89 protein-coding genes and 1 riboswitch are annotated in these 106,849 nt (G+C 70.8%); of the genes, 58 read left to right on the top strand and 31 right to left on the bottom strand.

All coding sequences use genetic code 11. The annotated features are described in order from the left end of the window. Nucleotides 1-1,035: 1,035 nt before the first annotated feature. The 5 genes from ACFO3Q_RS05560 to ACFO3Q_RS05580 all read left to right on the top strand — a co-directional run bounded on the left by ACFO3Q_RS05560 (nucleotide 1,036) and on the right by ACFO3Q_RS05580 (nucleotide 5,175). Complete coding sequence (locus ACFO3Q_RS05560; protein WP_377003643.1) at nucleotides 1,036-1,482, top strand: ATP-dependent zinc protease family protein; 447 nt, start codon at nucleotides 1,036-1,038, stop codon at nucleotides 1,480-1,482. Continuing rightward, on the top strand, nucleotides 1,479-2,390 hold the full coding sequence (gene rimK, locus ACFO3Q_RS05565) for a 30S ribosomal protein S6--L-glutamate ligase (protein WP_377003644.1): 912 nt from the start codon (nucleotides 1,479-1,481) through the stop codon (nucleotides 2,388-2,390). The genes ACFO3Q_RS05560 and rimK overlap by 4 nt, the downstream gene beginning before the upstream one ends. Nucleotides 2,391-2,629: 239 nt before the next feature. Next, on the top strand, nucleotides 2,630-3,115 hold the full coding sequence (locus ACFO3Q_RS05570) for a hypothetical protein (RefSeq protein ID WP_377003645.1): 486 nt from the start codon (nucleotides 2,630-2,632) through the stop codon (nucleotides 3,113-3,115). Between the two features lie 88 nt (nucleotides 3,116-3,203). Next, a complete protein-coding gene (locus ACFO3Q_RS05575; protein WP_377003646.1) occupies nucleotides 3,204-3,884 on the top strand; it encodes a response regulator transcription factor in 681 nt (226 codons plus the stop codon). After that, nucleotides 3,874-5,175 carry a sensor histidine kinase gene (locus tag ACFO3Q_RS05580; protein WP_377003647.1) on the top strand — a complete coding sequence of 434 codons (1,302 nt, stop codon included), beginning with the start codon at nucleotides 3,874-3,876 and terminating at the stop codon, nucleotides 5,173-5,175. The genes ACFO3Q_RS05575 and ACFO3Q_RS05580 overlap by 11 nt, the downstream gene beginning before the upstream one ends. A gap of 73 nt (nucleotides 5,176-5,248) precedes the next feature. Here ACFO3Q_RS05580 and ACFO3Q_RS05585 read toward each other — a convergent pair whose 3' ends face one another. From ACFO3Q_RS05585 to metF, 3 genes are all read right to left on the bottom strand, one after another. Further along, a complete protein-coding gene (locus ACFO3Q_RS05585) occupies nucleotides 5,249-6,172 on the bottom strand; it encodes a branched-chain amino acid transaminase (RefSeq protein WP_377003648.1) in 924 nt (307 codons plus the stop codon). 75 nt (nucleotides 6,173-6,247) lie between these two features. Continuing rightward, nucleotides 6,248-6,802, bottom strand: a complete 555-nt coding sequence (locus tag ACFO3Q_RS05590) for a hypothetical protein (protein ID WP_377003649.1) — start codon at nucleotides 6,800-6,802, stop codon at nucleotides 6,248-6,250. Between the two features lie 42 nt (nucleotides 6,803-6,844). Next, a complete protein-coding gene (gene metF / locus ACFO3Q_RS05595; protein WP_377003650.1) occupies nucleotides 6,845-7,669 on the bottom strand; it encodes a methylenetetrahydrofolate reductase [NAD(P)H] in 825 nt (274 codons plus the stop codon). Nucleotides 7,670-7,811: 142 nt separating this feature from the next. On the opposite strand from metF, the gene ACFO3Q_RS05600 reads away from it, so the two are divergent. Continuing rightward, nucleotides 7,812-9,224, top strand: coding sequence for an amidohydrolase family protein (locus ACFO3Q_RS05600; protein ID WP_377003651.1), 1,413 nt, complete (start codon nucleotides 7,812-7,814; stop codon nucleotides 9,222-9,224). Between the two features lie 54 nt (nucleotides 9,225-9,278). Here ACFO3Q_RS05600 and ACFO3Q_RS05605 read toward each other — a convergent pair whose 3' ends face one another. After that, complete coding sequence (locus ACFO3Q_RS05605) at nucleotides 9,279-9,866, bottom strand: NADPH-dependent FMN reductase (protein ID WP_377003652.1); 588 nt, start codon at nucleotides 9,864-9,866, stop codon at nucleotides 9,279-9,281. 193 nt (nucleotides 9,867-10,059) lie between these two features. Between ACFO3Q_RS05605 and ACFO3Q_RS05610 the strand changes: the two genes are divergently transcribed. The 13 genes from ACFO3Q_RS05610 to ACFO3Q_RS05670 all read left to right on the top strand — a co-directional run bounded on the left by ACFO3Q_RS05610 (nucleotide 10,060) and on the right by ACFO3Q_RS05670 (nucleotide 28,074). Continuing rightward, nucleotides 10,060-12,690, top strand: coding sequence for a TonB-dependent receptor (locus tag ACFO3Q_RS05610; RefSeq protein ID WP_377003653.1), 2,631 nt, complete (start codon nucleotides 10,060-10,062; stop codon nucleotides 12,688-12,690). 58 nt (nucleotides 12,691-12,748) lie between these two features. After that, the gene (locus ACFO3Q_RS05615) at nucleotides 12,749-14,356 is read left to right on the top strand and encodes an alkaline phosphatase D family protein (protein WP_377003654.1); all 1,608 of its coding nucleotides are present in this window, start codon (nucleotides 12,749-12,751) and stop codon (nucleotides 14,354-14,356) included. Between the two features lie 102 nt (nucleotides 14,357-14,458). After that, nucleotides 14,459-15,379 carry a M14 family metallopeptidase gene (locus ACFO3Q_RS05620; RefSeq protein ID WP_377003655.1) on the top strand — a complete coding sequence of 307 codons (921 nt, stop codon included), beginning with the start codon at nucleotides 14,459-14,461 and terminating at the stop codon, nucleotides 15,377-15,379. A gap of 14 nt (nucleotides 15,380-15,393) precedes the next feature. Further along, nucleotides 15,394-15,951, top strand: coding sequence for a DUF3228 family protein (locus ACFO3Q_RS05625; protein ID WP_377003656.1), 558 nt, complete (start codon nucleotides 15,394-15,396; stop codon nucleotides 15,949-15,951). Nucleotides 15,952-16,212: 261 nt separating this feature from the next. Continuing rightward, complete coding sequence (locus tag ACFO3Q_RS05630) at nucleotides 16,213-17,064, top strand: alpha/beta fold hydrolase (RefSeq protein WP_377003657.1); 852 nt, start codon at nucleotides 16,213-16,215, stop codon at nucleotides 17,062-17,064. Between the two features lie 135 nt (nucleotides 17,065-17,199). Continuing rightward, complete coding sequence (locus tag ACFO3Q_RS05635) at nucleotides 17,200-18,360, top strand: acyl-CoA dehydrogenase family protein (protein WP_377003658.1); 1,161 nt, start codon at nucleotides 17,200-17,202, stop codon at nucleotides 18,358-18,360. 12 nt (nucleotides 18,361-18,372) lie between these two features. Further along, a complete protein-coding gene (locus ACFO3Q_RS05640) occupies nucleotides 18,373-20,472 on the top strand; it encodes a hybrid sensor histidine kinase/response regulator (protein ID WP_377003659.1) in 2,100 nt (699 codons plus the stop codon). 279 nt (nucleotides 20,473-20,751) lie between these two features. Beyond that, a complete protein-coding gene (locus tag ACFO3Q_RS05645) occupies nucleotides 20,752-22,428 on the top strand; it encodes a long-chain fatty acid--CoA ligase (RefSeq protein WP_377003660.1) in 1,677 nt (558 codons plus the stop codon). Between the two features lie 194 nt (nucleotides 22,429-22,622). Beyond that, a complete protein-coding gene (locus ACFO3Q_RS05650; protein WP_377003661.1) occupies nucleotides 22,623-23,543 on the top strand; it encodes a diiron oxygenase in 921 nt (306 codons plus the stop codon). Then, nucleotides 23,540-23,785 (top strand): hypothetical protein, encoded by a 246-nt coding sequence (locus tag ACFO3Q_RS05655; protein ID WP_377003662.1) that lies wholly within the window; start codon nucleotides 23,540-23,542, stop codon nucleotides 23,783-23,785. The genes ACFO3Q_RS05650 and ACFO3Q_RS05655 overlap by 4 nt, the downstream gene beginning before the upstream one ends. A 73-nt stretch (nucleotides 23,786-23,858) precedes the next feature. Further along, on the top strand, nucleotides 23,859-25,907 hold the full coding sequence (locus tag ACFO3Q_RS05660; protein ID WP_377003663.1) for an alpha/beta fold hydrolase: 2,049 nt from the start codon (nucleotides 23,859-23,861) through the stop codon (nucleotides 25,905-25,907). 14 nt (nucleotides 25,908-25,921) lie between these two features. Beyond that, a complete protein-coding gene (locus ACFO3Q_RS05665; RefSeq protein WP_377003664.1) occupies nucleotides 25,922-27,565 on the top strand; it encodes an amino acid adenylation domain-containing protein in 1,644 nt (547 codons plus the stop codon). Further along, nucleotides 27,562-28,074, top strand: a complete 513-nt coding sequence (locus tag ACFO3Q_RS05670; protein ID WP_377003665.1) for an HIT family protein — start codon at nucleotides 27,562-27,564, stop codon at nucleotides 28,072-28,074. Before ACFO3Q_RS05665 ends, ACFO3Q_RS05670 begins: the two co-directional genes overlap by 4 nt. Before the next feature lie 18 nt (nucleotides 28,075-28,092). Here the strand turns inward: ACFO3Q_RS05670 and ACFO3Q_RS05675 are convergent, their stop codons facing one another. The 6 genes from ACFO3Q_RS05675 to ahcY form a co-directional block, all read right to left on the bottom strand. Next, nucleotides 28,093-28,905 carry a hypothetical protein gene (locus ACFO3Q_RS05675; RefSeq protein WP_377003666.1) on the bottom strand — a complete coding sequence of 271 codons (813 nt, stop codon included), beginning with the start codon at nucleotides 28,903-28,905 and terminating at the stop codon, nucleotides 28,093-28,095. A 400-nt stretch (nucleotides 28,906-29,305) separates the two neighbouring features. After that, nucleotides 29,306-30,022: a DUF2894 domain-containing protein gene (locus ACFO3Q_RS05680; RefSeq protein ID WP_377003667.1), complete on the bottom strand. Its 717-nt coding sequence runs from the start codon at nucleotides 30,020-30,022 to the stop codon at nucleotides 29,306-29,308. After that, entirely contained in the window at nucleotides 30,019-30,660 is a 642-nt protein-coding gene (locus ACFO3Q_RS05685; RefSeq protein WP_377003668.1) for an OmpA family protein, read from the bottom strand. Before ACFO3Q_RS05685 ends, ACFO3Q_RS05680 begins: the two co-directional genes overlap by 4 nt. Next, nucleotides 30,657-32,879, bottom strand: coding sequence for a DUF802 domain-containing protein (locus tag ACFO3Q_RS05690; protein ID WP_377003669.1), 2,223 nt, complete (start codon nucleotides 32,877-32,879; stop codon nucleotides 30,657-30,659). The genes ACFO3Q_RS05685 and ACFO3Q_RS05690 overlap by 4 nt, the downstream gene beginning before the upstream one ends. Then, nucleotides 32,876-33,583, bottom strand: a complete 708-nt coding sequence (locus ACFO3Q_RS05695) for a DUF3348 domain-containing protein (protein WP_377003670.1) — start codon at nucleotides 33,581-33,583, stop codon at nucleotides 32,876-32,878. Before ACFO3Q_RS05695 ends, ACFO3Q_RS05690 begins: the two co-directional genes overlap by 4 nt. Nucleotides 33,584-33,693: 110 nt before the next feature. Beyond that, nucleotides 33,694-35,136, bottom strand: a complete 1,443-nt coding sequence (ahcY, locus tag ACFO3Q_RS05700) for an adenosylhomocysteinase (RefSeq protein ID WP_377003671.1) — start codon at nucleotides 35,134-35,136, stop codon at nucleotides 33,694-33,696. Nucleotides 35,137-35,169: 33 nt separating this feature from the next. Next, a riboswitch (S-adenosyl-L-homocysteine riboswitch) is annotated at nucleotides 35,170-35,256 on the bottom strand. Between the two features lie 114 nt (nucleotides 35,257-35,370). Between ahcY and ACFO3Q_RS05705 the strand changes: the two genes are divergently transcribed. The 6 genes from ACFO3Q_RS05705 to ACFO3Q_RS05730 all read left to right on the top strand — a co-directional run bounded on the left by ACFO3Q_RS05705 (nucleotide 35,371) and on the right by ACFO3Q_RS05730 (nucleotide 46,508). Continuing rightward, the gene (locus ACFO3Q_RS05705; RefSeq protein ID WP_377003672.1) at nucleotides 35,371-36,888 is read left to right on the top strand and encodes an acetyl-CoA hydrolase/transferase family protein; all 1,518 of its coding nucleotides are present in this window, start codon (nucleotides 35,371-35,373) and stop codon (nucleotides 36,886-36,888) included. 464 nt (nucleotides 36,889-37,352) lie between these two features. After that, complete coding sequence (locus ACFO3Q_RS05710) at nucleotides 37,353-37,853, top strand: Hsp20/alpha crystallin family protein (RefSeq protein ID WP_377003673.1); 501 nt, start codon at nucleotides 37,353-37,355, stop codon at nucleotides 37,851-37,853. Nucleotides 37,854-37,959: 106 nt separating this feature from the next. Continuing rightward, nucleotides 37,960-39,024, top strand: coding sequence for a glycosyltransferase family 4 protein (locus ACFO3Q_RS05715; protein WP_377003674.1), 1,065 nt, complete (start codon nucleotides 37,960-37,962; stop codon nucleotides 39,022-39,024). Between the two features lie 7 nt (nucleotides 39,025-39,031). After that, the gene (locus ACFO3Q_RS05720) at nucleotides 39,032-41,143 is read left to right on the top strand and encodes an amylo-alpha-1,6-glucosidase (protein WP_377003675.1); all 2,112 of its coding nucleotides are present in this window, start codon (nucleotides 39,032-39,034) and stop codon (nucleotides 41,141-41,143) included. Between the two features lie 256 nt (nucleotides 41,144-41,399). Then, complete coding sequence (locus ACFO3Q_RS05725; protein WP_377003676.1) at nucleotides 41,400-44,402, top strand: TonB-dependent receptor plug domain-containing protein; 3,003 nt, start codon at nucleotides 41,400-41,402, stop codon at nucleotides 44,400-44,402. Nucleotides 44,403-44,462: 60 nt separating this feature from the next. Next, nucleotides 44,463-46,508, top strand: a complete 2,046-nt coding sequence (locus ACFO3Q_RS05730) for an alpha/beta hydrolase family protein (RefSeq protein ID WP_377003677.1) — start codon at nucleotides 44,463-44,465, stop codon at nucleotides 46,506-46,508. Nucleotides 46,509-46,718: 210 nt separating this feature from the next. Here the strand turns inward: ACFO3Q_RS05730 and metK are convergent, their stop codons facing one another. Further along, nucleotides 46,719-47,933: a methionine adenosyltransferase gene (metK, locus tag ACFO3Q_RS05735; protein ID WP_377003678.1), complete on the bottom strand. Its 1,215-nt coding sequence runs from the start codon at nucleotides 47,931-47,933 to the stop codon at nucleotides 46,719-46,721. Between the two features lie 175 nt (nucleotides 47,934-48,108). On the opposite strand from metK, the gene ACFO3Q_RS05740 reads away from it, so the two are divergent. From ACFO3Q_RS05740 to ACFO3Q_RS05755, 4 genes are all read left to right on the top strand, one after another. Beyond that, a complete protein-coding gene (locus tag ACFO3Q_RS05740) occupies nucleotides 48,109-49,041 on the top strand; it encodes an SMP-30/gluconolactonase/LRE family protein (RefSeq protein WP_377003679.1) in 933 nt (310 codons plus the stop codon). A gap of 90 nt (nucleotides 49,042-49,131) precedes the next feature. Next, complete coding sequence (gene olsF, locus ACFO3Q_RS05745; RefSeq protein ID WP_377003680.1) at nucleotides 49,132-51,012, top strand: bifunctional ornithine lipid synthase OlsF; 1,881 nt, start codon at nucleotides 49,132-49,134, stop codon at nucleotides 51,010-51,012. After that, complete coding sequence (locus ACFO3Q_RS05750) at nucleotides 51,009-51,827, top strand: UDP-2,3-diacylglucosamine diphosphatase (RefSeq protein WP_377003681.1); 819 nt, start codon at nucleotides 51,009-51,011, stop codon at nucleotides 51,825-51,827. The genes olsF and ACFO3Q_RS05750 overlap by 4 nt, the downstream gene beginning before the upstream one ends. 214 nt (nucleotides 51,828-52,041) lie before the next feature. After that, complete coding sequence (locus ACFO3Q_RS05755) at nucleotides 52,042-53,067, top strand: metal-dependent hydrolase (protein ID WP_377003682.1); 1,026 nt, start codon at nucleotides 52,042-52,044, stop codon at nucleotides 53,065-53,067. Between the two features lie 21 nt (nucleotides 53,068-53,088). Here ACFO3Q_RS05755 and ACFO3Q_RS05760 read toward each other — a convergent pair whose 3' ends face one another. From ACFO3Q_RS05760 to ACFO3Q_RS05780, 5 genes are all read right to left on the bottom strand, one after another. Further along, complete coding sequence (locus ACFO3Q_RS05760; RefSeq protein WP_377003730.1) at nucleotides 53,089-53,748, bottom strand: ion channel; 660 nt, start codon at nucleotides 53,746-53,748, stop codon at nucleotides 53,089-53,091. Nucleotides 53,749-53,757: 9 nt separating this feature from the next. Continuing rightward, nucleotides 53,758-54,177, bottom strand: a complete 420-nt coding sequence (locus ACFO3Q_RS05765) for a transporter substrate-binding domain-containing protein (protein WP_377003683.1) — start codon at nucleotides 54,175-54,177, stop codon at nucleotides 53,758-53,760. 46 nt (nucleotides 54,178-54,223) lie between these two features. Continuing rightward, nucleotides 54,224-55,222 (bottom strand): tRNA dihydrouridine synthase DusB, encoded by a 999-nt coding sequence (gene dusB, locus ACFO3Q_RS05770; protein ID WP_377003684.1) that lies wholly within the window; start codon nucleotides 55,220-55,222, stop codon nucleotides 54,224-54,226. A 156-nt stretch (nucleotides 55,223-55,378) separates the two neighbouring features. Next, nucleotides 55,379-56,398, bottom strand: coding sequence for a ribokinase (locus ACFO3Q_RS05775; protein WP_377003685.1), 1,020 nt, complete (start codon nucleotides 56,396-56,398; stop codon nucleotides 55,379-55,381). Between the two features lie 5 nt (nucleotides 56,399-56,403). Next, nucleotides 56,404-57,735, bottom strand: coding sequence for a NupC/NupG family nucleoside CNT transporter (locus ACFO3Q_RS05780; protein WP_377003686.1), 1,332 nt, complete (start codon nucleotides 57,733-57,735; stop codon nucleotides 56,404-56,406). 271 nt (nucleotides 57,736-58,006) lie between these two features. Between ACFO3Q_RS05780 and hemP the strand changes: the two genes are divergently transcribed. From hemP to ACFO3Q_RS05795, 3 genes are all read left to right on the top strand, one after another. After that, nucleotides 58,007-58,201, top strand: a complete 195-nt coding sequence (gene hemP / locus ACFO3Q_RS05785) for a hemin uptake protein HemP (RefSeq protein ID WP_377003687.1) — start codon at nucleotides 58,007-58,009, stop codon at nucleotides 58,199-58,201. A 119-nt stretch (nucleotides 58,202-58,320) separates the two neighbouring features. Then, nucleotides 58,321-60,567, top strand: coding sequence for a TonB-dependent hemoglobin/transferrin/lactoferrin family receptor (locus tag ACFO3Q_RS05790; protein ID WP_377003688.1), 2,247 nt, complete (start codon nucleotides 58,321-58,323; stop codon nucleotides 60,565-60,567). A 29-nt stretch (nucleotides 60,568-60,596) separates the two neighbouring features. Next, nucleotides 60,597-61,586 carry a DUF6607 family protein gene (locus ACFO3Q_RS05795; protein ID WP_377003689.1) on the top strand — a complete coding sequence of 330 codons (990 nt, stop codon included), beginning with the start codon at nucleotides 60,597-60,599 and terminating at the stop codon, nucleotides 61,584-61,586. A 909-nt stretch (nucleotides 61,587-62,495) separates the two neighbouring features. Here the strand turns inward: ACFO3Q_RS05795 and ACFO3Q_RS05800 are convergent. Genes ACFO3Q_RS05800 through ACFO3Q_RS05810 form a run of 3 tightly spaced genes read right to left on the bottom strand, consistent with a single transcriptional unit; the run spans nucleotide 62,496 to nucleotide 64,617 of the window. After that, nucleotides 62,496-63,482 (bottom strand): PDZ domain-containing protein, encoded by a 987-nt coding sequence (locus ACFO3Q_RS05800; protein ID WP_377003690.1) that lies wholly within the window; start codon nucleotides 63,480-63,482, stop codon nucleotides 62,496-62,498. Nucleotides 63,483-63,512: 30 nt separating this feature from the next. Further along, the gene (locus tag ACFO3Q_RS05805; RefSeq protein ID WP_377003691.1) at nucleotides 63,513-64,064 is read right to left on the bottom strand and encodes a hypothetical protein; all 552 of its coding nucleotides are present in this window, start codon (nucleotides 64,062-64,064) and stop codon (nucleotides 63,513-63,515) included. After that, nucleotides 64,057-64,617, bottom strand: coding sequence for an RNA polymerase sigma factor (locus ACFO3Q_RS05810; RefSeq protein WP_377003692.1), 561 nt, complete (start codon nucleotides 64,615-64,617; stop codon nucleotides 64,057-64,059). Before ACFO3Q_RS05810 ends, ACFO3Q_RS05805 begins: the two co-directional genes overlap by 8 nt. Nucleotides 64,618-64,709: 92 nt before the next feature. Here ACFO3Q_RS05810 and ACFO3Q_RS05815 point away from each other — a divergent pair, with 92 nt between their 5' ends. The 7 genes from ACFO3Q_RS05815 to ACFO3Q_RS05845 all read left to right on the top strand — a co-directional run bounded on the left by ACFO3Q_RS05815 (nucleotide 64,710) and on the right by ACFO3Q_RS05845 (nucleotide 71,125). Continuing rightward, nucleotides 64,710-65,684 (top strand): SPFH domain-containing protein, encoded by a 975-nt coding sequence (locus ACFO3Q_RS05815; protein ID WP_377003693.1) that lies wholly within the window; start codon nucleotides 64,710-64,712, stop codon nucleotides 65,682-65,684. A 6-nt stretch (nucleotides 65,685-65,690) separates the two neighbouring features. After that, nucleotides 65,691-66,128: an NfeD family protein gene (locus ACFO3Q_RS05820; protein ID WP_377003694.1), complete on the top strand. Its 438-nt coding sequence runs from the start codon at nucleotides 65,691-65,693 to the stop codon at nucleotides 66,126-66,128. A 119-nt stretch (nucleotides 66,129-66,247) separates the two neighbouring features. Then, nucleotides 66,248-67,351 carry a glycine cleavage system aminomethyltransferase GcvT gene (gene gcvT / locus ACFO3Q_RS05825; protein WP_377003695.1) on the top strand — a complete coding sequence of 368 codons (1,104 nt, stop codon included), beginning with the start codon at nucleotides 66,248-66,250 and terminating at the stop codon, nucleotides 67,349-67,351. After that, entirely contained in the window at nucleotides 67,348-67,974 is a 627-nt protein-coding gene (locus tag ACFO3Q_RS05830) for a 2-hydroxychromene-2-carboxylate isomerase (protein ID WP_377003696.1), read from the top strand. Before gcvT ends, ACFO3Q_RS05830 begins: the two co-directional genes overlap by 4 nt. Nucleotides 67,975-68,047: 73 nt before the next feature. Continuing rightward, on the top strand, nucleotides 68,048-68,443 hold the full coding sequence (gene gcvH, locus ACFO3Q_RS05835) for a glycine cleavage system protein GcvH (RefSeq protein ID WP_377003697.1): 396 nt from the start codon (nucleotides 68,048-68,050) through the stop codon (nucleotides 68,441-68,443). Nucleotides 68,444-68,534: 91 nt separating this feature from the next. Beyond that, nucleotides 68,535-69,887 (top strand): aminomethyl-transferring glycine dehydrogenase subunit GcvPA, encoded by a 1,353-nt coding sequence (gene gcvPA, locus ACFO3Q_RS05840; RefSeq protein WP_377003698.1) that lies wholly within the window; start codon nucleotides 68,535-68,537, stop codon nucleotides 69,885-69,887. 764 nt (nucleotides 69,888-70,651) lie between these two features. Continuing rightward, on the top strand, nucleotides 70,652-71,125 hold the full coding sequence (locus ACFO3Q_RS05845; protein ID WP_377003699.1) for a hypothetical protein: 474 nt from the start codon (nucleotides 70,652-70,654) through the stop codon (nucleotides 71,123-71,125). Nucleotides 71,126-71,274: 149 nt separating this feature from the next. On the opposite strand, the gene ACFO3Q_RS05850 is transcribed toward ACFO3Q_RS05845, so the two are convergent. After that, a complete protein-coding gene (locus ACFO3Q_RS05850) occupies nucleotides 71,275-72,516 on the bottom strand; it encodes a serine hydrolase domain-containing protein (protein ID WP_377003700.1) in 1,242 nt (413 codons plus the stop codon). A gap of 72 nt (nucleotides 72,517-72,588) precedes the next feature. On the opposite strand from ACFO3Q_RS05850, the gene ACFO3Q_RS05855 reads away from it, so the two are divergent. From ACFO3Q_RS05855 to ACFO3Q_RS05865, 3 genes are all read left to right on the top strand, one after another. Continuing rightward, on the top strand, nucleotides 72,589-73,194 hold the full coding sequence (locus ACFO3Q_RS05855) for a LemA family protein (protein WP_377003701.1): 606 nt from the start codon (nucleotides 72,589-72,591) through the stop codon (nucleotides 73,192-73,194). 186 nt (nucleotides 73,195-73,380) lie between these two features. Next, the gene (locus ACFO3Q_RS05860) at nucleotides 73,381-75,288 is read left to right on the top strand and encodes a M48 family metallopeptidase (protein WP_377003702.1); all 1,908 of its coding nucleotides are present in this window, start codon (nucleotides 73,381-73,383) and stop codon (nucleotides 75,286-75,288) included. Between the two features lie 90 nt (nucleotides 75,289-75,378). Next, complete coding sequence (locus ACFO3Q_RS05865; RefSeq protein ID WP_377003703.1) at nucleotides 75,379-76,695, top strand: NTP/NDP exchange transporter; 1,317 nt, start codon at nucleotides 75,379-75,381, stop codon at nucleotides 76,693-76,695. Nucleotides 76,696-76,707: 12 nt separating this feature from the next. On the opposite strand, the gene ACFO3Q_RS05870 is transcribed toward ACFO3Q_RS05865, so the two are convergent. The 3 genes from ACFO3Q_RS05870 to ACFO3Q_RS05880 are packed head-to-tail and all read right to left on the bottom strand — an operon-like array spanning nucleotide 76,708 to nucleotide 80,499. Further along, the gene (locus ACFO3Q_RS05870) at nucleotides 76,708-77,088 is read right to left on the bottom strand and encodes a hypothetical protein (RefSeq protein WP_377003704.1); all 381 of its coding nucleotides are present in this window, start codon (nucleotides 77,086-77,088) and stop codon (nucleotides 76,708-76,710) included. 46 nt (nucleotides 77,089-77,134) lie between these two features. Further along, complete coding sequence (locus tag ACFO3Q_RS05875) at nucleotides 77,135-79,612, bottom strand: acyl-CoA dehydrogenase (protein ID WP_377003705.1); 2,478 nt, start codon at nucleotides 79,610-79,612, stop codon at nucleotides 77,135-77,137. Continuing rightward, on the bottom strand, nucleotides 79,609-80,499 hold the full coding sequence (locus tag ACFO3Q_RS05880) for an alpha/beta fold hydrolase (RefSeq protein ID WP_377003706.1): 891 nt from the start codon (nucleotides 80,497-80,499) through the stop codon (nucleotides 79,609-79,611). Before ACFO3Q_RS05880 ends, ACFO3Q_RS05875 begins: the two co-directional genes overlap by 4 nt. 205 nt (nucleotides 80,500-80,704) lie before the next feature. Here ACFO3Q_RS05880 and ACFO3Q_RS05885 point away from each other — a divergent pair, with 205 nt between their 5' ends. Together ACFO3Q_RS05885 and ACFO3Q_RS05890 are read left to right on the top strand one after the other, a co-directional pair. After that, nucleotides 80,705-83,611 (top strand): TonB-dependent receptor plug domain-containing protein, encoded by a 2,907-nt coding sequence (locus ACFO3Q_RS05885; protein ID WP_377003707.1) that lies wholly within the window; start codon nucleotides 80,705-80,707, stop codon nucleotides 83,609-83,611. A 109-nt stretch (nucleotides 83,612-83,720) separates the two neighbouring features. Beyond that, complete coding sequence (locus tag ACFO3Q_RS05890) at nucleotides 83,721-84,332, top strand: TetR/AcrR family transcriptional regulator (RefSeq protein ID WP_377003708.1); 612 nt, start codon at nucleotides 83,721-83,723, stop codon at nucleotides 84,330-84,332. 329 nt (nucleotides 84,333-84,661) lie between these two features. Here ACFO3Q_RS05890 and ACFO3Q_RS05895 read toward each other — a convergent pair whose 3' ends face one another. From ACFO3Q_RS05895 to hslO, 3 genes are all read right to left on the bottom strand, one after another. Further along, a complete protein-coding gene (locus tag ACFO3Q_RS05895; RefSeq protein ID WP_377003709.1) occupies nucleotides 84,662-87,505 on the bottom strand; it encodes a TonB-dependent receptor plug domain-containing protein in 2,844 nt (947 codons plus the stop codon). Nucleotides 87,506-87,724: 219 nt separating this feature from the next. Then, nucleotides 87,725-88,708 (bottom strand): XOO1806 family protein, encoded by a 984-nt coding sequence (locus ACFO3Q_RS05900; protein ID WP_377003710.1) that lies wholly within the window; start codon nucleotides 88,706-88,708, stop codon nucleotides 87,725-87,727. A gap of 88 nt (nucleotides 88,709-88,796) precedes the next feature. Beyond that, complete coding sequence (hslO, locus tag ACFO3Q_RS05905) at nucleotides 88,797-89,702, bottom strand: Hsp33 family molecular chaperone HslO (RefSeq protein WP_377003711.1); 906 nt, start codon at nucleotides 89,700-89,702, stop codon at nucleotides 88,797-88,799. 46 nt (nucleotides 89,703-89,748) lie between these two features. Here hslO and mtgA point away from each other — a divergent pair, with 46 nt between their 5' ends. The 3 genes from mtgA to ACFO3Q_RS05920 are packed head-to-tail and all read left to right on the top strand — an operon-like array spanning nucleotide 89,749 to nucleotide 91,965. Beyond that, nucleotides 89,749-90,483 (top strand): monofunctional biosynthetic peptidoglycan transglycosylase, encoded by a 735-nt coding sequence (gene mtgA / locus ACFO3Q_RS05910; RefSeq protein WP_377003712.1) that lies wholly within the window; start codon nucleotides 89,749-89,751, stop codon nucleotides 90,481-90,483. 38 nt (nucleotides 90,484-90,521) lie between these two features. After that, nucleotides 90,522-91,487 carry a glycosyltransferase family 2 protein gene (locus tag ACFO3Q_RS05915; RefSeq protein WP_377003713.1) on the top strand — a complete coding sequence of 322 codons (966 nt, stop codon included), beginning with the start codon at nucleotides 90,522-90,524 and terminating at the stop codon, nucleotides 91,485-91,487. A gap of 49 nt (nucleotides 91,488-91,536) precedes the next feature. Next, the gene (locus ACFO3Q_RS05920; protein WP_377003714.1) at nucleotides 91,537-91,965 is read left to right on the top strand and encodes a CBS domain-containing protein; all 429 of its coding nucleotides are present in this window, start codon (nucleotides 91,537-91,539) and stop codon (nucleotides 91,963-91,965) included. A gap of 9 nt (nucleotides 91,966-91,974) precedes the next feature. Here ACFO3Q_RS05920 and proC read toward each other — a convergent pair whose 3' ends face one another. Then, a complete protein-coding gene (proC, locus tag ACFO3Q_RS05925; RefSeq protein ID WP_377003715.1) occupies nucleotides 91,975-92,811 on the bottom strand; it encodes a pyrroline-5-carboxylate reductase in 837 nt (278 codons plus the stop codon). After that, a complete protein-coding gene (locus ACFO3Q_RS05930) occupies nucleotides 92,808-93,512 on the bottom strand; it encodes a YggS family pyridoxal phosphate-dependent enzyme (RefSeq protein ID WP_377003716.1) in 705 nt (234 codons plus the stop codon). The genes proC and ACFO3Q_RS05930 overlap by 4 nt, the downstream gene beginning before the upstream one ends. Before the next feature lie 112 nt (nucleotides 93,513-93,624). Between ACFO3Q_RS05930 and ACFO3Q_RS05935 the strand changes: the two genes are divergently transcribed. The 3 genes from ACFO3Q_RS05935 to ACFO3Q_RS05945 all read left to right on the top strand — a co-directional run bounded on the left by ACFO3Q_RS05935 (nucleotide 93,625) and on the right by ACFO3Q_RS05945 (nucleotide 96,568). Beyond that, nucleotides 93,625-94,662, top strand: a complete 1,038-nt coding sequence (locus tag ACFO3Q_RS05935) for a type IV pilus twitching motility protein PilT (protein ID WP_377003717.1) — start codon at nucleotides 93,625-93,627, stop codon at nucleotides 94,660-94,662. A 106-nt stretch (nucleotides 94,663-94,768) separates the two neighbouring features. After that, the gene (locus ACFO3Q_RS05940; protein WP_377003718.1) at nucleotides 94,769-95,899 is read left to right on the top strand and encodes a PilT/PilU family type 4a pilus ATPase; all 1,131 of its coding nucleotides are present in this window, start codon (nucleotides 94,769-94,771) and stop codon (nucleotides 95,897-95,899) included. Nucleotides 95,900-96,088: 189 nt separating this feature from the next. Then, the gene (locus tag ACFO3Q_RS05945; RefSeq protein ID WP_377003719.1) at nucleotides 96,089-96,568 is read left to right on the top strand and encodes an FKBP-type peptidyl-prolyl cis-trans isomerase; all 480 of its coding nucleotides are present in this window, start codon (nucleotides 96,089-96,091) and stop codon (nucleotides 96,566-96,568) included. A 52-nt stretch (nucleotides 96,569-96,620) separates the two neighbouring features. Here the strand turns inward: ACFO3Q_RS05945 and ACFO3Q_RS05950 are convergent, their stop codons facing one another. Then, nucleotides 96,621-97,184 (bottom strand): DNA-3-methyladenine glycosylase I, encoded by a 564-nt coding sequence (locus tag ACFO3Q_RS05950; RefSeq protein WP_377003720.1) that lies wholly within the window; start codon nucleotides 97,182-97,184, stop codon nucleotides 96,621-96,623. A 164-nt stretch (nucleotides 97,185-97,348) separates the two neighbouring features. On the opposite strand from ACFO3Q_RS05950, the gene ACFO3Q_RS05955 reads away from it, so the two are divergent. The 3 genes from ACFO3Q_RS05955 (at nucleotide 97,349) to ACFO3Q_RS05965 (ending at nucleotide 99,442) form a co-directional block, all read left to right on the top strand. Beyond that, nucleotides 97,349-97,912 carry a YqgE/AlgH family protein gene (locus tag ACFO3Q_RS05955; RefSeq protein ID WP_377003721.1) on the top strand — a complete coding sequence of 188 codons (564 nt, stop codon included), beginning with the start codon at nucleotides 97,349-97,351 and terminating at the stop codon, nucleotides 97,910-97,912. A 1-nt stretch (nucleotide 97,913) separates the two neighbouring features. Continuing rightward, nucleotides 97,914-98,378 carry a Holliday junction resolvase RuvX gene (gene ruvX, locus ACFO3Q_RS05960; RefSeq protein WP_377003722.1) on the top strand — a complete coding sequence of 155 codons (465 nt, stop codon included), beginning with the start codon at nucleotides 97,914-97,916 and terminating at the stop codon, nucleotides 98,376-98,378. A gap of 74 nt (nucleotides 98,379-98,452) precedes the next feature. Beyond that, the gene (locus tag ACFO3Q_RS05965) at nucleotides 98,453-99,442 is read left to right on the top strand and encodes an aspartate carbamoyltransferase catalytic subunit (RefSeq protein ID WP_377003731.1); all 990 of its coding nucleotides are present in this window, start codon (nucleotides 98,453-98,455) and stop codon (nucleotides 99,440-99,442) included. A gap of 25 nt (nucleotides 99,443-99,467) precedes the next feature. Here the strand turns inward: ACFO3Q_RS05965 and ACFO3Q_RS05970 are convergent, their stop codons facing one another. Together ACFO3Q_RS05970 and gshB are read right to left on the bottom strand one after the other, a co-directional pair. Beyond that, a complete protein-coding gene (locus tag ACFO3Q_RS05970; protein ID WP_377003723.1) occupies nucleotides 99,468-100,334 on the bottom strand; it encodes an energy transducer TonB in 867 nt (288 codons plus the stop codon). Further along, a complete protein-coding gene (gene gshB / locus ACFO3Q_RS05975; RefSeq protein ID WP_377003724.1) occupies nucleotides 100,331-101,281 on the bottom strand; it encodes a glutathione synthase in 951 nt (316 codons plus the stop codon). Before gshB ends, ACFO3Q_RS05970 begins: the two co-directional genes overlap by 4 nt. Nucleotides 101,282-101,471: 190 nt before the next feature. On the opposite strand from gshB, the gene ACFO3Q_RS05980 reads away from it, so the two are divergent. The 5 genes from ACFO3Q_RS05980 to ACFO3Q_RS06000 form a co-directional block, all read left to right on the top strand. Next, complete coding sequence (locus ACFO3Q_RS05980; RefSeq protein WP_377003725.1) at nucleotides 101,472-101,885, top strand: response regulator; 414 nt, start codon at nucleotides 101,472-101,474, stop codon at nucleotides 101,883-101,885. A 34-nt stretch (nucleotides 101,886-101,919) separates the two neighbouring features. Next, entirely contained in the window at nucleotides 101,920-102,288 is a 369-nt protein-coding gene (locus ACFO3Q_RS05985; RefSeq protein ID WP_377003726.1) for a response regulator transcription factor, read from the top strand. Then, complete coding sequence (locus ACFO3Q_RS05990) at nucleotides 102,289-102,822, top strand: chemotaxis protein CheW (protein WP_377003727.1); 534 nt, start codon at nucleotides 102,289-102,291, stop codon at nucleotides 102,820-102,822. 102 nt (nucleotides 102,823-102,924) lie between these two features. Then, nucleotides 102,925-104,940: a methyl-accepting chemotaxis protein gene (locus tag ACFO3Q_RS05995; protein WP_377003728.1), complete on the top strand. Its 2,016-nt coding sequence runs from the start codon at nucleotides 102,925-102,927 to the stop codon at nucleotides 104,938-104,940. 86 nt (nucleotides 104,941-105,026) lie between these two features. Then, on the top strand, nucleotides 105,027-106,849 hold a 1,823-nt coding region (locus ACFO3Q_RS06000; protein ID WP_377003729.1), incomplete at its 3' end, for an Hpt domain-containing protein.

Consider the following 106,849-nt stretch of genomic DNA (forward strand, 5'->3'; position numbering starts at 1 on the left):
ACACTCCTCATGGCCTTGATCGGCCTTCTCGTAAGTGTCCGTGAAAACGGGGGTGAACCCTTGCAACGAGGGCAATCCAGAGTCGCTGGCAACCTCCGTGATCGTACGGTTGCCAGGATCTCGTCCCTAAACCGGAACAGCCCGGCCCATCGGATAGCAGCGTCGATGGGCCGGTAGTACACGGCCGACAATGAAGTCCTTTGCATGTCGCTGTCTCCCAGCCGCCGCTACCTCATCGAAGACTCCTCAGTGCCCAGCCATCGGGCGGTGCGTAGAAGATCGCAACTCGACGTGGTTCGATGTCGAGCCACGCTGCCGGACGGATCGCGATCAACCGCGCCGAAGGGGTTGCACTCAACCCCGCTGGCAGTAGGATGTGAATTGCCTACGACCGAGCCATTGCCAGGGCTGGCGGGGGCTGGCCGCTATGGTGGATGCTGGCGCTGAGCCCCAGGAGCGACAGGCGGCCAGTCACACCACTGTCATGTACGCGAGGGTCATGTCGGCGGCGAGCCGTGACAAGACCCGTTACGCATGCGTTGTTCTCTTGCCGGTCTATCAGGTCAGTTACACAGTCCCGTTCGTCTTGAGCGGAGGCTCGGAACTGGGCCAAATTCGGATGAGCAGACTTGCCCAGTCTGCTGATAGACCAAATGGGAATTGTGTTGAGGGCAGACGTGGAACAAGTAACGCTTTACTCTGCAGCCAGTAGCAGAGCTTCTAAGAGGGGCTTCGGCATGAAGCCAGCGACGCTCGGCAGGTGTCGTCGAGCCTGTGTCGAACATAGCTGTCTGTAGCCGTGGCTAGTTCTCGCCGGACGAGTGCGTTGCCCGGTTTTTGGCAGGTGGTTTAAACTAGTCCAGTCGATAGTCCATATCGAGCGCGGGTACTCAAGAGAATCGTTTTAACTCAACCACTTAGGGGTCAAATTCGATTCCCTTCACCCGCTCCAGAATCCGGATCACGGCGGCCTCACGGCCGCCGTTTTCATCTGCGCAGTCCTTCATCTTCCCCGCCAGCTTCCGGACACGACCCATGGGTGAGCGCAGAGTGCTCGGCTGGCGCGAATGGGTGGGGCTTCCCGACTTCGGCATCCCGGCGGTGCGCGCCAAGATCGACACCGGTGCGCGCTCTTCCGCCCTGCACGTGGACGGCCTGGAGACCTTCCACGTCGACGGTCGCGAGCGCGTCCGGTTCCGGCTGCGGACCGGCGAGGAGGACGCGCGGCTGGTGGTCGCGGAGGCCGACGTCCTGGACCGCCGCACCGTGACCGACTCCGGCGGTCACCGCACCCTGCGCATCTTCGTGCGCACCACCGTCATGCTCGGCGGGCAGGCTTTCCCCGCCGAGATCAACCTGAGCAATCGCCACAACATGAGCTTTCCCATGCTGGTCGGGCGGACCGCGCTGTCCGGGCTGTTCCTCGTCGATCCCGCACGTTCGTGGACCGTGGCAGGCCCTGCGGAGGAGCGGCCGGCATGAAGCTCGCCATCCTCTCGCGCAACAGCAAGCTCTACTCGACCCAGAGCCTCGTCGCCGCGGCGCGCCGGCGCGGGCACACCGTGCGCATCCTCGACCCCCTGCGCTGCTACATGCGCATCGAGCCGGGGAGTTTCAGCATCCACTACAAGGGCGTGCCCCTGGCGGACGTCGACGCGGTGCTGCCGCGCATCGGCGCCTCGATCACACGCTACGGGACGGCCGTGCTGCGCCAGTTCGAGCTGATGGGCGTCTACACGCCGAACCCGTCCGACGCGGTGCTGCGTGCCCGCGACAAGCTGCGCTGCCACCAGTTGCTGGCGGCGCAGGGGATCGACCTGCCGCTGACGGTCTTTGGCGACAACCCCGACGACACCGCCGACCTGCTGCGCCTGCTGGGCGAGCCGCCGCACGTGATCAAGCTCAACGAGGGCACGCAGGGCGCCGGCGTGATCCTCGCCGAGCGCACCTCCTCGTCCAAGTCCGTGGTGGAGGCGCTGCGCGGCCTGTACGCGAACTTCATCGTCCAGGAGTTCATCGCCGAGGCGGAGGGCTCGGACCTCCGCTGCTTCGTCGTCGGAGAGCGGGTGGTCGCGGCCATGCGGCGCAGCGCGCCGATCGGCGAGTTCCGCTCCAACCTGCACCGCGGCGGGACCGCCGAACAGGTGGCGCTGACGCCGGAGGAGGAGGCCACCGCGGTCCGCGCGGCGGCCATCCTGGGCCTCAGCGTGGCGGGCGTGGACATGCTGCGCTCACGACGCGGCCCCCTGGTGCTGGAGGTGAACGCTTCGCCGGGGCTGGAGGGTATCGAGAGCGCCACCGCGGTGGACGTGGCCGGCGCCATCATCGAGCACATCGTCGCCGCCTGCCCGCCGAGACCGAGACGGAGCAAGCGGAAAACGAATTCTTAACGGCCTTCACAGCCCGATTTAACTTCGATTTAATCGACGCGGGCCTAGGCTTCCGTGGACCGCATCCCTGCAACTCCACGTCGGAATCGCAGATTACGGTAATCGGGGCAGTACTTCGGCCCGGGGCTTGCCGGCTCCGGGCCTTTTTGTGGTCGCCCCGGCCGGGCATGCTTCGCACCGGGCGTGCGGGAGCGGCGGCCCTGGGCTCTGAGAGGGGCCACGACATGAGGAGCGGTGCCATGGTGCGATTCTCCGCGTTTCTCCTGGCGATCCTGCTGGCGCCCGCGCACGCCGAGCCGATGCGCGCACGCACCGCGGAGGACTTGGTCGCCACCCGGCAGCAGATCGAGCGTGACCTCGCGAGCGACGCGCGCTATGCCGGACTGGCGCCGGACCAGCGCCGCCTGGTCGAGCGCGCGCTGGACGAGATGCAGGCGCTGCTCGAGGCGCGCGGCTCCATTGATGCCCTTCAGGACGCCGAGAAGGTCGCCTTCTTCAATGCCCAGGAACGTGCGAACACCACGCTGGCGAACGCCGCTGCGGACAGCCGCATGGTCTGCCGCCGGGAGCGCCGGCTCGGCTCGTGGCTGCCGACGAACGAGTGCCACACGCTCGCGGAGCGCCGGCGGGCCGCGGAGCAGGCGAGGGACGACCACGGGCGGCTCGTCCGGCACGGGCACGATGTGGAGAGCATCGGCGCGGCGGGCGGTCCGGGAGGCCGTTGAGCATGTACGGCCGCCACCCTCGGCTCGCTAACCCGCTGCTCATCCTCGGCGGGCCATAGTTCCTCGATCCTCGGCAGAACACGACCTGATGCGCATCCTCGTCATCGAAGACAACTCCGACATCGCCGCGAACCTGGGCGACTACCTGGAAGACCGCGGGCATACGGTGGACTTCGCCGCCGACGGCGTGACCGGCCTGCACCTGGCCGTGGTCAACGACTTCGACGCGATCGTGCTCGACCTCAACCTGCCGGGCATGGACGGCATCGAGGTCTGCCGCAAGCTCCGGCTGGAGGCGCGGAAGCAGACTCCGGTGCTGATGCTCACCGCGCGCGACACGCTCGACAACAAGCTGCACGGCTTCGATGCCGGGGCCGACGACTACCTGGTGAAGCCGTTCGCGCTGCAGGAGGTCGAGGTCCGGCTCAACGTGCTGGCCCGTCGCGGCAAGGCGGCGCAGCCGCGCGTGCTGAACGTCGACGACCTCGAGTACAACCTCGACACGCTCGAGGTGCGTCGCCAGGGGAAGCTGCTCCAGCTCAACCCGACGGCGCTCAAGATCCTGCAGGCGCTGATGGAGGCCTCGCCTTCGGTGGTGACGCGCCAGGAGCTCGAGACCCGGGTCTGGGGCGAGGAGCTTCCCGATTCCGACTCCCTGCGCGTCCACATCCACGGCCTGCGCGCCGCCGTGGACAAGCCTTTCGGCAAGCCGTTGATCCAGACGCGCCACGGCATCGGCTATCGCATCGCGGACCCGGATGGCGCGTAGCACCAGCGTGGCCCCGCGCCGCTACCGGCGGCGCCTGCGCAGCCGAATCATCCTGTCCTTCCTGCTGCTCGGCTTCGGGCTGACGGCGATCTTCGCCGTCTCGACGATGGTGCTGCGCGCTCGGATCGAGACGCAGCTGGTGGAGGAGTGGCTCGAAGACGAAACCCGGAACTTCCTCGACTTCAAGCGCGAGCATCCCGAGCCGGAGGCGCTGTATTCGCCGGAGCTGATCGAGCTCTACATCTTCCGGAGAGACTCCCCGAACATCAATCCGGCGTGGCGGGGGCTGCAGGACGGCGTCTACGACACCGCGGACTCGCCCGACGAGGGGCGTGAAGGGCGCTACAAGCTGAGCGTGCTCCACGATGGGGAGTGGGTCGCGTTCATCAAGTACAACTACGCGCGCCAGGCCCTCGATCAGCAACAGCTCCTCGTCATGCTGGGGGCGTCGGTCGTCCTGCTGACCCTCCTGGCCTGGCTGATCGGCCTGTGGTCGGCCGGGCGCGTCATGAGCCCGGTGGCGGATCTCGCGCGGCGGGTGCTGGCCTTCGGCGGTCGCGAGCAGCCCGAGAAGCTGAGTCCGCACTTCGCCGAGGACGAGGTCGGCCAGCTGGCCGCCGCGCTCGACGACTACGCCGAGCGCCTGACCGAGCGCGTGACACGCGACCGCGAGTTCAACGCCGACGTCAGCCACGAGCTGCGCACGCCGCTGGCGGTGATCCGCGGCGCGATCGAACTGCTGCTCGCCAGCCCCGACCTGCCGGACAAGATGCGCCAGCGCCTGGAGCGCATCGAGCGCGCCGAGCAGCAGTGCACCCACCTGATCGCGGCCCTGCTGATGCTGTCGCGCGGCGAGCGCGGCACCGGGGCGACCGACGCGCGCGCGGTGGCCGAGCAGCTCGCGGAGAGCAACCGCGCGCAGCTCGGGCGCAAGCCGGTGAGCATCACCGTGGAGGGCCAGACCGAGCACGCCGTGGACGCGCCGGAGGCGGTGGTGCAGGTCGCGCTTGGCAATCTCATCGGCAACGCCTGCAAGTACACCGCCGAGGGCAGCGTCGTGGTGCGCCTGGAGGGCGACTGCGTGCACGTGGAGGACACCGGGCCGGGCCTGTCCGAGGAGGACGCCGCGCATCTCTTCGATCGCGGGTATCGCGGCAGCGCATCCGGCGGCACCAAGGGCGGCGGCATCGGCCTGTCGATCGTCACCCGCCTGTGCGAGCTCTACGGCTGGACCGTGTCGATCGCCCCGCGCCCCGAGCGCGGCGCGGTCGCGACCCTGTGCTTCCGCTAGTTCCGGGGAGCGGGCCGGCAAGAGCGAGACGCGGCGGGCACCTCGCCACGCCTCGTTTCTTGCGCCCGCTCCCTCATTCCTGCTCCAGCGGTTCCAGCCAGCCCCACTTGTCCTTGGTCTCGCCGCGGAACAGCCCGAAGAACAGCTCCTGGATGCGGCGCGTCACCGGCCCGCGTTCGCCGTTGCCGATGGGCTTGCCGTCGACGGAGCGGATCGGCGTGATCTCGGCCGCCGTGCCGCACATGAAGAGCTCGTCGCAGAGGTAAAGGTACTCGCGCGGGAGGTCGCGCTCGACCACGGTCAGCCCGGCCTCCTGCGCCAGCACGCGCACCGTGTGCCGGGTGATGCCGTTGAGCAGGGCGGCGCTGGCCGGGGGCGTGTGCAGTTCGTCGCCGAAGACCAGGAACAGGTTCTCGCCCGCGCCCTCGCTGAGCAGGCCGGTGGACGCCAGCGCGATGCCCTCGCCGAAGCCGAGCCGGCGGGCCTCGCGCGCGACCAGTTGGCCCGACAGGTAGTTGCCGCCCGCCTTCGCGCCGGCGGGCACGGTGTTCGGCGCGAAGCGCTGCCAGCTCGAAACGCAGGCATCGATCCCCGATTCCAGCGCCGCCGCACCGAGGTAGGGGCCCCAGTGCCAGGCCGCCACGGCCACCTCGACCGGCGTGTCCGCGGACAGGCCGAAGCCGCCCAGGCCGCGGTAGGCCACCGGCCGGATGTAGGCCGAGCGCAGGCCGTTCGCGCGCAGCACCTCGCGGGTCGCCGCCCCGAGCTCCTCGGCGGTGTAGGGCACGGGCATGTCGTGGATGTGCGCCGACTGCAGCAGGCGCCGGTTGTGGTCGGCCATGCGGAAGACGACCGGCCCGCGGGGCGTGTCGTAGCAGCGCACGCCCTCGAACACCGACGAGCCGTAGTGCAGCCCGTGCGCCATGACGTGCACGGTCGCCTCCGCCCAGGGCTTGATGCGGCCGTTGTGCCAGATGTGGTCGGGATAGGTCTGCATGGCGCGTCGAAGCTGCGGGAGGGAGCGCGCGAGTCTAGCCGCTGGGCGGCGGCCGACGCAGCCGGCGTGCCGGCGCTAGAAGCGGACCCACCAGCAGCCGGCGCGCTGCACCAGCCGGAAGCGCTGAACCGGGTCGCGGAACAGCGGCGTGGGGACCCGGTCGATGCGGATGCCGGCGGGCGGCGTCGCGGCATCGCCCTGACGGGGGTCGAGCGGCAGGCCGGCGGCGTCCTCGAGGCCGACGCTGCCGATCGTGTCGCGCGCCAGGATCGACAGGCGGTGCATCAGGCGCTCGGCGTCGCGCTGGCCGGTGCCGGTCCAGTCGTAGAGGCCGGCGACCCGATTGACGTCGCCGGAGTCCAGCGCGGCGCGCAACTGGGCGGCGAGCTGGTTGGGCCGTCGCGCGCATCCGGGCGGAGCAGATCTCCCGTCCGGACGCGTGCGCGCCGTGCCTGCATCGGCCGCGGTCGCGGGTGCGCGCAGTTCCACCGCGCCGAGCGCGCTGCAGCTGCGGTCGCTGTAGATGGTCACGCCGTCCGGTCCGGCGCAGCGGTGGATGGCCTGCGCATCCGCGTCGCCGCAGAGGAGGGCGGCGAACCCCAGCAGCACGGGCGGAGCGGGAAGGCGCATGGCGGCGGTCGGGTCCTGGCGGCGGCCCGGCCCGCACGCCGGCTAGAGGAGCCGGGCGAGGACCGCGCCGGTGGGGCGGGCGAGGTTGAGCGTATAGAAGTGGAGACCGGGCGCGCCGCCCTCGATCAGGCGGCGGCACAGTGTAGCCACCAGGTCGGCGGCGAACTCGCGCACCGCGCCGGCATCGTCGCCCAGCGCCTGCATGCGCTTGAGCACCCAGCGCGGGATCTCCGCGCCGCACATCTCGGAGAAGCCGCGGAGCTGCGCGAAGTTGGCGATGGGCATCACGCCGGGAACGATGGGGACCTCCACGCCCAGCCGTCGCGCGTCCTCCACGAAGCGGAAGTAGGCGTCCGCGTTGTAGAAGTACTGGGTGATGGCGCCGTCGGCCCCCGCCTCCACCTTGGCCTTGAAGTGGCGCAGGTCCGCCAGTGCGTCGCTGGCCTGCGGATGCGTCTCCGGGTAGCCCGCGACCTCGATGTGGAAATCGCCGTCGAACTCGCTGCGGATGAAGGCCACCAGGTCCGCGGCGTAGCGGAAGTCGCCGGTGCGCGCCATGCCCGACGGCAGGTCGCCGCGCAGGGCGACGACGCGACGGCAGCCCATGTCGCGGTACTGCTCGAGCAGTGCGCGGATCTCGCTCCGGGTGCCGCCGACGCAGGAGAGGTGCGGCACCGCGTCGAAGCCATGCCGCTCGCGCAGTACCCGCACGGTCTCCGGCGTGTAGCTCAGCGTCGAGCCGCCGGCGCCGAAGGTCACGCTGGCGTACTCCGGGCCGTGCGCGGCGAGCCTGCCGGCCGCGCGGTCCAGCTGGGCGCGCTGCTCGTCGGTCTTGGGCGGATAGAACTCGAAGCTGATCGGGGTCATCGCGGCACCACGGGCGAGGGTGTCGGAATGGTATCTCTTTATCGCGATGAAAGGTCGTGATTGCGGCCCGCCCTGGCCGCAGCCGTCTCCTTGAAGCCGAGTGTGGTACATGCACGCCATCGACATCGGGAGGGCAACCGACATGACCTGGGGATCCACGCATCGCATCCGTGGCCTGCGCCGCGCCGTCGCGGCCTTGGTTCTCTGCGCAGGCGCTACGGCCACCGCGCAGCCCGCGTCCGAGGGCGACGTCGTCGCCTTCGTCGGGGCACGCGTGCTGCCGATGGACCGCGAGGGCGAGCTGGCCGACCACACGGTGGTGGTGCGTGGCGGCCGCATCGCCGCGGTCGGACCGGACGGCGAGGTCGAGGTGCCGGCCGATGCGCACCGTATCGACGCCGCGGGCCGCTGGCTGATGCCGGGACTGGCGGAGATGCACGGCCATGTTCCGGGGCCGGACGATGCGCAGTACCTGGAGGACGTCCTGTTCCTGTACGTCTCCAACGGCGTGACGACGGTGCGCAACATGGCCGGTCATGCCTCGCATCCGGACCTCCGCGACCGCATCGCCGCCGGCCAGGTGCTCGGTCCCCAGCTGACGGTCGCCACCCCCTGGGTGACGCCCGAGCGGGTGCCGGATGCCGCGGCCGCCGAGGGTGCGGTCGCGGCCGCGCGCAGCGCCGGTTTCGACCTGATCAAGCTGGGCACGGTCGCGCCGGAGGTCTATCCCGCCCTGGCGCAGGCGGCGCACGCGGCGGACATGCCGTTCGGCGGGCACGTCCCGGATGGCGTGGGTCTGGTCGCGGCGCTGGACGCGCGGCAGTCCTCGATCGACCACTTCGACCGCTACCTGGAGTTCCTGGTCCCGCCGGACGCGGACACGGGGGAGCGCGACCCCGGCTTCTTCGGAAGCGCCTGGGTGCATCTGGCCGATCCCGGACGCCTGCCCGAGGCGCTCGCACGCACCCTCGCCGCCGGCACCTGGAACGTGCCGACGCTGAGCCTGGTCGAGCACCTGGCCTCGCCGGAGTCCACCGAGGCGCTGATCGGGCGTCCGGAAATGCGCTACATGCCCAGGCGGGTCCGCGACGGCTGGGTCCGTTCGCGCACCGAGTTCGCGGCGCGCGAGGACTTCCAGCCGGAGGCCGCGCAGCGGCTCGTCGCCCTGCGCAGGCAGATGCTGAAGGTCCTGCACGACGGCGGCGCACCGATCGCGCTGGGCTCGGATGCGCCACAGTTCTTCAACGTGCCGGGCTTCTCCATCCACCACGAGCTGGCGATGATGGTGGCTGCCGGCCTGACGCCCTACGAGGCGCTCGTCACCGGGACGCGCAACCCGGCCCGCATGCTGGGCCGGCCCGACGACTTCGGCACCATCGCGCCCGGACGGCGTGCGGACCTGATCCTGCTGGAGGCCGATCCCCGCGCCGACATCGCGCATCTGCAGCGCCGCGCGGGCGTCATGGTCGCCGGACGCTGGCTGCCGGAGGCCGACATCCAGCGCAGGCTGGCGGCAATCGCCGCCCGGGTCGAACGGGAAGACCTGTCGGAGTAGCAGGCGTGCCACGGCGCCTGCACGGCTGACCTGCGCGCCGTCGGATCCCGCTCATCAGGGTGGCGCGGTGCGCTGCCGCTGCGCGCGCGCGGCCTCCGCCCACCACGCCAGTTCGTCCGCGAAACGGCCGAAGGCGCGCTCCAGCGAGCGGCCCGCATCGCCCAGGGGCTGGCCCTCGGCGTCCAGCGTCTGGGTGATCGGCCCGACCGCCACCGTCGAGGGCACCACGGCCATGCCCATCTCGGACAGGGTGCCGTGCCAGAGCAGGTTGGCCCGTGCGCCGGACAGGCGCCCGGCGGAGTAGCTGACGATCCCGGCCGGACGCCGGAGCCACTCCTCGAGGAAGTGATCGGTCAGGTTCTTCAGGCCCGGCTGCACGCCCCAGTTGTACTCGCCGACGACGAAGACGAAGGCGTCGGCCTCCGCGATCTTCCGTGCGAGCGACGCCATCGCCGGGGGTGCCTTGCCCGGCGGGTACTCCTTGTACATGCGGTCGAGCATCGGCAGCCCGACCTCCCTGGCATCGATCAGCTCCGCATCGGCACCGCGGGCCTGCAGCGCGCGTACCGCGTAGCTGGCGAGACGGATGCCCGTGCGCTCGGAGCGGTAGGAGCCGTAGAGGACGAGGATGCGGTCGGACATGGCGTTCTCCGGTGATGGAGGGACGGGCGTGGCGCCCATGGCAGCAGGTCCGGCATGCGCGCCGCGTGTCGGAATCGTGGCCCTCCTCCGCCGCGCACGGCCACCGCGTCACCACGTTGAAAGCCTGCTGAAGCATTCGCTCCATACGATGCAGCGCGCCACCGTCCGGTGGCGTTTTTTTTTGTTGGGGCCGATGAACGTGAAAAGTTGCAACAAGCTCTCCTGGGCCATCGCCGGCGCACTGGCGTCGACGGCCTTCACCAACGCTGCCTTGGCGGACGACGGCAGCGCATCGGCAGGGAACGCCACGCGACTCGATGCGGTACAGGTTGTGGCCACCTACGGCTATCAGCCGGTCGACGTGAAGCGCGATAGCGCGACCATCGTCGACTCCGTGACCTACGACGACATCGAGGCGCCGACGGGCGACAACTCCATTGCCTCGATGCTGGTGCAGGTGCCCGGCGTCAGCTTCGAGGGCGACGGTGACGAGCCGCGCTACATCACCATCCGCGGCATCTCGTCCGACCTCAACGTGACCACGCTCGACGGGCTCGCGCTCGCGACCCTCGGCGAGAACGGCGGCGGAAGCCGTCGCGTCAACCTGCAGCTCGTGCCCAGCGACATCGCCGAGCGGGTCGACGTATTCAAGGCCTTCACCGCGGAACAGGATGCGGGCGCCATCGGCGGCGCGATCGACATCGTCTCGCGCTCCGCGTTCGCCACGCCGGGACCGTACTTCATGGTCGACGGCTACGGCATCTACTCCTCCTTCGAGGGGCCGACCGGCGAGAACGCCGGCGGGGCGGGCAAGTCGCACTGGGGCAAGGGCCTGAAGACGGCCTTCGCCGACCGCTTCGGCGCGGACGGCCAGTTCGGCCTGGTCTTCACCGCGCGCTACCAGGACCGCGTGCGCAACTCCAACAAGAACTGGACCGATGCGCGCACCTACTTCGACGCCGAGGGAAGGCCGATCTCTGCGCCCGATCCGGAGCTGGGCTGGGACGGCCGCAACTCGACGGGCAAGTTCGCCTACGGCGACTACAGCAACGTCATCACCAACAAGGGCGGTGCGCTGAAGCTGGAGTGGCAGCCGCGGGACGACATCGAGTCGTTCCTGATGGGCTACATGTACAACCGGCGCGAGTCGTCGACGATGAACTCCACCAACATCATCGGCCTGAACAACGGGTTCACCGATCGCACGCAGGACACCGGCACGGTGGAGGTGGACTACATCCAGTCGGTGGTCCGCTACAACCAGTGGGACCGCACCGCCAGCGGGGTGACCTCCGGCATGGACTGGCACCTCGGGCTGGATTCCACGCTCTCCTTCCGCGCCGGCTACACGATGGAGGACTACAAGGACACGCAGCCCTACCTGGCTGCGCGTGCTCGGCCGGACGGGCAGTACTTCACCTACCGCATGAGCGAGCTGCCGCAGCTCACCTCCTACATCGGCGACCCGCTCGCGAACAGCTACGTGCTGCAGGCCGCTGAGATGACCCACACGCGTGCGCACCAGAACGTCCTCGACCTGCGCGCCGACTACGCGTTCAACGTCTCGCCCGGCGCCACCGGCCTCGGTTTCAAGACCGGCGTGCGCTGGAGCCGGATGCGCATGGACAAGGACGTGGACAGCCTCCGCGCCGTCACCGGCAGCGACTTCACCGCCGGCATGTACGACCCCGGCTACTCGCACTACGGCAGCAACGGACTGGTCGTGCCGTGGCCGAACTACGACCGCTTCTGGGGCGGCGGCGGCCTCGACAACCTGCCGATCCACGAGGGCAACACCCGGCACCACAGCACGATCTCCGACTACGCCTACGAGGAGGAGATCGGCAATGCCTACCTGTCGCTGCACTACGCCACCGACGCCACCCGCTACATCCTCGGCCTGCGCTACGACGACACCTCGTTCGAGGGCCGTACGCCGCTGACCCTCGACGGCGTGCTGACCGACCAGGTCGCTCATCCGCGCGGCGAGTACGACAGCTGGTTGCCGTCGTTCAACGTCGTGCACGACCTCGGCGAGGCGTGGAAGCTGCGCGGCTCGGTCAGCCGCACCATCGGCAGGCCGTCGCCGGGCAACATCGCGCAGGCCGAGAGCCGCACCTGCGGCGAGGAGACCACGGGCTGCAGCATCTCCCGCGGCAACCCCGACCTCGACCCGCGCCGCGCCGACAACTACGACCTCGCGCTGGAGCACTACTTCCCCGGCGGCAACGCGCTGATCGCGCTGACGGCCTTCCGCAAGGACATCGCCGACGACATCTTCACCCTGACCACCGAGGAGGAGGCCGACGGCCTGCTCAACCGCATCCGGCAGCCGATGAACGCCGAGGCGTCGCGGATCCAGGGCCTGGAACTCGCGCTGGTCAACCGCGCCTTCGCCTTCCACGAGAACCTCGGCGCCTCGTTCAACGTCAGTCGCCTCGACGGACGGATGAACTACGTCGCCGACGGCGGCGCGCGCAGCATCGACCGGATGCTCTATCAGCCCGACTGGATGGCCAACCTCACGCTGACCTACCGCATCCCGGCGATCCGGGGCACCGCGCGGCTGTCGGCGAACTACCAGGACGACTACCTCACCTCCATCGGCTCGACGCCGTGGAACGACAAGTTCGTCCGCGCGACGACCACGGTGGACCTGTCGTTCTGGCACGAGGTGGCGGACCGCTGGACCTTCAAGTACGAGGTCGACAACCTGCTCGGCGCGCATCCGGAGTGGTTCCACGCCCGCGACGTCGGCGGAACGCTCTCCCAGCGCGACCACTACGGTCGCGGCCTCTACTTCCACGCCATCTACACCCTCTGACGCACCCGCGCCGCCGCTCCGCGCGGGCGGCGGCGCGCGCTTTTCCGGGAGAATCCCAATGTCCGACACGCTCAGCCGCCGGCGCCTGCTGCAGGCGCTCGGCGCCGGCACCGCCAGCGCACTGCTTGCTCCCTTCCATGCCGCGTTCGCCGGGACGGCGCCGCGCAACCTCCTGGTCGCCCCCCGCTTCGACCGCGACCCCTTCCAGCTCGGCGTGGCCTCCGGCGAGCCCCTGCCCGACGGCTTCGTCCTGTGGACCCGGCTCGCCCCCGAGCCGCTCGAACAGGGCGGCGGGATGATCATGCGGCCGATGCCGGTGCGATGGGAGGTGGCCGAGGACGAGGCCTTCCGCCGCGTGGTCCGCAGCGGCGACGCCCTCGCGCGCCCGGAGCTGGCGCATGCGGTGCACGTCGAGGTCGAGCACCTCGATCCCGCCCGTCCCTACTGGTACCGCTTCACCGTCGGCGACGCGGTCAGCCCGGTCGGGCGCAGCGCGACCCTGCCCGCGCCGGGCGCGCGCGTGGACCGGGTGCGCTTCGCCGTCGCCGGCTGCCAGCACTACGAGGAGGGCCATTACACCGCCTGGCGCAGGATCGCGGAGGAGCCGCTGGATTTCGTCTTCCACTACGGCGACTACATCTACGAGGGCGCCGACCGCGGTCCCGGCGAGCGCCTGATGAACGGGCGGCCGTTCTCGCCCCTGCGGCGCCACGTGGGCGGCGAGACCTACTCGCTGGACGACTACCGGCGCCGGTACGCGCTCTATCGCGGCGACCGCGACCTGCAGGCGGCGCATGCCGCGGCCCCCTGGTTCGTCAGCTTCGACGACCACGAGGTGGACAACAACTGGGCGGCCGACCGCGACCAGGACGGGACGCCGCCGGAGCTCTTCCTGCTGCGGCGCGCGGCGGCCTTCCAGGCCTACTACGAGCACATGCCGCTGCGCCGGTCGTCGATGCCGTCCAACGGGCACATGCAGATGTTCCGCCGCGCGAGCTGGGGCGACCTGCTGACCGCGCACTTCCTCGACACGCGGCAGTACCGCAGCGACCAGATCAACGACGATCGCGATGGCGTGCTGGGCGAGGCGACGCTGGCGCCGGACCGCACCATGCTCGGCGCCCGGCAGGAGCGCTGGCTGTACGACGGCCTGCGCCCGGACAGCCGGCGCTGGCACGTCGTCGCCCAGCAGGTCGGGCTGGCGAACCTCGCCATGCGCCGCGCCGGCAGCAGCGAGATCATCCACTCGACCGACCAGTGGTCGGGCTACCTGGCCAGCCGCCGGCAACTGCTCGGCCACATCCAGGACGCGGGCATGCGGAACGTCGTCACCGTGTCCGGCGACGCGCACCGGCATTTCGCCAGCGACCTGCTGCACGACACCGGCGAGGGCGAGCCGATCTCCTGCGAGTTCCTGGCAACCTCGATCACCTCCGGCTCCGACGGCATCGGCGAGGACGACGACTTCCATCGCAACGTGCGCGCCCTCAACCCGCACCTCAAGGCCGTCACCGACCGCCGCGGCTACGTGGTCTGCGACGTGAGCCGCGGCGAGTGGCGCGGCGACCTCAAGGTGCTGGACCGGGTGATGGTGCCCGACGCGCCCGTGCGGACGCATGCCAGCTTCGTCGTGGAGCACGGCCGGCCGGGCCTGCAGGAGGCCTGAGCCGGAACCGGCCGCACCGGCGCCGTACGCGCCGGTGCGGCAACGGCCCTCGCCACGGGTGCTAGAGTCGCCGGTTTTTCGACTGCCAGTACGAGGCCCGCGATGCGCAACGACGCCTTCTATCCCATCGGTACGCCCGGACAGCCCTGGACCGCCGCCGAGCGCGAGGCGTGGCTGGCGCGGCAGGTGCGCAGGCGCAGCTATGCGACGGACGTGGTGGAGGCCGTGGAGCGGCTGCGCGCGCACCTGGAGGTGGTGGAGTACGGCCGCATCGAGTACGGCAGCGAGGGCTATCCGCTGTTCGCCGTCCGCAGCCGGGGCTGGGACGAGACCCTGCCGGTCGCGCTGGTGACCGGCGGCGTGCACGGCTACGAGACCAGCGGCGTGCAGGGCGCGTTGCGCTTCGCGGCGGGCCACGCGGCGGACTATGCCGGACGCGCCAACATCCTCGTGGCTCCCTGCGTGAGCCCCTGGGGCTACGAGCGCATCCAGCGCTGGAATGCGCAGGCGGTCGATCCCAACCGCTCGTTCCGTGCCGACAGCCCGGCGCAGGAATCGGCGGCGCTGATGCGTCTGGTCGCGCCGCTGCGCGACCGGGTCCTGGTCCACATCGACCTGCACGAAACCACCGACACCGACGAGACCGAATTCCGCCCTGCGCTCGCCGCGCGCGACGGCAGGCCCTTCGAACCCGGGAGCATCCCCGACGGCTTCTATCTGGTCGGCGACAGCGAGAACCCGCAGCCCGCCTTCCAGCAGGCCATCGTCGCCGCGGTCGAGGCGGTCACCCACATCGCGCCGGCGGACGCGAAGGGCGAGATCATCGGTGCGCCGGTGGCGGCGCACGGGGTCATCAACTACCCGGTGAAGCGGCTCGGGCTGTGCGCCGGCGTCACCGACGCCCGCTACGTGACCACCACCGAGGTCTATCCGGACAGCCCGCGCACGACGCCCGAGGAATGCGACGCCGCACAGGTGGCCGCGGTGCGCGCCGCCATCGATTTCGCGCTGGCGCAGGGTTGAGCGGAGGAGACGGCATGTCCATCGTCCTCACCCCGTTCGCGCGCACCCGGCTCTTTCCGCGCGAGCCGCGCGGCAACGCCATCCAGGACTGCACGCCCGAGGACTTCGAGCGCCGCCTCAACGCCGAGGCGCCCGAGCGCGTGCTGCCCGGCTACGCGCCGTTCTGCCGGTTGCACGTGCACCGCAACTGGACCTCGACGCGCTGCCTCACCGTGCCCATCACCGACGACAACCGCCACCTGCTGCGTTCCGCCTACGAGGCGCGCTCGCGCGAGGAGCTGCCGGTGCTGGTGCGCTGGTTCGAGGGCGTCGAGCCGCCGGTGGCGCGCTGGCTCGTCGCGATCCTCTACAGCCGCGAGCAGCTCGCGAAGGAAGGCGCGCCCATCGAGGCCGACTGGGGCATCGTCGGCTGCCTCTACACCCTCGAGCCGGAGGAGATCCCGATGGCGCCGATCACCATGATGCGCAACGCCCTCGGCGTGGAGGAGGGCGGCTCCGGCGTGCCCCTGGACCGCGATGCCTATCTGAGAAGCGTCGCCTTCTGGGAACGGAACGCGAACTGGAGGCCCTGAGGTGACTGCGCCCGCCGCAGGAGGCGCGGGTGTCTGCCGACGCGCGGTCACTGCCTCTGCGCGCGTGGGCGAAGGCGTGCGCATGAGGGCGACCGCGCCCGGCCGCGCGCGCTGCTGCGGCGGGCCGTGATCCGGCATGCAACGCCATCCCGGGCAGGGCGCATCCGTCGGAGCGTACTTCGGCATCGGCATGACGCGCCCTGGACGATCCGGCCTGCACCGTATCGCCGACCACCAGCCGGGATGTCGTCGGGCAGGCCCATGAGCGATGCATTGCTGAACCACCACACGATCGTCCACGGGCATCGCATCGCGACAGGCGTGCACGGCAGCGGCGTGCCGCTCGTCCTGGTCCACGGAACGCCTGCGCATTCGATCATCTGGCGGCGTCTGGTTCCCCGCTTCGTCGACGCGGGACTGCGGGTGCACCTGTTCGACCTGCTCGGCTTCGGCGCGTCCGAACGTCCGCTGGACGCGGACACCTCCATCGCCGCGCAGCTGCCCGTTCTGCGCGCGCTCCTCGACCACTGGCAGCTCGACAGCACGCACGTGTTCGGCCACGACATCGGCGGCGCGCTGTCCCTGCGCCTGGCGATCGAGGACGGCCGGCGCCTGCGCTCGCTCACCATCGCGGACAGCGTCAGCTACGACTCCTGGCCGTCGCCCACGTGGCGTGCGATCCGGGAGAACTGCATCGAGCATGCGCTGGGGGATCCCGACGCGCACCGGGAGACCATGACCCGGCAGTTCAAGAGCGCCGTCGCCGACCCCGCGCGCATGAGCGGCGAGCTGCTGGAGCGGTACCTCGCGCCCATCAGCGGGCCCGTCGGGCAGCCCGCGTTCTTCCGCCACCAGGTGGCGCACTACGACGCGCGCCATACCGCCGACTTCGCGACCGCGCTCCCGGCACTGCGGGTGCCGGTGCACATCCTGTGGGGCGGGGAGGACGCCTGGCAGCCCGTCCGTTACGCGCACCGGCTCCACGCCGACATTCCTGGCTCGACCCTGCGGATCGTGGACGGGGCCGGCCATTTCCTGATGGAGGACGCGCCCGACGTGGTGGCCGGGGAGGTGGTCGCCTACGTCCGCAGGAGCGAAGCGGAGCGCGCCTAGCGTTCGACACCCGGTCCCCGCGGTTGCGGGGCGTCGCCACCGCCGCAGCGGTCGCGCCGGCGCCCCGGCCGCATCCTCCTCCGGTTGCCCGCGAGGTGAAGGAGTCAGTCATCGCCACCGGGTAGGATCGCGGGCATGCACACTCTGTCCCCACCGCTGGCCCGCCTGCGCGAGCGCGCCGCGGAGATCGCCAACACCGTCCTCGCCGCCGATGCCGACGAGGTCGACCGCGAGGGGCGCTGGCCGGCCCGCGGCATGCGGGCGCTGGCGGAGGCCGGACTCATGGGGCTGCACATCCCGGAGCATCTCGGCGGCGACGGGCAGGGGCTGCTCGCGCTGGCGGTCGTCACCGAGGAACTCGGTCGATGCTGCAGCTCGACCGGCATGTGCTTCGGCATGCACAGCGTCGCGGCGAAGGTGATCGCGGCCAAGGCCACCCCGTACCACGAGGAGCGCTTCCTGCGCCCCATCGCCGCCGGCCGCCACATCACCTCGCTCTCGCTCAGCGAGCCGGGCACCGGCGTGCACTTCTTCCTGCCCCGCGCCAAGTTCACCCGCGATGGCGAGGAGGTGGTCCTGGAGGGCCAGAAGAGCTTCGTCACCAGCGGCGGGCATGCGGATTCCTACGTGATCTCGGCGGTTCCGCCAGGCTCGGAGCTCGATCCGGGCACGTTCACGTGCTTCGCGGTGGAGGCGGGCGCGCCCGGGCTCGAATGGCTCCAGGACTGGCACGGCTTCGGCATGCGGGGCAACAGCTCCCGCGGGCTCCGCCTCGACCGGGCGCGCATACCCCACGCCAATCTTCTCGGCTCCGAAGGCGACCAGATCTGGTACGTGTTCGAGGTCGTCGCCCCCTACTTCATCATCGCGATGTCGGCGGTCTATCTCGGCATCGCGCAGGCCGCGCTCGACCTCACGGTCGCGCACCTCAAGGAGCGCTCCCACGCGCACACGGGGGAGACCCTGAGCGGGGTTCCGGTGCTGTCGCACCAGGTCGCGGAGATGTGGACCGCGATCCAGCGCACGCGTCAGCTCGTCCACCATGCCGCGCGGCTGTGCGATGCCGGTGCGCCCGACGCGTCGCTTTCCCTGTTCGCGGCCAAGGCCGACGTGGCCGACATGGTCGGTACGGTGACCCAGCAGGCCATGATGCTGAGCGGCGGACGCGGATACGGACAGAACAGCGCGGTCGCCAGGCTGCTGCGCGACGGGCAGGCCGCGCACGTCATGGCGCCGAGCACCCAGCTTTTGAAGACGTGGCTCGGCCGGTCCGTCCTGGACCTCCCGCTGCTCTAGCGCGTCCACGGCATGCACGCTCAGGCTCCCTATCGGTTGCTGTTCGTGGGCAACGGGTCGAACCTCGACCGGTTCAGCGCCGCCCTGGCGGAGGCCGCCGGCGAGTTCGAGATCACCGCCCTGGACGAGCGCAGCGCGGTGGACGAGTCCGTCGCCGGGTGCATCGGCGTGCCGGGCCCGGATGCGATCGTCGTCGATGGCACCGTCGCGAATCCGCTGAGTGCGGCGGGGCGGCTTCGCCGGATGAGCCCGCGTTCGCAGGTGGTCTTCCTCCTGCCGCCGGAGCGGATCGAGCGCTTCCGCGCGGGTCTGCCCTTCGTGCCGCACCTGGGGTCGGCGTGGACGCTGGACGCGGAGAAGGCCGACGGCCTGCCACGGGTCCTGCGCGAAGCCGGCCGCACCGCGCGCGAGCGCGCCGCGGCGGCCACGGTGCTCAGCCGCATCAACTGGCAGCTCTCCGCCGCGCGGGCGCCCGAAGCCGAGGTCCGGCGTTCCCAGCTCGCGCTTTCGGAGCGCTACCTCGCCACCCTGCTGAGCCAGTCTCCCGACGCGTTCCTCGCGGTCGACGACCAGGGCGCCCTCATCGCGTGGAACGAGGCCGCGAAGCGCCTTTTCGGGATGGACCTCGACGAAGCGCTGCACACGCCGGTCGTGCGGCTGTTCCCGCAGGCGCACCAGGCCTGGCTGGAGCGCCTGATCGAGGACACCCGCCGCGACGGGAAGGTTCTCCACGGCGAGGTGCCGCTGGGCGTGGACGGCGACGGCGCCCCCGTGCACGGCGAGATCAGCGTCGCGCCGGTCCACGACGAGGCCGGTCGGGTCGCGAGCGTCTCGATCACGGCGCGGGACGTGACCGCCCGCAGGCGCGCCGACGACGAGCTTCGCGAGCTGAACCGCACGCTGGAGGCGCGCATCGCCGCCGCCATCGCGGAACGCGAGCAGGTGGAGGAGGCACTCCGCCAGGCGCAGAAGATGGAGGCGGTCGGTCAGCTCACCGGGGGCATCGCGCACGACTTCAACAACATGCTCGCGGTCGTGATCGGCTCGCTGGATCTCCTGGCCAGGCGCATCGGTAGCGAGGATGCGCGCACCCGGCGCTACGTCGACGCGGCGACCGAAGGCGCGCGACGGGCGGCACTGCTGACCCAGCGCCTGCTCGCGTTCTCCCGCCAGCAGCCGCTGCGGCCGCAGCCGATCAATGCCAACAAGCTCGTCGCCAACATGGCCGAGCTGGTCCGGCGTTCGCTGGGGGGCGACATCCGCCTCGAGACCGTGCTCGCCGGCGGCCTGTGGCGCGCACATGCCGATCCGAACCAGCTCGAGAGCGCGATCCTCAACCTGGCGGTGAACGCGCGCGACGCCATGCCCGGGGGCGGGCGGCTCACCATCGAGACCCAGAACGCACACCTCGATTCCCGCTACACGGCGACGCATCCCGGCATCAATCCCGGGCAGTACGTCCTGATCGCCGTGACGGACACCGGCGAGGGCATGTCGCCGGAGGTGATCGCGCGCGCGTTCGATCCCTTCTTCACCACGAAGGACGTGGGCAAGGGGACGGGGCTGGGCCTCAGTCAGGTCTACGGCTTCGTCAGGCAGTCGGGCGGGCACGTGAAGATCTACTCCGAACCCGGCTACGGCACGACGGTCAAGATCTACCTGCCCCGGTCCGTCGCCGAGGGCGAGCCTGCTGCGGACGACGCATCGGCCGACGCGCCGCTGGGGGAACAGCAGGAGCTCGTGCTCGTGGTGGAGGACGAGCCGGCCGTGCGCCAGTTCAGCGTGGACGCGCTCTGCGAGCTTGGTTACCGCGTGCTCGAGGCCGATGGCGCGACCTCCGCGCTGCGGCAACTGGAGGCGCACCCGGACATCGCGCTGCTGTTCACCGACGTCGTCATGCCGGAGGTCAACGGCCCCAGGCTCGCGGACGAAGCGCGCCGGCGACGGCCCGGCCTCAAGGTGCTCTTCACGACCGGCTATCCCCGCGACGCGGTCGTCCACAACGGCGTCCTCGGCAACGCGGTCGATCTGCTCGGCAAGCCCTTCACCGTCGAGGAGCTGGCGGCGAAGGTGCGCGAGGTCCTCGACACGCCATCCGCCGACGAAAGTTAGAGGCCCCCGTCGCCCGCGGCCTCGGCGTATCCGCGCCGCGCATCGGACGCGCGAGTCGCGCGTACGAGGGGCGGGCGCGTCCTTCCTCAGGTACGGCGGCCGCGGCATCGCCTGCGCACGCCGCGGGTCGCGCGCGCGGCGTGTGCGAACGCACATCGCGGGCCCGTCCGACGGGCCGCCGCGATGCGCCTTGCGGTGGCCGGGTGCCTATGCTGGAATCCGGGCACAACTGCAGAGTTGCACTTCAGCAGCCGCAAAAAACCAGGTGGAGGGAACAGGATGGTCCTCGAGCGTCCATGGTTGGCGAGTTACCCGGCGGGCGTGCCCCAGCAGATCGACCCCGGGGAATATCCCTCGATCATCTCGGTGCTGCAGTCGTCGCTGGAGAAGTACCGCGACCGTCCGGCCTTCTCCCACATGGGGCGGTCGATCACCTACGCCCAGGTCGATGCCTACAGCCGGCAGTTCGCGGCATACCTGCTCGGCGAGCTGAAGCTCCGGAAGGGCGATCGCGTCGCGATCATGATGCCCAACTGCCTGCAGTACCCGATCGCGACCTTCGGCGTGCTGCGCGCGGGCCTGACGGTGGTGAACACCAACCCGATGTACACCGCGCGCGAGCTCAAGCACCAGCTCGTCGATTCCGGCGCCAGTGCGATCCTGGTCCTCGACAACTTCGGCAGGACGGTTCAGGAGGTGCTCGCCGACACCCAGGTCACCCAGGTCATCACCACCGGCCTCGGCGATCTGCTGCCCTTCCCCAAGGGCGCCATCGTGAACTTCGTGCTCAAGCACGTGAAGAAGATGGTGCCGGACTACGACATCCGCGGCGCCATCCGTTTCCGCGATGCGCTCGCCGCCGGCGAGCGGCATGCGCTGCCGAGCGTCGACATCGCGCCGGACGACATCGCCTTCCTGCAGTACACCGGCGGCACGACCGGCGTGTCCAAGGGCGCGATGCTCACGCACCGCAACCTCGTGGCGAACATGCAGCAGGCCTCGACCTGGATCGGGACCAACGCCCGCATGGGCGAGGAAGTCATCATCACCGCGTTGCCGCTGTACCACATCTTCGCGCTGACGGCGAACTGCCTGGTCTTCATGAAGTTCGGCGGCCACAACCACCTGATCACCAACCCGCGCGACATGCCGGGTTTCGTGAAGGAGCTCTCCAAGGTCCCCTTCACCGCCATCACCGGCGTCAACACGCTGTTCAACGGCCTGCTGAACACGCCGGGCTTCGACAAGCTCGACTTCTCCCACCTCAGCCTCTCGCTCGGCGGCGGCACGGCCGTGCAGCGCTCCGTCGCGGAGCGCTGGAAGCAGGTCACCGGCTGCACCCTGGTGGAGGCCTACGGCCTCACCGAGACCTCGCCCGCTGCCTGCATCAATCCGATGGACCTGGAGGAGTACAACGGCTCGATCGGCCTGCCGGTTCCGTCCACCGACGCCTGCATCCTCGGCGAGGACGGCCGGCCGCTGCCGGCGGGCGAGATCGGCGAGCTGTGCATCCGCGGCCCGCAGGTGATGAAGGGCTACTGGCAGCATCCCGAGGAGACCGCGCGGATCATCGACGCCGACGGCTGGCTGCACACCGGCGACATGGCGCGGATGGACGAGAAGGGCTTCTTCTACGTGGTCGACCGCAAGAAGGACATGATCCTGGTGTCGGGGTTCAACGTGTACCCGAACGAGGTCGAGGACGTGGTCGCCATGATGCCCGGCGTGCTCGAGGTCGCCGCGGTGGGCGTGCCGGACGAGAAGTCGGGCGAGGCGGTGAAGGTCGTGATCGTGAAGAAGGATCCCGCGCTCACGGAGGAACAGGTCCGCGCGCACGCGCGCGAGAACCTGACCGGCTACAAGCAGCCGAAGTACGTCGAGTTCCGCAGCGAGCTGCCGAAGAGCAACGTGGGCAAGATCCTGCGCCGGGAGCTTCGCGAGGAGGCCGTCGCCTAGCGACGGCCAACGGGAAGGCCCGCCTTCGGCCGCTCCCACCGCGCCATCCGCCGTTGCCGGTTGTCTCGAAGTCGTAACGGAACCGTGTCAGAGCTGTGCCGGAACGCCCGCGGCAGTGCCGGCGGTCCGCGTTCCGCATCAGGAAGAGCCACGACGGGCCTGCTCTCGGCCCGTCCTGCAGACAAGGAGCCAGGATGTCTCCGAACGTCGCCCCCGCCGCCGCTGCGTCGGCACTCGCGCAGATCGACGAAGACCCGGTGTTCGCGTCCCGGGTCGAGCAGTTGATCCGTCTTTCCCGGGACCGCCACGTCAACAGCTTCGCGAAGATCGAGTGGCCCGACGCCATTCCCGACGAGGCGTGGTGGCTGTCGCCGGAGCTTCTGAGCGTGCACGGCACCGAGTACGCCGAGGCGCTGACGGAGCGGCAGCTCATGCTGCTGTCGAAGTGGGAGTGCATCAACGCCTTCAGCCTCAACGTCGAGGGCGAGCGCGAGCTGATCAACCTGCTGTCGGCCCGGCTCTACGCGCCGGGGCTGCCCGACATCGAGGCCTACATCCACCACTTCATCGACGAGGAGAACAAGCACCTCTGGTTCTTCGGCGAGTTCTGTCGCCGCTACGGCGGCAAGATCTACTCGAGCAAGAAGGTCGGCATCGCGGACGAGCGCTTCGGCCACGAGATGGCCTTCTTCCTGCTGTTCGCGCGGATCTTCATCTTCGAGGAGATCGGCGGCTACTACAACGTCGTCGCCGGCGGCGACGAGCGGGTCTCGCCCTTCGTCCGCGCGATCCACCAGATCCACCACGCGGACGAGGCGCGGCACATCACCTTCGGCCGCGCGGTCCTGGCGCAGAGCAAGGAGATCGCGTTCGCCGCCAGCGACCCGGCGGAGCGCGAGGCCGCGGTCGCGCACCTGCAGCGCTTCGTCCAGGTCTCGATCGAGGCCCTCTACCAGCCCGCGATGTACCGCGACAGCGGCATCGGGGGCGGCGTCGCGCTGCGCCGCCGGCTGCTTGAGCATCCGGCGCGCCGCGAGCACCACGCTGCCGCGCTGCTGAGGCGGCCGCTGAAGTTCATGGAGGAACTGGGCATCCGGCTGGAGGCGAACCCGTGAGCCTCCAGGCCTCCGGCATCGAGACGCTGCGCGAGTGGCTGCTCGAGCGCCATCCCGACGTCGCACGCATCGACGACGACACCGACCTCTTCGAGCGGAAGCTGATCGATTCGATCAACTTCGTCGAGTACATCCTCATCATCGAGGAACTGATCGACCGCGAGATCCCCGTCACGCCGGACCTGATCCCGAAGACGGCCACCCTGGGCCGCGTCCGCGACAACTTCTTCGCCGGGGCCTAGCGCTTCGGCCGCGGCTGCCCGCGGCAGCCGCGGCGCCCCGCGACGCCATGCCGACCGACAAGGAGAGTTCACCGTGCAGCGTCCCGATACCCGCGATCCCAGCGCCCTCGTGCCCGAGCGCGCGGTCCCGCCGATCCTGCTCACCGGAGCCACCGGCTTCCTCGGCGGCCACTTCCTGCTGCACCGGATCGAATGGCCGGGCGCCGTCTACGCGATCGTGCGCGGCGAGACGGAGCGGCAGGCCCGCGCGCGGCTGTACGCGCATCTCGGCGAGTGCGCGGCCTCGTACCAGCGCCCCCTGCCCAGGGCACAGCTCGACGAGCGGCTGCACGTGCTCGTCGGCGACATCACCAGGCCGGACTGCGGCCTCGACACCGACGCGCTGGCCCGGCTGCACGCGGCCGCGCCGCGGGAGTTCTGGCACTGCGCGGCCAGCCTGAAGTTCGAGGACCGGCATCGCCGCGAGATCTTCGAGCACAACGTCGAGGGCACGCGGAACATGCTCGACCTGTTCCGCCGGCTGTGCGGGGCCGACGCCGGCGGCGCCCCGGCCGAGTTCCTCCACGTCTCCACCGCCTACACCGCGGGCAGGGCGCAGGGCGAGATCGAGGAGGCGCGGCATTCCGGCGACCGCGGCTACAACAACGCCTACGAGGAGAGCAAGCATGCCGCGGAGATCCTGGTCGCGGACCTGTGCGAGGCGCACGGGCTGAGCTACCGCATCCTGCGGCCGACCATCGTCATGGGCCCGCGCGCCACCCACCGCAGCGGCACCACCCGCTTCGGCGTGTACGGCTTCGCGAAGGAGGTCCACCGGCTGCGCGAGACCCTGGCCAAGCTGAAGCACCCGCTGGAACTGGTCGGCGCCGAGCGTGCGACCGCCAACCTGACGCCCGTGGACGAATGCGTCTACGACATGCTGCGGCTGTCTTCGGAGGGTTTCGGGGCGCAGCGGTACTTCCACCTCAGCAATCCCGAAGGCGTGAACATGGGGCGGCTGATCGCGACCATCGACCGCAAGACCGGCGCCAACCGGCTGGCCTTTGTCGCGGAGCGCAGCGGCGAGGCGGGTCCGCTGCAGGAACTGTTCGACGAGCGCACCCGCTTCTACGCCGGTTACTACGCCGCCGAGAAGCGCTTCCTGCGCAGCGCCCCGCCGCAGCCGCAGGTGGACTGGGACGACGTCGACCGCTACCTGGCCTCGTTCATGCAGGAACTCGAGGAGGAGGAAGCCGGCGGCTCCGGCTTCCGCCGCCAGGTCGTGTTCGCCCGCGACGGCGCTGCGCTGAAGGTCTACACCTGCGGCAGCGCCAGGCTTCCGCCGCTGTTCCTGGCGAACGCCTACGGCATGCCCGCGGAGTTCATGTGGCCGCTGGCACAGCGCCTGCAGCGCGACTTCCACGTCGTCACCTGGGAGTGCCGCTGGGTGCCGGGCGCGGAGGATGCCTTCGATCCCGACGACTGCGGCTCGCTCGCCCACGCGCAGGACCTGGTCGACATCCAGACGTCGCTGGGGTTGCCGCCGGCGGGCGTGGTCGGCTGGAGCAGTGGAGCGCAGGTCTCGCTGCGCGCCATGGCCGCGTTCCCGGAGCGCATCCGCGGCGCCGTCCTCCTCAACCCCGGCGTGTCCATTCCCCCGTCCGACACCGTGCGGGCGACCCGCTTCGAGACCGGCATCCGCACGCTGTTCGACAGGATCGCGGGCAGCCACCGCATGGCCGAGAAGTACTGCGAGCTGATCTACGGCGCCGCCGCCACCGATGCCGGCGACAGCCGCATGCTCAGCAACATCCTGACCAGCACCGACCCCTACCTGCTGTACATGACCAGCCTGCCGTTCCGCACGCCGCAGTCGCTGTTCCGCTACGCCAACATGATGCGCACCCTGTTCGCGGAGCGGCCGGACGCATGGACGGCCGACGTGGCGCAGCCGGTGCTGGTGTACGTCGGCGAGCGCGACGTGGTCACCCATCCCGACCTCGGGCAGGCGCTGTGCGACGGCCTGCGGCGGGGCGAGCTGTACAGCGATCCCGACGGCGACCACTTCGCCCACTACTACGACCAGCGTGTGGCGGACCTGGCGCGCCGGCACCTCGTGCCCGAGCGGCAGAACGCGGCATGAGAGCGGAGGAGGACATGATCCGGCCCCGCGTCATCGACCGCGTCCTCGCCTCGGCGGAGCGCGTCCCGGAACGGCCCGCACTCTGGGTCGACGGCCGCACGTACTCCTACCGCCTGCTCCTGCACCACGCGCAGCGGCTGGCCGAGCGGCTGCGCGCCGTCGAGGGGCCGGTGTGCGCCACCGTCGGCGAGCGCAGCCTGACCGCCTACTGTGCGCCGCTGGCGTGCATGCTCGCCGGCAAGGTCCACGTCCCGCTCGGCGCCAGCCTGCCCGAGACGCGCATGGCCGACATCCTGCAACGGACGCGGCCGGCCGCCCTGATCTGCGACGGGCCGGGCGCCGCCCGGCTGCCCGGCCTGCTGGCGCTGCTCGACGGCCCGCTGCCGGTGCTGTCCGCGGAGCCGGACTGGGCGGGGCCGGGCACCGCCGGGCCGGCCGGGCCTGCCGACGCGCCGGCGGCTCCGCTGGATCGCGACGATGCCGATGGCGCCTCGGGCCTGGGCGTGCGCGACGGCGACATCGCCTACGTGCTGTTCACCTCGGGCAGTACCGGTCGGCCCAAGGGCGTCGCGGTGGGCCACGACGCGCTGTGCGCCTACGTGGACGCGATGCGCGCGCGCTATCCGGAACTCGACGAGCAGCAGCGCTGCACGCAGTTCTTCGAGCCCACCTTCGACCTGTCGATGCACGACATGTTCGTGACCTGGGCCGCGGGCGCCTGCCTGTACTGCGTCCCGCGGTCGGCGCTGCTGATGCCGACGGAGTTCGTCGCGGCGCACGGGTTGACCGTCTGGTTCTCCGTGCCCTCGCTGGCGGCCACCCTGCAGCGCTACGGCCTGCTGACGCCGGGCGCGCTGGCCGGCCTCCGGCTTGCGCTGTTCTGCGGCGAAGCCCTCCCGGGGCCGCTGGCCCGCGCCTGGGCGGCCGCCGCTCCGCAGGCGCGCTGCGAGAACCTCTACGGCCCCACCGAAGCCACGATCGCCTGCACCGCGCATCGCCTGCGCGCATCCGACGCCGAGGGCGGCGTGGTCCCGATCGGCAGGCCGCTGCCCGACATGGAACTCGTCGTGGTGCGCGACGACGGCGCGCGCTGCGTCCCCGGCGAGGTCGGCGAGCTCTGGCTCGGCGGGGCGCAACTGGCCTTCGGCTACTGGCGCGATGCCGCCCAGACCGCGACGCGTTTCGTGGAGGCGCGCTTCGACGGTCTCGCCGCCACGCGCTGGTACCGCACCGGCGATCTCGCGGCGATAGACCGCCAGGGCGTCGCCCACTTCCGGGGGCGGGCGGACCGGCAGGTCAAGCTGCGTGGCTACCGCGTCGAGCTGCAGGAGGTCGAGGCGCATCTGCGCGCGGCCTGCTCGGACGCGGGCGCCGCCGCCGAGGTCGCGGTCGTCGCTGTCGCCGCGCCGGGCGACGAGGCACCGAGCGGCCTGGCCGCCTTCGTGGTCCGCACGGACTTCGACCCCCGCGCGGCGCTGGCGGCAATGAAGGCGCGGCTGCCGTCGTACATGGTGCCGACGGAGTTCCATCGGCTCGACGCCCTGCCGCTCAACGCCAACGGCAAGGTGGACTACGCGGCGCTGACCGCGCTGCGGGCGGCAGAGGCGCCGCGCCGACGGCGCGTGGAAACCGCAGGTCTTGAGGGAGGAACCGAATGAGCGGCGGACCGACGCACACCGACTGCATCTTCTGCGGCATCGCCGAGGGGCGCCTACCGGCCAGCATCGTCCACCGCGACGCGCACTGGCTCGCGGTGATGGACATCCACCCGATCCGGGCCGGGCACGTGCTGATCCTCCCCAAGCGGCACGTCGGGCGCATCGCGGAACTCGAACCCGCCGCGCAACGGAGGCTGTTCGCGCTCGCCGATGCCGTCCTGCGCGCGCAGGAGGCCGAGGGCCTGGCCGCCGGGGGCGGCAACCTCCTGCTCAACGACGGGGTCGCCGCCAACCAGCACATCCCGCACCTGCACCTGCACTGCATCCCCCGCCGGCGCGGCGACACCGCCGCCTTCGGCCTGCGCCTGCTGGCGCGCACCGTCGGCCTCTTCGGTCCCCGGGCGGAGCGGGCGAGGCTGGACGCACTCGCCGGCGCCCTCGCCGCGCGCGTCCGCAAGGACGCGGCCGTGCGGACCGAGCCCGAGCCGGGGGACGCCTCGGCGCGTTGAAGGTGTCCGCGCGCGTCCCTATCGCGGGACTTCGGTGCCCTGGACCCAGACGGTGCCGTCGTCGCCGCCGTTCGTCGTGAAGTACAGCGCCTCGTTGCTTCCGAGCCGTGGCGGATGTACCGCCGGGATGGCCGTCAGCGCGACGAGCCGATCTGCGGCCTTCGCGCTCTCGCGCTCCACGAAGGCCTCGACCGCATCGTGCCGATCGGCGTATTCGCGCGAGTGGTGCAGCAGGACGAGCGGGCCCTCCTCGCGGGCGAGCATGCGGATCACCATGTACTCGACGAAGCCCCCGCCGAGAACCGGATATGCGATGGCCGCTTCGCTGTCGTCGTCCGCGCGGTGGAGGATCTGGAAGTGCGGGTTGTTCGTCGCCCGGGCGGCAGCCTCCGCCGCCTCCAGGTGGCGTGCCACGGGCGCAGCGTCGCGGTGGGAGTGGACCGAGACCATCTGCCGCCATTGCCGCGGCGTCTGGCCCGCCGGGATGTACTCCAGGGAATCGGTCTTGCGGGACGCGCTGCTCGATGCGAAGACGAGGTGGAACACCTCGTCCGAAACTGCGATGTGCGGTGGCACGATGCCCTCGTGCTTCGCCAGCTCGCCGTAGGCGGCCCGCGCGACCTCCCCGTCGGGGAATGACGATATCGTCGCGCCGTCGCATCTGCCCCCGACCGCCACGACCCGCGTGTCGGAGCGGCTGGACGCCACTTCGAATTCGACCTGCAGCCTGTCCTGGCCATCCGGCGACTGCCAACCGTAGGTCAGGCCGCCGTGTCCGAACCGCGACGACCAGGGCCTCCCCAACGCACGCACCACCTGCCGCTCGGTCATCCCCACCTGCAGGCTGTTGGCTGCCGCGCAATCGATCGGGCGCGGGCGCGTCGCCTGGGCATGAGGAGACGCCAGCAAGAGCGCACAGAGAGCCGTCAGAGTCCCGCGAGTCCTTGTCATTTTCCTTGATCTCCATTCGCGCCCTCCGGCCAGCCGGAATGGGCGCGTGCTTCGGATGCGTTAGAGGCGGGCGAAGACGCCGGCGGCGCACTGCGCGTCGACAGGCCGTGGCACGAGGTGCCGGCGTGCGGCTCCCGGCACGGGTATCGAAGTCATGCCCTCCCTGACGATCCAGCTCCCCAGCCGGCTCCTGCATGGCCGCCGCGGAGCAGCAGGCTCTCCCCCATGTGCGCGCCATGCGCACGCATTCTAGCCCTGCGAAGCGGAGCGCGGTGCGCGCTCACCGCGGGCGGCGGCGGGTCTTTCCGCGGGCCGGTTTCACCGGCGCCGCATCGCCCGCGCCCTTCGGCTCCACGAACGCACGTGTGCCGAACATCTGTTCCAGCCCCGACAGGGCATCGACGTAGGTCAGGAAGTGCTGGAGGTAGCCCGGCGCGGTGTCGCGCATCAGGCCGAGGGCGCGGTGGACGAGGACGGTGGAGTGCATGGGGCCGGCGTCTTCGGGGACGTCGGCCAGGGTGCGCTGCAGTTGGGCCTCGGTGCGGATGCGGGTCCAGGTCCGGCGGAACTGGTCGAGGGCGGGCAGGGCAGGGAAGGCGGCAGGCGCGGGTGGCGTTGCGGGGTGTGGGAGCGCGTCCTTCTGCCCGGCGACGGTGCCGTCGCCGTCGTCGCGGGCAGAGAGCGCGGCGACCACCGCGCCGAGCGAGTCCGGCGCGTGTCCGGGGGCGTTCTCCTGCGCGAGCGGCTCCGGACGCGACCGGCGTGCACGCGGCGGCGCCTCGTCCTGCGTGGCGACGGCGGCCTCCGGCGGGGGCATGTCCGCCTCGACCAGCGCCGCGAGCTTCGCGTCGAGCACGTCCCGGGCCGCGCCCTCGACCCGCTCGGCGCGGGCGGCCAGGGCTTCGATGCGGTGCGCGCGCACGGTGCCGGGCCGGCCGGCGCGGGCGGCGCGCCAGGTCCGCAGCAGGCAGGCGATGTCGGTCCCGCTGGGCGTCATCGTGCGGTGGCCGTGGCACGCGGCCTCGGCATCGGGGCGATCTCCACGCGCCGGTTGCGGGCGCGGCCGTCCTCGGTGTCGTTGGTGGCGACGGGCTGCTGCGCACCGAACGCGGCGGCGAACACCGCGTCCGCCGGCAGGCCCTCGTCGATCAGGGCGCGGGTCACCGTGAGGGCGCGCTTGGCGGAGAGCTCCCAGTTGTCCGCAAAGCGGCGGTTGCCGTCGAGCACGGGGCGGTCGTCGGTGAAGCCGCTGACCATCAGGATCTCCTCGCGCGCCGCGAGGTACTGGGCGAGCGGCCCGGCCAGGCTCTGCAGCACTTCCCGCCCCTCCGGCTGCAGGGCGTCGGAGTTGAGGGCGAACAGCACGTTGCCGCGGATGCCGATGCGGCCGTCCACCAGGGTCACCCGGCCCGCGGCCAGCGGCACCGCCAGCGCGCGCTCCAGCGTCTGGCGCTGCTCGGCCTCGCGCTCGCGCTGGCGCGTCGCCTCGTCCAGCCGGTCCGCGAGCTGCATCTGCATGGCGACGACGCCCAGCAGGATCAGCACGAACACGCCCAGCATCACCGACATCAGGTCGCCGAAGGCGGCCCAGATGGAGGCGGTGCCGCCGGTGTCGAGCTCCAGCTCCTCGTTCATGCGGTGGCGGTCCCGTGGGCCGTGTGTCCGGCGACCCGTTGCAGTTCCTCGATGATCTGCTTCTGGGACAGCACGCTGAGATCCACCACCTCGCGCGCCTGGGCGACGTAGTAGGCGAGCTGCTCGTCGCTGCGGGCCAGCGAGGCGTCCAGCGCGCCCGCGATGTGCTGCAGGCGCTCGATCAGCGCCTCGTTGGCGGCGCCGAAGGCCTCCACCGCGGCACCGAAGGCGTCGCCCAGGCTCGCCACCTCGACCGCGCTGCCCGTGAGCTGGGCGGCGGCGGCGTCGAGTCGGCCGGCCTCGGCCTCGATGCGGTCAATGAAGCGGGTGCCGACGCGTTCCAGCAGGTCGGCCGAGGTCGTGACCAGGGCATCGACCGCCGTGCGCTGCTCGGTGGAGGCATGGTTCACCGCGTCGAGCAGGGTCTCCAGCGTCGCGAGCAGGCGGGTGCGCTCTTCCAGCATGGCGGTGTCGCGCACCATGCTCTCGGAGAGCGACTGGCGCAGCTCCGCGACCACCTCGGCCGCGGCCCTGGGCGCCTCCGACGCGGTCTGCACCAGGCGCGAGACTTCGGCGATGGTCTCGCCGGCGTGCGCCCGGGCCTGGGCGGCGATCTCGCCCGCGGTCCGCTCCAGTGCGTCGCAGATGGCCTGCTGGCGTTCGGCGACCTGTTCTCCGGTGCGCTGCCAGCGGCTGGCGAGTTCGGCGGCCATGGTCCCGAAGGAGGCGGTCCAGGCGGCGAGGCGCTCCTGGTCGCGCGCTTCCAGCGCCGCCTGCAGCGTCGCGTGGGACTGCCCGAGCGTGTCGACGAGGGCGGCCGCATGCCGCTCGAAGGTGCCTGCGGCGGCGGTCAGCGCTGCCGCGTGGCGTTCGGCCGCCGTCGCGCTCGCGGCGTCCTGGCGCGCGAGCGCGTCGGTCCACGCGGAGGCGGCTGCGTCGGCGCTGGCGGCCAGACGGACGGCGACGGCGTCGAAGGCGCTCTCGTTGCGGGCGGCCATCGCGGCGTTGGCCGCCTCCTGGCGCGCCAGCGCATCGGCCCAGGCCTCGGCGGCGCGCTCGGCGGTGGCGGCCAGGCGTGCGGAGACACCGTCGAGCAGCTCGGCCGCACGGCGGTCGTGGGCCTCGGTGGAGCGTTCGAGCGCGCCGCGCAGGGCGTCGGCGAGCTGGGCGTTGGCACGCTGCTGTTCGGCCAGCGCCTCGGCCCAGGTCCCGGCCGCACGCGCGGTGGCGGCGTCGAAGCCGGCGGTCAGGCCGTCGAGCTGGCGCTGCACGGCATCGGCGACGCTCTCGCGGAGCACGGAGGTCTCGCGCGCCATGCCGGCCAGCGTGCTCTCGATCACGGGCTGCAGTGCGCCCGCGACGGCGCGGCTGCTCTCCGCCACGCTCGACTGCAGCGACTGCCCGACCGACGTCGCGAGCTGGGTGTAGGCCCGCTCGGCCTTGGCGTGGAAGTCGTCCTGGCGCGCCTGGAGCTGTGCGTTGGCCGCCGCGCTCTGCGTCTCGATGGCCGCGGTCATGGCCTGGAGACGGTCGACCAGGGCCGGCATCAGCTCGGCCTGGCGCTGCAGGAGGCGGAAGGCCTCCTCGCGCTGGTGGGCCCGGGAATGGACCCGCAGGACGGTCGCGATGGCGGCGTCGAGCCGCTGCACGGCATGCAGGCGTTCGCGGCGGGCGAGGGTGGAGAGCAGGCCGAGTGCGGCGGAGGCGGCCACGCCGGCGATCGAGGTGCCGAAGGCCAGGGCCAGCCCGCGCACCGGCGCGGCCAGCGAGCCGCGGATGGCATCCAGGTCCACCGCGCTCTCCAGCGCCATGCCGGTGCCGCGCAGCGTCGCCATCATGCCGAGGAGAGTGCCGAGCATGCCCAGCAGCACCAGCAGGCCGACGAGGTAGGGCGTCAGCGCCGGCAGCGGCAGCGTCGCGCGTTCGCCCTCGATGCGCAGGCGGACCGGGTTGCGCAGGGCCGGCGCGAGGCGACCGAGCCAGCCGGGCAGGTCGTCGCGCCCCGCGTCCACCTCGTCCAGCGCCCGCGTCAGCGAACGCGTCTCCTGGCGATGGCGGAACAGTTCGAGCGCGCCGGCGAGGTAGCAGCCGGCGATCAGCAGGGCGACGGCCGTGCCGAGCGGGTTCGCGCCGAGGTAGCCGGCGCCGATCCAGGCGACGACGGCGAGGCCGGCCAGGAACACGAACAGCGCGAGGGGATCGGAAAGACGTCGGATCATGGCGTGCGGTCAGCAGTGCGGAGCGCGGCGAGCAGCGCTTCGATGGGCGAGAAGCGGACATCCAGCTCGGCGAGCAGGACGCCGCGCATGTCCAGGCGGAAGGTGTCGAGCCAGGCGGTGGGCGCGGTGCCGGAGGCGGCCTCGCCGTTGCCGGCGGCGGTGCGCAGGCGCTCGAAGTGTGCGCCGAGCAGGGCAGGGACGCTCGCGAGCAGGGCCTGTTCCCGCGGGCTCAGGGTCTGCTCCATGACCGCATCGACCTCGGCGAGCCGTGCCAGCGCGGGCGATCGGCGGCCCAGCATGTCGCGCAGGCGCCCCCGCAGGCGCCCGGTCGCGGCCTGCATGGCGCGCTGGTGGGCGAGGTAGCGCGCCCGGAAGGGCGCGAAGTCGGTACCTGCCTCCGGCATCGCGCCCGGTGGCGGCACGGCGAATCCGGGGTCGGTGGCGATGGCGTCGGCGAGGGTGGCGCGGGTGCGGATGCAGGCCGCGTCCTCGTCCTCGTCGAAGGGCGGCACCTGCGTCGCCGCCGGTGGCAGCCGCCCGTCCAGCGCGGTGGAGAGGGCCACGGCGCGCGACCAGTCGATCCACTGGCCCAGCCGCTCGGCGAGCACCGGACCCGTGGCGGAGGGGCGGGGCTCGGCGAGGCGGGAGAGCAGGCGGATGAAGACCGGTCCCGCGACGGTCGTCCGTTCAGCAGCGTTCGCCATGCGTGGGGTGTCGGGCCGGGGGGCGGTGCGGGGAGGCCGGTGGCGGCGCCAAACGAGACCGGGCGCCCTGCGGCGCCCGGTCCGGTGTCGCGATGCCGCTCGGCGGACGATCAGTAGCGGTAGTGTTCCGGCTTGAACGGACCATCCACCGGCACGCCGATGTAGTCGGCCTGTTCCTGGGTGAGCGTGGTCAGCTTCACGCCGATCTTCTCGAGGTGCAGGCGGGCCACTTCCTCGTCCAGCTTCTTGGGCAGCAGGTAGACCTTCTTCTCGTAGCCGTCCTTGTTCGCCCACAGGTCGATCTGCGCGAGCGTCTGGTTGGCGAAGGAGTTGGACATCACGAAGCTCGGGTGGCCGGTGGCGCAGCCGAGGTTCACCAGGCGGCCGTCGGCCAGCAGGAAGATCGCGCGGCCGTCGGGGAAGACGTACTTGTCGACCTGCGGCTTGATGTTGATCTTCTCGACGCCCGGCATCGCCTTCAGCGCGTCGACCTGGATCTCGTTGTCGAAGTGGCCGATGTTGCAGACGATGGCCTGGTCCTTCATCGCCTGCATGTGCTCGAGGCGGATGATGTCCTTGTTGCCGGTGGTGGTGACGTAGATGTCGCCGCGGCCGAGGGTGCTCTCGACGGTGTTGACCTCGAAGCCCTCCATCGCGGCCTGCAGCGCGCAGATCGGGTCGATCTCGGTCACGACCACGCGGGCGCCGTAGGCGCGCAGGCTGTGGGCGCAGCCCTTGCCGACGTCGCCGTAGCCGCAGACCACGGCCACCTTGCCGGCCAGCATCACGTCCATCGCGCGCTTCAGGCCGTCGGCCAGCGACTCGCGGCAGCCGTAGAGGTTGTCGAACTTCGACTTGGTGACCGAGTCGTTGACGTTGATCGCCGGCACCAGCAGCGTGCCGGACTGGGCGAGCTGGTAGAGGCGGTGCACGCCGGTGGTGGTCTCCTCGGAGACGCCCTTCCAGTCGCGGACCACCGTGGTCCAGAAGCCGGGGCGCTCCTTCGCGACGCGCTTGAGCAGGTTCTTGATGATCTGCTCCTCCTGCGAGGACGAGGCGCTCTCGACCCAGTCGGAACCGTTCTCGAGCTCGTAGCCCTTGTGGATCAGCAGGGTGACGTCGCCGCCGTCGTCGACCACGAGCTGCGGGCCGAGGAAGCCGCCCTTGCCGTCCGGGAAGGAGAGCGCGTCCAGCGTGCAGTCCCAGTACTCCTCCAGCGTCTCGCCCTTCCAGGCGAATACCGGGGTGCCGGTGGCGGCGATGGCCGCGGCGGCGTGGTCCTGGGTCGAGAAGATGTTGCAGGACGCCCAGCGCACGTCGGCGCCGATGTCCTTCAGCGTCTCGATCAGCACCGCGGTCTGGATGGTCATGTGCAGCGAACCGGTGACGCGCACGCCCTCGAGCGGCGCCTCGGCCGCGTACTTGCGGCGGATGGACATCAGGCCGGGCATCTCGTGCTCGGCGATGTCGATCTCCTTGCGGCCCCAGTCGGCCAGGGAGATGTCGGCGATCTTGTAGTCGTGGTTCGCGGTGTCCTTGGGGACGGCGTTCATGCGGATCTCCGTAAGCGTGTGCACCCGCGGGTGCGATTACGGGCGCCGTTGCGAGGAACATCCCCCGCCGAGCCTGAGTCCGCGGGCGACGGCCCGGGACATGCAGCGCCCCTCGGCGAAGGACGGCCGGCGATTATACCGGCGCCGGCCCGCGCTGCCGGTGGCGCCGCGGAAGGGGTTCAGTCGGGCGCCGGGGAGGCGCACACTGGGGAATCCCCCCGGCGAGTGGAGACGATGTTGGAAGAGCGGATCAGGAACCCCGACCTGGCGGCGCGCGTGATGGGCGCGGACGAGGCGGCGGCGCGGATCGGGCCCGGCATGGGCGTGGCCATGAGCGGTTTCACCGGCGCGGGCTATCCCAAGGCGGTGCCGCAGGCGCTGGCCCGCCGGATGGCCGCCGTCCAGGCCGAGGGCGGCACCTTCCAGGTCAGGGTGATGACCGGCGCGTCCACCGCGCCCGAACTCGACGGCGCCCTCGCCCAGGTGAAGGGCGTGCAGCTGCGCCTGCCGTACCAGTCCGATCCGATCCTGCGCGAGCGCATCAACGCCGGCGAGGTCGACTACGTCGACATGCACCTGAGCCACGTCGCGCAGTCGTTCACCTACGGCTTCTACGGCGACATCGACGTGGCCGTGGTCGAGGTGGCCGGCATCCTCCCCGATGGCCGGCTGATCCCCTCCACCTCCATCGGCAACAACAAGACCTGGCTGGACCGCGCCGACCGCGTGATCCTCGAGGTCAACCGCGCGCTGCCGCTCGAACTCGACGGCATGCACGACGTCTACTACGGCACGCAGCCGCCGCCGGGGCGCACGCCGCTGCCGCTGGTGGAGGCGGGCGACCGCATCGGCGAGCCCTGGCTGCGCTGCGATCCGGCGAAGGTCGTGGCCGTGGTCGAGACCGACGCGCCGGACCGCAACTCGCCGTTCGCGCCGCCCGACGCCACCTCGCAGGCCATCGCCGGCCATCTGGTCGAGTTCCTGCGCCACGAGGTCGCCAAGGGCAGGCTCCCGAAGACCCTGCTGCCGCTGCAGTCCGGCGTGGGCAACACGGCCAACGCGGTCATGTACGGCCTCGCCGACGCCGGCTTCAGCGGGCTGTCCGCCTTCACCGAGGTGCTGCAGGACGGCATGCTCGACCTGGTGCAGGGCGGCGTGATCGACGTGGCCTCGGCCACCGCGCTGTCGTTCAGCCCGGATGCGCTGGCGCGCTTCCGCGACAACATCGACTTCTTCCGCAGCCGCATCGTGCTGCGCTCGCAGGGCATCTCCAACCATCCGGAGCTGATCCGCCGTCTCGGCTGCCTGGCGATGAACGCGATGATCGAGGCGGACATCTACGGCAACGTCAACTCGACCCACATCATGGGCTCGAAGATGCAGAACGGCATCGGCGGCTCCGGCGACTTCGCGCGCAACGGCTATCTGTCCTTCTTCCTGTCGCCGAGCACCGCCAAGCGCGGCGCGATCTCGGCCATCGTGCCGATGGTCAGCCACGTGGACCATACCGAGCACGACGTGGCGGTCATCGTCACCGAGCAGGGGCTGGCCGACCTGCGCGGCCTCGCGCCCAGGCAGCGGGCGAAGGCCATCATCGCCAACTGCGCGCATCCGGACTTCCGCGACGCCCTGACCGACTACACCGAGCGCGCCTGGCGCGCCAGCTTCGGCCGCCACACGCCCCACCTGCTCGACGAGGCGCTCTCCTGGCACCAGCGCTTCGTGGAGACCGGGAACATGCGGCCGGGGTGACCGACTGACGACAGGAGCGAATGAAGAGGAGCGAGGAACGAGGCCGGCGCCTTCTCTGCGTTTCTCGCTCCTCATGTCTCAACTCTTCGCCGGAGGGTCGCTCCTTCCCCCGCCTGCGGGGGCGGGGGGACGGGTGAGCGCGCGAAGCGGCTGCTTCGAGGCAGCGAAGGGCGAGTCCTTCGTTCCTTACCCCTCATGTCCTACTCCGGAGCTCCACGCCATCTCCACATCCCCAACCGCTGCCTGAAAGCGTCCATGGCGATGCGCTTGAAGCCGGCGCGCCGACGCCTACATGGCGCCTCGCCAGCGCCGCCGCAGCCGCGGCGCGGCGCCTTCCGTGTCGCTGGGTCAGGGCGCGGATCCGCAGGGGGATGCCGGCGGACCGACCACCACCACCGCACATGCGAACGCGCCGCGGCGCGCGCGCTGGACGCAAGCGCAGATGCCACTGGAGGTGATTGGTCATGAGCGTGAGTCAACTGATCCCCTGGAGCCGCAACAGGAACGCCGCGGTCGCGCCGGCGCCCACCCGCGACCCGATCCTGTCGCTGCACAACGAGATGAACCGGCTGTTCGACGAGCTGTGGAGCCAGCTCGACATGCCGCGCCCGGGCCTGGGCCTGCTGCGCGGCGCGCAGTGGCCGCAGATCGAGATGACCGAGGACGACGGGAACATCGTCGTCTCCGCCGAGCTGCCGGGCATGGGCGACAAGGACGTCGAGGTCCTGGTCGAGGACCAGACGCTGATCCTGCGCGGCGAACGCCGCATCGAACAGCAGGACAACCCGCGCCGCGTCAGCGAGCGCTACTACGGTCGGTTCGAGCGGCGCGTCCCGCTCGACGCCGAGGTCGTGCCGGACCAGGCGAAGGCGGCGTTCAGCGACGGCGTGCTCACCGTCACGCTGCCGAAGAACCCGCAGTCGCGTGGCAACGCCATCCGCGTGCCCGTCGCGCAGGCGGCCTGATCCGCGACCTCTTCGCCGGCGGCAGCCGCCGCCGGCGCCTTTTTTCCCTTCCCACATCCGCGGCCGCTCGCTGCGGCGAGGCGTCCGCCCACCCCGGAGCCCGTCCATGCGCATCGCCCAGATCGCCCCTCTCTACGAAGCCGTCCCCCCGCGCCTCTACGGCGGCACCGAACGGATCGTCGCCTACCTGTCCAACGCCCTGGTCGAGCTCGGCCACGACGTGACCCTCTTCGCCAGCGCCGACGCGCAGACCCGCGCGCGGCTGGTGCCCGTCCGCGACCAGGCCATCCGCCTGGATCCGGCGCCGCTGAAGTCCGACGTCGCCGCGCACCTGGTCATGCTGCAGGAGGTGAAGCGCCGCGCGCGGGAGTTCGACGTGCTGCACTTCCATGTCGACCTGCTGCACTTCCCGTTCTTCGAGGACATCGCCGGGCGCACGCTCACGACCCTGCACGGGCGGCTGGAACTCAAGGACCTCGCCGAGGCCTATCGCGCCTGGCCGCACTACCCGCTGGTGTCGATCTCCGAACAGCAGCGGCGCCCGCTGCGCTTCGCCAACTGGGCGGCGACGGTGCCGCACGGCCTGCCCGGGACGCTGTACGTGCCGCCGGCGCGTCCGCGGGGCGACTACCTCGCCTTCCTCGGACGCATGTCGCCGGAGAAGCGGCCGGACCGCGCCATCGAGATCGCGCGCCGCGCCGGCTGGCCGCTGCGGATCGCGGCCAAGGTGGACAGCGCCGACGAGGCCTACTTCCGCGAGCGCATCGTGCCGCTGCTGGACGATCCGGGCATCGAGTTCGTGGGCGAGATCGGCGACGCGCAGAAGGCGGACTTCCTTGGCAACGCCGCGGCGCTGCTGTTCCCGATCGACTGGCCGGAGCCCTTCGGCCTGGTGATGATCGAGGCCATGGCCTGCGGCACGCCGGTGATCGCCTGGGGCTGCGGCTCGGTGGCCGAGGTGATCGACGACGGCGTCAGCGGCTTCATCGTGCACGACATGGACACGGCGGTCGCGGCGGTCGGGCGCCTGCCGCAGCTCGACCGCACGGCGGTGCGTGCGGTGTTCGAGCGCCGCTTCTCCGCGCACGTCATGGCCCGGCAGTACGAGGAGATCTACCGCAGGCTCGCCGGCGAACCCGCGGGCGCCGTCGAACTGGCCTGCACGGCGTGAGGCGCGGATGAGCCACGCCACACTGCCCGCGAACGGGTTCCATGCGCTGAAGGAGGGCGACAGCTTCCTCGTCTGCGACGCACGCGGCGACATCGGCGGCGGCAGCGACGGGCTGTTCCGGGACGACACGCGCGTGCTCTCGCGCCTGCACCTGCGCCTCGGCGGGACCGAGCCCTCGCTGCTCAGCGCGGCGGTCGGCCAGGACAACGTGACCTTCACCGCGCACCTCACCAACCGGCCGCTCACCCCGCTCGGCGAGAGCAGCATGGCGCAGGGCGTGCTCCACATCGAACGCAGCCGTTTCCTGTGGCAGGCGCGGCTGTACGAGCGCATCGCCTGCGTCAACTACGGCGAGGAGGAGGTGCGGACGCTCCTGCAGCTCGGCTTCGCGGCGGACTTCCGCGACATGTTCGAGGTCCGCGGGTCGCAGCGCGCCGCGCGCGGCGAGCAGCACGAGGCGGAGCTGGGCGAGCGCCACGTCGCCCTGCGCTACCGGGGCCTCGACGGCCACCTGCGCAGCAGCGTGCTCGCCTTCTCCGAGCGGCCCGCGCGGTTGGCGGCCGACGCCGCCGAGTTCGCGCTGACGGTGCCGCGCGGCGGGCGCGTCGAGTTCTACATCGAGGTGGGCGAGACGCCGGAGCGGCCGGGCCGGTCCCGCCATCGCCACGCCGCGGCCCGTGCGCGCTGGGCGATGCGCGCGCGGCAGCGCTCCGGCGCGCGCGTGCGGACCAGCGCACGCCTGTTCAACGCCTGGCTGGAGCGTTCGCGCGCCGACATCGCGCTGCTGGTCACCGAACTGCCGAGCGGGCCGTATCCCTACGCGGGCATCCCGTGGTTCTCGACCGCCTTCGGGCGCGACGCCATCGTCACCGCGATGCAGACCCTGTGGCTGGACCCGCGCATCGCGCGCGGCGTCCTGGGATTCCTCGCCGAGAACCAGGCGCGCGAGACCTCCACCTTCCGCGATGCCGCGCCCGGCAAGATCATGCACGAGACCCGCAAGGGCGAGATGGCCGCACTGAGCGAGCTGCCCTTCGCGCGCTACTACGGCGGCGTGGACACCACGCCCCTGTTCCTCATGCTCGCGGGCGCCTACGCCGAGCGCACCGGCGACATGGCGCTGATCGACCGCCTGTGGCCGGCGCTGCTGGCGGCGATGCAGTGGATCGAGCGCAGCTGCGACGCCGACCCCGACGGCTGCCTGAGCTACGCGCGCGGGGAGGCGAGCGGCCTGGCGAACCAGGGCTGGAAGGACAGCGAGGACTCGGTCTTCCACGCCGACGGCAGCGACGCGGAGGGCCCCATCGCCCTGGTCGAGGTGCAGGGCTACGTGTTCGCCGCGCTGCACGCGATGGCGGCGCTGGCCGAACGCCGCGGCGAGGGCGACGCGGCCACGCGCTGGCGCGCGCGCGCCAGCGCCCTGCGCGCGGTGGTCGAGCACCGCTTCTGGGACGAGGCGCTGGGCTTCTACGCCATCGCGCGCGACGGCCGCGGGCGGATGTGCCGCATCCGCGCGTCCAACGTGGGGCATCTGCTCGCCAGCGGCCTGCCCGATCCCGAGCGCGGCGCGCGCGTGGTGGCGCATCTGCGTTCGGTGGCCTTCGACGGCGGCTGGGGCGTACGTACGGTGGCCGCGGACCAGGCGCGCTTCAATCCGATGTCCTACCACAACGGCTCGGTATGGCCGCACGACGTCGCCTTCTGCGCCGCGGGGCTGGCGCGCTACGGCGCGCGCGACGCCGCCCTGCGCCTGCTCGAGGAGACGTTCGAGGCGGCGGTGCACTTCGGCATGCGGCTGCCCGAGCTGTTCTGCGGCTTTCCCCGCGCGCCGGGCGAGCCCCCCATCGCCTATCCCGTCGCCTGCCTCCCGCAGGCCTGGGCCGCGGGCTCGGTCTTCCTGCTGCTGCAGGCGGCCCTGGGCGTGCACGTCGATGCCGCCGCGGGCGAGGTGGTGGTCGACCGCCCGCTGCTGCCGGCCGGCGTCGACCGCCTGCTGCTGCAAGGCCTGGACATCGGCGGCACGCGGCTGGACATCGAGTTCCAGCGCATGGGCGACCGCGTCGTCGCCGCCCGCTGCGGCGACGGCCACGGTGCGGTGAAGGTGGTGGCGCGGCTGTAGCGGGACGGATGGTGTCCTCGCTGCATGCCGCTCTACATCCGTGGCGGCGCGTGTGCGTCCTGTTCTGCTCGTCGGCATTAGGTGGGGCAATCACTTCTGGATGACGACTTCCTTACGCTTGACAAGGGTTGTTAAGGCCCCGTTTACTTCAGTGGCTGTTCAGGCTTCATGCGGCCGTCCCAGGCCGATGCTCCACAGGGGAACGACCTGCTGCGCAGGTCGTGCTTCCGACAACCACCCAGGGGATTTCAAGCGAATGAATGATCACAAGGCGCTCCGGCGCAATCCGCTCAGCGCGGCCCTCGTATCGGCGCTCCTGCTCACTGCGACGGCGTCCGCGGTGGCGCAGGATGCGGCTTCCGACGAGGAGCAGTCCGCTCAGCAGTCCGCCCAGCAAACTCCGGCCCAGCAGGCCGCCGGCAGCCCGGCGCAGCTCGGTGCCATCACCGTCACCGGTTCCCGCATCGGCCGTGACGTCTTCAACTCCGTCTCGCCGGTGCAGGTTGTGACGCGCGAGGAAACCACGCTCGCGGGCTTCGACTCGACCACGGCAGCACTCCAGAGCACCGCCGTCACCGCGGGCTCGTCCCAGATCAACAACGCCTATGGCGGCTACGTCACCAACGGTGGTCCGGGAGCGAACACGCTGTCCCTGCGCGGCCTCGGCCCGGAGCGGACGTTGATCCTGCTGAACGGGCGGCGCATCGCGCCTGCCGGTACCCGTGGCGCGGTCGGCTCGGCCGACCTCAACGTCCTGCCCAGTGCCATGATCGACCGGGTCGAGATCCTCAAGGACGGTGCTTCCTCGATCTATGGTTCGGATGCCGTGGCCGGCGTCGTCAACCTGATCACCAGGAGGAACGTGGACGGCGTCGAGTTCGAGGCGCAGCACAATGCGACCGATGGTGGGGGCGGGGACTCCCGCCGTTATTCGATCGCATTCGGCTCCACCGGCGATCGATCGCACTTCTCCGGCTCCTACGAGTACTACACGCGCAACGACCTGGCCTATGGCGACCGGGCCTGGGCCAGCGCATGCCCCACCGACATGTACCGCGACATCGATGCGGGCAACTACTGGGGTAGTGGCGACTACATCGACCCCCTGACCGGCAAGCCGAAGTGCTGGGGGCTGGATGCGGGCGGTGTGACCATCAACACCCTCGGCACCGCGACCATGCCGGGCGTTCCCGGCCCCGGCACCCCCGGAACCACCTTCAATCGCTGGCGGCCCAACTCCGCGATCACCGAAGGGCTGGTCGGCTTCGAGGGCGTCAGCCTCGAGAGCCGCGACACCTTCGATCCCGCGATGCTCAACCAGTCGCTGATCTCGCCGGTGACCACCCATACGGTGTTCTTCCAGGGTGGCGTCGACCTGGGCGCGATGGGCGATGCCGAGTTCTACTACGAAATCCTCGGCAACCGTCGCGAGTCGTCGCAGACCGGGTACAGGCAGCTGTCGCTCGACTACGCGGTCGACAGCCCGCTGCTCGGCGGCTTGAGCGATCTTCCTGCGTTCATGAACCCGACCGAGACGTCCAATGGTCAGCTCGTCGCCGCACGCGCGTTCATCGGCTTCGGGAACGACAGGAGCGAGCAGACCGTCGATTTCTGGCGTGCCACCGCAGGCGTTCGTGGCGCTCTCAGCGCCAACTGGAACTACGACTTCATGCTGAGCAAGTCGCGTTCGGACGCGGATTACACCTTCCAGTCCTTCCTCACCGACCGCATCGCGCAGAGCATGGACGTCGTCTCGGACGGCGCGGGCGGATTCCGTTGCGTCGACACGTCGAACGGGTGCGTGGCCGCGCCGGTGCTGAGCAGCCAGACGATCGGCGGCATCCTGCCGCAGCAATGGAAGGACTTCGTCTTCATCCCGGTCACGGGCAACACGCTGTACGAAGAGGATACCTTCAACTTCAACGTCGACGGTTCGCTGTTCGAGCTTCCCCATGGCACGGCGGCCGGTGCGTTCGGCATCGAATATCGCCGCGCGAAGATCGACGACAGCCCCAACATCCACTCGCTCAACGGAAACCTCTACAACCTGACCAGTTCCGCAGCGACGCGGGGCAAGGACTCGGTCTGGGAGGCCTACGGCGAGGTCGAGCTGCCACTGCTGTCGGGTGTGACGGCTGCCGAGGAACTCACCCTCAACGCGTCGGCACGCTACACCGACTACCAGTCGTACGGCTCGGACACCACGTGGAAGATCGGAGGTCTTTGGACGCCGATCCGCTCGGTGTCGCTGCGGGCGTCCTACGGCACTTCGTATCGTGCGCCCGCTCTGTTCGAGCAGTTCCTTGGTGGCACCAGCGGCTTCCTCGCATCGTCGAACGATCCCTGCAACGACTACGGCCAGCGTGATCCGAACTCGCCGCGCTACATCAACTGTGCGTCCGAGGGACTGCCGGGCGACCATCAGGCCAACACGTCCGTGCGGGTGATCACCCAGGGTGGTGCGGAGACCGGACTCGAGGCGGAGACGTCGGACGCCCTCACCGTCGGCCTGATCCTTCAGCCGGAGTTCCCGGCGGCCTTCGGCGATCTCTCGTTCGCCGTCGACTACTACGACATCGAGGTCGAGAACGGCGTGGCGCGGGCTGGCGCAAGCTACATTCTCAGCCAGTGCTACAACGGCCCCGACTTCGCCAACGATACCGGCTTCTGCCGCATGGTCTCCCGCGACCCCGCGAACAATTCGCTCACGGTGCTGGACGGCTACGTGAACCTGTCGACGGACAAGGTGCGGGGCCTCGACTTCACTACGCGGTACGTGCGGGACATCGGTCGTGGCCAGTTTCGCGCCACGGCGCAGGTGACGAAGTTCCTCGAGCAGGCCTCCAAGACTTTTCCGGATGATCCGCTCGTCGACTACAACGGCATGTTGCGCTATCCGAAGATGTCGGGGCAGCTGGACCTGATGTACCGCATCGACAGCTGGCGCTTCAGGTATGGCCTGGAGTGGGTCGACGGCATGGACAGCTACAGCTACTACCAGGAGAACTACCCGACCCTGGACTTCGATCCCGCGACTTCGATGTACAAGATCTACACGCCGAACTACTTCCTCTCGAGCGCGTCGGTGCAGTACACGGGCGACAAGTGGTCGGTGACGGCGGGCGTCCGCAATCTGTTCGACAAGGAGCCGCCGACGATCTCGCAGGGCGTCTACAACACGGTCGGAAACGCCTTGCTGTACAGCGGCTACGACTTCTTCGGGCGCAGCTACTTCGTCAACCTGAACAAGTCGTTCTGATCCACTGCCTCAAGCCGCCGCCCTTCGGGGCGGCGGCTTTTCTTTATGGGAAGGGGACCCATGAAATACCTTCGAATACTCGTGGCGGCGCTCGCGGCGCTGGCGTCTCCGCTCTTTGCGCAGAGCGTCGAAATGCCGAGCGAGCCCGCGGTCGGCGCTTTCGCCGCTTTTCCTGCATTGAGCAGTCTCTCGGTATCTCCCGCGGGCACCCATATCGCCGGGCTCCGTGCCATCGGCGAAGAGCGACAGATTGTGGTGTGGCGGACAGACGCACTGCACGAGGCGCCGATCGTGATCGGCAGCGACCGGATGAAGTTCGAGTCCGTTGCCTTCATCAAGGAGGGCCTGCTGGCGGTGTCCCTCTGGCAACCCTACGATCTCAGGGCCGATCGCGTCACGAAGACCTTCATCAGCAAGTTCTTCATCACCGACATCGAAGGACGGCAATGGAAGGAGCCGTTGATCCAGCAGCGTGCGATGAGCCGCAGCCAGGAGCTGGAGCAGGCGCTCTCGAACGCATCGGTGCTGGACGTCCTGCCGAACGATCCCGACCACGTCCTGGTCGTGAGCGGCTCCGGCAGCAATTCCGGCGACGTCTATCGCGTCAACATCCGCAACTACACCGCCAGGCGTATCCAGAGGACGGACCAGCGGGTCGCCGGCTACATCACCGATCTGGAGGGAGAGCTGCGTGCGCGGCTTCGCACCGATCTCGACGGTACGGGCGCCTTCGTGGCGACCGAGTTCCGCAACGTCGCCACCGATCGCTGGGAGGAGCACTTCCGCTCGTACGTGAAAGACCGGGATATCAACGAGGTGCTCGGCTTCTCGGCGGATCCCAACATCGCCTTCGTCCGGAGCAATGTCGGCCGCGACAAGAGCGCGATCTACGAGTACGACGTTGCGGCAAGGCGTCGTGGAGAGCTGCTCTTCGAAAGCAGCGCGTTCGACGCTGGGAATGTCCTCGTCAACCGGATCCGCGACCGGCGCCAGATCGCCTTCGGCGAGGTCATGGGCCTGTCCTACGCCGGACCGCGCGGCGAAGACGTCGTTTGGACGGCGCCGTTCATGCGTGCCCTCGATGCCGGCGTTCGCGATGCCCTCGGAATCCAGCAGGATCCGGTGCGGATCGTGGATCCGTCGACGGGGCAGGAGACCGAAGTTCCCTACGACACCGCGGTGAGCTACAGGATCACGGGGGCCAGTAACGACATGCGCGTCGTCCTGCTCAGCGTGTCCGGACCGAGTCAGCCACCGCGGCATTACATGCTGCGGGACGGGCAGCTTTCCCTGCTGGCCGACACGTTCCCTCAGCTCGACCCCGCAGTGCTGGGGCATACACGACTGGTCTACTACAAGGCGCGCGACGGCCTGGACATCCCGGCCTTCCTCACGACGCCGAGTCGGGAGGACTGCGGCGCCGGTCCGTGGCCTGGGGTTGTCCATCCGCACGGCGGGCCGTGGTCCCGGGACAACATGGACTTCGACGGCTCGATGTGGGTGCCCCTCATGGTCTCCCGCTGTATCGCTGTCCTGCGCCCGCAGTTCCGGGGATCCGCGGGCTGGGGGCGGGCGCTCTGGTTGGCCGGTGACGCCGAGTGGGGAAAGAAGATGCAGGACGACAAGGACGACGGAGCGCAGTGGATGATCGACCAAGGCATCGCCACCCCCGGTCGTATCGCGATGTTCGGCTATTCGTACGGCGGCTACGCATCCTTCGTCGCGTCGATACGTCCGGCCGGCATCTACAAGTGCGCCATCGCAGGAGCAGGCGTTTCGGACATCAGGAGGATCTGGGCGCGCTTCTATACCAATCCGTTCTTCCGGCAGGCGCAGGCGCATACCGTGGATGGGCTCAACCCCGTCGATCACGCTGCAGAGATACGGATTCCGCTGATGGTGTATCACGGCGACCGCGATGTCGTCGTTCCCCCGGAACAGTCTGACTGGTTCGTCAGCAGGGCACGGAATGCCGAGCATGCCGTGGACCATCATCTGATTGCGGACTACGCCCATGGTCCGGCGTGGACGCGGGCGACGATGGCGGAGCAGCTGGGGCTGATCGACACCTACCTGCGCAATGGGTGCGGCGGAAGCGGTCTCTGACCGTGAAGCGGCTTCGGGGCGCCCGCGCCAGCCTGAGCCAGGCGGGCCAACCCCGTGCTCGCTGATGTGCGCCTGCGGACCGGCCAGCCTTCGTGGCATCGCTGGCGCAGCCGACGTCCGCGCATCCGCGGCACGACCCCGATCTTCGGCAGCCGCAACGACGAGGGCCGCTTTCGCGGCCCTCGTGGCGTTCCGGCGGTGGCCGGGAACTTACTTCTTCAGGCCGGCGGCCTGGCGCAGCTCGGCGGCCTTGTCGGCCTTCTCCCACGAGAACGCCGTGGCGGTGCGGCTGTTGCCGGCGGCGTCGGTGTAGGCGACCTCCTGCGGCTTGCGGCCGAAGTGGCCGTAGGCGGCGGTGCGCTGGTAGATGGGATGCACCAGGTCGAGCATCTGGATGATGCCGTAGGGGCGCAGGTCGAAGTGGCGGCGGATCAGCTTCTCGATCTTGCCGTCCTCGATCTTGCCGGTGCCGAAGGTGGTCACCGAGATCGAGGTCGGCTCGGCCACGCCGATGGCGTAGGACACCTGCACCTCGCAGCGGTCGGCGAGGCCGGCGGCCACGACGTTCTTGGCGACGTAGCGCGCGGCATAGGCGGCGGAGCGGTCGACCTTGGACGGGTCCTTGCCCGAGAACGCGCCGCCGCCGTGGCGGGCCCAGCCGCCGTAGGTGTCGACGATGATCTTGCGCCCGGTCAGGCCGCAGTCGCCCACCGGCCCGCCGATGATGAACTTGCCGGTCGGGTTGATGTGGAACTTGGTGCCCTTGTGCAGCCACTTCGCCGGCAGCACCGGCTTGATGATCTCCTCGCGGACGGCCTCGATGAGGTCCTTCTGCTTGATGCCCGGGTCGTGCTGGGTCGAGAGCACGATGGCGTCGATGCCGCTCACCTTGCCGTCCTCGTAGCGCAGGGTGACCTGCGACTTCGCGTCCGGGCGCAGCCAGGGGAGGGGGGAGTTCTTCTTCTTGCGGACCTTGGCCTGCTGCTCGACCAGACGGTGCGAGTAGTGGATGGCCGCCGGCATGAAGTCGGCCGTCTCGTTGGTGGCGTAGCCGAACATCAGGCCCTGGTCGCCGGCGCCCTGCTCCTCGGGCTTCTTGCGGTCCACGCCCTGGTTGATGTCGGGGGACTGCTTGCCGATGAGGTTGAGCACGCCGCAGGTCTCGCCGTCGAAGCCGACGGTCGAGGAGTCGTAGCCGATGTCGAGGATGACCTTGCGGGTCAGCGCTTCCAGGTCCACCCATGCGGTGGTGCTGATCTCGCCGGCGATGATGGCCACGCCGGTCTTCACCAGCGTCTCGCAGGCGACGCGGGCGCGCGGGTCCTGGGCCAGGATGGCGTCGAGGACGGCGTCCGAGATCTGGTCGGCGATCTTGTCGGGATGGCCTTCGGAGACGGATTCGGAAGTGAAGAGGTAGCTGCTCATCGGTGTCGGCCTGCTCCCGCGAGGGTGGAGGATGGGGCGCTTTCGCGCGTTTCATCCCTCGATTCGGATGGAGGGATTTTTGGGGCCGCGTAGCATACACGGCCGATTCCGAGTATGCACCGCGCCCGTTCAGCCTTCATGCGCTTCGCGCCGCCGTGGCGCCCGGTCCGTTCCGATGGGCATCCGGGACGGCGAGGAGCGGACGGTGGCGCGGATGGAGGAGGCACGGCAGGCGGGCGGGGCGGAGGTGTTCTCCGGGGTCGCGTGCGAGCTGGGCGAGGGGCCGCACGCCAGCCCGCCGCTCGGGCGGCTGTTCTGGTTCGACATCCTCGGCCGGCGCCTGCACGAGCAGGGGTTCGACGGGGGCGGCGCGCGCAGCCACGCGCTGCCGTTCATGGCCTCGGCGATGGCGACCGTGGACGCCGACCGGCAACTGCTCGCGGCCGAGGACGGGCTCTACCTCCGCGAGGTCGCCGACGGGCGCCTGACCCTGCACCGGCCGCTGGAGGCCGACCGCCCGGACACCCGCAGCAACGACGCCCGCACCCATCCCAGCGGCGCGTTCTGGGTCAGCACCATCGGCCGCGACGCCGAACCCGGCAGGGCCGCGGTCTACTGGTACCGCGCCGGCGAGCTGCGCCGGCTCTATGCGGGCCTGACGATCCCCAACGCCATCGCCTTCTCCGCCGACGGCGGCACCGGCTATCTCGCAGACGGCGGCGAGGGCACGATCTGGCGCATTCCGCTGGATCCCGCGACCGGCCTGCCCAGCGGCGACCGCCGCCTCTTCCATCGCGCAGGGGGCGACGACGGCGCGCCCGACGGGGCCGTGGTGGACGCCGACGGCCTGCTCTGGAACGCCCGTTACGGGGCCGGCCGCATCGACGCCTTCGACGGCGAGGGCCGGCGGGTGCGCAGCGTGGCGCTGCCCGCCCGCCAGGCGACCTGTCCCGCGTTCGCGGGCGCGGACGCCGGGATGCTGGTCGCGACCACGGCCTGGCAGGGCATGGATGCCGCCGCCCGCGCCGCGGAACCGGCCGCGGGCATGACGTTCCGTCTGCCGTTCCGGGTGCGCGGCCGTTTCGATCCGCCGGTCCGCATCGCTTGACGGCGCTGTCACGCGGCTGACGCGGGCGCGAAACGCGGTTGTCGCCCACGCCGCGCACGCTGCGCGCAGTCCGCAGCACGGCGTCGCCGCATGCTCAAGCTCGAACAGCGTCTGCAGGCCCGCTACCCGCACTGGTTCCAGGGGCGCCGCGCCCGCGTCGCCCGCCCGCTGCTGCGCACGCTCGGCCGCTGGTCGCGGTTCGACGCGCTCGACGCCTTCCTCGCGACCAGCACGCACCTGAGCGGCTTCGCCTTCGTCGAGGCGGCGCTTGAGTTCCTGCAGGCGGACTACCGCATCGATGCCGAGGACCTCGCCCGCATCCCGGCGAGCGGCCGCCTGCTGATCGTCGCCAACCATCCCTCGGGCGCGCTCGACGCGCTGGCCCTGCTCCACGCCGTGGGACGGGTCCGGCGCGACGTGCGCATCGTCGCCAACGACGTGCTGTCGGTGCTCGACAATCTCTCGGAGCTGCTGCTGCCGGTGCGCATCCTCGGCGGCAGGCCGGCACCGGGCAGCCTGCGCGCGATCGAGGCGGCCCTGGAGAACGAGGGCTGCGTCATCGTCTTCCCGGCGGGCGAAGTGGCCCGCCTCGGCTGGCGCGGCGTCACCGACGGCCGCTGGCGCCGCGGCTTCCTGCGCTTCGCCCAGGGCACCGGTGCGCCGGTGCTGCCGATCCGCATCGCCGCGCGCAACTCGGCGCTGTTCTACGGTGCGTCCACGCTCTACCGCCCGGCCGGCACCGCCCTGCTGGCGCGCGAGATGTTCGCGCGGCGCGGCAAGCCCATCGCCCTGCACGTGGGCGAGCCCTGCAGCGTGCCTGCCGGTGTCGAGGCGGCCCAGGCCCTGCGGACGCTGCGCCGTGCGCTGGACCGCACCGGCCGCGCGCCGCGGCGCAGTGTCGCCGCGCCGCAGCCGCTCGCTCCCGAGGTGCCCGCGGGGCAGGTCGCCGCGGCGGTCGCGCCGCTGACCCTGCTCGGCCGCACGCACGACGGCAAGGAGATCCGCCTGGGTCGGCTCGCCATGGACTCCGTGCTGCTGCACGAGATCGGTCGCCTGCGCGAGCTGACCTTCCGCGCGGTGGGCGAGGGCACGGGGCGCCCGCGCGACATCGACGCCTACGACGCCTGGTACGAGCACATCGTGCTCTGGGATGCGCAGGCCGCGCGCATCGCCGGTGCCTACCGCATCGCGCGCGGTGCCGAGGTGCTGGCCCGCAAGGGGCTGCCGGGGTTCTATACGGCGTCGCTGTTCGACTACGCCGACAGCATGATCCCGCGCATCGCCGCCGGCATGGAGCTGGGCCGCAGCTTCGTGGTGCCGGACTACTGGGGCAGCCGCAGCATCGACTACCTGTGGCAGGGCATCGGCGCCTACCTCGTGCGGAACCCGGGCGTGCGCTACCTGTTCGGCCCGGTGTCGATGAGCGCGGCGACGCCGGTGGATGCGCGCGAGCAGATCGTCGCCTACTACGCGCGCTTCCACGGCGACGCCGCGCCCCGCGCGCGGGCGCGACGGCCCTTCGTGTTCCGCGGCGCGGCCCCGGCCTTCGACGCCCTGGACGCACAGGCCGCCTTCGCGCTGCTGCGCGAGAACCTCGCCGCGCAGGGCGCGACCCTGCCGATGCTCTACCGCCAGTACACGGAACTCTGCGAGCCGGGCGGCGCGCGCTTCCTGGCGTTCGGCGTCGATCCGGACTTCTGCGACTCGGTGGACGGCCTGATCGAGGTCGATCTCGAACGCCTGCGCCCCGCGAAGCGGGCGCGCTACCTCGGGAGCGCGGGCGACGGAACGCACGCGGGCTGCGACGAAGCCCGTGCGGCCCCTGTTCCCGCCGACGCCCGGCCTGCAGTCCCGCTGCAGCGCGGCGACGCGCCGGAAATCGGGTCCTGCGCCGCCGACGCTGCGGCCCGAAGGTCCCCCCCGCCCACGCTCCCAGGCCACCCGGCCGACAGCACGGAGGCCACGGCATGAGCGCACCCCTCACCCTGCCGCCGCGTCGCCGCGCGGTGTTCGTCTCGGACTTCCACCTCGGCTCGCGCCACTGCCATGCGGCCGAACTCGCCGACTTCCTCGGCGGGCTGCGCTGCGACCGGCTGTACCTCGTCGGCGACATCGTCGACCTGTGGTGGATGTCGGAGCGTCGTGCGGCCTGGGGCCAGGATGCGCAGCGCGTGGTCGAGGCCCTGCACGCGCTCTCGCGCGCCGGCACCGAGCTGATCTACGTCCCCGGCAACCACGACCGCGCGATGCGCCGCTTCTGCGGGCTCGTGCTGCCGCGCATGCAGGTGCGCAGGCGCACCATCCACACCACCGTGGACGGCCGGCGCCTGCTGGTGATCCACGGCGACGACTACGACGGCCAGACCCAGTTCGGCGGCCTCCAGGAGCGCTTCGGCGACTGGCTGTACGAGCGCATCCTCGAGGCCAACCGCCGGGTCAACGCGCTGCGCCGCCGGCTGGGCCTGCGCTACTGGTCGCTGGCCGACTTCCTCAAGCGCCGCAGCGGCGCGGCGGAGCGCTACATCGCGCGCTTCCAGCAGGCCGGCCTGGACGACGCGCGCCGGCGCGGGCTCGACGGCGTGGTGTGCGGCCACATCCACCGCGCCGGCCTGTTCGAGGACGATGGCCTGGTCTACGCCAACGACGGCGACTGGGTGGAGTCGCTGACCGCGCTCGCCGAAGAGCCCGACGGCACCCTGGTGCTGATGGGCCACCACGGCGACGTGCGCGCGACGCTGGCACCGCGTCCGGACGCCGCGCCGCCGGCGCTCGCCGAGGTCGCCTGAACGCGCCGGCACGGGCCGGCGCCGGGATGGACGCGCGATGCCATGCCAGGGCGTCCTGCGCCGCTTTCCTGCGCCTGAGCCCAGGGCGGCATGGCGCCGCGGCGCCGACGGTCCGCGCGTCCCGTCCCGGAGGGCAGGAGGCACGCCGGGCCGGCACACCCCGTTCCATCGCCGCCAGGCGCGGTGGCCTTGACGCGCCGGGTAGCATTCCGCGATGGATTCCCTGACCCAGATCGTCCTCGGCAGCACCGTGGCTGCCCTCTCCGTGCCTGCGCGCCACCGGCGCGCAGCCCTCGTCGCCGGTGCCCTGCTCGGTACGCTGCCCGACCTCGACTCGCTGCCCCTGATGCTCGTCGACGATCCGGTCGCGACCATGACCTGGCACCGCGGCCCCTCGCACTCCCTGCTGGTGCTGCCCTTCGTCGGGCTGTTGATCTGGAGCCTGCTGCGGCGCGTCTGGACGCCCGTGCGCGAGGCGCCGCGGGCCTGGATGTGGGCGATCCAGCTCGCCCTGCTGACGCATCCCCTGCTGGACGCCTTCACCGTCTACGGCACGCAGTTGCTGTGGCCGCTGCCGGTGCGGCCGGCGATGTGGTCGAGCCTGTTCATCATCGATCCGCTGTACACGCTGCCGCTGCTCGCCGGCGTGGTCGCGGCGGCCTTCGCGGGGCCGCGCCGGTGGGCGCGGCCCTGGCTTCTGGCGGGCGCGCTGCTCAGCACCGCCTACGTCGGCTGGTCGCTGACGGCGAAGTGGATGGTGGAGCGCGAGGCCGCCGCGGCGCTCGCGGCGGCGGGGCATGCCGATGCGCCGCGCTTCTCGGTGCCGACGCCGCTCAACACCCTGCTGTGGAACGTGGTCGCGATGACGCCGGACGGCTACCTCGTCGGCGAGCGCTCGGTGGTCGCGGATCGTGGGCCGATGCGCTTCCGCCACTACGCTTCGGACATCGCGGCGCTGGAGGCGGCGCGCGACGTGCCGGCGGTCGCGCGCCTGACCTGGTTCAACCACGGCTTCATGCGCGCCCGGGTCGACGAGGACGGCCGCCTGGTGCTGTCCGACCTGCGCATGGGCAACGAGCCCGACTACACCTTCAGTTTCGCCGTGGCCGCGCGTGACGGCACCCGCTGGACCCCGCTGGACCCGCCCGCGCAGTTGCGCCCGGAGCTGCGCCTGCGCGGCGGCCTGGGGGCGCTGTGGCAGCGGATCTGGAACGAACCGGCGCCGGAGGCGGCCGACTGATTCCTCTCCGGCGCGGCGCGATCAGCTGCCTTCGCCGAGATAGCGGGCGCTGCGTTCGCTCCAGTCGGGCGCGTTGATCCGCGCGAGCAGCGCTTCGTTGAGCGGCGCGCGCAGCGCGCTGCCGCGCGGCAGGGGAAAGGCGTAGTCCTGCCGCTCGAGGACCAGCGGCAGCACGCGCAGGCGCCCGTCGTGGCCGCCGGCGACCAGCGTCCAGTGCAACAGCGGCGCGTCGTAGACCACCGCATCGACGCCGTCGCGGGCGACCGCGTCGAGCGCGCTTCCGAGGTCGGGCATGCTGCGGTGGCCGATGCCGCGCCGCTCCAGCCACTGCGCGCTGGTGGTGCCGGCGAGGCTGGCGACGCGGACGTGGGCGAGGTCGTCCGCACTGCGCACGCGCCCGGCGAGCTGGCCCACGGTCAGCGCGCTGGCGATGGCCGCGGTGAAGGTCGAGACCAGGAGGAGGGCGGTGAACATCCACACCAGCCCGATCAGCCGGCCGGGAAGCGTCGTGGGCGCCTTGTCGCCGTCGCCCACGGTGGTCATGGTGACCGCCGCGTACCAGAAGCCCGAGCCGATCCCGCGCACCGGGCCGCCACCGAACTGCTCGGCATTGCGCCGCCGCTCGGCGAGCCAGGTGAGCACGCCGACCGCGAGCAGCAGCAGGCCCAGGCCCGCGATCACCTTGAGCAACTACGGCGAGGCGAAGGCGCGGGCGAGTGCGAGCCAGCCTGCGCCGTCGCTGTCGCGCACGGCGACGCCGAGGCCGGAGCTGGTGATGGGATGGCTGAAGTCCATGCGCGTCATCCGCTCCGCGGTCGCGGTGACGGCCCCGATGCCCAGGTCCACCTCGTCGGCGGCGACCGCATCGAGCAGGCCTTCCAGGCCGTAGCCGCGGTACTCGAAGCGCCAGCCGCGCTCGGCGGCGATGTCTTCCCACAGTTCGATCGCGAGGCCGGCGTAGCCGTCCTCGGTCTCGATCACGAACGGTGGCGCGGTGCGCACGCCGACGAGGAGCATCTGCCCGGGCGGGTCGGCGGCGGGGGCGGTCTGTGCGCCGGCGACGCCCGCCAGGGCGAGCCACAGCAGGAGGAGGGAGATCGAACGCGGCATGGGCGCCCTCACGGATGCGGGCGGGGCAGGGTACCGCGCTCCGGCGTCAGGCCGCGGTGGGCAGGGCCGGCGTCGCTCCGGCGGCGAGGGCGTCGAAGTAGTCGCGGGTGAGGGCGATCTGCGCCTCCGCGCTTTCGGCCCGGTTGACCACTGCGCGGAAGGCGGCGTTCTCCGGCCGGTCCTTGGCGTACCAGCCCAGGTGCTTGCGCGCGATGCGCACGCCCGACTGCTCGCCGTAGAAGGCATGCAGGGCCTCCAGGTGGCCGACGAGGATGTCGCGCACCTCGGCCGGGCCCGGTTCCGGCAGCAGTTCGCCGGTGGCGAGATAGTGGGCGATGCCGCGGAAGATCCACGGCCGCCCCTGCGCCGCCCGGCCGATCATCACCGCGTCCGCACCGGTCTCGGCCAGCACCGCCGCGGCCTTCTGCGGCGAGTCGATGTCGCCGTTCGCGAGTACGGGGATGCGCAGCGCGGCCTTGATCTCGGCGATGGTGCGGTACTCGGCCTGGCCGGTGTAGTGCTGGTCGCGCGTGCGGCCGTGCACGGCGAGCGCGGCGATGCCGGCGGCCTCGGCGATGCGCGCGATGGCCAGCCCGTTGCGGTGCTGCGCGTCCCAGCCGGTGCGGATCTTCAGCGTCACCGGCACGTCCACCGCGCGCACCACGGCATCCAGGATGCGGCCGACCAGGGCCTCGTCGCGCATCAGCGCGGAGCCCGCCCAGGCGTTGCACACCTTCTTCGCCGGGCAGCCCATGTTGATGTCGATGATCTGCGCGCCGTGCGCGACGTTGTGGCGTGCGGCGTCGGCCAGCTGCGCCGGCTCCGTTCCCGCGATCTGCACCGAGACCGGTGCCGGCTCGCCCGCATGGTCCATCCGGTGCCGCGATTTCGCCGTCCCCCAGAACCGCGGGTCCGCCGTCGTCATCTCCGACACCGCAAGCCCCGCGCCCAGCCGCTTGCACAGCAGCCGGAACGGCTTGTCGGTGACGCCCGCCATGGGCGCGAGCACGACGGGCGGATGGATGGCGTGGGGGCCGAGGAGCATGGCTTTTGGGGTAAAGCGGGAGTGGGGAATGGGGAATGGGGACCTGGGGGTGGAGCGGGATCGGGGAACAGGGAACAGGGAACAGGAGAGTGTCTCAGGCCGGGAGGGCGGGTCAAAGACGGTACGTCGGAGCGCGGACCTGCACGCGGTCCCGACCTACAGTTCCCCGTTCCCTGTTCCCCGTTCCCGCTCCACATCACGCCCCAGGTCCCGATTCCCGATTCCCCATTCCCGCTCCACCTCGCTCCTCGACGGCATCCCCCGCGCCGCGCCTTCGCGCTGCACCTGGAGGGCCGCGACGCGGGTGGCGAAGTGGACGGCGTGGTCGAGGGGCTGGCCTTCGGCCAGGGCGACGGCGAGGCCGGCGTTGAAGGCGTCGCCGGCGCCGGTGGTGTCGCGGGCGACGACGGGGCGGGCCGGGACGCGCAGGCGGCCGGCGGGCGCGTCGCCGGTGCCGGCGTCCGAGACGAAGGCGCCGCGGGCGCCCAGGGTCAGGACGATCCGCGGCGGCGGCAGGCGCAGGCAGAGGGCGTGCAGGTCGTCGTCGCCGAGGGCGTGCAGGCCGTCGGCCGCCAGCGACAGCCCCGCGTGGGCGCGGAGGAGGTCGGCGAACTCGCTTTCGTTGGGCGTGAGCACGTCGACCTGGTCGAGCGGTGCCGCGGCGGCGGGGACGACGGTCGGTGCCGGGTTGTGGATGCGCAGCACGCCGGCGGCGCCGGCGATCTCCAGCGCGCGGCGGGTGGCGTCGGGGTTCACCTCGTGCTGGGTCAGCAGGACGGCGGCGGACTCGATGGCCGCGCGCTCGGCCTCGACGTGGGCGGACGAGAGCAGGGCGTTGGCGCCGGCGCCGACCACGATCATGTTCTGGGCGGAGGCATCGATCAGGATCGCCGCGCTGCCGCTCATGGCCTGCGCATGGGTCTCGATGCGGGCGTCGATGCCTTCGGCGTCGAACAGCGCACGCGCCTGCGCTGCGATGGCGTCGTCGCCCAGCGCGGCCACGAAGCGCGTGGGGGCGCCGAGGCGGGCGCAGGCGATGGCCTGGTTCGAGCCCTTGCCGCCGGGGCCGGTGTCGAAGCGCCCGAGCTGGGTCTCGCCGGGCGCGTTGAAGCGCTCGACGTGCCAGACGAAGTCCTGGTTGAACGAGCCGACGACGGCGACCGGACGCGCGGCCATGGGCGTCAGGCCCCGGCGATCTGGCTGAGCACGCCGGCGATGGTCGCGGTCATCAGGGTGGCGATGGAGCCGCCCAGGACCGCGCGCAGGCCCAGCTGCGCGAGCTCGCCGCGGCGCTCCGGCGCGATGCCGCCGATGCCGCCGATCTGGATCGCGATCGAGCTGAAGTTGGCGAAGCCGCACAGTGCGTAGGTGGCGATCAGGGTCGCCTGCGGCGAGAGGCCGTCGCCGATCCGCGCCAGGTCGGCGTAGGCCACGAACTCGTTGAGCACGATCTTGGTGCCGATCAGGCCGCCGACGCTGACCGCATCGCCCAAGGGCACGCCGATCACCCAGGCGATGGGCGACAGCACGTAGCCCAGGATCACCGACATGCTGAGGTCGCGGCCGAGCGCCTCGTTGATGCCGGTCACGCCGCCGAGCCAGGCGATGGGCGCATCGACCAGGGCGATCAGGGCGACGAAGGCCAGCAGCATGGCGCCGACGTTGAGGGCGAGGCGCAGGCCGTCGGCGGCGCCGCTGGCGGCCGCGTCGATCACGTTGGCCGCGGTCTTCTCGACCGGCACGCGCACGTGGCCCTCGGTCAGGGAACGCTCGGTCTCGGGCACCAGGATCTTGGCGACCACCAGGGTGGCCGGCGCCGCCATGATGCTGGCGGTGATCAGGTGGCGCGCGAAGTAGGCCTGCTGCTCGGGGTCGCCGCCGCCGAGCATGGCGACGTAGGCCCCGAGGACGCCGCCGGCGATGGTGGCCATGCCGCCGACCATCAGGGTCAGCAGCTCGGAGCGGGTCATGCTGGAGACGAACGGCCGGATCACCAGCGGCGACTCGGTCTGGCCGATGAAGACGTTGGCGCAGGTCGCCAGGGTTTCCGCGCCCGACACCCGCATGACCTTGCGGATCGCCCAGGCCATGGCCTCGACGATGCGCTGCATGATGCCCAGGTGGTAGAGCACGCCCATCAGCGCGGCGAAGAAGATGATGGTGGGCAGCACCTGGAACGCGAAGATGAAGCCGAAGGCCTGCCACGCGCCGGCGTCGGTCTGGCCCTGGCCGCTGGCGATGGCCTGGCCGATGAGCTGCGGGTCGGCGAAGGGGCCGAAGATGAAGGTCGCGCCCTTCTGGGTGAAGCCGAGCAGGGCAATGAAGCCGCTGGACAGCGCCCCGAACGCGCGCTCGCCGAACGAGGTCAGCAGCACCAGGCAGGCGAACACGATCTGCAGTCCGACGCCGGTCAGCACCAGCCGCCAGTCCACGGCGCGGCGGTTGGCGGAGAACGCCCACGCGATGGCGAGCAGCACCGCGAGGCCGAACAGGCCGAACAGGATCTGGAACATGCGGAAGGAACTCCGGAAGGAACGACACCGCGAGAGGTGGTCACGGACCGCAGTTGCGCGGTCGGCGTGACGGCGGCGTGTGCAGGCGCGGCAGGTTAGAGCAGGGGGCCCGGGCGGGCAAGGCGAGCGCGACGGCTTCACATCGGGCTTCGCAGCTCGTGTGGCGCGGGCACATCGATAGATGCCGTCTGTCGGCGGGATCGACGGCGCGCTTGACGAGTGAATGAGAATCGTTAGCATCACCATTCCCGACGCCGCAGAGGACTCCGCCATGCCCCTCCACACGCTCCCCCCGCTCCCCCACCGCGAAGGCGCCGCGCGCCCCGCCTCGACGCTCGGCCAGGTCGGCCGCGAAGTGGACAGCGGGGCCCTGCTCAAGGGCGGCCGCGAAATCCTGATCCGCCACGCGGGGCAGGTGTACCGGCTGCGCCACACCCGCAACGACAAGCTCATCCTGACCAAGTGACCCGCAGCGGTCCCGCGGTATCGCCGCGGGACCGACGCCACGCTTCTCTCTCCACCCGATCCGCCAGCCGCCGGCGCCGCCGGTCAGCCCGCCCGGGTTCTTTTCGACGGATCCCACCCATGTCCCTTCATCCCCTGGCCGCGGCCGTGCTCGCGGCCGTGCTCGTACCCGCGGCGCCCCGGGCGGCCGCCGCGGAGCCGGCCGACGCCCAGCCGCGCGAACTCGACCGCATCACCGTGACCGCCACCCGCACCGCGCGCGCCGTCGCGGACGTTCCGGCCACGGTCGACCTGATCGACCGCGAACGCATGGACCGCACCCTGGTGCGGGACCTCGGCGACCTCTTCCGCTACGAACCGGGCATCAGCGTCGGCAGCGACGTGGCGCGCTTCGGCATCGGCGACATCCGCATCCGCGGGCTCGGCGGCAACCGCGTCGCCATCCTCGCCGACGGCATCCCGGTGGCCGATGCCTTCTCCATCGGCAGCTTCTCCAACGCGGGGCGCAACCTCGTCGACCTCGACACGCTGAAGCGGGTGGAGGTGGTGCGCGGCCCCGGCAGCGCGCTGTACGGCTCCGATGCGCTCGGCGGGGTGGTCGCCTTCGTCGGCAAGGATCCCGAGGACTACCTCGCGCCCGGGCGCGACGCCGCGTCGCAGCTCAAGCTCGGCTACCACGGCGCGACCGAGGGCTGGTTCCTCGGCGCGACCTCCGCCTTCCGCGGCGAGCGCTGGTCCGGCCTGGTCGTCGCCGGGCACCGCCAGGGCCACGCCCGCGACAACCAGGGCACGACGGGCGGCGACGGCAGCGCCCGCACGCGCCCCAACCCGCAGGACACCGACGGCAGGAGCCTGCTCGCCCGGCTGGTCCTGGACGTCGATCCGAACCAGCGCCTGCGCCTGACGGTGGAGGGCAACGAGGACCGCGCGCGCACCGACGTGCGCTCGCAGCGCGGCTTCAGCGCGGCGACCGGCGCGATCGTCGCCGACCTCCAGGGCGACGACCTGCAGACCCGCGCCCGCGTGGCGCTCGTGCACGAGGTGGACGCGATGGCGTCGCCCTTCGCGGACAGCCTGCACTGGCAGGTCTACCGGCAGGACAGCGAGACCACGCAGGAGACGGCCGAGCTGCGCATCGCGCCGGCGAGCGTCGGCCAGCCCAACCAGCGCCGCGAGCGCAGCTTCGGCTTCGACCAGCGCCGCACCGGCGCCATGCTCACCCTGCACAAGCACGTCGCCGCGGCAGGCATCGCGCACGACCTGACCTACGGCCTCGACCTCGCGCGCACCGAGCTGGCGCAGAAGCGCGACGGCCGTGCGACCAACCTGCTGACCGGCGGCGTCACCAACGTGATCTCGCCGGACGTGTTCCCGGTGCGCGACTTCCCGCTCAGCCGCACCACGACCGCGGCGCTCTACCTGCAGGACGAGATGGCGCTCGCCGGCGGCAGGCTGCTCCTCGTGCCGGGCGTGCGCGTGGACCGCTACGAGCTCGCGGTGCGCGCCGATCCGATCTTCGAAGAGGACAACCCCGGCGTGGCCGTGTCCGACCTCGCGCGGACGCGTGTATCGCCCAAGTTCGGCGCGGTGTGGCGGCTGGGCGGCGACTGGTCGCTGTACGCCGGCTATGCGAGCGGCTTCCGGGCGCCGCCCTACGACGACGTCAACATGGGCTTCACCAACCTGCAGTTCGGCTACACCGCGCTGCCGAATCCCGACCTCCGTCCCGAGACCAGCGACGGCTACGAGATCGGCCTGCGGCGGACCGGCGCGCGCGGCTACCTGAGCGTGTCGGGCTTCCTCAACCGCTACGACGACTTCATCGAGTCGCAGCGCTTCGTGGGCTTCAACGAGGCCGGGCTGATGGTGTTCCAGTCGCAGAACGTGACCGAGGCGGAGATCCGCGGCGCCGAGCTGAAGGCGGGCCTCGAACTCGGCGCGCTCGCGTCCGCGCTGGAAGGCTGGTCGCTGCGCGCGGCCGCCGCCTACGCACGCGGGGAGAACCGGTCCGAGGGCGTGCCGCTCGGCGACGTCGACCCGTTCACCGCGGCGCTGGGCCTGGCCTACGACGCGCCGCGCTGGCGGGTCGAGCTGGCCGCGCGCGGCGCGGCGCGCAACGACCGCCGGCCGCCGGTCGCCGGCGCGACGGCCTTCGAGCCGCCGGGCTACGTGGTCTTCGACCTGTTCGGCGGCTGGGACCTCGCGCCGGGCATGCGGCTGGATGCCGGCGTCTTCAACCTCGCCGACCGCACCTGGTGGGGTTCGGGCGCCGTGGTGGCCGGCCTCGCCGAAGGCAGCCCGGCGCTGCTGCGCTACACCCAGCCCGGCCGCCACGTCGGTGCCAGCCTGCAGGTCTCCTGGCCATGACCGCCCACCGTTCCGGAAGGAAGTTCCCGATGTCCGCCTCCCCCCTGCACGTCCTGCTTCCGCTCGCCCTCGCCGCAGTAACCGGTTGCGCCGCGGCGCCCGAGCCGCGGCCGGCGCCTCCCGCGCCGGCGGGCGACGCGCGGCCCGCCGCGGATCCCGCGCGCGACCGCGCCGCCATCCTCGCCATGCAGGGGGAGTACGAGGTGGACTTCGACTTCGCCGAGACGGTGCTGCTCGCCGAGGGCTACGAGCGTCGGCCGGCGATGCGCAGCGGCGGCAACGAGGTGGTGATCGTGGTCGAGGACAGTCCCACCCGCATCGTGCTGCAGCACATCCTGGTCTCCGACGGCGGCCACGTGACCAAGCACTGGCGGCAGGACTGGGAGTACGAGGCCCGCGCGCGTCTGGAATTCAGCAGCGACCAGACCTGGACCCTGCGGCCGCTGGCGCCGGACGCCACGCGCGGCGCCTGGACCCAGTGCGTCTACGAGGTCAGCGACGCCCCGCGCTACTGCGGCACCGGGCGCTGGAACCACCGCTACGGTGTCGCCACCTGGACCTCGGACCGCAGCTGGCGGCCGCTGCCGCGGCGCGAGTACACCAAGCGCGACGACTACAACGCCCTCAACGTCGAGAACCGGCACACCATCGTCCCCGGCGGGTGGACCCACGAGCAGGACAACACCAAGGTGGTGCGTGCGGCGGACGGCGCCACGGTGCGCACGCTGGCGCGCGAGTTCGGCTTCAACGACTACCGCCGCACCCGCGAGGTGGACTTCGGCCCCACCTACGCCTACTGGCAGGCCACCTCGGCGTTCTGGGAGCGGGTCCGCGACGAATGGCAGCGTCGTGCCGCGAGGCACGGCGGCCTGCGCCTGGCGATGGAGGTCGACGGCATGGCGCTGATCGTTCCCCTCTTCGAGGAGGCCGAGCGCATCCAGGCCGGCGGCGCGCTCGACGAGGCGCGGATCGTCTCTCTGTTCGACGACCACGTCGTGGCGCCGGACGCGGAGGAGTGAGCAGAGGGACATGAGGAACGGGAAGCGAGAGGGCTGCGCTGGTGGCCGTACCCGTTCCTCATGCCTTTCCTGACTCCTCGAGCAGCGCGCTGCGCGCGCTCAACCTCCCATCCCGGCCTTCCTCTCCAGGCGGGGTAAGGAGCGCTCTTCGGCGATGAGTGGGATATGAAGTGAGAGGTGGGGCCGGGGGCGTAGTCGTTCCTCAACTCCTTTTCACTCACTCGTCGAACAACGCGCTGCGCGCGCTCACCCCCATCCCAGCCTTCCCCCGCAGGCGGGGGAAGGAGCAGGCCGCGTGCACGTGGAGGTTCCCGCGCCAGCGCCGTGCTCGACCGTCCCCGGCGAAGCATGGCCAGCTCCCTCCCCTGCGAAGCGGGGGTGGGGAGGGGGCGCTTTTTCTGCGAGGGGTGGGGCAAGAGGGGGCGGGGAAACACGCAGAGCGCAGATGCCCCCCAGACCTCGTTTCTCACTCCTCTGCACTCACTCCTCGACCCGCCAGCCCCCTCCCCTGCGAAGCGGGGGAGGGCTGGGGAGGGGGCGCTTTTTCTGCGAGGGGCGAAGCAAGAGGGGGCGGGGAAACACGCGGAGCGCAGATGCCCCCCAGACCTCGTTTCTCACTCCTCTGCACTCACTCCTCGACCCGCCAGCCCCCTCCCCTGCGAAGCGGGGGAGGGCTGGGGAGGGGCGCTTTTTCTGCGAGGGGCGAAGCAAGAGGGGGCGGGGAAACACGCAGAGCGCAGATGCCCCCCAGACCTCGTTTCTCACTCCTCCCACTCACTCCTCGACCCGCCAGCCCCCTCCCCTGCGAAGCGGGGAGGACTGGGGAGGGGGCGCTTTTTTTCTGCGAGGGGTGGGGCAAGAGAGGGCGGGGAAACACGCAGAGCGCAGATGCCCCCCAGACCTCGCTTCTCACTCCCCTCCACTCACTCCTCCGCGTGGCGCCGCCGGCGGGGCGGGAGGCTCCGGCGGTGCGGGCGGGGCGGGCATGAAGTCGAAGCTGCGGCCTTCGGGAACGATGATGGCGACGTCGCGGGCGCGGCGGTCGCGCTGCACGCGCAGGTGCACCGTCTCTCCGGGTGTGGCGCGGCGCAGGGCGCGCATGGCCTCGCGCGGGGTGTTCACCGGCTCGCCCTCGATGGCGAGGATCACGTCGCCGGCCTCCAGCGCGTCCAGCCTGCCCTTGCCGGGCAGCACCAGCACGCCGCGTTCGGTGCCGAAGTAGCGGCCCAGCTGCGCATCGACCGCGGCGAGGTTGAGGCCGCTCCAGCGGAAGGCCTGGGTCAGCATGCCGAAGTCGCAGCGTTCGCCGTCGTCGCCGCAGGGCGAGAGGGCGGACAGCCGACCGACCTCCTCGTTGAGGCGAGACAGGTCGACGTGCAGCCGGTCGAGTCCCTCCCCGGCACGCAGCATCACCACCTCGCGCGCGGGCGGGGTGGAGGCGACGACCTCGGTGCTGTCGGTCCGGCCGTCGCGCAGGTAGTCCACCCGTACACGCTGGCCGTCCTCCAGTCCGGCGAGCTTCGCGCGTGTGTCGGCGAGCCGCGCCTCGGCATCGGCGCCGTCGATGCGCTGCCCGTCGATGGCGACCAGCACGTCGCCGCTGCGCAGTCCGGCCTCGGCGGCGCCGCCGGAGGGCGTCACGCCCTGGATCCTCACGCCCTGTGCGGCCTCGCCCAGCACCAGCCCGAGGCGCGGGCGCAGCAGTTCGATGCGACGCATGCCGGCGACCTGCTCGCGCGAGAGCTCGGCAACGCGGCGGGCGGCGTCGGCGAGATCCTTGCGCGCCGCTTCGAGTGCGGCACGCTCGCCGTCCGCCGCGGGCGGCGCGGACTGGGCGAAGCCGGTGGCCGGCAGCAGCAGGGCGAGGGACAGCGCGATGCGCGACATGCGGGACATGGTGTGCTCCATCTGGATTGTGTGGATGACTCAATCGACCGCGACGGCCACGAGCTGGTAGTCCTGCCCGCGCGTCGCCAGCCACAGGCGGGTGGCTTCGAGGGCGGCGAGATCGCGCAGCAGGTGCACGCGTTCCTCCCACAGGGCGAGGTGCTCGGCGTCGCTGCCCGGCGCGAGGTCACCCAGGCGCGCATCGACCAGGCGCAGGCGGTCCTCGTAGCCGGCGGCGAGCGCGGCCACGCTGCCGCTGGCGGCCGCATCGTCCTGGGCCGCGGCGACGAGCGCCTCGAGCGAGCGCGATTCGGCCATCAGCGACTCCAGCCGGGCGACCTCCGGGGGCGTCTGTGGCGCCGTCTCCGCGGGCCGCAGCGGGCCGTACAGCGGCAGCGCCACGGCCAGCGCGAGCGCGGCCGCGGCGGCCATCCCGATCCAGGCGCGTCGCGCCGGCCGCCGGGTGGCCGGTCGCCGCAGGCGCGCGGCGATCGCGGGCCAGGCGTCCTGCGGCGTTTCCTCGGGCAGGCCCGCGAAGGCGTCGGCGATGTCGATGGCGTCGGGCTGCTGCGGGGGGCGGGCGTCAGGCATGGCTGGGTTCCTCGATTCCGAGCAGGGCGCGCAGGCGGCGGGTGCCGCGCGCCAGCTGCGACTTGGAGAAGCTGACGCTGCGCGCCATCGCGGCGGCGATCTCCTCGTGGGTGAAGCCTTCGGCGTGATAGAGCCACAGCACGCTGCGCGTGGTCGGCGGCAGCCGGGCCAGGGCGCGGGCGAGCAGGGCGGCGTCGGCGGCGGCCGGCGGCAGCGTGTCCGGCGCTTCGTCGCCCGGTTCCTCGGGCAGGGCCTCGTCGTCGTCGCGGCGCGCGCGCCGGCGCAGGCGCATCAGTGACTCGTTGACCGCGATCTGCCGCAGCCAGCCCCAGAACGGGCACTGCCCGCGGAAGTCGCCCAGGCGCGCGAACAGCTTGAGCATGGTCTCCTGCAGCACGTCCTGCGCGTCCTCGCGGCTGCCGGTCATGCGCAGGGCGAGGGTGAACACCGGGCGCTCGAACAGCCGGTAGATGCGTTCGTAGGCGCGCACGTCGCCGGCGCGTGCGGCGGCGAGGGTCGGCCCGGGGACGTCGATGGCGAAAGCGCTGCTCACGGGGAAGAGGATGCGCCTGGCGGCGGAATGGTCGCAGCCGTCGCGCCCGCCGGCCCTATACTCGCGGCCTGCCACCCACGGGGAGAAGGGACATGGGCATCACTGGAATACTGATCGCCGTACTGGTGGTCTTTGCGGTCATCACCGCATTCAAGGGCATCCGCATGGTGCCGCAGGGCTACGAGTACACGGTGGAGCGCTTCGGCCGCTACACGACCACCATGAGCCCGGGACTGCACTTCCTCGTGCCCTACGTGCAGACCGTGGGGCGCAAGATCAACATGATGGAGCAGGTGCTCGACGTCCCCAGCCAGGACGTCATCACCAAGGACAACGCCGTGGTCAAGGTGGACGGCGTGGTGTTCTTCCAGGTGCTGGACGCCGCCAAGGCAGCCTACGAGGTGGCCAACCTGGAAGTGGCCATGATCGCGCTGACCCAGACCAACATCCGCACCGTGATCGGCTCGATGGATCTCGACGAGTCGCTGTCCAACCGCGAGGCGATCAACGCGCAGCTGCTCAACGTGGTGGACCAGGCCACCAACCCCTGGGGCCTCAAGGTCAACCGCATCGAGATCCGCGACATCCAGCCGCCGCGGGACCTGATCGACTCCATGGCGCGCCAGATGAAGGCCGAGCGCGAGCGCCGCGCGGTCATCCTCGAGGCGGAAGGCCATCGGCAGTCGGCCATCCTCCGTGCCGAGGGCGAGAAGCAGGCCGCCATCCTGGAAGCTGAGGGCGGCCGCGAAGCCGCCTACCGCGAGGCCGAGGCGCGCGAGCGCCTCGCCGAGGCCGAGGCCAAGGCGACCGCCATGGTCTCCGAAGCCATCGCCGCGGGCAGCGTCAACGCCATCAACTACTTCGTCGCGCAGAAGTACATCGAGGCGTTCAAGGCGCTGGCCGAGGCGCCGAACCAGAAGTTCGTGCTCATGCCGATGGAGGCCTCGGGCGTGGTCGGTTCGCTCGGCGGCATCGCCGAGCTGGCGCGCACCGCGCTCGGCGAAACCGGTGGACGCATGCCGCCGGCGCCCGCGCCGAACCGCGCGCGCTTCGCGACCGGGGAGTAGCGCGCCATGCGCGCCGAACCCGCGTTCTGGATCATCCTGGCGATGCTGCTGTTCGCCGCCGAGGCGATGGCGCCGGGCGCCTTCATGCTGTGGTTCGGCCTGGCGGCGCTGGCGATGTTCGGCATCACCCTGTTCGTCCACGACATCCCGTGGCTGTGGCAGGCCATCGCCTTCGTGGTCCTGTCCACCATCTCCACCCAGGTCTACCGGCTGTGGTTCCGCCGGCGCGAGCCGGAAAGCGACCGGCCGCTGCTCAATCGCCGCACCGAGCAGCTGGTCGGCCAGGTCGCGCCGCTGCGCCAGGCCATCGTGGACGGCCGCGGCCGGATCCAGCTCGGCGACGCCTTCTGGACGGTCGAAGGGCCGGACCTGCCCGAAGGCGCGCGCGTGCGCATCGTCGGCGTGCGCGATGGGGTGCTGGTGGTGGAGGCGGTGGGGGCGTAGCGGTCGGGGAACGGGGAACGGGGAACGGGGAACAGGGAACAGGGAACAGCCTCTCTCTCTGCCTGCAAGCCCCAGCCCCACGCCTCGTCCATAATGCCGGCCTCACTTCCGGAGGCCGCATGACCAAGCAGACCGTACTCAACGCCACCCACCGCGCGCTCGGCGCCAAGATGGTCGACTTCGGCGGCTGGGACATGCCCATCCACTACGGCTCGCAGATCGACGAGCACCACCTGGTGCGGCGTGCGGCGGGCATGTTCGACGTCAGCCACATGACCGTGGTGGACCTGCACGGGGAGCAGGTGCGCGCCTTCCTGCGCCGGCTGCTGGCCAACTCGGTCGACAAGCTCAGGGTGCCGGGCAAGGCGCTCTACAGCTGCATGCTGAACGAGACCGGCGGCGTCATCGACGACCTCATCGTCTACTTCCGCGACGAGACCTTCTTCCGCCTTGTGGTCAACGCCGCCACCCGCGACAAGGACCTGGCGTGGATCGCGGCGCAGGCGCAGCCCTTCGGCGTGGAGGTGCGCGAGCGGCCCGAGCTGGCCATGGTGGCGGTGCAGGGGCCGGAGGCGCGGGCCAAGGTCATCGCCCTCCTGCCGGAAGCGGCGCGCGGCGAGGTGGAAGCGCTCGGCAAGTTCGCCGCCGCCGAGGTCGACGGCGACTTCGGCACGCTCTTCGTCGCGCGCACCGGCTACACCGGCGAGGACGGCTTCGAGATCGTGGTGGACGAGGCGCATGCGGTCGCGTTCTGGAACGCGCTGCACGCCGCCGGCGTGGCCCCCGCGGGCCTGGGTGCGCGCGACACGCTGCGCCTGGAGGCCGGCATGAACCTCTACGGGCAGGACATGGACGAGACCGTCTCGCCGTGGGAGGCCGCCCTCGGCTGGACCGTCGCCCTCGACGAGGGGCGCGACTTCAATGGCCGGGCCGCGCTGGAGGCGCAGAAGGCCGCCGGCGACGCACGGCGCATGGTCGGCCTGGTGATGGACGAGAAGGGCGTGTTGCGCCACGGCCAGCGCGTCCTGACCGATGCGGGCGAGGGCGAGATCCTCTCGGGCACCTTCTCGCCCACGCTCGGCAAGGCCATCGCCTTCGCGCGCGTGCCGGCGGGCGATCCCGGCGCGGTGCGGGTCGACATCCGCGGGCGCGAGGTGCCGGTCCGGATCGTGAAGTTCCCGTTCGTGCGCGACGGGCGACCGCAGCCGGGCGTGCTCGCATGAGCGGCGGCGGGACGATCGACTACTTCTTCACCCTGCTCTCGCCCTATGCCTACCTGGGGCATGCGGCGCTGCACGAGATGGCCGCGCGCCGCGCCGCGACCGTCCGCTACCGGCCGGTGCGCCTGATGGCGCAGTTCGCGGCCACCGGCGGCGTGCCGGTCGGACAGCGGGCGCCCGCCCGGCAGCGCTACCGCCTGCTCGAACTGCAGCGCTGGCGGGAGGTCCGCCGCCTGCCGCTCAACCTCGCGCCCGCGCACTGGCCGTTCGATCCCGAGCTGGCCGACCGCTGCGTGCTGGCGCTCGTCGCCGCCGGCAAGGACCCGAAGGACTTCATGTTCGCCGCGATGCGCGCGGTGTGGGCGGAGGAGCGGGACGTCGCCGACCGCGACACCGTCGCCGAGATGCTGGGTCGCGCCGGCTTCGATGGCGGCGCCGTGCTCGAGGCCGCCGCCGACCCCGCGCACGCGCGCACGCTCGACGGCAACACCGAGGCCGCCATCGCCGCGGACCTGCCGGGCGTGCCCGGCTACGTGCGCGACGGCGAAGCCTTCTGGGGGCAGGACCGGCTGGACCTGCTCGAGGCCGCGATCGCCTCCGGGCGGCCGGCCTTCCGCGCCGGCTGATTCGCGTCGCCCCGGCGCTCCGATACAATCCGCGGCATTCCTTCCACCCTGCAAGCCCATCAGGAGCACCGCCATGAGCGAGATCCCCGGCGACCTTCGCTTTCTCAAGTCCCATGAATGGGCCCGTGTCGAGGACAGCGGTCACGTCACCGTCGGCATCTCGGATCATGCGCAGTCGCTGCTGGGCGACCTGGTCTACGTCGAACTGCCGAACGTCGGCGACCGCGTCGAGGCCGGCAACGCCTGCGCGGTGGTCGAGTCGGTCAAGGCCGCGTCCGACGTCTACGCGCCGGTCTCCGGCACGGTGACCGCGGTCAACGGTGCGCTGTCGGACAAGCCCGAGACGATCAACGAGGACGCCTACGGCGAAGGCTGGATCTTCACCATCGAGGTGGACGAGCCGGAGGCCGTCAACGAACTGCTTTCGCCCGACGACTACGCCCAGCTCCTCGAGGACGAGGACCACTGACCGGCCGAGCCCGGTCCCACCGCTGCTGCACCGCGACGGCCGCCTGGCGGCCGTCGTCGTTTCTCGCAATCTTCGTTCCAGAGGCGCAACCATGCCGTTCATTCCCCACTCCGAGGACGACGTCCGCCAGATGCTCGCGACCATCGGCGTCGCCGACATCGAGACGCTCTTCGACGAGATTCCCGCCTCGCTCAAGGCGAAGTCGCTGACGGCGGTGCCGGAAGGACTGACCGAGATGGAGGTCTCGCGCCTGATGCGCGAGCGCGCGCGGGCCGACGAGACCGTCCTCAACTTCGCGGGCGCCGGCGCCTACGAGCACCACATCCCCGCGGCCGTGTGGCAGATCGTGGGGCGCGGCGAGTTCTACTCCGCCTACACGCCGTACCAGGCCGAGGCGAGCCAGGGCACGCTGCAGCTGATCTACGAATACCAGACCATGCTGACCCGCCTGGTCGGCATGGATGCGTCCAACGCCTCCATGTACGACGGCGCGACCGCGCTGGCCGAGGCGCTGCTGATGGCCGAGCGCAGCCGCCGCAAGGGCGGCGCGCGCCGTGTGCTGGTGCCCGAGTCGGTGCATCCGGCCTACCGCGAGACCGTGCGCACCATCCTCGACCTGCAGCAGATCGAGGTCGTCGAACTGCCGTGCCCGGGAGGCCGCCTCGATCTCGAGGCTCTCGCGGCGGTGCAGGGCGAGTACACCGCGCTGGTGGTCCCGCAGCCGAACTTCTTCGGCGTGCTGGAGGAGGCCGATGCGCTGACCGATGCCGCGCATGCGGCGGGTGCGCTGGTGGTGGCGGTGGTCAACCCGATGTCCCTGGCGCTGCTCAAGCCGCCGGGCGAGTGGGGCGGCACCGGCGCCGACATCGTCTGCGGCGACGGCCAGCCGCTGGGCGTGCCGCTGTCCTCGGGCGGCCCGTACTTCGGCTTCCTCGCGTGCAAGAAGGAACTGATCCGGAACATGCCCGGCCGCATCGTCGGCCGCACCGTCGACGTCGACGGCCGCACCGGCTACGCGCTCACCCTGCAGGCCCGGGAGCAGCACATCCGCCGCGCCAAGGCGACGTCCAACATCTGCACCAACCAGGGACTGCTGGTGACGGCGGCGACCATCTACATGTCCCTGCTCGGCCCGCAGGGGCTGCAGGCGGTGGCACAGAACTCGATGGCCAACCTGCGCACGCTGCGCGACAGGCTGTGCGCGATTCCGGGCGTGCGCCCGCTGTTCGCGGACCAGGCCCATTTCCACGAGATCGCCCTGCGTCTGCCCAGGCCCGCGCGCGAGGTGATCGAGACGCTCGCCCGCCAGCGCATCGTCGCCGGCGTCGCGCTGGGCGATACCTATGCCGGCTACGAGGACGCGCTGCTGGTCTGTGCGACCGAGACCAAGACCGCCGCCGACATCGAGCAGTTCGCCGCAGCGCTCGCCGACGCGCTGGCCTGATCACTTCTTGACCACATCGGCCCGCGGTGCGGAGACGCATCGCGGGCTTTTTCTTGCGCGAGGCTTGCGCGAGGCTTGCGCAGTTGGGCGTTGTGCGATGCCGAACGGGCGGCTCGCGACGCGATCCGCGCATCGTCGTGTCGCATCCGCCGGCGCAGGCGAGATGCGTCGCGTGCAGCAGGAGAGGGATCGAACGTGCGCATCGGTCGCGCTGCGGAAAGCCGCGCCAGCAAAGGCTTTCCGCGGCAGGCGCGACGATGCGCGCGCGTTGCCCGTGCGTCGTCGCGATGCCGACGACGACGATGCGCAGCACGCACGCGGCGCACGAGGCCGGCGAAGGCGCGATGTCGTGCCTGAAAATTTGTTGACAGTCCGAAAACCCGTGATTAGGTTTCGCCGCAACACGCTGAGCGCGAACGAGCGAGCTTGATCAAGCAGTCGACGAAGGCACACCGACAGGGTCCCACCCGACGCTTTTCATCGGTGGACCCCAGAGCGGCTTTCCCCGCAAAAAACGCATCGCCCTTCGCCTTCCGCAACGCCCGTGCCGGTTCGGTGCGGGCGTTTCCGTATGCGCCCCGGCGTGCCGGGCGAGCGGTCGCCGCGACGGTCGCCGGCATCGAGGGCAGCACCCCAATCCGCATCGCGGCATCCGCCGCGGTCGGTGATCGCAGGCGGTATCGCGATCTCCCGCCGGCGCAGAGCGCCGGTCGACAAGAAGTTCCTGACTGGGCATCCGACAGCCAACTGACGAGGAGTTGACCATGGCTACGAAGAAGACCGCGAAGAAGGCCGCCAAGAAACCGGCCGCCAAGAAGACCGTGAAGAGCGCAGCACCGAAGAAGGCGACCAAGACCGTCAAGAAGACCGCGGCCAAGAAGCCGGCGGTGAAGAAGGTCGCCAAGAAGGCTGCGCCGAAGAAGGCCGCAGCGAAGAAGGTCGCGAAGAAGACCGCGAAGAAGGCTGCACCGAAGAAGGTCTCCGCCAAGAAGGCCGCTCCGAAGAAGGCGGCAGCGAAGAAGACCGCGAAGAAGGCCGCTCCGAAGAAGGTCGCGAAGAAGACCGCCAAGAAGGCCGCCCCGAAGAAGGCCGCCGCCAAGAAGTCGGCTGCGAAGAAGCCGGCCGTGAAGAAGACGGCAGCCAAGAAGCCCGCCGCGAAGAAGGCCGCACGCAAGCCGGCCGCCAAGAAGGCCGCACCGGCCCTGCTTCCGCCGACCCCGGTCGCTCCGGTGCTCTAAGCCTCACCCGATTGTCGTAGTCCAGCCCTCTCCCCGTTCGCCCAGGCGGGGAGAGGGTCTTTCGGGAGCGCAATGCCCCCGTCCGCGCGCGCTGCATGCGTCGCGCCTCTTCCACTCCCGGACGAACCGGCCGCCGCCCGTGGGCCGCCTCAGCGGCGCGCGTTCTGCTGGCGGACGCGGCCGATCTGTACCCAGTCCCGCTCCGGCAGGCCGAGCACGCGATCGAGGAAGGTCGGCATGATGCCGGTGGGCACGGCGCTCTCGCTGTTCCACAGCAGCACGATGCCGACGTCGTGCTCGGGCAGCAGCGCCGCCAGCCCGCGATAACCCTGCACTGCGCCCCCGTGGAAGATCATGGTGTGGCCGGCGTAGTCGTAGATGCGCCATCCCAGGCCGTAGGACGCGTCGCGCAGGCGTTCGCGGCGCCAGGGCGTGTTGCGCAGCTCGCCCGGCGTGGCGACCTGCGGCGTGTGCGTCTCCGCCAGCGCTTCCGGCGAGAGCACGTCCGGCCGGTGCCCGAGCTGCGCGATCAGCCACTGCGCCATGTCGCGCGCCGAGGCGTTCACCCCTGCCGCGGGCGGAACCCGGTAGTAGGTTTCCTTGGGCCGTACCGGCACCCAGCCGCCGCGCCCGCGCACGTGCGGCCGCGCCCAGCTCGGCATCGCCTCCAGCGGCTGTCGGCCGTAGGTCGCGCTGTACATGCCGAGCGGGTGGAAGATGCGCTTCTCGACCTGGTGGGTATAGAAGTCGCCGGTGCCGGCGAAGACGAGATCGCCGATCAGGCTGAACGCGACGTTCTGGTAGGTGTAGCAGGCGCCGGGGCGGCAGGTGAGGGGCGCGTTCGCCAGGCGGCCGGCGAGCAGCTCGTAGGGCTCGTTGTTCTCGAGGTCGCGGTCGTAGGTGTTGTTCGGCAGCCCCATGCGATGGCTGAGGATGTCGCGCGTGGTGAGGTTCTGCGCGCCCTCGAGGTCGGCCAGCTTGAACATGGGCAGCTGGTCGACCAGCCGCGTGTCCCAGCTCAGCGCACCTTCCTCGACCAGTTGCGCAGTGAGCGCGCCCGCGAACGCCTTGGACAGCGACGCGAGGCGGTAGACGGTATCCGCCGTGGCCGGCTGCTTGCTGACGGTGTCGGTGACGCCGAAGGCGTTCTGCACCAGCACGCGTTCGCCCTGGACGATGGTGATGGAGATGCTCGGGATACGCGCGGCCTCCACCACGCGCGCGGCCAGTTGCTCGATCTCCCGCGCTTCGCGGGTGAAGTCGCGGACGGGCTGCTGGCGGGAGGCGGTGGCGGCGGTCCCGGGACCGCCCTGGGCGGAGGAAGGAGAGGGGAGGAACCCGGCGAGCACGAGGCCGGAAACGAGGAGCGCGGCTGCTTTCTTGGCTGACATCGCCTGCGTATGCTTGGGCCCGCCGGCATTCTAGCGCGCCCCCGCGCGCGGGCCGAACCACGAGGACGCGGAATGACTGGGACATTCATTTTCCTGCTGGTGATCCTTGCCCTGGTGGCCGTCGTGGCGTTCTGGGGCATCGGCATCTACAACGGTCTGGTCACGGCGAGGAACGCCTACCGCAACGCCTTCGCGCAGATCGACGTGCAGCTGAGGCGGCGGCACGACCTCATTCCCAATCTCGTCGAGACCGCGAAGGCGTACATGAGCCACGAGCGCGAGACGCTCGAGGCGGTGATCGCCGCGCGCAACGGCGCCGTCGCCGGGCTCGACCGCGCCAAGGCCAATCCGGGCGATCCCGCCGCGATGCAGCAGCTCGCGGGCGCGGAGAACGCGCTGACCCAGACCCTGGGACGCCTGTTCGCCCTGTCCGAGGCCTACCCGGACCTCAAGGCGAACCAGAACATGATGCAGTTGAACGAGGAGCTCACCTCGACCGAGAACCGCGTCGCCTTCGCGCGGCAGGCGTACAACGACTCCGTCATGCAGTACAACAACAAGCGCGAGGTGTTCCCGTCCAGCGTGGTCGCGGGCGCCTTCAACTTCGCGCCGGCGGCCCTGCTCGAGATCGGTGCGGACGAGGCGCACGTGCGCGAGGCGCCGAAGGTCCAGTTCTAGGGACATGGGCGGCGGAATGCGTCCGGGCTGCAACGCCGTCCGCGCGGCCCCCGGCCCCGCCGGTTCCTGGCCTGTGGCCCCGCCGCAGGCCGGCGGGTCGCCGGAGGTCCGGGCGCGCGCAGCGGGCGTTTCGCCCCGGACGTCTCTACCGCCCATGCTCCGGGCACGTGCCTTGCGGAGGCCGCGATGAACTTCTTCGAGCGCCAGGCGATCGCGCGCGCGCAGTCGCGGCGGCTGGTCGTGCTGTTCGCGCTGGCGGTCGCGGCCATCGTGCTGACCGTGGACGCCATGGTGTTCGCGGCCCTCCACCAGCCGGGCCAGCCGCCCATGGAACTGGCCGGCACCCTGGTCGCGGTGAGCGCGGCGACGCTGGCGGTGATCGGGCTGGCCTCGCTGTTCCGCATCTCCACGCTGCGCCAGGGCGGCGGCCGCATCGCGCAGGAGATGGGCGGCGTGCGCGTCGGCGAGGACGTGAGCGATCCCGACTACCGGCGCCTGCGCAACGTGGTCGAGGAGATCGCCATCGCCTCGGCGGTGCCGGTGCCGGAGATCTACGTGCTCGAGAACGAGCCCGGCATCAACGCCTTCGCGGCGGGCTACGCGCCCACCGACGCCGCGGTCGCGGTGACCCGGGGCGCGCTGGACAGGCTCAACCGCGACGAGCTGCAGGGTGTCATCGCGCACGAGTTCAGCCACATCCTCAACGGCGACATGCGCCTCAACATCCGCCTCATGGGCGTGCTGTTCGGCATCCTCGTGATCGCCCTGATCGGCCGCCGCGTGCTGCTGTACGCGCGCGGCGGCCGCGACTCGCGCGGCGCCGCGGCCATCCTGCTGGCGGCGCTCGCCGCGATGATCGTCGGCTACGTCGGCCTGTTCTTCGGCCGGTTGATCAAGGCCGGCATCAGCCGCCAGCGCGAGTACCTCGCCGATGCCTCGGCGGTGCAGTTCACCCGCCAGACGCGCGGCATCGCCGGCGCGCTGAAGAAGATCGGCGGCCTGCGCGAGGGTTCGCGTCTGGCCGACCGCGCGGAGGGCGAGGAGATCAGCCACATGCTGTTCGGCGACGGCATGGGTTTCTCCGGCCTGTTCGCCACGCATCCGCCGCTGGTCAAGCGCATCCAGGCGATCGAGCCGCACTTCAAGCCCGAGAACCTGGAGGCGCTGGCGGCGCGCTGGAAGCAGAGCCCGCCCTCGGGGCGCGAGGAGGACCGCGCGCTGGGCCTCGCGCCGGATGCGGCGACCGTCCGCATGGACGGCTTCAGCAGCACGGCGGCGACGCCGGCGGCCGTGGCGGCGCATGTCGGCGAGCCCGACGAGGCCGACTACGCGCACGCCGCGGGCCTGCTGGAGAGCATTCCCGTCGCGCTGGCCGATGCGGCGCACGCGCCCGGTTCGGCGATGCCGCTGCTCCTCGGCCTGCTGCTCGACCGCGACGCGGCGATCCGCGCGCGCCAGCTCGACCTCGTCGAGACCCACATGGGCGCAGACGCCGCCGCCGCGGTGCGCGGCGTCGCGGAGGGGATCGACGCACTGCATCCGATCCAGCGCCTGCCGCTGGCGGCCATGGCCTTTCCCGCGCTGCGCCGGCGGCCGCGGCCGCAGGTGGACGCCTTCCTCGCGACGGTGGACGCGCTGTCGCATGCCGACGGCGTGGTGGACCTGTTCGAGTACTGCCTCGGGCAGATGCTGCGCGTGCAGGTGACCGAGGCGCTGGACCCCGGCGCCCACTGGCGCCCGGGCCGTCGCCGCCTCGCCGAGGTCCGCGAGGAGGCGGTGCTGCTGCTGGCCTTCCTGGCCCGCGCGGGGACCGGGCATTCCATCGCGGCGCAGCGGGCGTTCAATGCCGGGGTCGCGCGCCTGTTTCCCAACGAGGCGATCGCCTATGCGGCGCCTGCCGGCGGGCCGCAGCGCCTCGATCCGGTCTGGCCGGCGCTCGACGCCCTCGACGCGCGGGCCAAGCAGGTCCTCGTCGAGGCGCTGGCCGCGACGGCGGGCAACGACGGGCGCATCACCGTCGCCGAGGCGGAGCTGCTGCGGGCGGTCTGCGCATTGCTGCACTGCCCGCTGCCGCCCCTGCTCGAAGCGCGCTGAGGCGCCGCGGGCGCGCGTCGCCATGGCGACGCACCGCAGCATCCGCTACTGTGCGCGCGCCCGATCCCACCACGTGGCCGTACCGCGCCGATGCCCGCTCCACTGCAACGCCCACGTGAGGCCCTGCGGCGCATCCCGCGCTCGACCCGGGCGCCCCTGGTCTGGGCCTTCCTGTACTTCTTCTTCCTGCTGACCGGCTACTACGTGCTGCGCCCGGTGCGCGACGCCATGGGCGCGAGCGCCGACGTCGCCGCGGTGTTCCCGACCTCCGCCATCGCCTGGTTCGGGGCGCGCGGCATCGATCTGGGCGACTTCACCCTGCAGGTGCTCTTCACCGGCACCTTCGTCGCCATGGTGGTCCTGCAGCCGCTCTACGGCGCACTGGTGAGCCGGGTGCCGCGCAGGGTCTTCCTGCCGGTGGTGTACCTGCTCTTCATCGCCTGCCTCGTCGGCTTCTACTTCGCCTTCGACAGCGGCCTGCCCGGGCGCGGCGCCGCCTTCTTCGTGTTCGTCGCGGTGTTCAACCTGTTCGCGGTCGCGGTGTTCTGGAGCTTCATGGCCGACGTCTTCGCCGACCACGAGGCGCGTGCGGTCTACGGGTACATCGGCGCGGGCGGCACGCTCGGCGGCCTGCTCGGCCCCGAGCTGACCGGCCTTCTGGTGGGCTCCCTCGGCGTCGCCAACATGCTGCTGATCTCGGCCGGCTTCCTGGGGCTCTGCGTGCTGTGCATCCTCATGCTCTGGCCGCACGCGGGCCGGCGCACGCGCGCTGCGGGCGACGCCGAGACCATCGGCGGCAGCGTGCTGGCCGGCCTGCGCCTGGTCGCGCGGGAGCCGCTGCTGCGGGCGATCGCGATGCTGATGTTCTTCGGCGTGGGCGTCGGCACGCTGCTCTACAACGAGCAGGCGGCCATCGTGCGCGCACTCGCCGCGGACGATGCGGTGGCCGCGGTGACCTTCTATTCCCGCCTCGACCGCTACATCAACTGGCTGGTGCTCGTCATCCAGGTGCTGCTGACCCGGCGCCTGCTGGCCCGCTTCGGCGTCGCGAAGGTGCTGCTCATCCCGGCCGTCGCGGTACTGGGCGGCTATGCGCTGCTTGCGGCGTCGCCGCTGCCGATCCTGGTGGCCATCGTGCAGGTGGCGACCCGGGCCGGCGAGTTCTCCCTGGGCAAGCCCGCGCGCGAGACGATCTACACGCGGGTCGCGCCGGAATGGCGCTACAAGGCCAAGGCGGCCATCGACACCGTCGTCTACCGCGGCGGCGACCTCACCTTCGTCTGGCTGCACAAGGCGCTGGCCCTGGGCGGCTCGCACGTGGTGTTCGGGGTCGGCTTCCTCGTCGCGGCGGCGATGACCCTCGGCGCCTGGCGCGTGGGCCGGGAGCAGGCGAAGCTGCCGGCCTGAGCGGCGCGCGGGTCAGACCGCGAACAGCGGCCAGGCGAAGAGCAGGGCGCCGATCGCGAACAGCGCGCTGAGCGCGTGCAGGGCCGGGTGGTCGTAGCGCAGGAACACGAACTGCTCGACCAGCCGCCCGAGCCAGAACAGGCTCATGCCGACGAGCAGGGCGTGGCCGAGCGGGGTGTCGGCGAGCGCCTGCGCGAACCCGAAGCACAGCACCGCGACCAGGACGAACACGTAGGTCAGGCGCAGGTTGAGGATCTGCATGATCGCGCGGTTCGCGGGGCGGAGCCGCGCGAGGTCCTGGCGCCAGCCGAACAGGCGCCAGAACAGGAGATGGAACACGGCGAAGCCGGCGCTGTGGATGCCGGCCAGCAGGATGGCCGTTTCGGCGCTCATGCGCGGTGGCGCGGGCGCAGGCCGGGGGCGCCTGCGCCCGCGATGCTCAGGCCGCCTCGGGCTCCGCGCCCGGCAGGGCGGGTACCGGCCGCGCGCCGGCGGCCTCCAGTTCCGCCGGGTCGAAATCGTCGACGGTGATGGCGTCCAGCGTCATCGTGCGCAGCTCGTGGAGCTGGGCCTTCTCGGCCTCGGTGATCCAGCCGCGCTCGACGCCGGCGGCGAGCTGCTCCTCGTACGGGCGGTTCTCGACGTCGCTGCCCTTGAGGGCCTTGAGGAACTTGCGCTCCACCGGCTCCGCCAGCACCACCTTCGGCAGGTAGCTGTCGATGCGTCCGGCCGGGTTGTTCTCGCAGGGCGTCAGGAAGGTGCCGCGGGCGAGGCGGTCGCGCGCGTCGCCGGGCGTCATCAGCAGGGCGGCGGCGCGGCGGCCGAGGCGGTCGCTCGGGGCCTGGGCGCGACGACCGAGCGGGAACACCAGCACCCACAGCGCCCAGCCGATCGGCCGCACCGGGAAGTTGCGCAGCGCGCCCGAGAGCGCCAGTTCGATCTTGTGCACGGCGTCGTGGAAGGCCCAGGCCAGCAGCGGACGGTCGCTGACCGGGCGGCCGGCATCCTCGTAGCGCTTGAGCATGGCGCTGGCGAGGTAGAGCTGGCTGAGCACGTCGCCGAGGCGGCCGGACAGCTTCTCCTTGAACTTGAGCTTGCCGCCCAGGGTGAGCATCGAGGTGTCCGCGCACAGCGCCAGCGCAGCGGAATAGCGGTTCAACTTGCGGTAGTAGCGGCGGGTGTAGGCGTCGCCGGGCGCGCGGCCGAAGCGCGACGCCGTCAGTCCCATCCACAGCGCACGCACCGCGTTGGAGACGGCGAAGCCGATGTGGGAGAACAGCACCTTGTCGAACTCGCGCAGGCGGGTGCCTCGGTCCTCGATCATCGCCGCCTGCATCTCCTTGAGCACCCAGGGATGGCAGCGGATCGCCCCCTGCCCGAAGATCATCAGGCTGCGGGTCATGATGTTGGCGCCCTCGACCGTGATGCCGATGGGCGTGCCCTGCCAGGCGCGGCCGAGATAGTTGCGCGGCCCGAGGATGATGCCCTTGCCGCCGTGCACGTCCATGGCGTCGGAGACGACCTGGCGGCCCATCTCGGTGCAGTGGTACTTGGCGATGGTGGAGGGCACTGCCGGATTCTCGCCGCGGGTGACGGCGGCCGCGGTGGCCTCGGCCAGCGCGCTGATCGCGTAGGCGTTGCCGGCCATGCGCGCCAGGACTTCCTCCACGCCCTCGAAGCGGCCGATCGACAGCCCGAACTGCTTGCGGATGCGCGCGTAGGCGCCGGTCACGACGGCGAAGGCCTTGGAGCTGCCGGACGCGGTGGAGGGCAGGGTGATGGAGCGGCCGATCGACAGACATTCCACCAGCATCGCCCAGCCCTTGCCGGCGTACTCCTCGCCGCCGATCAGCGCCGACAGCGGGACGAACACGTCCTTGCCCCGGATAGGGCCGTTCTGGAACGGCACGTTGAGGGGGAAGTGGCGGCGCCCGATCTCCATGCCCGGCGTGTCGCGGGGGATCAAGGCCAGCGAGATGCCCAGGTCCTCGGTGTCGCCCAGCAGCTTGTCCGGGTCGTAGAGGCGGAAGGCGAGGCCGATGAGGGTCGCCACCGGGGCCAGCGTGATGTAGCGCTTCTCGAAGTTGAGGCGGATGCCGACCACCTCGGCGCCGTTCCACTGGCCGGTGCACACCACGCCGGTATCCGGGATGGAGGTCGCGTCGGAGCCGGCGAACGGGCCGGTCAGGCCGAAGCAGGGGATCTCGCGGCCGTCGGCCAGGCGCGGCAGGTAGTGGTCCTTCTGCTCCTGGGTGCCGTAGTGCATGAGCAGCTCGCCCGGGCCGAGCGAGTTGGGCACGCCGACGGTCGAGCTCAGCAGGCTCGACACCGAGGCGAGCTTCTGGATGACCTTGTGGTGGGCGAGCGCGGAGAAGCCGAGGCCGCCGTACTCCTTGGGGATGATCATCCCGAAGAACTTGTGCGTCTTGCAGAACGCCCAGACCTCCGGCGGCAGGTCGGCGCGCACATGGGTCGCCTCCCAGTCGTTCATCATCCGGCAGAGCTCCTCGCAGGGGCCGTCGAGGAAGGCCTGCTCCTCCGCGGTCAACGCGGGCGCGGGCTGGTCGAGGAGGCGCTGCCACTGCGGGCGGCCGGAGAACAGCTCGCCCTCGAAGCCGACCGTGCCGGACTCGAGCATCTGCCGCTCGGTCGAGGACAGCGGCGGGAGGATCTTCGTGTAGAAGTCGAGCAGCGGCGCGGTGATGCGGCTGCGGCGGAAGTCGGTCAGCAGCAGCGGCACGGCCACCGCGGCCAGCAGCACCGCGCAGACAGCCACCGCGACCGGGTGGCCGCCGGCGAGCCAGGCCAGCGCGAGCAGGGCGACGCTGAGCCCGGTCCACATCGCGAGCGAGAGACGGTGGTAGGCGGCGATGCCGCCGGCGAGCAGCAGGGCGAGGATGGGCAGGAGGATGCTCATGGAACGGCTCCGGTGAGGGCGCGCTGGGGTTGGGTGGAATCGAGGGAGGACAGGAAGTCGAGGACGGCGCCGGCGAAGGCCCGGTTGTCGTCGCCGGCGACCATGTGGGTCGCGCCGGGCAGGCGCACGTGGCGCGCGTGCGGCGCCAGGGCGAGGAAGTCGTCGACCGTGCGGTCGGAGACGAGGTCGCTGCGGCCGCCGCTGACCAGGAGCGTCGGCACGTCGAGGGCGCGCGCCGCCTCGGCCATCGCGGCCTGGTGCGCCTCGACGCCGACGGCGAACTCGTCGATCAGGCGCGGATCCCAGTGCCAGCGCCAGCGGCCGTCGTCGCTCTGGCGCAGGATCTCACGGAGTTGTGCCGGCGTCTTGCGGGGGCGGTGCGGAAGATAGGCGGCGATCGCGTCGGCCGCCTGCCCGAGGTCGGCGAAGCCGTCCGGGTGCGCCTGCATGAAGCCGAGAATGCGCCGGAAGCCGGCGTCCTCCCACTTCGGCGTGACGTCCACCAGCACCAGCGCGGAGAACGGCCGCGCCTTCGCCTGCGCGAGCAGCCCGACCAGCCCGCCCATCGACGCCCCCACCAGCACCGGTCCCGGGCCGGCGTGCGCCGCGACCGCGATCATGTCCTCGACGAAGTCCTCGCCGCGGTACGGCCGGTCGGCCGGGTTCCGGTCCGAGTCGCCGTGGCCGCGGGCGTCGAAGGCGAGCGAGCCGATGCCCTGCGTCGCGAAGGCCCGTGCTGCAGCGCGCCAGGCGCCGCGGGTCTGGCCGAAGCCATGTGCCAGTACCGCCTCGGGTTTCGACCCGGAAGGCAGCCGCGTGCAGCGCAGCGTGCACGCGCCGACCCGGATGTGCATCTCGTGCTCGTGGCTGTCGAACGGCAGCTCCATACTCGCAAGTATGGTGAGCGCCCGCCCGCGCAGTCAACACGCGAGCCTTCGCACAAAAAGATGACAAACGTAAAAATTGTGTTGACCGCAGCTTAACGGATTGCTAGCGTCCGAACGGCTCGCATGCGCCTGTCGCCTGCCGGGCCACTACGGGGAAGGCGCGTTGCGCCTTGCACAAATAGTTCTTCTGTTCGGGGTATCACTAATGAATTGCAACCGTAACGCGTTGAGCTACGCGGTCGGCCTGGGTCTGGCAGCGGGCGCGCTCGTCATTCCGGGTGCCGCATACGCCCAGAGTACTGGCGCCACGCAGCTGGACCGCATCGAGGTCACCGGCTCGCGCATCCGCCAGGTCGACATCGAGACCGCCCAGCCGGTCCTGACGATCACCCGCGCCGAGATCGAGAACCAGGGCTTCACGTCCGTTGCCGATATCCTCCAGAACATTTCGGCAGCCGGTGCACCGCCGATCAGCCGCGCTTCGCCGCTGTCCGCGGGCGAAGCCGTCGGTGGCCAGTACATCAGCCTGCGTAACCTTGGCACGACCCGCTCGCTCGTCCTCGTCAATGGCCGCCGCCTGGGTATCACCACGGGTGGCAACCAAGACATCTCCACGATTCCGACCTCCGCGGTCGAGCGCATCGAGGTGTTGAAGGACGGCGCGTCCGCCATCTACGGTTCGGATGCAATGGCCGGCGTGGTGAACATCATCACCCGCAGCTCGTTCGAGGGCGTGCAGGCGACGGCCTACTACGGGCAGTACAGTGAAGGCGATGGTGCGGTCGAGCGTTTCGATGTCACCGCAGGAACCAGCAGCGACCGTATGTCGGTTGTGTTCGGCTTTGAGTACTCGAAGGAGAACGAGGTCTGGTCGACCGACCGCCCCTACACCGAGTTCCCGAACGGCGCCCGTCATCCGTATCGTGGTTGGACCCCCGCGAGCTCTTGGGGCGGCTGGGTGACGAGCGAAGAGACGGCGGTTCCGGGCGTCCCGACGGGAACCCGCGTGGTGCTGCGGCCCGGCGGCGATCCGCGTAACATCAATGACTATGTCGCACAGGACACGACTGCACCAAACGGGCAGGTCAACAACGCCAACGAGCAGATGCACCTGCGCAATCCGATCGAGCGCAAGCAGATCTTCGCGTCGGGTAGCTATGAACTGACCGACAACATCCGCGTGCGCGGCGATCTGCTGTACGGAAAGCGTGATGCCTCGCGTTCGATCGCGGGTTATCCGATGCAGGCGGGAACCTTCGCGAACAACGTTCCGGGTGGGGTCGGCATCTCGCCGGACAGCTACTTCAATCCGACCGGTGCCACGATCGACAACTGGTGGCGCCGCACTTGGGAAGTGCCGCGCGTTACCGACAACAGCATCGACAACTTCCGCGGCGTCCTCGCGCTTGAGGGCAGCTTCGATGTGGGTGACCGGTACTTCGATTGGGATGTGAGCTATCTCTACACCGAGAACAAGAACCTCCAGTCGTCCTTCGGCAACCTGAACCTCAACAACGTAAAGCACGCTGTCGGCCCCTCCTACATCACGGACACCGGCAACTTGGTGTGCGGTACCCCCGATAGCGGGCCGATCCAAGGCTGTGTGCCGTGGAATGTGTTCCTGCCGTACGGCGTCGCTGGCCCCGGCAGCTTCGTCGACAACCAAGCGCTCATGGACTACATCTTCCAGGAGGAGCACTCGACCGGGCAGACCTCGACGTCCGTGTTCAACGCCAACATCGCGGGTGGCATCTTCACCCTGCCGGCGGGCGACCTCGGTTTCGCGGCCGGCATCGAGCGCCGCAAGGAAAAGGGTGAGTTCGTGCCGGATGCGCTGTCGGTCTCCGGTGGCTCGACCAATCTCGGTGCGCGTCCGACCCGTGGCGGCTACAACGTCAACGAGGCCTATGCAGAGCTTGAGATTCCGCTTCTGGCCGATCTGCCGGGCGCACGCGAGCTGAGCCTGAACGTCGCCACCCGCTACTCGGACTTCGACACTTTCGGGGACACGCTCAACAGCAAGGCCAGCTTCAAGTGGAAGCCGATCGACCAGTTGCTGATCCGTGGTACCTGGGCCGAGGGCTTCCGCGCCCCGACCGTTGCGAACCTGTACGCCGGTGGTTCTCAGACCTTCGCGAACTATACCGACGTATGCGACACGGTGTACGGTCAGGCGGCCGGCAACGCCACCATCCGTGCGAACTGTGGGCGTGACATCGCGAATCCGGATACCTTCCGCCAGTTGCAACAGGGTTTCGTTCAGTCGACCGGCCCGAACGTGCAGACCCCGGTGCCGTTCTTCAGCGGGGCAGCGAATCCGCTACTGACGCCGGAAACTTCGGTGTCCAAGAACCTGGGCGTGGTCTGGAGCCCGACCTTCGCTCCGACGTTGAGCTTCGCGCTCGACTGGTGGAACGTCCGTATCGAAAACACGATCGTCAGCGACACCCCGGGCGATATCCTCCGGGACTGCTACGTCGACAACATCATGTCGCGCTGCGAGCTGTTCACTCGTGATCCGGTTCTGGGTTACATCAACAGCATGAGCTACGGGTCCCGGAACTCCGGTTACCTTGATACCGAAGGCTTCGACTTCGATGTCAACTACCGCTGGGACACTGCGGCGTGGGGTAACTTCGGCTTCCAGTTCAACAGTACCTACGTCAGCAAGTTCGAGTCCAAGTCCACGGACATTGCGACGCAGCTGCCGACACAGAACGTCGGCTTCGGTACCTACTACCGTATTCGTGCCAACGCAGGCATTGACTGGAACTACGGCATCTTCGCTGCGAGCTGGAACTTCCGCTACTACCACGGTACGAGCGAGACTTGCCTTGATTGGCGCAATGTGCCGGAGGAGTGCTCGAACCCGGACTACATCGCGGGTAATCCGGCACAGACCCGCGCGATCAACCGCATGAGCTCTGCACTGTTCAACGATGTGCAGTTCCGCGTCAATGCGCCGTGGGACGCGACGATTTCGGTCGGTGCCAACAACGTGTTCGACCGCGTCGCTTCGCCCTCGTACTCGCAGGTCAACTCGAACTTCGCTTACAACGGCGAGTTTGACATCGGCCGCTTCATGTACATGAGGTACCAGCAGCGCTTCTGATCGCTGTTGCGAGTCGTGTAGAACTACGGCCCCGCAAGGGGCCGTAGTTTTTTTGCGCCCGGTCGCTCGGCTAGGCGGGCTTCCACACTGGCGGTACACTCCGGCGGCCATGTCAGATCCCAGCAATTCACCCTCTGCCGCGAAGGCATCTCCGCGCGGTGAGCGCAACAGCCGGCTCAGCGCCGATGATTGGTCCGAGGCAGCTCTGGACCAGATCGCGACGCATGGCGTCGCCAGCGTCGCCGTCGAGCCGCTGGCCCGGCGGCTCGGAGTGACCAAGGGCAGCTTCTACTGGCACTTCTCGTCCCGCGAGGCGCTGATCAAGTCGGCGCTCGAGCGCTGGGAGGCGATGGAGCAGGAGACGGTCTTCGGACAGCTCGAGAAGATCCCGGACCCGAGGGAGCGTCTGCGTTCGCTGTTCCGGGTCGTTGCGCAGGAGGTCAAACCCCATGCGATCTACTCAGAGCTCTTCAAGGCGATCGATCATCCCCTTGTCCAGCCGGTCATGGAGCGCATTTCCGAGCGGCGTTTCGCCTACCTGACCGAGGCATTCCGCCAGGTCGGCATGGCGCCGGTCGAAGCCCAGCACCGAGCGAGACTCACGTACGCGGCGTATGTCGGCTTCCTGCAGCTCAATCGCCAGTTGCATCAGCCAAAGCTGCATCACGACGAGTTCGAGGCTTACGTCAGCCACATGATGGCCACGCTAATTCCTGGGTAAGTCAGCGGGGGGGCGGCGAGAAGCTGAGACATTCGGGAGTGCATCCCTTCGGCCACCGTGGCGAGTGCGGTTCCAGCGTTCACGCACCTGTTCATGTCGCTTCTCGCGTGCTCCGGACCAGGTCGATGATGAGGAGTCGCGCGGTCGCACTATGGCCGTGGACGTAGCGATGGCTCCCTCGTACAGCGGGCAGTACCGTGGGTCCCTGATGCACCCGCTTCCATGCAAGAGCGAGCTGGAGGAGCGCTTGCGACATCCTCCTTCAGCGCGATCAGCGAAAGGAGAAACGGCCCCTTGAAGGGGCCGTTTCATCCTGGAGCTGCCGCGCGTCAGAACCGTTGCACGTACTCCATGTACGTGTAGCGACCGGGCACGTCGTACTGCGGGTCGAACGAGTTCGCGAACGCCTGGAACGCTACTGGTGGTTCCTTCTTGAAGAGGTTGTTTGCACCGAGCCTGATGCTGCCATTCCAGGGAAGCTCGTAGCGGGCTTGTACGTCGTGGTAGGTCACGGCTCCAAGCTTGTTACGCGGTGCGGGACCTGTTGCAGTCACCCGATCCTCGTCGGAGCAGAGACCTGTGCCCGGGAACGGGCAATCTTCCACGAGGCTGGAGTGATAGCGCGCCGTCCATGTCAGGCCAAAGTCGCCGTAGTTCCAGTCGATCGAGGCATTGGCGCGCAGCCGCCAGTTCGGGTCGTACTCGAAGTACTTTCCGACCATCTCTTCCTCAGCAGAAGCCGGAGTGAAGCGCGAGTTCCACTTGACCATGTAGGCGGAATCTAGCGTAAACCCGAAGCTGCCGTACCGTGTTTCCTGGGTCCGGTACGAGACGTTGAAGTCGAAGCCCTCCGTCTCGATCACGCTCAGGTTCTGTGGCGTCAGCTGCATGTCGCTGATCTGGAAATCGCTGGCGCGGCGGGTAATCAACGAGCAGAACGCCTGATCACCGAGGTTGTAGCACTGGTCCATGATCTGCGCGGCCGTCGGCGTGCCCAGCGCGTTCGTGATCTCGATCTGCCACCAGTCGAGCGAGATGTTCAGGCCCGTGGCAAACGAGGGGCTGTACACGAGGCCGAGCGTCTTGCTCGTGGAGTTTTCCGGGCCGGCATCGGGGTTGCCGCCGATCGAGAACGGATAGATGGTCTGGCCGAAGTAGCCGAAGCCCTGGTTGGTCTGCTGGATGAAGCCGGCAGGCGCTCCTGCGGCGGCGCAGTTGGCGGCTATGGTGGGAGTGCGCCCTCCGAAGTCTTCGGAGCAGATGTCGCCGAAGTTCGTGAAGGAATCTGCGCGCCCGCGAAAGAGCGTGGAGATCGGCGGGGCGCGGAAGCCCTCCGCCCAGTTGCCGCGGACCAGCAGTTGATCGAATGGCTTCCACTTGAAGCCGAACTTGCTGTTGGTCGTATCGCCGAAGTTGCTGTAGTCGGAGTAACGGGAAGCGATGCTGAACTCTAGAAGATCGGCACCCGGTACGCCGGAGAGCACGGGGATGAGAAGCTCAGCGTAGATCTCATCGAGGTCGTACTGCCCCGCGGTCGGCAGGCGTGCGTTGCCCGAGGTGTAGCCCGCGGCAACGAAGGCGTCAGGCCTGTCGAAGCCGCTCTCTTTACGCCGCTCGACGCCAACCGCGAAGCCCATCATGCCTCCTGGGAGTTCCATGATCTCGCCGTTCAGGTTCGCGGTGAAGATCTCGTTGCGGTTCTGGAAGGTGTCCTGTGCCGTGAACAGGATGTAATCCAGCATCTCCTGCGTCACGGCTCCTGCCGGGGAGAGCGGATTGAAGGGTACGCAGCCCTCGATGATGTTGCCGCCCGGCGCATCGACGCAAACCACCCGCCCGTCACGGACTTCGGACGGCCCGACACCTGCCGCGACGTTGAGCATGTTCGCGTCGCCGATCTGGGTATCTTGTTGATCCGACTTGTTGTGCCCGTAGCCGACTTCCCAGCCGAAGAAGCGGTTCGCGAACTCGAAGCTGCCCTCGAGTCCGGCATAGACGTGGAACGTCTTCACGTTCTGTTCGTAGACGCGGGCCTGTTCGGTGAGGCGGTGGCTCCACACGACGTCGCGGCCGTCGCCGCCATAGATCGTGTTGTACGGGTTGTAGTAGCTGTCGCCACTCAGCAGGTAGTCGTTGCTGACGCCGCCATTCAGCGGAAAGCCCGCGAGCTGTTGCGCCGAACGCCGCTCGTTGTAGAGCGCATCCGCGCGGAAACTGATGTTGTCGGTGATGTCGTACCGGCCCTTCAGATAGAGCGAGGTGCGCGTCTGGGGCGTGAGGAGGTAGTTGTCGGGAGCGAAGTTGTAGGCGTCCTGCGCCGCCTCGAAGGGAGCGAACTGGTCGAGCCCATAGCGGGGATCCCCGGCGACGCCCGACGGCGTCGAGCCAGGCCTTACCACGAGGGAGTCTTCTTCGCCCGGACCTCCGTTCCAGATGCGCCCGTTGGCCGAGTAGCCGCTGTACTGCGATGAACCGAGCCCGAACACGGGGTCAGCGGAGATGCGGCGGGCGCCAGCCATGACGGCCTTCTCTTCGACGCGGGAGAGCCCGACGACGATGTTGCTGCGGTCGCTGTTGGCTCCGAGCGTTGCATCGACGGAGTTCCGTTCGCCGTCACCGTGGTTGAACTGCCCGTAATGCGCTCGGAACTCGGCACCTTCGAAGTTGTCGCGCGTGATGATGTTGACGACGCCGGCGATAGCGTCCGAGCCATAGATCGCGGAAGCGCCGTCCTTCAGTACCTCGACACGCTCAATGACGGCGGCCGGGATGGTATTGAGGTCGACCGAACCGCCCAGCGACGAGACCCAACGGCGGCCATCCACCAGCACGAGGGTTCGAGAGGATCCCAGGTTGCGCAACGACACCTCGGAAGAGCCGTCACCACCGTTGTTGAAAGTGCGGTTGATGCCGGCGCCGTTCGCGGAGATCCGCTGCAGCACTTCCGCGACCGAGGTCAGGCCCTGCTTCTCGATCGCGGCGCGGTCAAGGACAAGAACCGGCTGAGAGGTCTCGGCATCGACAGACCTGATGCGGGAGCCTGTCACCTCGATCCGATCAAGGGTCGCAGTGGTGGACTGTGCGAGCGCGGCAGGAACGGCCGTGCTCAGAACTGCGCCGGAACAAAGCGAAAGGGCTACTGCCTTGCTCAGCGGCTTCGTCTTCAACGTCATGATCTTCTCTCTCCAGAAAGCAAGCGTTGTGAAGCGGAGGGGAAAGCCGACCCCACATGCAACATGCCGTTGGTCACGGGGGCGACCCGAGCATAGCCCCTGCAGAAGATCGATTAAAGATCTGTTAAGCGCAGATGTCGGGGAAATGATGTGAACGAAAAAGCCCTGCGAAGGCAGGGCTCGGGGGCGTTCAGCGACGGATGGAGGCAGGAGGAGAGGCTAGAGATCCTGCTGGTACCGCACGTACGGCACCCGTCCGCCGTCTTCGGACTCCTCGCCTGCGGCAGACGTGCTCCAGGGGCTCTTGCCGCGGGTGACGATGTTCTCGGCGCCGACGCTGAACTGGCCGCGCCAGGGGGCGCGCCAGCTGAGGCCGAGGCCGAGGCTGCCGAAGCTGTCCTGGCCGGGGACCTCGATCACGCGACCGATCACCGAGCCGCTGAAGGCGCCGTAGCCGGCGCCGACGCCGAGGGTCGTGGTGTCCCACTGGTCGGGGAGGAGGGAGGCGGCGGCATCGTTCGCAGGGACGAGGCGCGCGCGCGCCACGGTGCCCGCGATGGAGACCCAGCCGTCGCTGCCCAGGCGCATCTGGCCGAGCATGCCGACGTCGGTCTGTTCGACGCCTGCGGTCACGGCCATGGGCAGCAGCGGGTTGTTCGCCAGCCAGTTCGGCTCGCCCACGCTGCCAGGGTTCGGGAGCAGCGCGGTGCCGCCGACCGTTCCCCGGGTGCTTCCTGCACCGAGGGTCAGGTTGGCCTCGTCGTTCCCGACCGTCGCTTCCAGGCCGAGGCGACCGCCACCGCCCGCGGTGTCGTTCATCTGCGCGAGCATGCAGTGCTCCGCGAGGCCGCCGAGGGTCAGCGCGACGCCGGTGTCGCCGTTGCACAGCAGGGCGAGGTTGCTCTGCGGCTCGAGCCTGACGCCGGCGGTGAGATCCGTCGCCCCGAGATCGCGACGCACGAGCGCGCCGGGAGCGGGTGCCGGCGGGGTGGCGAGGAAGCGGAGGTCGGTGGCGTCGCGCTGCGCGTCAGGCGCTTCGAGGAGGAGCAGGGCTTCGATCCGGCCGCTGTCGTGGTTCCAGACGGGGAGGACGGTCGTGTCCTTGGCCGGGCGGGGCGCCAGCTGCGCATGCACGGGCCCGGCCACGCCCATGAGGGCGAGGCACAGACCAGCGAACAGGCGTGAGCGCAGGGGCGTCGTCATGATTCCGTGAGACCGCCGGGAGATGTAAAGGTTTCGTCTTCCCCGATGGATCCACGCTACCCGATTTACATGTTGTTAACAAGTGAAGTCACTGCAGCCGGTCCGACCCTTCGCCGGTGAGCGGGCGGTCGAAAAGGGCTTCGATCTCGTCGGGGGTGAAGGTGTAGGCCGTGCCGCAGAACTCGCAGCGCACCTCGGCGATCCCGGTCGCGGTGGCGGCGCGCGCCTCCTCCCTGCCGAGGCCTTCGAGCATCGCCGCGACCCGCTCGCGGGAGCAGGAACACCGGAAGCGCAACGCCGAGTCGCCGAGGACGCGTACATCCTCCTCGTTGAAGAGCCGCCACAGCAGGTCGTGCGCGGGGAGCCGAAGGAGTTCTTCGTCGGTCAGCGTCTCGAACAGGGCCTGCGCGCGCGTCCAGCCGTCGGCATCGCCGACGTCGCCCGGGAGCTGCTGGAGCATGAGGCCGGCGGCGCGGCCGTCGGAGGAGACGAGCCTCAGCCGCGTCGGCAACTGTTCCGAGCGGTCGAAATAGCCCTCGAAGGCCTCCATGAAGCTGTCCGCGTCGAGGTCGACCAGCCCCTGGTAGCGCTGGACGTCGCGCGCGCCGGGCGGGTGGTTCTCGATGGTGATCGCCATCAGCGAGCCCTGGCCGAGCTGGCGGGGCGTGAGCGGGTCGGGAACCGTGTCGGCGTGGTGCGCGATGCCGCGCAGCGTGCCCTCCGCCGTGCATTCCGCGAACAGGGTGCGCAGGGGACCCGTGCCCTTGAGCTGGATGCTGAGGCGACCGTCCACCTTCGCGTGTCCGGTGAAGAGGGCGGCGGCGACGCAGGCCTCGCCCAGCCGTTCGGCGACCGGACCGGGATAGTCGGAGGTCTCCCGGATGCGGGTCCAGGCGTCGTCGAGACGGACGAGGATGCCGCGCACGCCGGCCTTGTCGAGCAGGAAGCGGTGGAGGCGATCGGGGTCGGCGGGCGAAGATGGCGCGTGGTTCATGGTGATGTCGGAGCGCAGGGGCCGGTTGACGTGACGAAGGGACGGTATGGGTACGACTGAGGCCCGGCGCAAGCGCCGGTGGCTGCGCCGGCTGTGGCGCGTGCCCGTGCTGGCAGTGGGCATGGGGCTGCTGCTCAGCATCCTGCAGGTGCTGGCGCTGCGCTGGATCGATCCCCCGACGAGCGCCTACATGCTGGCGCGCCTCGCGGCCCCGCCGCCGGCGGCGGGCCAGCCGCGCGTGGACTTCCGGTGGGTTCCCCTCGAGGCCGTGGCGCCGGCGTTGCCGCTGGCGGTCGTCGCAGCGGAGGATCAGCGCTTCCCGGACCATCGCGGGTTCGACCTCGACGCCATCCGTGCCGCGCTGGACAGCAACGAGGACGGCGGGGCGCTGCGCGGCGCCAGCACGATCTCCCAGCAGGTCGCGCGGAACCTGTATCTATGGAGTGGCCGCAGCTGGCTGCGCAAGGGGCTGGAGGCCTGGTACACCTTCCTGATCGAGGCGCTCTGGCCGAAGCGCCGCATCCTCGAGGTGTACGTCAACATCGCCGAGTTCGGCGACGGCATCTACGGCGCCGAGGCCGCGGCGCAGCGCTATTTCGGCAAGTCGGCCGCCGCCCTGGGCGAGGGGGAGGCAGCGCGCCTGGCGGCGGTGCTGCCGAGTCCCCGCCGCTGGTCGGTCGAGGCGCCGGGGCCCTACGTCCAGCGGCGTACGGCATGGATCCAGCGCCAGATGCGCCAGCTCGGCGGCCCGGCCTATCTCGACGGCTGCTGCGCACCATGAGCGCTGCCGAGCCCGCCCGGGCGGCTTACCATCCACGGATGCCCGACCGCCTGACCGTCCTCGTCGCCGCCTACAACGAGCAGGAGGCCCTGCCGGCCCTGCATCCCCGGATCCGGGCCGCGCTCGACCGGCTGGAGGGGCTCGACGGGCACGTCCTCTACGTCGACGACGGCAGCCACGACGGCACCTGGCGGGCGCTGCAGGCCATCGCCGCCGCCGATCCGCGGGTCGCGCTGCTGCGGCTGTCGCGGAACTTCGGCAAGGAGCTCGCGCTGACCGCCGGCCTCGATCACGTCGATGCCGATGCCGTGGTGGTGATGGACGCGGACGGCCAGGACCCACCGGAACTCCTGGAGGCCTTCGTCGCGCGCTGGCGCGAGGGCTACGACGTGGTCTACGGCACGCGCCTCCAGCGCGAGGGCGAGACCTGGATGAAGCGCGGCAGCGCCTACCTCTTCTATCGGGTCATCGGCCGGCTCTCGCACACGCCGATCCCGCGCGATACCGGCGACTTCCGGTTGCTGTCGCGGCGCGCGGTGGACGCCCTGCGCCAGGTGCGCGAGCGCAACCGCTTCATGAAGGGGCTGTTCACCTGGGTGGGCTACCGGCAGTGCGCGGTGCCCTACGAGCGGGCGCCGCGGCTCGCAGGAAATTCCAAGTTCAACTACTGGCGCCTCTGGAATTTCGCGCTGGAGGGCATCACCAGCTTCTCCACGGCACCGCTGCGGGTGGCGACCTACCTCGGCATCGCCACCGCGCTGTCGGCCTTCGTGTTCGCCTGCTTCGTCGTGGTCAAGGCCCTGCTGTTCGGGGATCCGGTGCAGGGCTGGCCGACGATGATGGCCGTGATCCTGTTCCTGGGCGGGGTGCAACTGATGGCGCTCGGCGTCATCGGCGAGTACCTCGGGCGGCTCTACGACGAGGCCAAGCAGCGCCCGCTGTACCTGGTCGACGCCTGGCGCCCGTCGGCGCCGTCGGAGCCTGCTGCGCCGCAGCGCCGCTGACGCCCGGCGAGGAGTAGGATCGGGCGCATCCATGGGAGCAGGAGGCCCTATGCGTACCGTCCGCCAGATCCTGGATGGCAAGAACCCCGAGCTGGCCTGGGTGGCGCCCGAGGCGCCGGTGCTGCAGGCCATCCGCTGCATGGCGGAACGGCACGTCGGTGCGGTGCTGGTGATGGCCGGCGGCAGGCTCGTCGGCATCGCCTCCGAGCGCGACTACGCGCGCAAGGTGGTGCTCCAGGGCCGCAGCTCGCACGACACCCCCGTCACCGAGATCATGACCGCGCCGGTGCGGACCGTCGGGCCCGACGCCACCGTCGCCCACTGCATGCACCTGATGACCGAGGGACGCTTCCGGCACCTCCCGGTCTTGGAAGGCGACACGGTGGTCGGCATCGTCTCGATCGGCGACCTGGTCAAGAGCGTGATCGAGGACCAGCAGCTGCAGATCGACGCGCTGCAGCGCTACATCGCCGGCTGACGCGCCGGCTCAGTCGTTGGCGGCGGCCAGTTCGCCGCCGCGCCGGGCCGCCGCGCCCACCGCCGCACGGACGAGGTCACGGAACCCGCCGCGCTCGAAGGCCTCGAGCGCGGCCTGCGTGGTGCCGTTGGGCGAGGTGACGCGCTCGCGCAGGGTCGCCGCCGTCTCGCCCGACTCCGCCAGCATGCGTGCCGCGCCCAGGGCCGTCTGCACGACCAGGGCGCGCGCCGTCTCCGGGTCGAGGCCTTCGGCGATGCCGGCGTCCGTCATGGCTTCGGCGAGGAGGAAGAAGTAGGCCGGGCCGCTGCCGCTGACCGCCGTGACCGCATCCATCTGCGCCTCGTCCGGGACCCATGCGATGCGCCCGGTCGCCGCCATCAGCGCCTCGGCCTGACCGCGGCCGGCCGCGTCGACCTCCGGCGTCGCGTACAGCCCGCTGGCGCCCGCACCCAGCAGCGCAGGGGTGTTGGGCATCACCCGCACGATGCGCTGGCCGCCGCCGAGCCAGCGGTCCAGCCGGGCTGTGGTGATGCCGGCCGCGACCGAGACCACCAGCGGCCGCGTCGCCGCGGCCTGCGCGCGCAGCCCCTCGCAGACCGCGCGCATCGCCTGCGGCTTGACCGCCAGCACCCATGCCTCCGCATCGCCAGCGGCGGCCGCGTTGTCCTCGTGGACGACGACGCCGAAGTCCTCGGCCAGCGCGCCGCGGGTCGTCGGCGAGGGATCGGCGACGCGGATGGCCGAAGGAGCCAGCCGGCCGACGAGGCCGCCGATCAGACTGCGGGCCATGTTGCCGCCGCCGACGAAGGCGACGCTGCGGGGGAGGGCGGGGGGCGTGGGGCTCATGCGTGGGCGTCCTCGGGAGAAGGCCGCGGCGGGCGCGGCCCGAACAGGGCGGTGCCGATGCGGACGCGGGTCGCGCCCTCGGCGATGGCGGTCTCGAAGTCGTCGCTCATGCCCATCGAGAGCGTGTCGATGTCGGGGTGGCGTCCGCGCAGCCGCTCGAAGAGCCCGGCCAGGGTCCGGAAGCTCGCGGCGCGCACGCGCATGTCCTCCGCAGGCGCCGGAATCGCCATCAGCCCGCGCAGGCGCAGGCGGGGCAGGGCGGCGACGTGGGCGGCGAGCGCGTCGAGCTCGTCGGGCGCGCACCCGGCCTTGCCGGGCTCGCCGTCGGGGTTCACCTGGATCAGGACGTTCAGCGGAGGCCGGCCTTCCGGGCGCGCTGCCGCCAGTGCGTCCGCGAGGCGGGGGCGATCGACCGCCTCGACCCAGTCGAAGCCTGCGGCATCGCGCGCCTTGTTGGTCTGCAGGCGGCCGATCAGGTGCCACTCCAGGTCGAGGTCGGGCGCCAGTGCGGCGACGGCGCGGCGCTTGGCCACCGCTTCCTGGACGTAGTTCTCGCCGAACCGCCGCTGCCCCCGCCGCGCCAAGGCGACCACCTCCTCGGCGCTGCGGGTCTTGGACACGGCCAGCAGCTCCACGGGACGGCCCGCCGCCGCGGCCCGGATGCGCTGGAGAACCTCGTCGTGGGCGGTCGGCGTGGGCATGCGTTCCTGTGCGGAGTAGGGCCGCCGCGAGGGCGTTCGCGGCCGATGGGGAACGGATATACTGCCGCGGGGAATCGCCGCTGTACCAACTCGAGGCGCAAGGGGAGCGCGCATGGATATCGCTGAACTGCTGGCCTTCTCGGTCAAGAACCGGGCGTCCGACCTGCACCTGTCCGCCGGGCTGCCGCCGCTGATCCGCGTCGATGGCGACGTGCGCCGCATCAACATCCCGGCGCTCGACCACAAGCAGGTGCACGCGCTGGTCTACGACATCATGTCGGACAAGCAGCGCCGCGACTACGAGGAGTTCCTCGAGGTCGACTTCTCGTTCGAGATCCCGGGCATGGCGCGCTTCCGCGTCAACGCCTTCAACCAGAACCGCGGCGCGGGCGCGGTGTTCCGCACCATTCCCTCCGAGGTCCTCACGCTCGAGGACCTGGCCACGCCGCCGATCTTCCGCGAGCTCATCGAACAGCCGCAGGGCCTGATCCTGGTGACCGGCCCCACGGGCTCGGGCAAGTCGACCACGCTCGCGGCGATGATCGACTACATCAACAAGACTCAGTACGGGCACATCCTCACCGTCGAGGACCCGATCGAGTTCGTGCACACCTCGCAGAAGTGCCTGATCAACCAGCGCGAGATCCACCGCGACACGCACGGCTTCAACGAGGCCCTGCGCTCGGCGCTGCGCGAGGACCCCGACTACGTGCTGGTCGGCGAAATGCGCGACCTGGAGACCATCCGCCTGGCGCTGACCGCCGCGGAGACCGGCCACCTGGTGTTCGGCACCCTGCACACCAGCTCGGCCGCCAAGACCATCGACCGCATCATCGACGTGTTCCCCGCCGGCGAGAAGCCGATGGTGCGCTCGATGCTGTCGGAGTCGCTGCGCGCGGTGATCTCGCAGGCCCTGCTGAAGAAGGTGGGCGGCGGCCGTACCGCCGCGTGGGAGATCATGGTCGGCACCCCGGCGATCCGGAACCTGATTCGCGAGGACAAGGTGGCGCAGATGTACTCCGCCATCCAGACCGGCCAGCAGGCCGGCATGATGACCCTCGATCAGCACCTGCAGGACCTGGTCAAGCGCGGGCTGGTGACGCGCCACCAGGCGAAGGAATACGCGAAGGACAAGCGCCTGTTCGAATAGCGGACCGGTGCACGGCGCGCCGGCGGCCCTGGCGGTATCGTCGGCGCTGGACCGCCCGGTGCGCCGGGCCGTAGAACGTTGGATTCGCTGGCCCCGGAGGCCTGACGTGAGCACGATCGATTTCTCGTCCTTCCTGAAGCTGATGGCGCACAAGAAGGCGTCGGATCTCTTCATCACCGCCGGCGTGCCGCCGTCCATGAAGGTCCACGGCAAGATCGCGCCGATCACCCAGAGCCCGCTGACGCCGCAGCAGAGCCGCGACCTGGTGCTGGGCGTGATGAACCCCGCGCAGCGCGAGGAGTTCGAGAAGACCCACGAGTGCCAGTTCGCCATCGGCGTCTCGGGCGTGGGCCGCTTCCGCGTGAGCTGCTTCTACCAGCGCAACCAGGTCGGCATGGTGCTGCGCCGGATCGAGACCAGGATCCCGAGCATCGAGGAGCTCAACCTGCCGCCGGTGGTCAAGACCCTGGCGATGACCAAGCGCGGCATCGTGATCTTCGTCGGCGCCACCGGCACCGGCAAGTCCACGTCGATGGCGGCGCTGATCGGTTACCGCAACCAGAATTCGACCGGGCACATCATCACCATCGAGGACCCGATCGAGTTCGTGCACAAGCACGAGGGCTGCATCGTCACCCAGCGCGAGGTCGGCATCGACACCGACAGCTGGGAGGCCGCGCTGAAGAACACCCTCCGCCAGGCGCCCGACGTCATCATGATCGGCGAGGTGCGCACGCGCGAGGGCATGGACCACGCCATCGCCTTCGCCGAGACCGGCCATCTGGTGCTGTGCACCCTGCATGCGAACAACGCCAACCAGGCGATGGACCGCATCATCAACTTCTTCCCGGAGGACCGGCGCAGCCAGCTGCTGATGGACCTGTCGCTGAACCTCAAGGGCGTGGTCGCGCAGCAGCTCATCCCGACCCCGGACGGGCGCGGGCGGCGCGTCGCGCTGGAGATCCTGCTCGGCACGCCGCTGGTGCAGGACTACATCCGCGACGGCGAGATCCACAAGCTCAAGGACGTCATGAAGGAATCGACGAACCTGGGCATGAAGACCTTCGACCAGGCGTTGTTCGAGCTCTACCAGGCCGGCGAGATCTCCTACGAGGACGCGCTGCGCCACGCCGACTCCCAGAACGAGGTGCGGCTGAAGATCAAGCTCGCCCAGGGCGGCGATGCCCACACCCTCAGCCAGGGCCTCGACGGCGTCGAGCTCTCGGAAATCCGCTGACGCCGCGCCTGCGCCGCCGCCTCCGGCCGACGCCGGGGGCGGTCGGCTGAACGGCCGGCCGGCGCGTTCATTTGCGCTGTACTGCCGGGTCGCCTAGCCTTGGCGCACCCATCCCCGCTGCGCGTCCCACGGACGCCTTTTCTGCAGCACTCCCCTTCACCGCTACCCACTTTCTAAGGAGCCGACTCCATGGAGATCGCGCAGAACAGCGTCGCCACGTTCCACTACACCCTGACCGACGACGCAGGCGCCGTACTCGACACATCGTCCGGCCGCGAGCCGCTGGCCTACCTGCACGGCGCGGGCAACATCGTGCCGGGCCTCGAGAGCGCGCTCGAGGGCAAGAAGGCGGGCGACCGCCTCAAGGTCGACGTCAAGCCCGAGGAGGGCTACGGCGTGCGCCACGAGCAGCTCGTCCAGCAGGTGCCGCGCGAGGCCTTCCAGGGTGTCGAGGACGTCCAGGTCGGCATGCAGTTCCAGGCCCAGACCCAGGGCGGCGCGCTCTCCGTCGTGGTCACCGAGGTGAAGGACGGGATCGTCACCGTCGACGGCAACCACCCGCTCGCGGGCAAGACCCTGCACTTCGAGGTCGAGATCACCGACGTGCGCGCCGCCTCGGCCGAAGAGCTCCAGCACGGCCATGCGCACGGTGTCGGCGGCGCCCACTGACGCTTTTCGCCCCTGCGTGCGCGACGCCCGGCTCCGGCCGGGCGTCGTCGTTTCAGGGGATGGGTGCGGGCAGCGCCCGGCGCCATGCCGGATCGCAGGCGAGGATGCGCGCGTGGACCGGGCAGTCCGGCCGGTGGGCGCCGGGCAGGTAGCCCGTGCTCATCAGGAATTCGCCCACGATCTCGCCGCCGGTGAAGCGGAAGGTGCGGCGGAACAGCCGGACCCAGGCCGCCTTGTCGACGCCGCAGCGCGCCGCCTCCGCGTCGAGCCAGGCGGCCAGCGACCCGTGGCGGGCGACCAGGTCCAGCGCCACGCCGGCGTTGTGCACCGCCGCGGCCACCTTGAGCCGGTTGCGGACGATGCCGGGATCGCTCAACAGGCGGGCGACGTCCGCCTCCCCGTAGGCCGCCACGCGCGCGATGTCGAAGTCGTGGTACGCGCGGCGGAAGCCCTCGCGCTTGTTGAGGATGGTCAGCCAGCTCAGCCCGGCCTGGTTGATCTCGAGGACGAGGCGCTCGAACAACTGGCGGTCGTCGTCGACGGGAAAGCCGTATTCGAGGTCGTGGTAGGGCGCATGCACCGGGTGGCCGGGTGCGCTGTCGCAATAGCCGCTCATCCGCGGAGTATGCCGTCGCCGGCGTCGCGCAGGCGGTGTCCGGCCGGGAGGTCGTGCCTTCCCGGGAACCGATGCGGGCAGGGCAGGGTCGCGCGGCGCCCCCACCTTCCGGCGACGGTGGCGCATTTCATCTCGGCGTGCACGACACGCTCTAGAATGCGCCCATGGACCCCGAACATTCGCTCGCCAATCACCTGCTGGTGGCCATGCCCGCCATGGATGATCCCAATTTCGCGCGCGGAGTGACGCTGTTGCTGCAGCACGACGAGGACGGCGCCATGGGGCTGGTGGTCAATCGCCTGTCCGACTTCACCCTCGGCGAGGTGCTGCGGCAGATGGGCATCCATCCCGACGATCCTGCGCTGGCGGCGCGGCCGGTCCTGCTCGGCGGGCCGGTGCAGCCCGAGCGCGGCTTCGTGCTGCACGACGACGCCCGCGACTGGGGGTCGACGTTGCGCGTCGGCGGCGGCCTCGGCGTGACCACCTCGCGCGACATCCTCGAGGCCATGGCCCGGGGCGACGGTCCCGCGCATTCGCTGCTGGTGCTGGGCTATGCCGGCTGGGGCGCGGGCCAGCTCGAGCAGGAGCTCGCCGAGAACGCGTGGCTCACCGTGCCGGCCGACGCCAGCCTGCTGTTCGACACGCCGCTCGAGGCGCGCTGGCAGGCCGCCGCCGGTCGCATCGGGGTGGACCTGGGGCGCCTCGCCGACTATTCCGGCCGCGCCTGACGTGTCGGGCGGTACGGTGCTCGGCTTCGACGTCGGGTCGCGGCGCATCGGCGTCGCGGTCGGCAACGGCCTCACGGCCTCGGCGCGGGAGCTGTGCGTGGTCGACGTGCGCGAGGGCGTGCCGGACTGGAGCCGGATCGAGGCCTCGATCCGCGAGTGGCGCCCGGAGGCGCTGGTGGTCGGCGATCCGCGTACCCTCGACGACGAGGAGGGGCAGCAGCCCGCACGGCGTCGCGCGCAGCGCTTCGCGCGCGAGCTGCAGGCGCGCAGCGGCCTGCCGACCTGGCTCGTCGACGAGCGCTCCAGCTCGATGGAGGCGGCGCGGCGTTTCGCCGCGGGCCGCGCCGCAGGCACGCGGCGGCGCAGCCAGGCACAGAACCTCGACGCGCTGGCGGCAGTGGTCATCGTCGAGCGCTGGTTCGAGGCGCCGGGCGACGCGCAGCGGGCGCCCTCGCCCGAGGGGTGAACCGAAGCGCCGCGGCGTCGCCGCGAGCGGCTACCATGCGCGCCGGACCTGCCTACCGATTCCACATCCTGCGCATGAGCGACCTGCAGCTTCGACCCGACGGCGGCCTGCGCCATTTCCTCACCCTGGAAGGCCTGCCCCGGGCGTTGCTGGAGAGCCTGCTCGACCGCGCCCAGGCGCTGCGCGACGAGGCCTTCTCCGGGGTCGCGCTGCGCAACCGCCTGCTCGGGCAGACGGTGTGCAATCTCTTCTTCGAGCCCTCCACGCGCACCCGCAGCAGCTTCCAGCTGGCGGCCGCGCGTCTGGGGGCCGACGTGCTCAACTTCGACGCCGCCAGCGCCTCGACCAAGAAGGGCGAGACCGACCTCGATACGCTCAAGACCCTGCGGGCCATGGGCGTCGACGCCTTCGTGATCCGGCACGCCCAGGACGGCGCGGTGGACGCGCTGGCCGACCGGGCCGGCGGTGCGGCCCTGATCAACGCGGGCGACGGCCGTCGCGCGCATCCGACGCAGGGCCTGCTGGACATGCTCACCCTGCGCCAGCGCAAGGGCGCGGATTTCTCGCGGCTGCGGGTGCTGATGGTGGGCGACATCCTCCATTCGCGCGTGGCGCGCTCGGACCTGCACGCCCTGCGGACGCTGGGCGCCGGCGAGATCCGCGTCTGCGGGCCCGACGCGCTCCTGCCGGGCGACGACGTCCTGCACGGCTGCGTCCGGGTGCCGCGCCTGGACGAGGCGGTCGAGGGCGTGGACGCGGTCTTCATGCTGCGGTTGCAGCGCGAGCGCATGGTCGAGGGGCTGGTGCCGTCCCTCGACGACTACTTCCGGGACTACGGCCTCGATCCCGCTCGGCTGCGGCGGGCGGCGCCGGGTGCGGTGGTCCTGCATCCGGGGCCGATCAACCGCGGCGTGGAGATCGCGGACGCGGTGGCCGACGGGGCGCAGTCGGTGATCCTGGACCAGGTCGCGAACGGCGTGGCCGCGCGCATGGCGGTGCTGGAGGCGCTGCTCGAACCGTCCCACCACCTGCAGCCGACCTTCCCGGTCGCCCGCCGCGCCTGATCCCGGCGCGCGGCCGGGCGCCCCGCTACTGGTCGCGGAGGGTGCCGCCCGGCAGGAACTGCCAGGTGCGCGTGATGTGCAGGATGTCCACGTCCTCGTCCGCCGGCAGGCGCTCGAAGGGCTGCGACAGGCGCACGATGCGCTCCACCGATTCGTCCAGCAGGCGGATGCCGCTGGACTCGTTGATGACGATGTTCTCAACGCTGCCGTCGCGGCGGACGGCAACGGTCACCCGTACCTGCCCGCTCAGCCCCCGGCGGCGGGCCTCGTCCGGGTAGTTCAGATTGCCGACGCGCTCCACCCGCTGGACCCAGGCGCGGAGATAGGCGGCGTAGGCGTACTCGCGCGTGCTCGCGGAGACGAACTTGCGTCGCGGCTTGCGCGCGTAGAGCTCCTGCTCGCGCTCGATCTCCGCCGCCAGGCGCGCCATCTCCAGGTCCTCCTCGATGAGTTCCCGGCCGGTGGGCAGTGTCCGGCGGCTGCTGGCGAGGGCCTCCCGCGGGCGAGCGACGCGTTCCTCGGCGCGCGGTGCCGCCAGGACGCGGGCGACCGCGGCGGGCTCCGGCGGCGGGGCCTGGGCCTCGATGGGCTGCGGCGCGACGCCGGGATTCGGTCGCGGTACCGAGGAGGGCTGCGGCTCGCGCGGGCGGCGCGCCTCGTCCTGATCGCCGCCGCCCTGCTGGGCGGCCTGGGCCAGGAAGTCGGCCCGCTCGGGCGGCGTGTCGTCGCGGGTCTGGACCAGGATGACGTCCAGGGTCGGCACGATGGGCGCCGCGTCCTCCAGCGTGAAGCCGATGCCCAGCAGGATCACGCCGTGCGCGATCGCCGAGAAAGCCAGGGTCGCCGCCAGGCGGTCGCCGCTCCCGGCGCGGGGTGCCGCAGCGGCCGTCATGCGCCCAGGCGCGCCTCGATCACGTCGAACAACTGCGCCGAGATGTTCAGCCCGAACTGGGCATCGAGCTCGCGCACGCAGGTCGGGCTGGTGACGTTGACCTCGGTCAGGTAGTCGCCGATGACGTCGAGCCCGACGAACAGCATGCCGCGTCGCCGCAGTTCCGGCGCGACCTGGGCCGCGATCCAGCGGTCGCGCTCGGACAGCGGCTGCCCGACGCCGCGGCCGCCGACCGCGAGATTGCCGCGGAACTCGTCGCCCTGCGGGATGCGCGCCAGCGCGTAGTCCACCGGCACGCCGTCGACCAGGAGGATGCGCTTGTCGCCCGCGGCGATCTCCGGGATGTAGCGCTGCGCCATCGCCAGCCGGCGCCCGCCGTCGGCGAGGGTCTCGATGATGACGTTGAGGTTCGGGTCCCCGGGCGCGGTCTTGAAGATCGAGCGCCCGCCCATGCCGTCGAGCGGCTTCAGGATGCAGGCACCGTGCTCGGCCACGAAGGCCCGCAGCACCTGCGCGTCGCGCGAGACCACGGTCGGCGGACAGCACTGCGGGAAGAGCAGGGCGGCGAGCTTCTCGTTCAGGTCGCGCAGGCCCTGCGGGTCGTTGACCACCAGCACGCCCTCGTCCTGCGCCAGGCTCAGGACCTGGGTGTCGTAGACGAACTCGGCATCGACCGGCGGGTCCTTGCGCATCAGCACCGCGGCCATGTCGGCCAGCGGCCGCAGGCGCGCCGGGCCGAGCTCGAACCAGGCCGAGGCGTCGTCGGCGACCCGCAGCGGGGCGAGCGTCGCGTGCGCGCGCCCTCCGGAGACGCCCAGGCTGCCCGGGAGGACGTAGTGCAGCGCGTGCCCCCGGCGCTGGGCCTCCAGCAGCATGGCGAAGGTGGTGTCCTTGGCGATCCTGATCGACCCGATCGGGTCCATCACCACCGCGATGGCATGGGGCATAGAGGGCGTATCCGTGACGCGTTCCGCAGATATCGTAGCAGCGGCCCGGCGCGGCCCGCGTGGCGTGCATCACAGGGCGCAATCGCATCTACAGTTTCCGCAGCGGCTACGGTATAAAGGCCCTACGCGCGACCGGCGGCAGCCGTCCTGCAGGGGTACGTGGCAGCAGCATCCAGGGGATTGGAACTCGATGGACGACAGTAACCGCGCCGGCAGCCTCGCCGGGCTTCGGGTCATGGTGATCGACGACTCGAAGACCATCCGCCGGACAGCGGAGACGCTCCTCAAGAAGGAGGGGTGCGAAGTTGTCACCGCGACCGACGGCTTCGAGGCGCTCGCCAAGATCGCCGACCAGCAGCCGCAGATCATCTTCGTCGACATCATGATGCCCCGGCTGGACGGGTATCAGACCTGCGCGCTGATCAAGAACAACCAGATGTACCGGTCCACGCCGGTGATCATGCTGTCCTCGAAGGACGGCCTGTTCGACAAGGCGCGCGGCCGCATCGTGGGCTCCGAGCAGTACCTCACCAAGCCGTTCACGCGCGAGGAACTGCTCTCGGCCATCCGCACGCACGTCGCAGCCGCGCCAGACGCGGGCTGAGGCCGACACACACCGCCATCTGAAAGGGGATCAAATGGCACGGATTCTGCTCATCGAGGACTCGCCGACCGATACGGCGGTCTTCATCGGGATGCTGACCCGCAACGGCCACCAGGTCGAATCCGCCGGCTCGGCGGAGGACGGCATCGAGAAGGCGCGGGCGCTGCGCCCCGACCTCATCCTCATGGACGTGATCCTGCCGGGGATGAACGGCTTCCAGGCGACCCGCGCGCTCACGCGCGATCCGGACACCAAGCACATTCCGGTCGTCATCGTCAGCACCAAGGGCATGGAGACGGACAAGGTCTGGGGGCTCCGCCAGGGCGCGAAGGACTACCTAGTCAAGCCGCCGGAGGAACGCGACCTCATCGCGCGGATCCAGACGATCCTCGGGGCCGCCTGAGTGGGTGCCCGGCCGTCCCCGTTCGAGATCCTTGCGGCCTACGAGGCCCGCAGTCTCGTGCATGTGGCGGGCCTCCCGGAGGAAGCGGACGCGCCCGGGCACTGGCGCGGCGTGGGATTCCGCATCGGCGCGCGCCGGCTGGTGTCGGCCTTCGACGAGGTCATCGAGATCCTGCCCATGCCGCAGGTGACGCCGGTGCCGGGTGCCCAGCCGTGGATGCTGGGCGTGGCGAACCTGCGCGGTACGCTGTTGCCGGTGGTGGACCTCAAGTTGTTCCTCGAGGGCGAGCGGACGGTGCTGCACGAGGGCCAGCGCGTGCTGGTGATGCGCCAGCCGGGCGGGGACGTGGCGGTGCTGATCGACGAGCTCTACGGGCAGCGCGGCTTCCACGACGAGCACGCCGTGGCGCCGGAGGTCGAGGGCCGCTACCGCCATTTCGTGGAGCGCGCCTATCTGCTCGACGGGCAGGTCTGGAGCGTGTTCGACATGACGCGGCTGGCACGCACGCCGGAGTTCCGGCAGGCGGCGGCCTGAGCGGAGCGTGCCGTGCAGGGGGCGGTGCGAGCCGAAGGGTGCGCACCGGTGCGGGAATCTGATCCGTCAGCGGATCGTGGACTTTCATCCAGGGGTTGAATCATGAGCAGCGCAGCGGTGGGAACGGGCGGGCGGATCGGCGGCATCGGGGTGCCGATGTGGATCGGCCTGCTCGCCGTCTTCCTCATCCTCTTCGGCGTCAATACCGCCTACACCTTGTATCTCGGCGCGCGCGAGTCGGATGCGGCGGCGCGCGCGGCGGACATCCAGGTGCAGTCGCAGCAGCTGGCGAAGTTCGCGAAGGAGGCCGTCGACGGCAATCCCGACGCCTTCACCGAGTTCAACGCGACCTACACCGCCGTCAACGAGCACCTGCGCGCGCTCAACGCCGAGTACGAGAGCGCCGGCGGCGCGGTCGGCACGGCGCTCAGCAAGCTGATGGCGACCTGGGGGCCGATGTCGTCGCACTCCGAACGGATCATCGCCGGCCAGCAGCAGGTGCTCGCGCTCGCGGAGACCGCCAACGCCTTCACCGCCCGCGTGCCGCGCCTGCAGGCCGACCTCGACGAGGTCGTGCGCGCCATGGCGAGCGCCGGGTCGAGCTCGGACCAGGTGCTCATCGCCGCGCGCCAGCTCGTGCTGGTCGACCGCATGTCGCGCCGCGTCACCGAGATCCGCGCCGGCGGCGCCGGCGCGATCGTCGCCCGCGACGCGCTGCAGAACGACGCGGCCATGTTCGGCTCCGTGCTCAACGGGCTCCAGGCCGGCAACCCCGAGCTCAACTACGTGCGCCTGACCAGCGCCGCCGCACAGGCCGCGCTGGAGCCGGTGACCACGGCCTACACCGAGCTGCAGGCCGAGATCGCCAACGTGCTCGACGCCTCGGTCGAGCTCTACGAGGTGCAGCAGTCGGCGAACGCGATCTCCGAGGACTCCAACATCCTCCTGGTCGACGCGCGCGCGCTCTTCGACGCCATCGGCGCGCTGCCCTCCACCCGCGTGTTCCCGGGCAACTGGGTCGGCGGCATCTCCGGCGGCCTCGCCATCCTCTCGCTGATCGGCCTGCTGGTCGCGCTGTCCGGCGAGCAGCGCCGCCGCACCCGCGAGGCGGAGCTGCAGAACCAGCGCAACCAGAAGGCGATCCAGCAGCTCCTCGACGAAATCGTCCCGATCGCGGAAGGCGACCTGACCGTCAACGCGACCGTGTCGGAGGAGTACACCGGCGCCATCGCGGACTCGATCAACTTCACCGTCGACGAGCTGCGCCGACTGGTCGGCACCATCAACGAAACCTCCGTGCAGGTCTCGGCGGCGGCCCAGGAAACCCAGGCCACGGCGATGCACCTGGCCGAGGCGGCCGAGCACCAGGCGCAGCAGATCAGCTCGTCGTCCGCCAAGATCTCCGAGATCGCGCTGTCGATCGACGAGGTCTCGAAGAACTCGGCGGAGTCGGCCGACGTGGCGCAGCGCTCCGTGCAGATCGCCGCCAAGGGCGCCGACGTGGTGCGCCAGACGATCCAGGGCATGGACAACATCCGCGACCAGATCCAGGAGACCTCCAAGCGCATCAAGCGGCTGGGCGAGAGCTCGCAGGAGATCGGCTCGATCGTCGAACTCATCAACGACATCGCCGAGCAGACCAACATCCTCGCGCTCAACGCGGCGATCCAGGCGGCATCGGCCGGCGAGGCCGGTCGCGGCTTCGCGGTCGTGGCCGACGAAGTGCAGCGCCTCGCGGAACGCTCGTCGAGCGCGACCCGCCGCATCGAGACCCTGGTCCAGACGATTCAGTCCGACACCAACGAGGCGGTCAGCTCCATGGAGCAGACGACCTCCGAGGTGGTCGCCGGTGCGCGCCTGGCCGAGGACGCGGGCCTCGCGCTGGGCGAGATCGAGAAGGTGTCGACCGACCTGTCGGACCTCATCCAGAACATCTCGACGGCGGCGCGCCAGCAGTCGGCCGCGGCGACCAACATCACCGCGACCATGAACTCGATCCAGGAGATCACCTCGCAGACCTCGCAGGGCGCGAGCCAGACGGCCGAGTCGATCGGCAACCTGGCGCAGCTCGCCAACGACCTGCGTCGTTCTGTCGCGGACTTCAAGCTGCCGGGCTGAAGGCCCGCAGCGTTCGAGCATTGATCAGTCAGGCGTCGCGCGCGTACCGCGCGCGCTCGCCACGCCGGTAGGGACGGAACGCGCCGATGCGGCTCCAGGACAACATCGATTTCACCACGCTGGCCTGGGTCAAGCCCGAGCTCGACGAGACGCTCCGCCAGGCGCAGCGCGCCCTCGAGGAGTACGTCGAGGGCTTGGCGGAGGGCATTGCGGACCCCAGTCGCCTGCGGCTGGTCGCCGGGCACCTGCACCAGGTGCAGGGCACGCTGCGCATGGTCGAGCTCTACGGCGCGGCCATGGTCGCCGAGGAGATGGAGCAACTGGTGATCGCCCTCCAGGGCGAGTTCGCCGGTTCGCGCGATGCCGGCTACAGCGCGCTCATGCGCGGCATCATGCAGTTGCCGGACTATCTGGAGCGCCTGCAGAGCGGCCACCGGGACATCCCGATGGTGCTGCTGCCGCTGCTGAACGAACTGCGCGACGCGCGGGGCGTGCAGCGGCTCTCCGAAGCGGTGCTGTTCTCGCCCGACCTCAGCCGCCAGCTCCCGGAGACCGCCCGCGGTCCGGCCGCTCCGGTGCCGGACGCGCCGCTGCGGGTCCAGGTCGAGGCGCTGCGCGGCCGCTTCCAGGCCGCCCTGCTGCAGTGGCTGCGCGAGGACGCCAACCCGGGGAACATCGAGGCGCTGACCGAGGTCTGCGAGCGGCTGGTCCGCATCACCCAGTCCGAGGATGCGCGCCGCCTGTTCTGGGTGGCCGCGGGCACGCTCGAGGCGCTGCGCGCCGGGGCGTTCGAGGCCTCGCGGGCGCTCAAGCAGGCGCTCGGCCGCGTCGAGCGCGAGATCAAGCGCCTGGCCGAGGGCGGCGACGCCGCCTTCCGCAACGCCCCGCCGCTGGAACTCACCCGTCAGCTGCTGTACTTCGTGGCGCATGCGCCGACGCAGCACGTGCGCATCGACGAGATCCGCGACGTGTTCGGCCTCTCGCGCTATCTGCCCAGCGAGGCGGAGCTCGACCACGCCCGCGGCAGCCTGGCCGGGCACAATCGCGCGCTGCTGGACACCGTCTCCAGCGCGCTCAAGGACGACCTGCTCCGGGTCAAGGACGCGCTGGACCTGCACCTGCGCGCAGGCGACGTCGCCCCCGCCGAGCTCGAGCCCCAGCTCGAGGTGCTCGACCGCGTCGGCGACACCCTCGGCATGCTCGGCCTCGGCGTCCCGCGCCGCGTCGTGCAGGAACAGCGCCAGGCCATCGCCGACTTCATCGGCGGGACGCGCGAAGCGAACGAGGGCGCCCTGCTCGACGTCGCCGGCGCCCTGCTGTACGTCGAGGCGACGCTCGACGACCAGGTGGCGCGCCTCGGCGCCGCCGGCAACGAGGAAACCGCCTCGGGCGCCGAAGCGCGCCGGGTGCTGGAGTCGCTGATCAAGGAGGCGATCGCCAACTTCGCGAACGCCCGCCAGTGCTTCGTCGCCTTCGTCGAGACCAACTGGGACCACGAGCAGCTCCAGGACGTGCCCCGCCTGGTCGACGAGGTCGTCGGTGCGCTGCGGATCGCCGAGATCGAAGCCGCGCCGGACTACCTGGTGGCGATCCGCCGGTTCACCGAGACCGAACTGCTGCAGCGGCGCCGGGTGCCGAACGGGCGCCAGATGGACACCCTGGCGGATGCGCTCGCCGCCCTGGAGTACTTCCTCGAGGCGTTGCGCGACCAGCGCCCCGGCCGCGACCGCATCCTCGACGTGGCGCGCTACAGCCTCGAAGTGCTCGGCTACTGGCCGCTGCCTGCGCACGGCCTGCCGGCGACGCCGGCGCCCACGCCGGACGTGCCTGCCGCCGCGCCGGCGGCGGCTGCACCGCAGCCGCCCCAGGGCGATGCCGGCGCCCCGGCGCCGCCGCTGGCGCCTGACGA

Source organism: Coralloluteibacterium thermophilum, assembly GCF_042654365.1.
Lineage (GTDB): Bacteria > Pseudomonadota > Gammaproteobacteria > Xanthomonadales > Xanthomonadaceae > Coralloluteibacterium > Coralloluteibacterium thermophilum.

Excerpts from the sequence above, each read along its gene's own strand:
- ACFO3Q_RS05955 (WP_377003721.1), top strand. The coding sequence starts at position 97,349 with ATGGACCCCGAACATTCGCTCGCCAATCACCTGCTGGTGGCCATGCCC.
- ACFO3Q_RS05795 (WP_377003689.1), top strand. The coding sequence starts at position 60,597 with ATGTCCGCCTCCCCCCTGCACGTCCTGCTTCCGCTCGCCCTCGCCGCA.
- ACFO3Q_RS05970 (WP_377003723.1), bottom strand. The coding sequence starts at position 100,334 with ATGACGGCCGCTGCGGCACCCCGCGCCGGGAGCGGCGACCGCCTGGCG.
- olsF (WP_377003680.1), top strand. The coding sequence starts at position 49,132 with ATGCTCAAGCTCGAACAGCGTCTGCAGGCCCGCTACCCGCACTGGTTC.
- gcvPA (WP_377003698.1), top strand. The coding sequence starts at position 68,535 with ATGCCGTTCATTCCCCACTCCGAGGACGACGTCCGCCAGATGCTCGCG.
- gcvT (WP_377003695.1), top strand. The coding sequence starts at position 66,248 with ATGACCAAGCAGACCGTACTCAACGCCACCCACCGCGCGCTCGGCGCC.
- ACFO3Q_RS05930 (WP_377003716.1), bottom strand. The coding sequence starts at position 93,512 with ATGCCCACGCCGACCGCCCACGACGAGGTTCTCCAGCGCATCCGGGCC.
- ACFO3Q_RS05805 (WP_377003691.1), bottom strand. The coding sequence starts at position 64,064 with ATGCCTGACGCCCGCCCCCCGCAGCAGCCCGACGCCATCGACATCGCC.
- ACFO3Q_RS05875 (WP_377003705.1), bottom strand. The coding sequence starts at position 79,612 with ATGAGCATCCTCCTGCCCATCCTCGCCCTGCTGCTCGCCGGCGGCATC.
- ACFO3Q_RS05720 (WP_377003675.1), top strand. The coding sequence starts at position 39,032 with ATGAGCCACGCCACACTGCCCGCGAACGGGTTCCATGCGCTGAAGGAG.
- ACFO3Q_RS05585 (WP_377003648.1), bottom strand. The coding sequence starts at position 6,172 with ATGCAGACCTATCCCGACCACATCTGGCACAACGGCCGCATCAAGCCC.
- ACFO3Q_RS05880 (WP_377003706.1), bottom strand. The coding sequence starts at position 80,499 with ATGGAGCTGCCGTTCGACAGCCACGAGCACGAGATGCACATCCGGGTC.
- ACFO3Q_RS05690 (WP_377003669.1), bottom strand. The coding sequence starts at position 32,879 with ATGATCCGACGTCTTTCCGATCCCCTCGCGCTGTTCGTGTTCCTGGCC.
- ACFO3Q_RS05665 (WP_377003664.1), top strand. The coding sequence starts at position 25,922 with ATGATCCGGCCCCGCGTCATCGACCGCGTCCTCGCCTCGGCGGAGCGC.
- ACFO3Q_RS05820 (WP_377003694.1), top strand. The coding sequence starts at position 65,691 with ATGCGCGCCGAACCCGCGTTCTGGATCATCCTGGCGATGCTGCTGTTC.
- ACFO3Q_RS05945 (WP_377003719.1), top strand. The coding sequence starts at position 96,089 with ATGGAGATCGCGCAGAACAGCGTCGCCACGTTCCACTACACCCTGACC.
- ACFO3Q_RS05680 (WP_377003667.1), bottom strand. The coding sequence starts at position 30,022 with ATGACGCCCAGCGGGACCGACATCGCCTGCCTGCTGCGGACCTGGCGC.
- ACFO3Q_RS05715 (WP_377003674.1), top strand. The coding sequence starts at position 37,960 with ATGCGCATCGCCCAGATCGCCCCTCTCTACGAAGCCGTCCCCCCGCGC.
- ACFO3Q_RS05800 (WP_377003690.1), bottom strand. The coding sequence starts at position 63,482 with ATGTCCCGCATGTCGCGCATCGCGCTGTCCCTCGCCCTGCTGCTGCCG.
- ACFO3Q_RS05575 (WP_377003646.1), top strand. The coding sequence starts at position 3,204 with ATGCGCATCCTCGTCATCGAAGACAACTCCGACATCGCCGCGAACCTG.
- ACFO3Q_RS05830 (WP_377003696.1), top strand. The coding sequence starts at position 67,348 with ATGAGCGGCGGCGGGACGATCGACTACTTCTTCACCCTGCTCTCGCCC.
- ACFO3Q_RS05780 (WP_377003686.1), bottom strand. The coding sequence starts at position 57,735 with ATGTTCCAGATCCTGTTCGGCCTGTTCGGCCTCGCGGTGCTGCTCGCC.
- ACFO3Q_RS05740 (WP_377003679.1), top strand. The coding sequence starts at position 48,109 with ATGGGCATCCGGGACGGCGAGGAGCGGACGGTGGCGCGGATGGAGGAG.
- ACFO3Q_RS05650 (WP_377003661.1), top strand. The coding sequence starts at position 22,623 with ATGTCTCCGAACGTCGCCCCCGCCGCCGCTGCGTCGGCACTCGCGCAG.
- ACFO3Q_RS05765 (WP_377003683.1), bottom strand. The coding sequence starts at position 54,177 with ATGCCGCGTTCGATCTCCCTCCTCCTGCTGTGGCTCGCCCTGGCGGGC.
- metF (WP_377003650.1), bottom strand. The coding sequence starts at position 7,669 with ATGACCCCGATCAGCTTCGAGTTCTATCCGCCCAAGACCGACGAGCAG.
- ACFO3Q_RS05865 (WP_377003703.1), top strand. The coding sequence starts at position 75,379 with ATGCCCGCTCCACTGCAACGCCCACGTGAGGCCCTGCGGCGCATCCCG.
- hemP (WP_377003687.1), top strand. The coding sequence starts at position 58,007 with ATGCCCCTCCACACGCTCCCCCCGCTCCCCCACCGCGAAGGCGCCGCG.
- ACFO3Q_RS05560 (WP_377003643.1), top strand. The coding sequence starts at position 1,036 with ATGGGTGAGCGCAGAGTGCTCGGCTGGCGCGAATGGGTGGGGCTTCCC.
- ACFO3Q_RS05845 (WP_377003699.1), top strand. The coding sequence starts at position 70,652 with ATGGCTACGAAGAAGACCGCGAAGAAGGCCGCCAAGAAACCGGCCGCC.
- ACFO3Q_RS05985 (WP_377003726.1), top strand. The coding sequence starts at position 101,920 with ATGGCACGGATTCTGCTCATCGAGGACTCGCCGACCGATACGGCGGTC.
- ACFO3Q_RS05815 (WP_377003693.1), top strand. The coding sequence starts at position 64,710 with ATGGGCATCACTGGAATACTGATCGCCGTACTGGTGGTCTTTGCGGTC.
- ACFO3Q_RS05950 (WP_377003720.1), bottom strand. The coding sequence starts at position 97,184 with ATGAGCGGCTATTGCGACAGCGCACCCGGCCACCCGGTGCATGCGCCC.
- ACFO3Q_RS05670 (WP_377003665.1), top strand. The coding sequence starts at position 27,562 with ATGAGCGGCGGACCGACGCACACCGACTGCATCTTCTGCGGCATCGCC.
- gshB (WP_377003724.1), bottom strand. The coding sequence starts at position 101,281 with ATGCCCCATGCCATCGCGGTGGTGATGGACCCGATCGGGTCGATCAGG.
- ACFO3Q_RS05890 (WP_377003708.1), top strand. The coding sequence starts at position 83,721 with ATGTCAGATCCCAGCAATTCACCCTCTGCCGCGAAGGCATCTCCGCGC.
- ACFO3Q_RS05570 (WP_377003645.1), top strand. The coding sequence starts at position 2,630 with ATGGTGCGATTCTCCGCGTTTCTCCTGGCGATCCTGCTGGCGCCCGCG.
- ACFO3Q_RS05645 (WP_377003660.1), top strand. The coding sequence starts at position 20,752 with ATGGTCCTCGAGCGTCCATGGTTGGCGAGTTACCCGGCGGGCGTGCCC.
- ACFO3Q_RS05775 (WP_377003685.1), bottom strand. The coding sequence starts at position 56,398 with ATGGCCGCGCGTCCGGTCGCCGTCGTCGGCTCGTTCAACCAGGACTTC.
- dusB (WP_377003684.1), bottom strand. The coding sequence starts at position 55,222 with ATGCTCCTCGGCCCCCACGCCATCCATCCGCCCGTCGTGCTCGCGCCC.
- ACFO3Q_RS05935 (WP_377003717.1), top strand. The coding sequence starts at position 93,625 with ATGGATATCGCTGAACTGCTGGCCTTCTCGGTCAAGAACCGGGCGTCC.
- ACFO3Q_RS05590 (WP_377003649.1), bottom strand. The coding sequence starts at position 6,802 with ATGCGCCTTCCCGCTCCGCCCGTGCTGCTGGGGTTCGCCGCCCTCCTC.
- ACFO3Q_RS05870 (WP_377003704.1), bottom strand. The coding sequence starts at position 77,088 with ATGAGCGCCGAAACGGCCATCCTGCTGGCCGGCATCCACAGCGCCGGC.
- ACFO3Q_RS05725 (WP_377003676.1), top strand. The coding sequence starts at position 41,400 with ATGAATGATCACAAGGCGCTCCGGCGCAATCCGCTCAGCGCGGCCCTC.
- ACFO3Q_RS05730 (WP_377003677.1), top strand. The coding sequence starts at position 44,463 with ATGAAATACCTTCGAATACTCGTGGCGGCGCTCGCGGCGCTGGCGTCT.
- mtgA (WP_377003712.1), top strand. The coding sequence starts at position 89,749 with ATGGGTACGACTGAGGCCCGGCGCAAGCGCCGGTGGCTGCGCCGGCTG.
- ACFO3Q_RS05920 (WP_377003714.1), top strand. The coding sequence starts at position 91,537 with ATGCGTACCGTCCGCCAGATCCTGGATGGCAAGAACCCCGAGCTGGCC.
- ACFO3Q_RS05610 (WP_377003653.1), top strand. The coding sequence starts at position 10,060 with ATGAACGTGAAAAGTTGCAACAAGCTCTCCTGGGCCATCGCCGGCGCA.
- ACFO3Q_RS05600 (WP_377003651.1), top strand. The coding sequence starts at position 7,812 with ATGACCTGGGGATCCACGCATCGCATCCGTGGCCTGCGCCGCGCCGTC.
- hslO (WP_377003711.1), bottom strand. The coding sequence starts at position 89,702 with ATGAACCACGCGCCATCTTCGCCCGCCGACCCCGATCGCCTCCACCGC.
- ACFO3Q_RS05750 (WP_377003681.1), top strand. The coding sequence starts at position 51,009 with ATGAGCGCACCCCTCACCCTGCCGCCGCGTCGCCGCGCGGTGTTCGTC.
- ACFO3Q_RS05790 (WP_377003688.1), top strand. The coding sequence starts at position 58,321 with ATGTCCCTTCATCCCCTGGCCGCGGCCGTGCTCGCGGCCGTGCTCGTA.
- ahcY (WP_377003671.1), bottom strand. The coding sequence starts at position 35,136 with ATGAACGCCGTCCCCAAGGACACCGCGAACCACGACTACAAGATCGCC.
- ACFO3Q_RS05900 (WP_377003710.1), bottom strand. The coding sequence starts at position 88,708 with ATGACGACGCCCCTGCGCTCACGCCTGTTCGCTGGTCTGTGCCTCGCC.
- ACFO3Q_RS05640 (WP_377003659.1), top strand. The coding sequence starts at position 18,373 with ATGCACGCTCAGGCTCCCTATCGGTTGCTGTTCGTGGGCAACGGGTCG.
- ACFO3Q_RS05885 (WP_377003707.1), top strand. The coding sequence starts at position 80,705 with ATGAATTGCAACCGTAACGCGTTGAGCTACGCGGTCGGCCTGGGTCTG.
- ACFO3Q_RS05695 (WP_377003670.1), bottom strand. The coding sequence starts at position 33,583 with ATGGCGAACGCTGCTGAACGGACGACCGTCGCGGGACCGGTCTTCATC.
- ACFO3Q_RS05980 (WP_377003725.1), top strand. The coding sequence starts at position 101,472 with ATGGACGACAGTAACCGCGCCGGCAGCCTCGCCGGGCTTCGGGTCATG.
- ACFO3Q_RS05630 (WP_377003657.1), top strand. The coding sequence starts at position 16,213 with ATGAGCGATGCATTGCTGAACCACCACACGATCGTCCACGGGCATCGC.
- ACFO3Q_RS05605 (WP_377003652.1), bottom strand. The coding sequence starts at position 9,866 with ATGTCCGACCGCATCCTCGTCCTCTACGGCTCCTACCGCTCCGAGCGC.
- proC (WP_377003715.1), bottom strand. The coding sequence starts at position 92,811 with ATGAGCCCCACGCCCCCCGCCCTCCCCCGCAGCGTCGCCTTCGTCGGC.
- ACFO3Q_RS05615 (WP_377003654.1), top strand. The coding sequence starts at position 12,749 with ATGTCCGACACGCTCAGCCGCCGGCGCCTGCTGCAGGCGCTCGGCGCC.
- ACFO3Q_RS05965 (WP_377003731.1), top strand. The coding sequence starts at position 98,453 with ATGAGCGACCTGCAGCTTCGACCCGACGGCGGCCTGCGCCATTTCCTC.
- ACFO3Q_RS05620 (WP_377003655.1), top strand. The coding sequence starts at position 14,459 with ATGCGCAACGACGCCTTCTATCCCATCGGTACGCCCGGACAGCCCTGG.
- ACFO3Q_RS05675 (WP_377003666.1), bottom strand. The coding sequence starts at position 28,905 with ATGACCGAGCGGCAGGTGGTGCGTGCGTTGGGGAGGCCCTGGTCGTCG.
- ACFO3Q_RS05580 (WP_377003647.1), top strand. The coding sequence starts at position 3,874 with ATGGCGCGTAGCACCAGCGTGGCCCCGCGCCGCTACCGGCGGCGCCTG.
- ACFO3Q_RS05860 (WP_377003702.1), top strand. The coding sequence starts at position 73,381 with ATGAACTTCTTCGAGCGCCAGGCGATCGCGCGCGCGCAGTCGCGGCGG.
- rimK (WP_377003644.1), top strand. The coding sequence starts at position 1,479 with ATGAAGCTCGCCATCCTCTCGCGCAACAGCAAGCTCTACTCGACCCAG.
- ACFO3Q_RS05625 (WP_377003656.1), top strand. The coding sequence starts at position 15,394 with ATGTCCATCGTCCTCACCCCGTTCGCGCGCACCCGGCTCTTTCCGCGC.
- ACFO3Q_RS05895 (WP_377003709.1), bottom strand. The coding sequence starts at position 87,505 with ATGACGTTGAAGACGAAGCCGCTGAGCAAGGCAGTAGCCCTTTCGCTT.
- ACFO3Q_RS05685 (WP_377003668.1), bottom strand. The coding sequence starts at position 30,660 with ATGAACGAGGAGCTGGAGCTCGACACCGGCGGCACCGCCTCCATCTGG.
- metK (WP_377003678.1), bottom strand. The coding sequence starts at position 47,933 with ATGAGCAGCTACCTCTTCACTTCCGAATCCGTCTCCGAAGGCCATCCC.
- gcvH (WP_377003697.1), top strand. The coding sequence starts at position 68,048 with ATGAGCGAGATCCCCGGCGACCTTCGCTTTCTCAAGTCCCATGAATGG.
- ACFO3Q_RS05755 (WP_377003682.1), top strand. The coding sequence starts at position 52,042 with ATGGATTCCCTGACCCAGATCGTCCTCGGCAGCACCGTGGCTGCCCTC.
- ACFO3Q_RS05705 (WP_377003672.1), top strand. The coding sequence starts at position 35,371 with ATGTTGGAAGAGCGGATCAGGAACCCCGACCTGGCGGCGCGCGTGATG.
- ACFO3Q_RS05855 (WP_377003701.1), top strand. The coding sequence starts at position 72,589 with ATGACTGGGACATTCATTTTCCTGCTGGTGATCCTTGCCCTGGTGGCC.
- ACFO3Q_RS05635 (WP_377003658.1), top strand. The coding sequence starts at position 17,200 with ATGCACACTCTGTCCCCACCGCTGGCCCGCCTGCGCGAGCGCGCCGCG.
- ACFO3Q_RS05710 (WP_377003673.1), top strand. The coding sequence starts at position 37,353 with ATGAGCGTGAGTCAACTGATCCCCTGGAGCCGCAACAGGAACGCCGCG.
- ACFO3Q_RS05995 (WP_377003728.1), top strand. The coding sequence starts at position 102,925 with ATGAGCAGCGCAGCGGTGGGAACGGGCGGGCGGATCGGCGGCATCGGG.
- ACFO3Q_RS05915 (WP_377003713.1), top strand. The coding sequence starts at position 90,522 with ATGCCCGACCGCCTGACCGTCCTCGTCGCCGCCTACAACGAGCAGGAG.
- ACFO3Q_RS05850 (WP_377003700.1), bottom strand. The coding sequence starts at position 72,516 with ATGTCAGCCAAGAAAGCAGCCGCGCTCCTCGTTTCCGGCCTCGTGCTC.